At 72.1% G+C, this 115,343-nt stretch carries 82 protein-coding genes and 1 pseudogene (1 of these 83 running past the window's edge); 33 read left to right on the top strand and 50 right to left on the bottom strand.

From position 1 onward, the window contains the following. The 7 genes from AB0I15_RS38425 to AB0I15_RS38395 form a co-directional block, all read right to left on the bottom strand. Positions 1-1,109: the 5' portion of a hypothetical protein gene (locus tag AB0I15_RS38425; protein WP_358107062.1), read on the bottom strand. The gene continues 709 nt to the left of window position 1, outside the view; 1,109 of the gene's 1,818 nt are visible here — the first part of the coding sequence; it begins with the start codon at positions 1,107-1,109; its stop codon lies beyond the left edge, outside the window. 18 nt (positions 1,110-1,127) lie between these two features. Further along, positions 1,128-6,329, bottom strand: coding sequence for a hypothetical protein (locus AB0I15_RS38420; RefSeq protein ID WP_358107059.1), 5,202 nt, complete (start codon positions 6,327-6,329; stop codon positions 1,128-1,130). Beyond that, positions 6,329-9,622, bottom strand: coding sequence for a hypothetical protein (locus AB0I15_RS38415; RefSeq protein ID WP_358107056.1), 3,294 nt, complete (start codon positions 9,620-9,622; stop codon positions 6,329-6,331). The genes AB0I15_RS38420 and AB0I15_RS38415 overlap by 1 nt, the downstream gene beginning before the upstream one ends. Then, complete coding sequence (locus tag AB0I15_RS38410) at positions 9,619-10,791, bottom strand: kelch repeat-containing protein (RefSeq protein WP_358107053.1); 1,173 nt, start codon at positions 10,789-10,791, stop codon at positions 9,619-9,621. The genes AB0I15_RS38415 and AB0I15_RS38410 overlap by 4 nt, the downstream gene beginning before the upstream one ends. Before the next feature lie 20 nt (positions 10,792-10,811). Then, the gene (locus AB0I15_RS38405; protein WP_358107050.1) at positions 10,812-15,779 is read right to left on the bottom strand and encodes a DUF6603 domain-containing protein; all 4,968 of its coding nucleotides are present in this window, start codon (positions 15,777-15,779) and stop codon (positions 10,812-10,814) included. Next, on the bottom strand, positions 15,772-18,282 hold the full coding sequence (locus AB0I15_RS38400; RefSeq protein ID WP_358107047.1) for a M64 family metallopeptidase: 2,511 nt from the start codon (positions 18,280-18,282) through the stop codon (positions 15,772-15,774). The genes AB0I15_RS38405 and AB0I15_RS38400 overlap by 8 nt, the downstream gene beginning before the upstream one ends. Positions 18,283-18,418: 136 nt before the next feature. Continuing rightward, positions 18,419-19,183: a protein phosphatase 2C domain-containing protein gene (locus tag AB0I15_RS38395; protein WP_358107044.1), complete on the bottom strand. Its 765-nt coding sequence runs from the start codon at positions 19,181-19,183 to the stop codon at positions 18,419-18,421. 314 nt (positions 19,184-19,497) lie between these two features. Here AB0I15_RS38395 and AB0I15_RS38390 point away from each other — a divergent pair, with 314 nt between their 5' ends. The 3 genes from AB0I15_RS38390 to AB0I15_RS38380 are packed head-to-tail and all read left to right on the top strand — an operon-like array spanning position 19,498 to position 22,432. Beyond that, positions 19,498-20,652, top strand: coding sequence for a hypothetical protein (locus AB0I15_RS38390; RefSeq protein WP_358107041.1), 1,155 nt, complete (start codon positions 19,498-19,500; stop codon positions 20,650-20,652). Continuing rightward, the gene (locus tag AB0I15_RS38385; RefSeq protein ID WP_358107038.1) at positions 20,649-21,767 is read left to right on the top strand and encodes a hypothetical protein; all 1,119 of its coding nucleotides are present in this window, start codon (positions 20,649-20,651) and stop codon (positions 21,765-21,767) included. Before AB0I15_RS38390 ends, AB0I15_RS38385 begins: the two co-directional genes overlap by 4 nt. Beyond that, complete coding sequence (locus AB0I15_RS38380; protein ID WP_358107035.1) at positions 21,764-22,432, top strand: response regulator; 669 nt, start codon at positions 21,764-21,766, stop codon at positions 22,430-22,432. Before AB0I15_RS38385 ends, AB0I15_RS38380 begins: the two co-directional genes overlap by 4 nt. Positions 22,433-22,487: 55 nt before the next feature. Here AB0I15_RS38380 and AB0I15_RS38375 read toward each other — a convergent pair whose 3' ends face one another. Further along, positions 22,488-23,072: a Uma2 family endonuclease gene (locus tag AB0I15_RS38375; RefSeq protein WP_358107032.1), complete on the bottom strand. Its 585-nt coding sequence runs from the start codon at positions 23,070-23,072 to the stop codon at positions 22,488-22,490. Positions 23,073-23,351: 279 nt separating this feature from the next. Here AB0I15_RS38375 and AB0I15_RS38370 point away from each other — a divergent pair, with 279 nt between their 5' ends. Beyond that, positions 23,352-24,017 (top strand): lytic polysaccharide monooxygenase, encoded by a 666-nt coding sequence (locus AB0I15_RS38370; RefSeq protein WP_358107029.1) that lies wholly within the window; start codon positions 23,352-23,354, stop codon positions 24,015-24,017. Between the two features lie 51 nt (positions 24,018-24,068). Here the strand turns inward: AB0I15_RS38370 and AB0I15_RS38365 are convergent, their stop codons facing one another. Next, positions 24,069-25,052: a LacI family DNA-binding transcriptional regulator gene (locus AB0I15_RS38365; protein ID WP_358107026.1), complete on the bottom strand. Its 984-nt coding sequence runs from the start codon at positions 25,050-25,052 to the stop codon at positions 24,069-24,071. 148 nt (positions 25,053-25,200) lie between these two features. Between AB0I15_RS38365 and AB0I15_RS38360 the strand changes: the two genes are divergently transcribed. Genes AB0I15_RS38360 through AB0I15_RS38320 form a run of 9 tightly spaced genes read left to right on the top strand, consistent with a single transcriptional unit; the run spans position 25,201 to position 34,855 of the window. Continuing rightward, positions 25,201-27,102, top strand: coding sequence for a primary-amine oxidase (locus AB0I15_RS38360; RefSeq protein WP_358107023.1), 1,902 nt, complete (start codon positions 25,201-25,203; stop codon positions 27,100-27,102). Between the two features lie 14 nt (positions 27,103-27,116). Beyond that, a complete protein-coding gene (locus AB0I15_RS38355) occupies positions 27,117-28,739 on the top strand; it encodes an ABC transporter substrate-binding protein (protein ID WP_358107020.1) in 1,623 nt (540 codons plus the stop codon). A gap of 2 nt (positions 28,740-28,741) precedes the next feature. Next, a complete protein-coding gene (locus AB0I15_RS38350) occupies positions 28,742-29,710 on the top strand; it encodes an ABC transporter permease (RefSeq protein WP_358107017.1) in 969 nt (322 codons plus the stop codon). Next, positions 29,707-30,522 carry an ABC transporter permease gene (locus AB0I15_RS38345; RefSeq protein ID WP_358107014.1) on the top strand — a complete coding sequence of 272 codons (816 nt, stop codon included), beginning with the start codon at positions 29,707-29,709 and terminating at the stop codon, positions 30,520-30,522. Before AB0I15_RS38350 ends, AB0I15_RS38345 begins: the two co-directional genes overlap by 4 nt. Further along, complete coding sequence (locus AB0I15_RS38340; RefSeq protein ID WP_358107012.1) at positions 30,519-31,469, top strand: ABC transporter ATP-binding protein; 951 nt, start codon at positions 30,519-30,521, stop codon at positions 31,467-31,469. The genes AB0I15_RS38345 and AB0I15_RS38340 overlap by 4 nt, the downstream gene beginning before the upstream one ends. Next, positions 31,466-32,203: a dipeptide/oligopeptide/nickel ABC transporter ATP-binding protein gene (locus AB0I15_RS38335; RefSeq protein ID WP_358107009.1), complete on the top strand. Its 738-nt coding sequence runs from the start codon at positions 31,466-31,468 to the stop codon at positions 32,201-32,203. The genes AB0I15_RS38340 and AB0I15_RS38335 overlap by 4 nt, the downstream gene beginning before the upstream one ends. Then, positions 32,200-33,186 carry a P1 family peptidase gene (locus tag AB0I15_RS38330; protein WP_358107007.1) on the top strand — a complete coding sequence of 329 codons (987 nt, stop codon included), beginning with the start codon at positions 32,200-32,202 and terminating at the stop codon, positions 33,184-33,186. Before AB0I15_RS38335 ends, AB0I15_RS38330 begins: the two co-directional genes overlap by 4 nt. A gap of 2 nt (positions 33,187-33,188) precedes the next feature. Further along, positions 33,189-33,794: an FMN-binding negative transcriptional regulator gene (locus AB0I15_RS38325; protein ID WP_358107004.1), complete on the top strand. Its 606-nt coding sequence runs from the start codon at positions 33,189-33,191 to the stop codon at positions 33,792-33,794. Beyond that, positions 33,791-34,855 carry a C45 family peptidase gene (locus AB0I15_RS38320; protein ID WP_358107001.1) on the top strand — a complete coding sequence of 355 codons (1,065 nt, stop codon included), beginning with the start codon at positions 33,791-33,793 and terminating at the stop codon, positions 34,853-34,855. Before AB0I15_RS38325 ends, AB0I15_RS38320 begins: the two co-directional genes overlap by 4 nt. A gap of 27 nt (positions 34,856-34,882) precedes the next feature. Here AB0I15_RS38320 and AB0I15_RS38315 read toward each other — a convergent pair whose 3' ends face one another. Further along, entirely contained in the window at positions 34,883-36,046 is a 1,164-nt protein-coding gene (locus tag AB0I15_RS38315; protein WP_358106998.1) for an acyl-CoA dehydrogenase family protein, read from the bottom strand. Positions 36,047-36,115: 69 nt separating this feature from the next. Between AB0I15_RS38315 and AB0I15_RS38310 the strand changes: the two genes are divergently transcribed. Genes AB0I15_RS38310 through AB0I15_RS38295 form a run of 4 tightly spaced genes read left to right on the top strand, consistent with a single transcriptional unit; the run spans position 36,116 to position 39,924 of the window. Continuing rightward, the gene (locus tag AB0I15_RS38310) at positions 36,116-37,549 is read left to right on the top strand and encodes an aldehyde dehydrogenase family protein (RefSeq protein ID WP_358106995.1); all 1,434 of its coding nucleotides are present in this window, start codon (positions 36,116-36,118) and stop codon (positions 37,547-37,549) included. Beyond that, complete coding sequence (locus AB0I15_RS38305) at positions 37,546-38,667, top strand: CoA transferase (protein WP_358106992.1); 1,122 nt, start codon at positions 37,546-37,548, stop codon at positions 38,665-38,667. Before AB0I15_RS38310 ends, AB0I15_RS38305 begins: the two co-directional genes overlap by 4 nt. Beyond that, positions 38,664-39,326 (top strand): GntR family transcriptional regulator, encoded by a 663-nt coding sequence (locus tag AB0I15_RS38300; protein WP_358106989.1) that lies wholly within the window; start codon positions 38,664-38,666, stop codon positions 39,324-39,326. The genes AB0I15_RS38305 and AB0I15_RS38300 overlap by 4 nt, the downstream gene beginning before the upstream one ends. Then, complete coding sequence (locus tag AB0I15_RS38295) at positions 39,319-39,924, top strand: TetR/AcrR family transcriptional regulator (RefSeq protein WP_358106986.1); 606 nt, start codon at positions 39,319-39,321, stop codon at positions 39,922-39,924. The genes AB0I15_RS38300 and AB0I15_RS38295 overlap by 8 nt, the downstream gene beginning before the upstream one ends. Positions 39,925-40,002: 78 nt before the next feature. Here AB0I15_RS38295 and AB0I15_RS38290 read toward each other — a convergent pair whose 3' ends face one another. Together AB0I15_RS38290 and AB0I15_RS38285 are read right to left on the bottom strand one after the other, a co-directional pair. Further along, on the bottom strand, positions 40,003-40,581 hold the full coding sequence (locus AB0I15_RS38290) for a hypothetical protein (protein WP_358106983.1): 579 nt from the start codon (positions 40,579-40,581) through the stop codon (positions 40,003-40,005). A gap of 37 nt (positions 40,582-40,618) precedes the next feature. Continuing rightward, positions 40,619-41,335 carry a hypothetical protein gene (locus tag AB0I15_RS38285; RefSeq protein WP_358106980.1) on the bottom strand — a complete coding sequence of 239 codons (717 nt, stop codon included), beginning with the start codon at positions 41,333-41,335 and terminating at the stop codon, positions 40,619-40,621. 261 nt (positions 41,336-41,596) lie between these two features. Between AB0I15_RS38285 and AB0I15_RS38280 the strand changes: the two genes are divergently transcribed. Further along, complete coding sequence (locus tag AB0I15_RS38280) at positions 41,597-43,585, top strand: endo-1,3-alpha-glucanase family glycosylhydrolase (RefSeq protein ID WP_358106977.1); 1,989 nt, start codon at positions 41,597-41,599, stop codon at positions 43,583-43,585. A gap of 459 nt (positions 43,586-44,044) precedes the next feature. On the opposite strand, the gene AB0I15_RS38275 is transcribed toward AB0I15_RS38280, so the two are convergent. Beyond that, positions 44,045-44,929, bottom strand: coding sequence for a MurR/RpiR family transcriptional regulator (locus AB0I15_RS38275; protein ID WP_358106974.1), 885 nt, complete (start codon positions 44,927-44,929; stop codon positions 44,045-44,047). Positions 44,930-45,071: 142 nt separating this feature from the next. Here AB0I15_RS38275 and AB0I15_RS38270 point away from each other — a divergent pair, with 142 nt between their 5' ends. The 6 genes and pseudogenes from AB0I15_RS38270 to AB0I15_RS38245 all read left to right on the top strand — a co-directional run bounded on the left by AB0I15_RS38270 (position 45,072) and on the right by AB0I15_RS38245 (position 51,538). After that, positions 45,072-46,448, top strand: a complete 1,377-nt coding sequence (locus AB0I15_RS38270; RefSeq protein ID WP_358106971.1) for an MFS transporter — start codon at positions 45,072-45,074, stop codon at positions 46,446-46,448. Continuing rightward, complete coding sequence (locus tag AB0I15_RS38265; RefSeq protein WP_358106968.1) at positions 46,445-46,867, top strand: GAF domain-containing protein; 423 nt, start codon at positions 46,445-46,447, stop codon at positions 46,865-46,867. Before AB0I15_RS38270 ends, AB0I15_RS38265 begins: the two co-directional genes overlap by 4 nt. Further along, entirely contained in the window at positions 46,864-48,078 is a 1,215-nt protein-coding gene (locus AB0I15_RS38260; protein WP_358106965.1) for an amidohydrolase family protein, read from the top strand. Before AB0I15_RS38265 ends, AB0I15_RS38260 begins: the two co-directional genes overlap by 4 nt. Before the next feature lie 70 nt (positions 48,079-48,148). Beyond that, positions 48,149-48,937 (top strand): alpha/beta hydrolase, encoded by a 789-nt coding sequence (locus AB0I15_RS38255; protein ID WP_358106962.1) that lies wholly within the window; start codon positions 48,149-48,151, stop codon positions 48,935-48,937. A gap of 91 nt (positions 48,938-49,028) precedes the next feature. Next, a pseudogene (locus tag AB0I15_RS38250) lies at positions 49,029-50,417 on the top strand (carboxylesterase family protein); the annotation flags it as partial. A 125-nt stretch (positions 50,418-50,542) separates the two neighbouring features. Beyond that, positions 50,543-51,538, top strand: a complete 996-nt coding sequence (locus tag AB0I15_RS38245) for a LacI family DNA-binding transcriptional regulator (protein ID WP_358106959.1) — start codon at positions 50,543-50,545, stop codon at positions 51,536-51,538. Positions 51,539-51,541: 3 nt separating this feature from the next. On the opposite strand, the gene AB0I15_RS38240 is transcribed toward AB0I15_RS38245, so the two are convergent. The 6 genes from AB0I15_RS38240 to AB0I15_RS38215 all read right to left on the bottom strand — a co-directional run bounded on the left by AB0I15_RS38240 (position 51,542) and on the right by AB0I15_RS38215 (position 56,697). Then, complete coding sequence (locus tag AB0I15_RS38240; RefSeq protein ID WP_358106956.1) at positions 51,542-52,105, bottom strand: hypothetical protein; 564 nt, start codon at positions 52,103-52,105, stop codon at positions 51,542-51,544. Positions 52,106-52,171: 66 nt separating this feature from the next. Continuing rightward, on the bottom strand, positions 52,172-53,161 hold the full coding sequence (locus AB0I15_RS38235; protein ID WP_358106953.1) for a nucleoside hydrolase: 990 nt from the start codon (positions 53,159-53,161) through the stop codon (positions 52,172-52,174). A gap of 7 nt (positions 53,162-53,168) precedes the next feature. Beyond that, positions 53,169-54,035, bottom strand: a complete 867-nt coding sequence (locus AB0I15_RS38230) for a carbohydrate ABC transporter permease (RefSeq protein WP_358106950.1) — start codon at positions 54,033-54,035, stop codon at positions 53,169-53,171. 1 nt (position 54,036) lies between these two features. Further along, complete coding sequence (locus tag AB0I15_RS38225; RefSeq protein WP_358106948.1) at positions 54,037-54,900, bottom strand: sugar ABC transporter permease; 864 nt, start codon at positions 54,898-54,900, stop codon at positions 54,037-54,039. Then, positions 54,897-56,180: an extracellular solute-binding protein gene (locus AB0I15_RS38220; protein ID WP_358106945.1), complete on the bottom strand. Its 1,284-nt coding sequence runs from the start codon at positions 56,178-56,180 to the stop codon at positions 54,897-54,899. The genes AB0I15_RS38225 and AB0I15_RS38220 overlap by 4 nt, the downstream gene beginning before the upstream one ends. A 160-nt stretch (positions 56,181-56,340) precedes the next feature. Further along, positions 56,341-56,697 carry a helix-turn-helix domain-containing protein gene (locus tag AB0I15_RS38215; protein ID WP_358106942.1) on the bottom strand — a complete coding sequence of 119 codons (357 nt, stop codon included), beginning with the start codon at positions 56,695-56,697 and terminating at the stop codon, positions 56,341-56,343. 93 nt (positions 56,698-56,790) lie between these two features. Between AB0I15_RS38215 and AB0I15_RS38210 the strand changes: the two genes are divergently transcribed. Then, positions 56,791-57,885 (top strand): FAD-dependent oxidoreductase, encoded by a 1,095-nt coding sequence (locus AB0I15_RS38210; RefSeq protein ID WP_358107085.1) that lies wholly within the window; start codon positions 56,791-56,793, stop codon positions 57,883-57,885. Positions 57,886-57,910: 25 nt separating this feature from the next. On the opposite strand, the gene AB0I15_RS38205 is transcribed toward AB0I15_RS38210, so the two are convergent. Both AB0I15_RS38205 and AB0I15_RS38200 read right to left on the bottom strand, forming a co-directional pair. After that, the gene (locus tag AB0I15_RS38205; RefSeq protein ID WP_358107081.1) at positions 57,911-58,567 is read right to left on the bottom strand and encodes a response regulator transcription factor; all 657 of its coding nucleotides are present in this window, start codon (positions 58,565-58,567) and stop codon (positions 57,911-57,913) included. After that, entirely contained in the window at positions 58,558-59,574 is a 1,017-nt protein-coding gene (locus AB0I15_RS38200) for a histidine kinase (RefSeq protein WP_358106939.1), read from the bottom strand. Before AB0I15_RS38200 ends, AB0I15_RS38205 begins: the two co-directional genes overlap by 10 nt. Positions 59,575-59,802: 228 nt before the next feature. Between AB0I15_RS38200 and AB0I15_RS38195 the strand changes: the two genes are divergently transcribed. The 3 genes from AB0I15_RS38195 to AB0I15_RS38185 all read left to right on the top strand — a co-directional run bounded on the left by AB0I15_RS38195 (position 59,803) and on the right by AB0I15_RS38185 (position 62,420). Beyond that, positions 59,803-60,261: a CBS domain-containing protein gene (locus AB0I15_RS38195; protein WP_358106936.1), complete on the top strand. Its 459-nt coding sequence runs from the start codon at positions 59,803-59,805 to the stop codon at positions 60,259-60,261. A 148-nt stretch (positions 60,262-60,409) separates the two neighbouring features. After that, the gene (locus AB0I15_RS38190) at positions 60,410-61,696 is read left to right on the top strand and encodes an ArsB/NhaD family transporter (RefSeq protein WP_358106933.1); all 1,287 of its coding nucleotides are present in this window, start codon (positions 60,410-60,412) and stop codon (positions 61,694-61,696) included. Positions 61,697-61,778: 82 nt separating this feature from the next. Next, complete coding sequence (locus tag AB0I15_RS38185) at positions 61,779-62,420, top strand: hypothetical protein (RefSeq protein WP_358106931.1); 642 nt, start codon at positions 61,779-61,781, stop codon at positions 62,418-62,420. On the opposite strand, the gene AB0I15_RS38180 is transcribed toward AB0I15_RS38185, so the two are convergent. The 6 genes from AB0I15_RS38180 to AB0I15_RS38155 all read right to left on the bottom strand — a co-directional run bounded on the left by AB0I15_RS38180 (position 62,417) and on the right by AB0I15_RS38155 (position 74,356). Continuing rightward, positions 62,417-65,809, bottom strand: a complete 3,393-nt coding sequence (locus AB0I15_RS38180) for a serine/threonine-protein kinase (protein WP_358106928.1) — start codon at positions 65,807-65,809, stop codon at positions 62,417-62,419. The two genes, AB0I15_RS38185 and AB0I15_RS38180, sit on opposite strands and share 4 nt — an antisense overlap. 84 nt (positions 65,810-65,893) lie before the next feature. Next, positions 65,894-67,270 (bottom strand): glycoside hydrolase family 28 protein, encoded by a 1,377-nt coding sequence (locus tag AB0I15_RS38175; protein WP_358106926.1) that lies wholly within the window; start codon positions 67,268-67,270, stop codon positions 65,894-65,896. A 15-nt stretch (positions 67,271-67,285) separates the two neighbouring features. Further along, on the bottom strand, positions 67,286-68,302 hold the full coding sequence (locus AB0I15_RS38170; protein WP_358106923.1) for a hypothetical protein: 1,017 nt from the start codon (positions 68,300-68,302) through the stop codon (positions 67,286-67,288). Beyond that, positions 68,278-70,818, bottom strand: coding sequence for a family 78 glycoside hydrolase catalytic domain (locus AB0I15_RS38165; protein ID WP_358106920.1), 2,541 nt, complete (start codon positions 70,816-70,818; stop codon positions 68,278-68,280). The genes AB0I15_RS38170 and AB0I15_RS38165 overlap by 25 nt, the downstream gene beginning before the upstream one ends. Further along, positions 70,812-72,344, bottom strand: coding sequence for an alpha-L-fucosidase (locus tag AB0I15_RS38160; protein WP_358106917.1), 1,533 nt, complete (start codon positions 72,342-72,344; stop codon positions 70,812-70,814). Before AB0I15_RS38160 ends, AB0I15_RS38165 begins: the two co-directional genes overlap by 7 nt. Further along, positions 72,341-74,356 carry a beta-galactosidase gene (locus AB0I15_RS38155; protein WP_358106914.1) on the bottom strand — a complete coding sequence of 672 codons (2,016 nt, stop codon included), beginning with the start codon at positions 74,354-74,356 and terminating at the stop codon, positions 72,341-72,343. Before AB0I15_RS38155 ends, AB0I15_RS38160 begins: the two co-directional genes overlap by 4 nt. Positions 74,357-74,501: 145 nt before the next feature. Between AB0I15_RS38155 and AB0I15_RS38150 the strand changes: the two genes are divergently transcribed. Then, entirely contained in the window at positions 74,502-77,483 is a 2,982-nt protein-coding gene (locus AB0I15_RS38150) for a glycoside hydrolase family 2 TIM barrel-domain containing protein (RefSeq protein WP_358106911.1), read from the top strand. A gap of 5 nt (positions 77,484-77,488) precedes the next feature. After that, the gene (locus tag AB0I15_RS38145) at positions 77,489-79,198 is read left to right on the top strand and encodes a DapH/DapD/GlmU-related protein (RefSeq protein WP_358106908.1); all 1,710 of its coding nucleotides are present in this window, start codon (positions 77,489-77,491) and stop codon (positions 79,196-79,198) included. On the opposite strand, the gene AB0I15_RS38140 is transcribed toward AB0I15_RS38145, so the two are convergent. Genes AB0I15_RS38140 through AB0I15_RS38130 form a run of 3 tightly spaced genes read right to left on the bottom strand, consistent with a single transcriptional unit; the run spans position 79,168 to position 84,730 of the window. Continuing rightward, a complete protein-coding gene (locus AB0I15_RS38140) occupies positions 79,168-80,349 on the bottom strand; it encodes a GDSL-type esterase/lipase family protein (RefSeq protein ID WP_358106905.1) in 1,182 nt (393 codons plus the stop codon). The two genes, AB0I15_RS38145 and AB0I15_RS38140, sit on opposite strands and share 31 nt — an antisense overlap. Continuing rightward, positions 80,346-83,027 (bottom strand): family 78 glycoside hydrolase catalytic domain, encoded by a 2,682-nt coding sequence (locus AB0I15_RS38135; protein ID WP_358106902.1) that lies wholly within the window; start codon positions 83,025-83,027, stop codon positions 80,346-80,348. Before AB0I15_RS38135 ends, AB0I15_RS38140 begins: the two co-directional genes overlap by 4 nt. Beyond that, positions 83,024-84,730: a hypothetical protein gene (locus AB0I15_RS38130; protein ID WP_358106899.1), complete on the bottom strand. Its 1,707-nt coding sequence runs from the start codon at positions 84,728-84,730 to the stop codon at positions 83,024-83,026. Before AB0I15_RS38130 ends, AB0I15_RS38135 begins: the two co-directional genes overlap by 4 nt. Positions 84,731-84,853: 123 nt before the next feature. Between AB0I15_RS38130 and AB0I15_RS38125 the strand changes: the two genes are divergently transcribed. After that, positions 84,854-86,719 carry a beta-L-arabinofuranosidase domain-containing protein gene (locus tag AB0I15_RS38125; RefSeq protein ID WP_358106896.1) on the top strand — a complete coding sequence of 622 codons (1,866 nt, stop codon included), beginning with the start codon at positions 84,854-84,856 and terminating at the stop codon, positions 86,717-86,719. A 180-nt stretch (positions 86,720-86,899) separates the two neighbouring features. Here AB0I15_RS38125 and AB0I15_RS38120 read toward each other — a convergent pair whose 3' ends face one another. From AB0I15_RS38120 to AB0I15_RS38050, 15 genes are all read right to left on the bottom strand, one after another. Further along, positions 86,900-88,201 carry a glycoside hydrolase family 28 protein gene (locus tag AB0I15_RS38120; protein ID WP_358106893.1) on the bottom strand — a complete coding sequence of 434 codons (1,302 nt, stop codon included), beginning with the start codon at positions 88,199-88,201 and terminating at the stop codon, positions 86,900-86,902. Continuing rightward, positions 88,198-90,348: a hypothetical protein gene (locus AB0I15_RS38115; protein WP_358106890.1), complete on the bottom strand. Its 2,151-nt coding sequence runs from the start codon at positions 90,346-90,348 to the stop codon at positions 88,198-88,200. The genes AB0I15_RS38120 and AB0I15_RS38115 overlap by 4 nt, the downstream gene beginning before the upstream one ends. Beyond that, entirely contained in the window at positions 90,345-91,349 is a 1,005-nt protein-coding gene (locus tag AB0I15_RS38110) for a DUF5605 domain-containing protein (RefSeq protein ID WP_358106887.1), read from the bottom strand. Before AB0I15_RS38110 ends, AB0I15_RS38115 begins: the two co-directional genes overlap by 4 nt. After that, positions 91,346-92,719, bottom strand: coding sequence for a DUF5060 domain-containing protein (locus tag AB0I15_RS38105; protein WP_358106884.1), 1,374 nt, complete (start codon positions 92,717-92,719; stop codon positions 91,346-91,348). The genes AB0I15_RS38110 and AB0I15_RS38105 overlap by 4 nt, the downstream gene beginning before the upstream one ends. A gap of 14 nt (positions 92,720-92,733) precedes the next feature. Next, positions 92,734-94,161, bottom strand: a complete 1,428-nt coding sequence (locus AB0I15_RS38100) for an extracellular solute-binding protein (protein WP_358106881.1) — start codon at positions 94,159-94,161, stop codon at positions 92,734-92,736. After that, positions 94,161-95,300: a sialidase family protein gene (locus tag AB0I15_RS38095; RefSeq protein ID WP_358106878.1), complete on the bottom strand. Its 1,140-nt coding sequence runs from the start codon at positions 95,298-95,300 to the stop codon at positions 94,161-94,163. Before AB0I15_RS38095 ends, AB0I15_RS38100 begins: the two co-directional genes overlap by 1 nt. A 38-nt stretch (positions 95,301-95,338) precedes the next feature. After that, a complete protein-coding gene (locus tag AB0I15_RS38090; RefSeq protein WP_358106875.1) occupies positions 95,339-96,382 on the bottom strand; it encodes a sialidase family protein in 1,044 nt (347 codons plus the stop codon). 28 nt (positions 96,383-96,410) lie between these two features. Continuing rightward, the gene (locus AB0I15_RS38085) at positions 96,411-97,451 is read right to left on the bottom strand and encodes an oligopeptide/dipeptide ABC transporter ATP-binding protein (protein WP_358106872.1); all 1,041 of its coding nucleotides are present in this window, start codon (positions 97,449-97,451) and stop codon (positions 96,411-96,413) included. After that, entirely contained in the window at positions 97,448-98,443 is a 996-nt protein-coding gene (locus AB0I15_RS38080; RefSeq protein WP_358106869.1) for an ABC transporter ATP-binding protein, read from the bottom strand. The genes AB0I15_RS38085 and AB0I15_RS38080 overlap by 4 nt, the downstream gene beginning before the upstream one ends. Further along, a complete protein-coding gene (locus AB0I15_RS38075) occupies positions 98,418-99,554 on the bottom strand; it encodes an ABC transporter permease (protein ID WP_358106866.1) in 1,137 nt (378 codons plus the stop codon). Before AB0I15_RS38075 ends, AB0I15_RS38080 begins: the two co-directional genes overlap by 26 nt. 6 nt (positions 99,555-99,560) lie before the next feature. Further along, positions 99,561-100,559: an ABC transporter permease gene (locus AB0I15_RS38070; RefSeq protein ID WP_358106863.1), complete on the bottom strand. Its 999-nt coding sequence runs from the start codon at positions 100,557-100,559 to the stop codon at positions 99,561-99,563. Positions 100,560-100,568: 9 nt separating this feature from the next. After that, positions 100,569-102,560 carry an ABC transporter substrate-binding protein gene (locus AB0I15_RS38065; RefSeq protein WP_358106860.1) on the bottom strand — a complete coding sequence of 664 codons (1,992 nt, stop codon included), beginning with the start codon at positions 102,558-102,560 and terminating at the stop codon, positions 100,569-100,571. A gap of 16 nt (positions 102,561-102,576) precedes the next feature. Beyond that, the gene (locus AB0I15_RS38060; RefSeq protein ID WP_358106857.1) at positions 102,577-104,898 is read right to left on the bottom strand and encodes an Ig-like domain-containing protein; all 2,322 of its coding nucleotides are present in this window, start codon (positions 104,896-104,898) and stop codon (positions 102,577-102,579) included. A 245-nt stretch (positions 104,899-105,143) separates the two neighbouring features. Then, on the bottom strand, positions 105,144-106,166 hold the full coding sequence (locus AB0I15_RS38055) for a sugar-binding transcriptional regulator (RefSeq protein ID WP_358106854.1): 1,023 nt from the start codon (positions 106,164-106,166) through the stop codon (positions 105,144-105,146). A gap of 211 nt (positions 106,167-106,377) precedes the next feature. Next, complete coding sequence (locus AB0I15_RS38050) at positions 106,378-106,716, bottom strand: hypothetical protein (RefSeq protein WP_358106851.1); 339 nt, start codon at positions 106,714-106,716, stop codon at positions 106,378-106,380. Between the two features lie 32 nt (positions 106,717-106,748). Between AB0I15_RS38050 and AB0I15_RS38045 the strand changes: the two genes are divergently transcribed. Beyond that, complete coding sequence (locus AB0I15_RS38045) at positions 106,749-106,922, top strand: hypothetical protein (protein WP_358106848.1); 174 nt, start codon at positions 106,749-106,751, stop codon at positions 106,920-106,922. Between the two features lie 88 nt (positions 106,923-107,010). Here AB0I15_RS38045 and AB0I15_RS38040 read toward each other — a convergent pair whose 3' ends face one another. The 3 genes from AB0I15_RS38040 to AB0I15_RS38030 form a co-directional block, all read right to left on the bottom strand. Continuing rightward, entirely contained in the window at positions 107,011-107,328 is a 318-nt protein-coding gene (locus AB0I15_RS38040) for a hypothetical protein (RefSeq protein WP_358106846.1), read from the bottom strand. Between the two features lie 83 nt (positions 107,329-107,411). Further along, positions 107,412-108,629 carry a hypothetical protein gene (locus tag AB0I15_RS38035; RefSeq protein ID WP_358106843.1) on the bottom strand — a complete coding sequence of 406 codons (1,218 nt, stop codon included), beginning with the start codon at positions 108,627-108,629 and terminating at the stop codon, positions 107,412-107,414. Between the two features lie 218 nt (positions 108,630-108,847). Next, complete coding sequence (locus AB0I15_RS38030) at positions 108,848-110,140, bottom strand: pectinesterase family protein (RefSeq protein ID WP_358106840.1); 1,293 nt, start codon at positions 110,138-110,140, stop codon at positions 108,848-108,850. A 438-nt stretch (positions 110,141-110,578) separates the two neighbouring features. Between AB0I15_RS38030 and AB0I15_RS38025 the strand changes: the two genes are divergently transcribed. Then, positions 110,579-111,730, top strand: a complete 1,152-nt coding sequence (locus tag AB0I15_RS38025) for a helicase-associated domain-containing protein (RefSeq protein ID WP_358106837.1) — start codon at positions 110,579-110,581, stop codon at positions 111,728-111,730. 38 nt (positions 111,731-111,768) lie between these two features. Here AB0I15_RS38025 and AB0I15_RS38020 read toward each other — a convergent pair whose 3' ends face one another. Then, the gene (locus AB0I15_RS38020) at positions 111,769-111,897 is read right to left on the bottom strand and encodes a hypothetical protein (protein ID WP_358106834.1); all 129 of its coding nucleotides are present in this window, start codon (positions 111,895-111,897) and stop codon (positions 111,769-111,771) included. Positions 111,898-111,954: 57 nt separating this feature from the next. After that, positions 111,955-115,005, bottom strand: a complete 3,051-nt coding sequence (locus tag AB0I15_RS38015) for a glycosyl hydrolase (RefSeq protein WP_358106830.1) — start codon at positions 115,003-115,005, stop codon at positions 111,955-111,957. Positions 115,006-115,343 lie beyond the last annotated feature (338 nt).

Genomic DNA, 115,343 nt, shown 5'->3' with positions numbered 1-115,343 from the left:
TGCCCGAAGACGTCGGTCACCGCCAGGCCCAGGATCGAGGCCATCGTGCCCGCGGGCAGGTCGCAGGGGAGGTGGAACCAGTCGTTGCCGTAGACCAGCGCGAACTCCAGCATGATCAGCCGCGCCAGGTCCGTGCTGTCCGGCCGGACGGCGGCGAAGTTGGTGCGGCCGTCCTCGACCGCCCACCAGCGCGGCAGCGGCATGCCGGAGAAGCGCACCGGGGCGGGGAACACGGTCCTGTTGATCCTCGCGGGCGCCGGAGCCGCGCCGCCCGGCAGGCCGTCCGGGTCGATCGAGAACGCGTGCCAGTCGAGCTCGCCGCCCGGATATTCCGGCGCGGTGAGCACCTTGCCGCCGCCCGAGACGGAGAAGCGGTGCTCCAGCCGCGCCGGGTCCCAGGCCGCGCCGTCGGAGGGCTGGGCGATCAGGTCGTCGAACCAGGCCACCAGCTTGGCCCCGAGCTCGTCGAGCCGCTGGCGGTGGTTGTGGTGCACGTCCTCGACGCCGTCGTAGGCGTGCCGGCCGTCCTTGACCAGCCGGTACAGCTCGTAGCCGTCCATCCTGCGGCCCGCGACGGCCTGCAGGGCCGACCAGACCTCCGGATGCGCCACGCGGGGAGTGTCGGCGTCGGACTCCGGGCCGGGCAGCGCGACGGGGAAGCGCTTGACGTACGCGGGCCGGTACTGGCGCAAGGACGAGGACCTGCCGAGCAGCTTGAGCCACCGGCGGCCGAGCGCCAGGCGCAGGTCGAACGAGATCCGGTCGGCGCCGAACGCGAACGGCAGGGCGCGGCGCTCGGCCACCGCCTCCAGAGGCAGCCCGGCGGGCAAATCCTCCGCCTCGCCACCGGCCGGCCGGAACCGGGTGGGCGTGGCTGCGGCCAGGGCGTAGGTGGCGGTCACGGGCGAGCCCGCGTCCGATCCGCGCAGCTCGCCGAGTTGCCACTGCCGGGTGAGCATCCACAGCGCGTCTCGCACCTCCACCCGCAGCGCGCGGTCGAAGTCGGTCGCCCGCGGCCGGACCTCCAGCCGGTTCCACAGGCCCACCACCGGATGGTCGCGGCGCGCCAGCGCCTCGCGCAGGTTCTCGATGCGGGGCGGCTCAGGCATCGGTGCTCCCTCCGGGGGTCATGTCCTGCGCAGGTTGTTGACGGCCAGGTCGGTGCTGATCGTGATGGGCCTGCGCGTCGCCGACAGCACGGTCGCGGGCAGCAGGTGCGCGTACGCCGTCCCGTCCAGGTGCGCGGGCTCCACCGCCCGGCTCCTGGCCAGCTCGAACGTCTCCCCGACCGCCGCCACCAGGTCCTCCCACCGCCACGCGCCCGTCGTGACCGGCGGCGCGACCAGCAGCATCGCCTGCGGCGGCTCGGAGTCGGGCCGGTCGTGGTTGAGCGCGATCGACGTGGTCTCCCGCTCGGCCGGCACGACCTCGGTCCACTCGTCGAGCAGCAGCCCGCAGGCCGCGCCGTCGTCGATGAAGTCGTCGTCGGCGTAGTGCGCGGTGAACAGCACCCGGTCCTCCCCGAACGTGGCCCCGGGCGCGAACTCCATGCCCAGCCAGTGGTCGCGCTGCCGGTAGGGGAGCTGGACCGGGGTCAGCGCGGGCTCGTCCCAGCCGTCGTGGTTGCCCAGCAGACCACCGCCCGAGCCGCGCAGCGCGTCGCTGAGCAGGGTGACCTGCTCCCACAGCCGCGCCCGGTCCCGCACCCTGGCCACGCCGTGCAGCCAGTCGTCCATGGGGAAGTCGCGCCCGAAGTCCTCGCTCAGATGCTCGACCAGGTCGCCGCTGTCGTCGTGGGCCCTGCGCCAGTCCTGGGCGAGCCGCTGTGACGGCGTGAACTCGGGCACCGCCAGCACGTCCTCGCCGAGCAGCGCCTTGAGCGCCTCGGTCGCGGCCTGGACCCGCTCGGGGTCGGTCACCGCCTTGTCGTAGGCGTCCAGGGCCCGCCCCGAGGACTCCACCCGGCCGTCGATCTCGGCGGCCAGCGCCCTGGCCCGCCCGAGCAGCTCGGCCCCGTACGCGACCGCCCGGTCCTCGAACGGTCTCAGGTCCAGCCCCGCCGGGTCCACGTCGGTCAGCGGCAGCAGGTCGGACACCAGGTCGAGCAGGCCGCTCAGGGAGCTGCGTTCCGTCCGCGCCACGTCGCGCACGTCGTCGAGGCGGCGGGTGAAGGCCCTGCGCCGGTCGTCGAGGATCATCCGCAGCCGCCGGGGCCGGTCGGGCAGGGGGCTGGTCGGCCGCGTGGTGAGCAGCCGCTCGGCCTTCTGCAGCAGCAGGAAGCGCTCGGTGTCGGACGCGGCCTGCGGGAGCGCGTCGTAGACGTCGATGAGCGCGTCCGACTCGTCCAGGGCCCTGTCCATCCGGTCCGCGACCGCGGCGACCGCGGCCAGCACCTCGATGAAGACGCCCTGCCGCCAGGCGGCCACCTCGCCCCAGCCGCTGCGCACCATGCCGAACCCGCCGGCCGCGGTCACCAGCCGCGCGTACCGGCTCAGGAACGTGTCGATCCCCTCGATCGCGTCGCCGCGGCGGACGGGTGCGGGCGGCTCGGGGAAGACCCGGGCCAGATCGTCCACGTAGTCGTCCACGTCGCCGGCCAGGCGCCGCAGGGCCTCCCTGACCTCTGCCGGGCGCGACCTGGACAGGGAGACGTCGTCGTCGGCGGCGCGGTCCACGGTCTCCGCCCCGGCCGCGGGCGTCAGGTCGCTCGGGCGCACCGGCCGCGACGTGGTCAGCAGCGTGCGCAGGGCGGCGATGAGCTGCGACAGCTCGAAGAACGTCACCCGGCCGGGCACCCGCTGCGTGTAGCGGATGGTCAGCACGGCGTCGGGACGGGGATGCTCGCGCTCCATGACGACGCCGACGATCCGGTCGTCCAGGTCGGTCATGGCGGACTCGCTCGCCGGGCGCAGCGCGTACAGCAGGTCGATCGAGCCCAGCCCGCAGTCGCGCTGGGTGACGACGTGGCTCTCGGCCTCCCCGTCCACCGGGTCGGTCCAGGTGACCAGCGCGGCCACCTTGTCGTCGTCGGGCAGCAGCGCGGGCAGCCAGTCCTCGACCGCCGGCTCGGCCTTGCCGCGCGGTGTGTCCTCCGGCCCCGGATTGCGCCTGGGACGGAACTGCACGGCGAGCCGGTGGGTGAGCGTGACGCCGCCGCGCGGCGTGCGCACCACGGCGGGGTCGGGCGGCAGGCCCTCCTTGGCGTACGCGTCGAGGGTCGCGGAGGCGCGTTCCGGGTTGCCCGCCAGCGCCTGGTACGCGCCCTCCGCCACGGCCAGGTCGGCCAGCGCGTCGTGCGTGTCCAGCAGCCGCAGCGCCTCGGCCTCGATGGCGTCCCGCTGGGCGTCGCCGACGTCGGGCAGGCCCTCGGCCCCGAACGGATAGTGCGCCGCGCCCGGCGTCCGCGTGATCCGCCGGACGAGCGCCAGGCCGTCCACGACGTTGCGCGCCTCCACCAGGTCCACGGCGGTCCCCGGGCCGGGCCTGGCACCGGGCAGCCGGCCCGCCCGCAGCGGGAACGCGCCGCGCAGCGCGGTGATGAACGTGTCCAGCTCGGCGTCCTCGTAGCGGTCGTGCAGGCCGCGCTCGAACCGGTAGCCGAGCAGCGCGCCCAGCGACTGGCCCTGGCGCATGCCCTCCAGCAGGGACAGCGCCACCCTGACGCGCTCCGAGCTGAGGTTGACGGCGAACACGCCCGGGGTCTCCCGCGTGGCGTTGGCCAGGTAGCCGGCCCGCAGGACCGCCGCCGTGGTGGCCTGGGCGGGGGAGTGGGCGTGCACGTAGCCGCCGTTGGCCGGGTCGTGCCACACCGATGGGCCGAACAGCGCGGCCAGGTCGCCGGTGAGCGAGACCTGCTCGAGCGGTCTGGGACGGGGCCGGACGTCCTCCAGCCAGCCGTACGCGCCGAGGTGGACGCCCCGCCGTACGGCTCCGCCGCCGGGGCGTCGCAGCTCGGTCAGCCGCTCCGTGGCCAGCCCGAGCATCCAGGCGTCCAGCCGGTACGCCGCGCAGTCCAGGTGCTCGGCGAGCACCCGCTCCAGCCGGGCGGTCGGCAGAGCGGCCAGCAGGCCCAGCGCCCGCACCTGCTCGTCCAGATGCGCGATCGCCTGCCCCTGCGGGCCCGCCGTCCCGAGCACCACGGGGATGTGCTCGCGAACCAGCAGGCCCGGCTGCCCGGTGATCGCCGGGTCGGGGGAGTAGAGCTGGCGGAACCGGCTCTCGCTCGCCGCGCCGCCCCTGATGTGCACGAACAGGGGGTCCACGGGCGGCGGCACGGGACTGCCCGCGAGCGCCGCCAGCCTGCGCCCCGCGTCCTCCCAGCCGAGCAGGACCGCGTGGCGCAACAGCAGGTACAGCAGCGCGGCCGGCCGGCGGTCGCCGGTGAAGCCGCGCTCCAGGCGGATCGTCTCCAGGTCGGCGCCGGCATGGTCGGCCAGCCACCGCAGGTAGTTGCCGCCCCCGGGCAGGTAGTCGCGGACCGGATCGGTCTCCGAGGGCGGGCGGTCGTCCACGAGCGGGCCGAGCAGCGGGTGCTGCGTGCCGACGAACAGCCGCCGCACCAGGTCGGGGTCCTGGCCCGCGTGGCCGAGCCGGGCCAGCAGGGCGCGGATGGGGCCCGGCATGTCGAGCCGGTCCAGGGCGGGGAGCACGCGGGGGCCGCCGCCGGCGAGGTTCTCCCGGTTGTAGACGTCCTCGACGCTCTGCGCGTAACGCTGGTGGTACTCGGCGGAGGTCGGGTGCAGCGCCAGGATGTCGAGCAGCAGTTGGTGCGGGTCGCCGGACCGGCCCAGGTGGGCGACGCGGGACTCGGCGGCTGCCCGCCAGTCCTGGGCGGCGGCGTCGAGGACCTGCTTCATGCCGCGCCGGTGCCCGGCGGGCAGGGACAGGCGGGAGAACGCCGTGGTCGGCACGATCCCGTACGGCTGCCGGCCGATCTTGACGACGGGGAGCGGGCCGCGGCCCGACACGTACCGGGTGAAGAAGGCGCGGGTCTCGTCCACCATGGCGGGCGCGATGATCGGGTTGAGCATGGTCCGCAGGTACGAGCCCCACGTCGCCGGCCACAGCGCGATGTTGGCGGCCTTGGCGTCGCGCTGGTCGGTGCGGTCGGCGTTCGGCGCGCCCGCGAGCGCGGCGGGGTCGATGCCGAGCAGCTCGGCCAGCCATTCCCCGTCGGTTCTGACGGCCCAGTCGTCGCCCGCGCTCTCCGCGCCGAGCAGCCCGATGCCCTGTGCGGTGCGCAGGCCCGCGTCGGCCTCCTCACGGGCGTCCTGGCCGGCCGGGGCCGCCTCGCTGTTGTTGGTCGGGGTGCCCTGCGGCAGCAGCGTGAACCCGGACGGGCTGCGGAGCTGCCGGGTGATCAGGTCGGCCAGCTCGGCGCCCGACTCCTCGGGCCCCGACCGCTGCCGCAGCCCGAGCACGACCAGCCGGTCGAGCCCGCCCCGGATCCGGTCGGTCAGCGGGATCCGCACGGCCATCCCGGCGGCGACCGCCCGGTCCAGGTCGGTCAGCCAGCGCAGCTCGTCGGGGACGTGCAGCGAGCCGCTCTGCTCATCCACCCTGAGCTGGTCGGACGCCCCCGGGTCCGGGCTCACCGGCAGCGTGTCGGGCACCGGCGCGCCGGTCACCGACACCACCTGCTCGCCGCCCTCGAACCCGAGCACCACGAACCGGTCGGGCAGCAGCCGCGCCCGCGCCGCCCGCGTCCACGACTGCGGCGCCACGTCGGCGGCCACCGGCAGCACCAGGAACGACACCACCACCGCGTCGCCCGCGCCCGGCGGCGGCGAGTCCGCGCCGACCGGCCGGCGAGCCCTGATGACCTGCGCCCGGGTGTTCCCGACCGCCGTGCGCAACGCGACGAACGCGGCCCGGGCGGCGTCCCGGTCGCCGTGCGCCCGCCAGACCGCGCTCCAGTACGTGACGGCCGGCTGCCGGTCGCCGGCGGGCAGCGGCTGGTTGCTGACGATCACCAGCACGGTCGTGCCCGCGGGCACTCCGGTCGGCCGCGCCCCCAGGTCGGCGGGCCGGTGCCCCTGGAGCAGCCAGCTCGCCCGCCCGGCCGGGACCCGCCGGGCCAGCTCCTGCCAGGCCGCCTGCTCGGCCACCGCCTCGCCGCCCGAACGCCACAGCGCGATCCAGTACGCGTCCAGCGCGGCGATCTCGGCCGCCGTGGGCCTCGGCTCGAAGCCGTCGGTCGCCCACTCGTCAGGGAAGATCCGGACCAGCAGCTCGGTGTCGGTGAACCGGGTCTCCAGCCGCACCGGGCCGAGCAGCACCGGGTGGTCATCGCTGAGCGGGCCGGTCAGCGGCCCATCGGTGACGGTCATCAGGGCAACATCTCCTGCGCGTGCACGGCCAGCAGCACGGGTGCCTGGAAGAGCACGTACGCGACGTCGGCCGAGCTCAGGCCGCCGTTCCAGACGGGCAGCTCCAGGTCCTCCTCGTGCTGGTCCAGCTTCTCCTGGTCGTCGTCGGGCACGTCGAACCCCTGGAGCACCACCGGGGCCGTCGTGGCCTCGTCGAGCAGGATGAACCCGCCCCCGGCCGGGTCCACGTCCTCCCACGACAGGTCGTTCCACACCTCGACCCGCGTCTTCGGGCCCTCGTCCAGGCCGAACCTGGGGTCTCCGGGGCGTTCCTTGATGACGAAGAACCAGCCGGGGTCGCCCTGCCCGCCCTTGGCCTGCAGGGCCGTCAGGTCGAACCCGAGCAGATGGATGTCGGGCGCGACCCTGGCCTCGTACAGGGGGAAGAGGATCTCCGTCCGCGACGGCTGCAGCGGGTCGAGCAGGTCCACCGGGACACGTTCCTGGCGCGGGTCGGGGTGCTCGTTGTCGGGCTGCCAGCGGGCGCGGTGGGCGTAGACGGCCGCGTTCGGGTATTTCCTGAGCAGCTCGCCCCTGATGACGAGGACCAGCTCGTTCTCCTGCGCCTGCCCGGCGTCCCTGTTGTCGTTCTCGCCGAGTTTGCCGGCCTTGGGCCAGTCGTGGATGGGGCGGATGTCGTACAGGCGCTCGCGGCGCTCCTTGGGCGACTCCCCGGCGGGCGAGGGGACCGTGCGGACGTCCCAGAACTGGCGGAACGGCGTGCCCCGCTGATCGGTCGGGTACTCGCGCCAGAGCAGTTCGCGGGCCAGCTCGTGGTTGAGCCCCACCAGGTACGACTCGATGAACTCCGGGTTGGGCTCCAGCAGGGTGATGGTGTTCGGCGGGATGAGGGACAGGTTGGGCACGAACAGATCCACGGACAGGTCCAGCAGCGCCTGGTACATCGGCAGGTCGATGACCGGATAGGCCATGGCCTCGATGAACCGCTCGGCGAACGGCCGCAGCCGCTCCGGCAGCGCCACCGACGTGAGCAGGCTCCTGGGGACCGCCAGGTCGGCGCGCAGCCCGAGGAGCATCGAGTCGGTGAACGCGCTCACGTCCAGCCTCGGGCGGGACTCGGCCTGGCCGGCCAGCTCGGCGTCGTCCCAGCCGCGGTAGAGGTCGCGCAGGGCGTCCTTGAAGCGCAGCGCCTCGGCGCTGTCGGCGTCGCCCTCGGTGGGGATGAAGGGGTCGCCGGGCAGCGTGATCACGAAGTCGGAGCTCTTGGGCAGCCGGTCCACGGGGTCGCCGCCGTCCGCCGGGGAGGCCGGGTGCAGGACCTCGTCGAGCTGACCGGGGGTGACCACGGCGGCGGGGGTGAGCTTCGGCGGTGCCGCGGTGACCCCGCCGGGCTCGTCCATGCGGGGCACGAGCGCGTCGGGGGTCAGGGTCTCGGTGAACGGCAGCGCACGCATCAGGCGGGAGCCCGGCCTGGTGGCGCGGCGCATCGGTGGCGACAGCGGCGTGCCCGCCACCCGGCTGCGCGCCACGTGGAACCCCACGGACACCTTCCCGGCCCCACCCGAAGCCACCTCCCCGCCCAGCCCACCGGCCCCGGGCCCGGCGGTCCTCGGGTCGGTCGAACGGGGGTCGGTCGAACGGGGGTCGGTGGAGCGGGGGTCGTCCGCGAGGACGCGGGAGCCGGCCGGGGCGGTCAGCGCCAACGTCCGTCCCGACAGCGCCACCGCCGTCTCGGCGCCCGGCGGGGGCGCGCCGTCCCCTGCCGTCAGGGCCGCCACACGGGCGCGCATCAGGGTCGCGGGCGGTTCCAGGTGCTTGGCCTGCAGGACGTACCCGACCTCACGGGCGAGCTGGGCCGCCCTGATGCGGGCGTTGGCCGCGATGACGTCGCCGACCTGCGACCACGCCGCCAGCATGAACTCCTCCTGCCGCTCCTGCACCACCCGCGTGCCCAGCCCGGCGGCGATCCGGAACCGGGGGTCGAGGTTGAGCCGGTGCACCCAGTTGCGGTCCGGTGTGATCGGCTGGTTCTCCCTGTCGAACAGCAGCCGGGTGGTGAGCGCGTGCCAGCGGCCGTACAGGGGCGGTGTGATGACCGGGTCCACCTGCGCCGCCAGGGCCTCGGCGGCCGGATGCGCCGCCGCCAGCCGGGCGTGCGCCGCGACCGGCGGCTGCTCCAGGTAGTCGTCACCGAGGTTGATCAGCGCGGCCAGCGCCCGCTGGAAGTCGTGCGGGTAGGGTTTGTCCGGCGGCTGGTCGTCCCAGTTCTCGTGGATGTCGTCGGTGCGCAGCGGCGCGCGCAGCGCCCCGCCCAGGCGCAGGACGCCGCCGAGCGCGGCCGGCGAGTCGATCCCCGGCAGGCGGGGGCCGGCGGGCCGGTGCACGTCCACGTCCCTGCGCCCCACACGGGCGTCGGGCAGGCGCGGCTCCAGCAGCCGGACGAGGAACTCGAAGTCGCCGGCGGCGCCCGTACCGAAGAACCAGCGGTGATAGTACGGCAGCGCGCCCGGCTCGGGGCGCCCCTGATAGTCCGGCCCCCACGCGCCGTGCAGCGCCTTCGGCGAGAGGGACGGGTCGAGCCCGAGCCCCGCCAGCCGCCCCGTCTCGAACGCCGGCACGAGGAAGGCGTGATAGGTCGTGCCCGGCTTCAGATGCCGGGGGCACATGAGGCGGGAGCAGGCGCTGTCGGCGTCCGACGCCAGGACCCCGCCCAGGGCGGGCAGCGCGGCCCCCATGTCGTCGGAGACCACGTGCCCGTTCAGCGAGCCGTTGACGTGCACGTGCGCCCACGCGCCGAGCTGCTCCGGCGGCGGCAGCACCGCGGCGGGATCGGAGACCGTGACGTACGGCAGCGGCCGGCCCGGCACCGTCCCCTCGGCGAACTCGGCCCCCGGATCCTCGCCCGGGTTCTGGCCCCCGGCCAGCACGATCAGCGCCAGCCACGGGGCCAGCCGCCGGGTCGTACCGGTGGCCGGGGCCGGGCTGTAACGCCACGGGAAGTCCTCGTCGTAGAACTCGATGTGCGCCAGGTAGTTGGGCTCGGCGTTGGTGATCCAGGGGTTGGGCTCGACCCGGGAGATCGCGCGCGGGTCGATGCCGACGACGTCGCCGGGCCCGTAGAGCTGGACGAGCCGCTCGACGTCGCGCGTGATCGTGCCGCCCTTCAACGCGTCGCCGGTCAGCCGCAGCTTGACGGCGATGCTCGCCCGCTCCGCCGTCCCGGGGTCGGCGGCGAGCCGCGTGGTCAGGCCGGTACGCAGCCACGGCAGGAACGAGTACGCGTTGGGGCTCACGGGACGACCACCTCGGCGAAGACCTCCGTCGTGGCGGTCAGCTCGTCGGCGCCGAAGACGGCCGCCGCCAGGCCGGACCGTACGACGCCGCCGGTCACCAGCACCCCTGCGCCGCCGGCCAGCTTCGCCACCGCGAACCCCCACCGGCCCACGGCCAGCCCGCCCGCCGGGCTCCACGTCTTCGTCACGCCGTCGAAGACCAGGGCGTTGGCGTAGCCGACCCCGTCCCGGACGGTGCCGGCCCCGCCGACCACGAGCGCCCGTCTCTGGCCGAGCGGCACCGCGCGGTGCAGCCCGCGCCCGGACGGCATGTCCGGCAGTTCCGTCCACTTTCCCGTGGCCGGCGTGTAGAGCTCCGCCGTGGCCCGGCTGTACGGGTCGAACGTCCCGTCCCCCGGCCCGCCGGGCGCGCTGCCGCCGGTCGCCAGCACCGTGCCGTCGGACAGCGGCGTGGCCTGGTGCCTGCCCCTCGCGGCGAGCAGGTCGCCGGTCGGCGTCCAGGCGCCGGTGGCCGGGTCGAAGATCTCGCAGAACGCCAGCGCCGCCTCCGCGTCACCGGCCACGGGCACCACTCCGCCCACGACCAGCACGCGGCCGCCCGGCAGCACGACCGCGGCGTGGCCCGAGCGGGCGTCCGTCATGGGGGCGACCTCGGTCCACGTGCCGGCGGCCGGGTCGTACAGCTCGGCGGTGCGCAGGGCCTTGACCGACTGGGCGGAGCGGATCGTGGCGCCCCCGGCGACCAGCACCTTGCCGTTCTGCAGCAGCGCCGCGCTGTGTCCCCAACGGTTGCCGTGCAGGCTGCCGGTGGCCGTCCAGGCGCCGGTCGCGGGGTCGTACAGCTCGGCGCTGGCCAGGCCGGGCGCGGGGAACTGCGCCGTGCCGCTGATCCCGCCCGTCACCAGCACCTTGCCGTCGTCCAGGAGCGTGATCGTGTGCAGCCGCCGCGACGTCTGCAGCGCTCCGGTCGGCGCCCAGGTCTTGGCGGCCGGGTCGTAGAGCGCGGCCTGGGTGAGGGCGGCCTGGCCGGGGGAGGCCCCGCCGGCCACCAGGACCTTTCCGCCGGTGAGGGTGACGGCGCCGTCGTGCCGGCCGTACCAGCTACTCGGGGTGGGCAGGTCACCGGTGCGCGTCCATTGGCCGGTGGCCGCCAGGGTGGGACTGGTCATGGCGTCGTACCCTCCCTGGGTCACGGGGTGAAGATCTCGGTGGTGTCGGTGAGCAGGTCGGTGCCGGGGTACGGCGCCGCGGCGGCGGATCGGGCACGTCCGCCCGCGACCAGCACCCGGCCGTCGGGCAGCTCGGCGATCGCGGCCCCGGAGCGGCCGGTGGCCAGGCGGCCCATGGCGGTCCACGCGCCGGTGGCGGGGTCGTAGAGGAGCGCGTCGCGGAACCCGCCGTCGAACGAGGGCGCCCCGGCGCCGCCCATGACCAGCACCTTGCCGGAGCGCAGCAGGATGCTGTGGTGCCCGCTCCGCCCGCCGGGCATGCTCGTGACGGGCGTCCACTCGCCGGTCGCCGGGTCGTACCGCTCGGCGCTCGCCAGACCGGCCGGGCTGAACGGCCGCGCGGGCGGATCGGCGGTGCCCGTGGCCCGGCCCGACATGCCCGCGGGCGCCACCCCCGGAGCGTCGCCTCCGGTGACGAGCACGGTGCCGTCGGCCAGCACGGCGGCACGGTGACCGGTACGCGGGGTGGCCATGCTGCCGGTCGGGGTCCAGGCGCCGGTGGCGGGGTCGAAGACCTCGCAGTACGCGAGCGCGGCGGCACCGCGTCCCGTCCGCACCACACCGCCGATGACCAGCACCTTGCCGCCGGGCAGCGGCACGGCGACGTGACCGGAGCGCGCGTCGGTCATGGGCGCGGCCGGCGTCCATGCCCCGGTCGCGGCCTCGAAGATCTCCGCCGTCGCCAGCGCCCGCTCCGGCGAGCCGGTCTCGCCGCCGGTCTCGCCGCCGGTCTCGCCGCTGGTCTCGCCGCCGGGGCCCGGCGGGGTGCGGGGGCCGGTGCCGCCCGCGACCAGCACCCTGCCGCCGGGGATGACGGTGGCGGTGTGCGAGTGGCGCGGGCCGGCCATCGACTCCGGCGTCCCCGACCAGGCTCCGCTCAGCGGGTCGTAGATCTCGGCCGAGGACACCCCGGCGGGCGCGCCGCCGTTACGGCCGCCCGCGACCAGCACCCGGCCGTCCTCCAGGGCCGTCACGGTGTGCAGGTGGCGAGCGGTCCCCAAGGGCGCGACCACCGACCAGGCCGCGGCGACCGGATCGAACAACGCCACCGCCACCAGCGCCTCCCCACCAACGCTCAACCGCACACCCGTGCTCGGGGTGGGGGTGGTGGTGCCGCCTGCGAGCAGGATGCGGCCGTCGTGTAGGCGGGCGGTCGCGTCGGGGGAGTCCCAGGCCGCGGCGGCCGGCAGGGTGTTCACCGCGGAGTGCCAGGTGCCGGGCACCGCCGGCGGGGCCGCGGCGTCGGACTGCGGGACCGCGTGGAGCGTGCCCGCCAGGCCGGGGTCGGCCTCGACCCAGTCGTCCAGCGCGTCCAGGGCCGCCGCCAGGCTGAGGAAGCTCGACGGGCTCCCCGCCAGGGCCGCCGGTGGGAACGCCTGGAGGTTGTTGCGAAGCTGGGCGATCACGAAGCGCGTCCCGGTCAGCCGTACGGTCTCGCTCGCCGGGAACGGCTGCCTGAGCGTGGACTCGTGCTGCGACAGCGGCGACCGGCTGGTGCTGCTGCCCTGCAGGAACTGCCCGAACACGGCCGGGCTGACACTGGTGAGCCGCTTGGCCCGCACGGGCGGCGGCACCACGAACCCCCGCACCTCCCCGTTACCGGCCGCGCCCGAAGCAGCGCCGGAGCCCGAACCGTTACCGGTGGCGGTGCCAGAGCCGGTGCTAGTGCCAGGGCCGGTGTGGGAGCCGTTGCCGAGGGCGCGGGCGCGGGCCACGGCGCCGCTCGGGGCCTGGCGGGCACGGCTGTCGATGACGATCGCCTCGTACCGGGCACTGCGCCGCACCACCCGGGCCGACGCCATCGCCCCCTGCGCCGCCACCAGCTCGATCCCCGCGTCCTGGTCCTCGTACGCGGGCCGCGACAGCTTGGCGGCGTCGTTCATGTCCTGGAACTGGGCCATCGCGAACTTGTCCGGCGTGACCGACGCCCGTACCAGGCCGCCGTCCGGCGCGGGCGCCACGGCGAAGCGTTTGCCGTCGCTGGGCCGCTGCGCCCCCACCCGGTCCAGCCGCACGTCCAGCGGGATCGCGCGCTGCCGGACGAACAGTGAGCCCAGCGGGTGCAGCACCAGGTCGTCGGTCGCCGGCAGCGTTCTGAGCGTGACGAGCGGCCGTGTGCCGCCGCCCGGCAGCCGCGTCTCCCAGCCCTCCAGCTTGGCGAACTCGGTGGCCAGCAGCGCCAGCACCTCGACGGGCGGCAGCGTGGTGTCCCGGCGCTCGCCCCATTCGAGGTCGAAGTCCGCGGAGATCTCGAAGAACAGCAGCGAGATCGACCCGCGCCCCTTGGCCCGCCACGGGGACGGCCCGGACAGCTCGAAGTCCAGGTCGATGCCCAGCAGCCCGATCCCGAACGCCTTGAGCGTGACCCCCGCCGACACGGCGATGAGGAACGAGAACGGCGAGAACCGGAACAGTGCGTCGAAGCTGATGTGCCCCTGGATGCCGAAGTCGTCGAACCCCAGCACCATCTCGGCCCGCGCGCCGAACTGCACCGTATTACTGGTTATCGCGAAATATCCGGAAACGCGGATCCGGGCGCCCGGCCGGTTGAGGATGTCCACCGCCAGCCGCCGCGGCACCGGGAATGGCAACGGCGGCGGCTTGAACGCCGGGTGGAACCCGCCCACGGTCACCACCAGGTCCGGGTTGTCCCCCCACGCCACCAGCAGCCCCATGCCGCCCTCGATGGTCATGAAGAGCACGTGCGAGTCGAACAGCTCGGCGAAGAACCACAGCCGCTGCTTGTCGAACTCGATCGCCCCCGCGAAGTTCACCTGGAGCGCCAGCAGCGGCGTCCGTTCGTCGGGCAGCAGGCACCGCAGCACGCCGACGATGGCGATGTTCCCCGGGATCTCGATGATGACCCCGACCGACACGCTGATCAGCGTCGGCGTGCCCCACCCGATCTTGGCCATCGGCCCGATCAGGAACCTGCCCTCCTCGATCGGGAAGAAGGCGTTGAGGTCGCTGAGGATCCTGGGCGCGTTCGCGATCACGTCGCGCGGGAACATGACCGACTCGATCGCCCCCGTGCGTACGCCCTCCGCCAACGCCTCCAGGTTCATGCGCCGGTTCAGCCCGATCAGGCCGCCCACCGCGAGCAGCGTGAACCCGAACCCGAGCTGGATCCCGCCGGGGAACTCCGCCGTGATCACCAGCAGCAGGGAGAAGCCCTTGGAGCCGTCCGGCATCCTGGTGCTGATCAGCCCGAGCGCCTTGACCCCGAACAGGCCGGTGAACTCCAGCTCCAGCGCGCCCGCGTACTCGCCGCGCTCGGGGAAGAAGCGCAGGAAGCCGCCGCCGCTCACCACGCCGGCGTCCACGGACAGCCCCGCGCCCCGCGGCGGCCTGAACCCGATCGACAGATCGAGCGGCCCGAGGTTGCCGTCGTGGCCGGACCTGAACGCGAACGCGGCGGTCAGCCCGACCTCCTCGACGACGACCTTGAGCGGTCCCAGCTCGGCCTTGAACGTCGCACCGAGCCCGATGGGCAGCCCGTCGCCCGAAGGCGCCGCCGAGATCGTCAGCGACTGCATCTCGACGGGCCCGAGCCGCAGGTGCACGGGCACCTGGATCTCCATGCCGGCGGCGCCGCGGAAGTAGAAGCCGTCGCGGTGGGACAGGCCGATCGTCAGGTCGGCCCCGAAGGAGAAGCCGCCCTCAGGGACGATCTTGGCGATGAACCCGTCGGCCCCTGACGGCTCGAAGACGAACTCGAGCCCCGTCAGCTCCACCTCGGCGAAGACGTCCACGTCCGCCCCGGAGAGCCGGATCCCGCCGGTCCCGGCGATCTTGGCGAACTGCAGCCGCGTGCTCCCGGGCGCGCCCAGGAGCACCGTCGGTACGCCGTCCGCCCCCGACCGCTCGGTCCTGACCTCCAGCGCGCCCACCGCGTGCACGGGAGCGCTGTCGGACTCGAACCCCAGCACGAGCTCGATCGGCCGCCCCGGCCGTAGCCGCACCGCCACCCCGCCCTGCAGATCCAGCTCGCTGCGGATGGTGACGAAGATGTCGGGCCCCAGTTCGAGCCGGAAGTCCAGCACGCCGTTGAACGACGGCAGCACCGCCAGGCCCGGCGCGACGGAGTCCACGGCGGGCAGCGGCAACAGCCGGACCTCGGCGGCCATCCGGCCGGACTCGCGTACCCGCTCGAACATCACGGCCCTGAGCACCTTGGGCCGCGGCCGCTCCGGCAGCGGCGGCGGGCCGCCGACGGCCGCCACGGTCCGCAGGGACGGCGGCTCCACGGCCACGCTCACGCCGACGGAGGCGAGCAGATTGTCGATCTGCGAGGCGAGCTCGGGGAAGTCGAAGGTGGCCTCGCCCCAGCCGAACGCGTTCTTCAGCACCAGCGACGGATCCTCCAGCATGCGCGGCAGATCCGCCACGTCCAGCGCCAGATGCACGTACGGCGTCCGCCCGCCGGTCTGCGGCGTGTAGGTCGCCTTGACGACCCCGAGCGAGCGCAGCGCGAACCCGATGGACGGGTGGAAGTCCTGGAGGTACGTGACGATCAGGTAGTCGACCAGTTGCCTCGGGAACACCGTCTGGAACCCGTCGGCGCGCAGCGGGGCCGGGATCGAGGCGGCCGGCGCGGTCGCGATCCCCCGGATCCCGGCGATGACCCGCTGGGTGGCGTGCAGCACCCGGGACACGTCGTCGGCCGAGATCTGCACGCTCGCCTCGCCGCCGCCGACCTGGCCGCCGACCTTGACGTTGCCCTCGCCGAGCAGTTTGGTGAGGCTGTCGTACAGGGTCTCCACGCCGGCGCCGAGGTCGCGCAGCGGCTGCGGGATGTCGCTCGCCTGCCAGCCGAGCCGCTGCAGGAACGCGATGAAGGCCTCCGTCGAGCCGAGCGCCTGGCGCAGGGGGAGCAGCGCCTGGCCGATCTCGGCGACGAATGTGTCGAACGTCCCCTGTTCAGCCATTCTTCTTCGCCTTGGGATAGAACTTCTCGCTGAGCATGCCGTGGAAGCTGGGATCGACCCGGTTGACGAGCAGCCACTTGCAGACGTAACAGAACGGGACGGCCGCGCCCGTGGCTCCGAGGCTGCGCATCTTGCACGTGCCGGTGGGCCGGTAGTAGCCGCGGGCGAACTCCCTGGCGCCTTCGAAGATGCCGATGAGCAGCGACGAGGTACAGGGCGGCTTGAACCCGGAGATGGAGACCGGTTCGTCGGGTTCGTCCTTGGGGTTCTCGTTGTCGGTGTCCTGGTTGAGCGGCAGTTTCGTGCTGGTGAGCTTCTCCAGCACCTTCGGCTCGGTGATGGTGATCGCCTGGCGGTTCTTGTCCACCACCGGCACGAAGACCGCCGAGCCGGCCTCGAAGACCGTGTTCTGCTGGAGCCCCGGCCCGAACAGCACGAGCACGCCCTCCGGCCTGACGCGCACGATGCTCAGCGTCTGGAGGTAGAGCCCCGACGTGAGCGGCAACTGCCTGCCGGACACGTTCGGCGCGAAGTTGCGCACATGGACCTGCACCGGCGGGGTCTCCGCCATGACCTTCTGCCACTGCCCGACCTGGCGCGGATCGATCGGCAACTCGACGCCCTGGGCGCCCATCACGGATCTGCCGGTCAGCCTGGAGGAGATCCTGATGCGGGGCAGCGCCAACCATTTGATCTTGGCCGGATCGATCAGCGGCCCGGCCTGACCGGCCATCTGGAGGAACTTGAGCTTCGAGACGTTGTCCTCGGCCAGGTCGTCGACGCCGGCGTCTCCCGGGTCGTCCTTCGCGCGGGTCTCGTACTCGTCCGAGAGGTTGAAGCTGTGCCCGAACTCGTGGGCGATCGCGCCGGCGACCTGGTCGATGTCCGGCTCGATGACGTTCGGCGGCTCCCGGACGAGCACGTGGATGCTGTCGGGCGGGGCGGCCAGGACGGGGGCGACGAGGTATTTGGCGCTCAGATGCAGGGACGTGCCCACGCTCACCGTCGTCATCGTGTTGCCGTTCGTGTTGGTGCCCCCGGTGACGCCGTCGTAGGAGATCATGCCGACCAGGCCCCTGCTCGGCTTGAACGTCGTGGCGGGCTCCCACACCGGCCCGATCAGGGTGAACGGGTCACGGTCCAGCTCCAGCCCCCTGATGAACCGCAGGATGGTGCTCTGCCGGCTCGAGAAGCGGTTGCCCGGATACACCTGGGGGGCGTGCCTGCGCCGGTCGGGCGTCAGGGTACGGGCCGGATCGGTCGGCTGGTAGAACTCGTACACACGCGCGACGAAGTCCGCCAGCGCCTGGACCTTCTCGTCCCTGGCGGGCCGGGGCACCGACGGCCGGCCCGTGTTCCGCTCGCCCGGCCGGCTGCCGAGGATCAGGCCGAAGAAGGTGTCCCTGGCCTGGAGGATGCCGGCCGATTGGTGCGCCTTCCAGGCATCCAGGAGGGCGTCGTCCACCCTGTCCTGCTGGAAGTCCCTGAGCGACTGGTCCTTCCAGAGCTCCACGAGGTTCGGCCGGCGCTCGTTCCGCATGGGCTCGCCCACGATCGCGAAGAGCTGCTCCAGCGTGTAGGCGTTCTTCTTGGCGGTGGCCGGGTCGTTGTAGGGGATCTGGGCGCCCTTGGGCACCAGCCCCGACTCGGTGTCGGTGACGCGCCAGCCGCAGGTGATCGCGTGCTGCTGCGACGGGGCGAAGGCGGTGAAGACGTTGAAGGCGTCCTTCAGCATCGGGTACGGCTCATGCGCCGGTTTGGTGAAGATGCTCTTCTGGACGGCCTCGGTGAAGATCTTCTCGAACTGTGGCCTGTCGGTCTCCCTGAACCCGTCGGCGAGGAAGAGCATGTTGTGCGCGGTGCCGGCACGCGACAGGTTGGGAGTGAGCCGCGGGGCCAGGACGCGGCGGCGCGTGTCGTAGTTGACGACACGGGTGGGCAAGGTCCGCGTCTGGCCGAGGAACGTTCCGCTGACCATGACCGGCGTCGTGGTCACCGTCGTGCCGCGCAGCCGCCCCTCCGGCATGACGACGACCTTCGCGTCGGGGGAGCTCAGCGTGACGTAGCCGTGGCCGGTGATGTCGCCGATCAGGTCGGCCCCCGTCGAGTTGGGGTCGTTCGGCGCCGAGTCCTCGCTGAACTTCGCGTAGATCGACGGCTGCGCGTGGCCGACGTCGTCCACGGCCGTGGTGATCGAGTCGTTCCCGAACCACCACGACCTGAACGCGTTGTGCACCTGGAGCCGCCCCACCAGGTAGTCCTGGCCGGCCCGGAGCTGGAACAGATAGACCCCCGGCCTGGTCGCGCTCACCTCGCCGGTCGTCAGGTTCACCGTCGGCACGTCGCGAAAGCGCTCACCGACCTTCTGGTACGGCGCGAAGAAATCGAACTCGTAGCCGCTCGATATCGGGTCCAGCAGATAGCGGCCGTCCTTCGCCGGATCGGCGTCCACCAGCACCTGGAAGAGGCGTACGAACAGTTTGTGACCGCCGGTCAACGCCATGTGCAGATCACAGCTCGGGAAAAGAAGAAGTTCGGCCACGGCTTTTCCCATCAAAGAGTTGATGGACCGATAGTGGAACGGTGGCGCTCTCCCCCGAGACCCTTCAGCGTGCCACCGCCCAGAGGCCGCGTCCAGATCAGGCGGTGACGAAATCCGCGATGACGATCGTGGCGTCGTCCTTCGGCTCGGCGGCGGCCATCTCGTCGTAGAGCCGGTCCAGGCACGCCACCGGCGATGCGGCGTCGCTGAGCAGCTCCTTCATGCGCGTCACCCCGAGCGCCCTGACGGCCCCGTCGGTGACGATCACCACGCGGTCGCCGGGACGCAGCACCACGATCCCGACCTCGGGATTGAGCGCCGACGGCAGGCCCACCCCGCGCAGCAGCGGCCCGTCCTCGAACGCGTGCGGCGTCGTCAGCGGCCGCGGCTCCCCGCCCCTCGGGCAGTGCCAGATCGCGCCGTTGCCGACGTGCGCGAACCGCAGCCGCGGGCTCTCGCCCCGGTCCAGCACCACCAGGTCCAGAGTGCTGACCAGATCGGGGGTGGCGGGGTTGCGCAACGCCGACGTACGCACCGCGCGATGCGCCACCTGGACGCACTCGTCCAGGTCCGACTCCCGCGTCCCCGTGTGCTGCGGCCGGGCGGCGACCACCGCGCCCAGGGCCAGCGCGGCGGCCGTGTGGGCCAGCTCGGTCCCGCCCACCCCGCGGGCCGCCGCGATCAGGCGCTCCTGGACGACGTACGCGTCCGACGGCCGGCTGTGCGAGCCGTCGTACGTGCCGCCCACGGCCACCAGCCGCGGCCTCGACACCGGCATGCCGGCCGGCCAGTTCCCCCGCCGGCCCCTGACGGTCATCACCGACAGACATCCCAGCAGAATCGTGATCACGAACAGTGTCATGAGGTCCCTCCCCCACCGCATTGGTCGCGGCCCGCGACCAGTACACGCGTTTGTGAAGAGACGCGACTGACGGCTGATCGGCCGTCGTAGCGTTCTGACGGCCGATCGACCGTCATGCCACCGGGGGTGCCCCGGAGCGAGGGTTCGGTGAGGGCGGTGAATACCGTCGAGAGCCGGCCCGAGGAAAAATGCCATGCGACCCATGACGCCAACCGCAGCGATGGCCGGAGAAAACCCTTCGCGTTTCTTTTTACCCACCGTGCGCTGCGTTATCGTGAGACCCGTCTCAAGCCCATATCGCGTGCGGACGGTTCATGTCTCATCCCGGCTCCACGAGATACGACTCGGCCACCAGGCAATTGACGAAGGCCGTCGCGCGTACGGGTGCGGGCGCGCGGACCGCGGTGGGCTCCGTGGCGGTCGTCGCGGCGTTGCTCGGCGCCGTGCCGCCGGTCTCCGCCCGGTGGCTGGTGCCCATGCTGCTGCTCCACATCGTCTGGACCGTGCTCTACGCGCGCGTCTTCTGGCGCAAGGAGCTGCTGCCCGGCTGGCTGGTGGCCGGTGATGTGGCCATCGTCATCGCCCTGTGCCTCGCGCAGCGCCACCTCGTGGCCATGGAGGCGCTCACCACGTCGTCGTCGTGGGTCGCGGGGCTGGTCACGATGAGCGTCGTCATGGCCGGAGTGACCTGGGGACCGCGGGTGGCCGTGCCCGCCGGGCTCGTCGTGGCCGCGTCGTTCGCGGTGGGCGTGCGGCTGGCGTCCCCGACCGCCGACGTGTTCACCACGATCGGGATCCACCTCGTCCAACTGCTCGCGATCGTGCTGCTGATGACGCTGCTGCGCCGCTCGGCCGCCTCCGCCGACACCTTCCTGCGCGAGAGCTCGCGGGCCGAGATCGCGCTCATCGTCGAGCGGCTGCGCCGCGAGGACGAGCTGAAGCAGGTCGGCAGCATCCACGAGACGTCGCTGCACACGCTCACCATGGTCGGCCTGGGCACCTACGACGAGCCCTCACGCACCCTGCGCGCCCAGGTGGCCGCCGACCTCTCGGCGCTGGAGAAGCTGCGCGACACCCCGCGCGCCGTCTCCCCGCCCATCGCCCTGGACGCCCTCCTCGACGAGGTCGCCGGCCGGGCGACCGGGCTGGCCGTCCGCAAGCACCTGGTGCCGGAGACGGTGCCGGGCGACGTCGCGGAGCGCTTCGCCCGCGCTGTCACCGAAGCCCTCGCCAACGTCGCACTCCACGCCGGCGTCCGCGAGGCGGAGCTGGTGTCCAGCAGGCGCGGCGGAGAGATCCTGGTCGAAGTCGCGGATGCGGGCCGAGGTTTCGACCAGGATCGTCTGCCGCCCGACCGGTTCGGCGTGCGGGGTTCGATCCTCGACATGATGCGCTCGCTGCCCAACGGCGGCGCCGAGATCTCCTCCGGCGACCGGGGCACCCGGGTGAGCCTGTGGTGGCGGCCATGACCGAGGAGATCGAGCAGATCGCACGGCGCTACGCCCGCTACACCGCGCTCGGCGCCCTGGTCATCGCCGGTGTGTGGCACATCGGCTACGACCTCACCGTCACCATCACCGGCTGGAGCGCCTTCCGCTGGCCGCTGCTGGCCGCCGGAGCCTGGGTGCTCTACTCCGTCATCTTCGTCATCGGCGCGCTGTCGCTGTCCCGCACCTCCCGCGGGCCGGCCAGGATCCGGGAGCTCGCACTCGCCGCGCTGGTCGTGGACATCGCGGTGATCCTGGCCTGCCGGCCCGGGGAACTGCTCGGCATCAGCGACTGGGCGTGGGGCTCGGTGGGCTGGCTCGCCGTCATGCTCACCTGGAACCGGCCCCGCTGGCGCGCCGAGATCATCGCGTTCCTGGCCGCCAACGCCGGCATCATGCTGGCCGCGATGGCCGTCGCGGGGTCGTTCGACCGGGTGTCCATCGCCAAATACCTGGTCGTCATCGCCGGCGGCGTCACCATGCAGCTCGGCTACACGGCCGGTTGCCACATGCTGCGCGCCCGCGCCGAGGAGACCGTGCTGCTGGCCCGCCGGCTCGCCGCCGACGACGCCTGGCGCGAGTCCGCCCAGAGCATCCACACCGACCGGCTGCGCCGCTACGAGGCCATCCGCGACGTGGCGGAGTCGCTGCTCAAGCAGCTCGCCGACGGGGCCGACCCCGGCAGCCCCTGCGTACGGGCGGACTGCACGGCCGGGGCGATGCGGCTGCGCCGGCTCATCACGGAGCGGGAGGACGTGCCGGACGCACTGGTGTCCGTCCTGCGGGAGCGCATCGACGCGGCCGAGCGGCGCCGGGTCCTGGTGACGGCGCCGCCGTTCGGCGAGAGCATGCCCGTGCTGCCCGACGGCGTACGCGAAGACCTGCTCAGAGCCCCCGTCCGCGCCCTGGACGGCGCCCTCTCCCGGGCCCGGGTCACGGTCTCCGCGATGTCGACCATGGTCAGCGTGGCCGTCGTGGCCGACAACGAGGACCTGCCCATCAGCCCGACCCCGGTGCGAGAGGCCAGCGGGGTCGTCGTCACCTATCAGCGTCAGGGAGGGGAGGTATGGGTCAACAGCATCTGGGAGGGCCCGTGACCGTCGCCCTGGTGGAGGACCACCAGGTCGTGGTGGACGGCGTACGGTCGTGGTTCGGCCCGCCGAGCCCCGTCGAGCTGGTCGCCCAGGGACCCACCATCGAGTCCGTCCACGGCACGGACGCCGACGTGCTGCTGCTCGACCTCAACCTCAACGGCACGATGGTCGTGGACCGGGTCGCCGAGCTGTGCGCGGGCGGGCAGCGGGTCATCGTCTTCTCCGAGCACGAGGAGCCGGAGACGGTACGCGCGGTGCTCGACGCGGGGGCCTCGGCCTTCATCGGCAAGGGACGGGCGACCCGGGAGTTATGCCTGGAGACCATCCTGGAGGTGGCCGCCGACCGGCCGAGCATGACACCGCCGATGGCCCAGGCGATCGCGACCGACGAGGGGCCGCACCGGCCGCAGCTCTCCGACAAGGAGCGGGCGGCGCTGCTGTACTGGTTCCAGTCCATGTCCAAGGCGTCGGTGGCGGCGCGCATGGGGATCAAGGAACGGACGGTCCGGCAGTACATCGACCGGGCGCGGGTCAAATACGCGGCGGCCGGTAGGCCCGCGCCCACCAAAGAGAAGTTGCTGATCTGCGCCATCCAGGACGGGCTGGTCCGGCCGGACGAGGTGACCGTCTACACCTCCCTGGCCGCCCAGAGCCCCCCCGACCCCTGAGCGCCTGGACCCCGGCACTCCCAGCAGGAGGGGGCCGGCAGAGCCGGGGTCCAGGTCACCTACGGGTGAGAAGCCCGGCCGGATCGAAGCTGACCGGAAAGGGCGTCTTCAGGTGGGCGACGCTGCCGGCCTTGTAGACGGCGGGCGGGGCGTAGGCGTCATCGTCGAGTTCGTAGACGTAGAGGGCAGGCCCTTCATCCAGTTCGAGCCGCCAGTAGGCGGGGATGCCGGCCGCCGCATACCCCGCGGCCTTGAGCACTTCGTCGCGTGTCCTGGTGCTCGGACTGCCCACCTCCACGGCGAGCAGCAGATCCTCGGGCGCGAACATGAGCTCGGCCTCGTCCACCGAATCCGTATGGACGATGACCAGGTCGGGGATGTAGAAATCCTGGTCGGAAAGGCGGAGGTTGACGGTGGACAAGGGCTCCAGCTCGGGCGGGGCCGCGTCATCGAGCATGCGCTGCAGCCGGTAGATGACACGCTGGTGCATGGGGGTGGGGGCAGGGCTCACCAGTAGGCTCCCGTTGAAGAGCTCGTAGCGGTTCCCGTCGTCGGGGAATCTGAGCAGGTCGTCGACAGTGAACGGCGGCTTGCCCGGAAGAACCGTGCGCGCTGTGCTGATCGGTTCGATCGTTGCCATTGCGGTCACCCACCCAGTATCGGGAATCTCGCCCTCGCCCACATGCTACTTGCCCAAAATTCGTCACCTTAAGTTATCGATCGATTACGTGGAGATTTGCGAACTTTAATGGCCGATTGAAACTTTCACTCCATTGGAAAGCCCTTTCCGCTGTTCACCCCCACCCCGGCCTCCGTTGACAATGGCCCTCACTTCCCCTGGTCCGCGCCGTCAGATACCGTCGCCCACCGGGAGCGCTCCTAAGCACCGGAACCCCGACCGGAACACGGAGACCGCACTATGCCCCATGTCGCACCACACCGCTGGGCGCTGCGCGCCCTGGCCCTGCTGATGTCCATGGCGATGATCTTCGCCGTCCCGCTGGCAGACACCGCTTCGGCGCACGGCTCGGTCGTCGATCCGGCCTCCCGCAACTACGGCTGCTGGCTGCGCTGGGGCAGCGACTTCCAGAACCCCACCATGCAGCAGCGCGACCCCATGTGCTGGCAGGCGTGGCAGGACAACACCAACGCCATGTGGAACTGGAACGGGCTCTACCGCGACAACGTCGCCGGTAACCACCAGGGGGTCATCCCCAACGGCCAGCTCTGCAGCGCCGGCCGCGCGCAGGACGGCCGCTACCGCTCCATGGACACGCCGGGCGCGTGGCAGATGACGAACCTGTCGAGCACGTTCAACATCCGCCTGACCGACCAGGCCTACCACGGCGCGGACTACATCCGGGTCTACATCAGCCGCCAGGGCTACAACGCCACCACCACGGCGCTCGGCTGGAACCACCTGGAGCTGGTCCGGGAGACCGGCAGGTTCGCGCCGGCCGGCACGTACCCGATCGACAACATCAGCAAGGGCTCGCGCACCGGCCGCCACGTGGTCTTCACGATCTGGAAGGCCTCGCACATGGACCAGACGTACTACTTCTGCAGCGACGTCAACTTCTCCTGACGTCCTCGTCTCGCACCGCCGGGCAGCCCCCGCGTCCGGCGGTGCGCCTTCTCACGAGCCGGGGCTGGTCGAGGCGCGGACGGCCAGCTCGATCGGGTGGACGCGTTCGGTCCCGGCCGGCGCGGTGCCCGAGAGCAGCTCGAACAGCAGCTCGGCGCAGCTCGCCCCGGCCTCGCGGGGGCGCAGGTCGATGGCGGTGATCGGCGGGTCGGCCAGCCGCGTGGCGGCGCTGTCGACGCACGAGGCGAGCAGTACGCCCGTCCCCGCCTCGCGCAGCAGCGGCGCCACCTCGGTCGCCGCCCCGGCCGGCGCGCACACCAGCGCGTCCATCCCGGCCCCGCTCTCCAGCAGGCTGCGGGCCGCCGCGCGGACCTCGTCGCCCGTGGCGTCGAAGGATACCCGGTGCACCAGCGGCGCGACCTCCTGCGCGGCGCACCAGTCGAGGTAGCCCCGATGGACGCTGGCCGCCCAGTCGCTCTCGTCGCCGGCCACGATGAGACCGGGCCGCGCGGCCCCGGCCGAGCGCAGATGGCCGAGCAGCCGGGCCAGCATCGGCGCGTGGTCGGACCACACGACACCGTCCGCCTGCCGCTCTCCCGGGAAATGCTCGCATGAGACCGTCGGCAGCCCGGTCGCCATCAGGCTCTCGACCACCGGATCGCCCCCGAGCGGGTCTCCCAGGACGAGCCCGTCGACGCGCGGCGCGCGCGCCCGCCGCTGGCCGGCCGTGATCAGCGTGACGTCGTAGTCGTGCCGCGCCGCCTGCTCCACCACGCCGAACACGAACGACATGTAGTAGGCCGACCTGGTCAGCACCTCGGGGACGTGCAGCCCGACGGCGCCGGTGCTGGCCTTGCGCAGGTGACGGGCCGAGCCGTTGGGCACGTAGCCGAGCCTCTCGGCCACCTTCGCGACCTGCTCGCGCGTGGTCTCCGACACCCGTCCGGAGCCGCGCAGCGCGTCGGAGGCCGTCGTCTTGGAGACCCCCGCCTCCCTGGCCACGGTGAGGATCGTGACCGGCTCTTCTGCTTGCACGCCCCGATGGTAGCGGCCCGTCGGAACCACCCCCCGCTCGGTAAACGATGTGTTTCGCCTTGGCCTCAGGTCTTGTGCACTCCGGCCAGCGCAATTAAGTTATCGCAAAACTTGCCGGAACGTTCCGGCAGCAGAAAGGGGCGGAACGTTGCACCTGACCACCGGGAAGCATCCCCATCCTCTCGACCCGCTCGCGGCGCAGGAGATCGACGAGGTCAGACGGGTCCTGACGCAGGAAGGCGTGCTGACCGACACGGTCCGGGTGGCCTATCTCGGCCTGGAGGAGCCCGTCAAGCAGGAGGTGCTGGCGGGCGGCCCCGTCGCCCGCAGGGCCCGCGCGTTCCTGCTGGACCTCGCCACCGAGGCGGCCGAGGAGGTGATCGTGTCGATCAGCGACGGCCTGGTGGAGTCCCGCGCGCCGATCGACCCGATGACCGACGGCCAGGTGCCCATGCTGGACGAGGAGCACGCCCTGGTCAGGCGCGTGCTCCGGGCGGACGCCGGCTGGGCTGAGGCCCTGGCCAGGCGCGGGATCGACGACCCTGCGGGCGTCTATCTGGCGGCGCTCAGCGCGGGCCACTTCGGGCTGCCGAAGGAGGAGGGCCGCCGGGTCGCCAGGGTGCTGGCGCACGTGATGCCCACCCCGGAGAGCCTTCCGTGGGCGCATCCGGTGGACGGCCTGGTCGCGTACGTGGACCTGGTCAAGGGCGAGGTCTTGGAGATCGTGGACACCGGCCCCCAGCCGATCCCGTCCGAGCCGGGCGACTACGACAAGGGCCCGCACCGCACCACCCAGCGCCCCATCCACATCACCCAGCCGGAGGGTCCCAGCTTCACGGTGGACGGCCCGCTCGTCACCTGGGAGAAGTGGAGCCTGCGCCTCGGCTACGACATGCGCGAGGGCCTCACCCTGCACCAGATCGGCTTCGAGGACGACGGCCGGGTCAGGCCCATCGTCTACCGGGCGTCGGTGGCCGAGATGATGGTCCCGTACGGGGACCCGAGCCCCATCAGGTTCTGGCAGAACTACTTCGACACCGGCGAATACCAGCTCGGCAAGCTCGCCAACTCCCTCGAACTCGGCTGCGACTGCCTCGGCGAGATCACCTACTTCGACGCCGTCGTCACGGACGGCGCCGGCGTGCCCAAGGTGATCAAGAACGCGATCTGCATGCACGAGGAGGACTACGGCGTGCTGTGGAAGCACAGCGATCCCGCCAACGGCTCCAAGGAGACCCGCAGGCAGCGCCGGCTCGTGATCTCGTTCTTCGTCACCGTGGGCAACTACGACTACGGCTTCTACTGGTACCTCTACCTCGATGGCACGATCGAGCTCGAGGTCAAGGCCACCGGCATCGTCTTCACCGGCGCCTACGACGACCGGGCCGCCCCGTACGCGTCGGAGGTGGCGCCCGGGCTGGCGGCGCCGTACCACCAGCACCTGTTCAGCGCCCGGCTGGACATGACCGTGGACGGCGTGGCCAACGCCGTGGACGAGGTCGAGGTGGACCTGCGCCCGATCGGCCCGGACAACCCGTACGGCAACGCCATCGGCCGCGCCGTCACCCGCCTGCGCACCGAGCGCGAGGCGATGCGCGACGCCGACCTGAAGGCGGAGCGCACCTGGCACGTCGTGAACCCCGAGGTGCGCAACCGCCTCGGCCGCCCGGTCGGCTACGCGCTGCACGCGGAGGGCAAGCCCACCCTGCTGGCCGCGCCGGAGTCCAGCATCCACCGCAGGGCCGAGTTCGCGACCCGGCACCTGTGGGTCACCCGCTACCACCCCGAAGAGCGCTATCCCGCCGGAGACCTGGTGAACCAGCATCCCGGCGGAGCGGGCCTGCCCGCCTACACCAGGGCCGACCGCGACATCGACGGGCAGGACATCGTGCTGTGGCACACGTTCGGCCTGACACATTTCCCCCGCACCGAGGACTGGCCCATCATGCCGGTCGACACCTGCGGGTTCGTACTCAAGCCGGTCGGTTTCTTCGACCGGAATCCGACGCTCGACGTACCGCCGAGCGCCGCCGAACGTTCCTGCCACTAGAGGAGAAGAGGCCCATGCGTCCCATACGCCTGGCCTGCGGTGTCGCGGCCGCCCTGCTGGCTTCGGCCTGCGCCGCCACCGGAACGACCACCAGCCCGACGCCCGCCGCACAGGAGACCGCCGCCCCCGGCTACCTCGCCGTCGCCGACGAGGCCCTCCCCACGGGAGGCGCGCTCAACCTCCAGGTGCACATCGACAGCGGCGCGGCCACCGGCTACGACCCGCAACTCGCCGACGTCGCCACCACCTGGCAGCTTCTCTCGCTGTCCTACGAGACGCTGGTCACGATCGGCCCCGACTTCAGCGTGCAACCGCTGCTGGCCGAGAAGTGGGACACGCCGTCCCCCACCGAGTACGTCTTCCACCTGCGCAAGGGCGTCTCCTTCTCCAACGGCAGGGAGATGACGGCCGACGACGTGGTGGGCAGCCTGAAGCGGCTGCTGGCCTCCAAGGGGGTGTGGCGGGGCCAGCTCGGCCCGGTCAAGTCGGTCGCCAAGGACGGCGACGACAAGGTGAAGGTCACGCTGGAGCAGCCGTACACGCCGTTCCTGGCCGCCCTGGCCAACGTGCCCGCCGCCGTGCTGCCGATGAAGGAGATCGACGACAAGTCCGTCGATCCGGCCACGACGCTGCTCGGCACCGGCCCGTACGCGGTCGAGAACCACCGCCAGGACGTGTCGTGGACGTTCAAGCGCAACGACAAGTACTGGAACAAGGGCAAGCCCGCGGCCGACACCGTGAACATCACGATCGCCCCCGAGGAGGCCGCGCGCATCGCCGCCCTGCAGAACGGCGGCGCCGCCCTTGCCACCCTGGGCAACGTGGACTCCGCGACGATGCTGGCCGGCGCCAAGGACGTCAAGGTCGTCACCCAGGCGACCACGGACTTCTACTACCTGATGCTCAACACGCTGAAGCCGGGCTCGAAGCTGGCGGACCCGAAGGTGCGCCAGGCGATCGCGATCGCGCTGGACAACCAGCAGATCGCCGACGTGGCGCTCGGCGGCAAGGGCAAGCCGACCGCGATCACCCCGGCGGGGCTGCCCGGCTCGTGCGACCCGGCGGCGCTGCCGTCGGCGGGCAAGAGCGTGGACGACGCCAAGGCGCTGCTGGCCGAGGCCGGCGCGCAGAACCTGTCGTTCACGCTCAGCATCTTCTCCACCGAGCCCGCCCCCGCCGTCGCCCAGGTGATCCAGCAGAACCTGCAGCAGATCGGCGTCACCGTCAAGATCGAGCAGATGGACGAGGCGAGCTGGTCGGGCAAGGTGTACGGCAAGGCGCCCGCCGAGTTCGACGCCGCCCTGTCCTGGTTCGCCGGCTACGCCGACCCCGCCATGGTCACCAAGTGGTGGAACCCGGAGACGGCCGGCTTCAACGTCGGCTTCATGAAGCCCGACAAGGAGCTGAACACGCTCATCGACGCGGCCGGCCAGGAGCCCGCGGGCGCCGCCAGGGACAAGGCGCTGGCCGCCGTGTGCGCCAAGGCCGACGCCGACGCGCAGATGATTCCGCTGGTCACCCGCCCGGCCACGGTCGCCTACCGGGCCGACGCGCTCAGCCCGAGCCTGTACGCCACCGAGGGGTACGGCAACGTGCTGCGCCTGGTCGCCGACGTTCGCGTGAAGAAGTCCCAGTAGCCATGCGGCTGGTGATGTGGTGGTCCGGCCGGGCGCTGAGCTCGGCCGCCACGCTCCTGGGCGTCTCCGTGCTGATCTTCGCCGCCGTGCGCCTGATGCCCGGCGGCTTCGCGGAGACCGTGCTCGGGCCGTTCGCCACCGCCGAGCAGAAGGCGGAGCTCGCCACCCGCTACGGGCTGGACCAGCCGGTGTTCATGCAGTACGGGCACTGGCTGTCGGCCGTCGCGGGCGGCGACTTCGGCGTGTCCATGATCAGCCGCCAGCCGGTGGGCGCGGAGCTGCTGGCCCGCCTGCCGGTGACCGCCGAGTTGACCGTGCTGGCGGTGCTCGCGAGCGTGCTGGTCGGCGTGCCCCTGGGCGTGCTGACCGCCGTGCGCGCCCGCCCGGGCGGCGGCGGCGCGGCCGGGCGGCTGCTCAGCGGCCTGGGCGTCAGCGTGCCGGAGTTCGTGCTCGGCAGTCTCGTGGTGTTCGTGTTCTCCCGGTACGCGCTCGGCCTGCAGGTCGGCTCCTGGGTGCCGGTCACCGCGGACCCGGCGGCGAACCTCGCGACGATGATCCTGCCCGCGGCCGTCCTGTCGGTGTTCTCCATCTCGGTCACCGCCAGGACCACCCGGGACGCCGTCATGGGCGTGCTGGTGGAGCAGTACGTCACGGCGGCCGTCGGGCGCGGCGAGTCGCCGTGGTTCATCGTCAGGCACCACATTCTGCGCAACGCCGCCACGCCGGTGGTCACGCTGATCGGCACGACCACCGCGTACCTGCTGGGTGGGGCGCTGATCGTGGAGCACGTGTTCAACCTGCCGGGCGTCGGCTCGTACATCGTGCAGGCCGTCGGCCGCCGCGACTACGCGGTCGTGCAGGCCGGGGTGCTGCTCGCGGCAGGGGTGTTCATCGTCATGAACGTGCTGATCGACCTGCTCGTGGGGGCGCTGGATCCCCGGCTCGGCGTGACGGCGGGGAGGCGCTCGTGAAACTGGACAAGCTGTCCGTCGGCGGGCTCGGGTGCCTGGTGGTGCTCGTGCTGTTCGCGCTGGGCGGGCTCGCCGGCCTCGGGGGAGACCCGGACGCCATCGTCGGCCCGCGCCTGCAGCCGCCGGGGCCCGGCTGGTGGCTGGGCACCGACAACCTGGGCCGCTCGGTGCTGCCGCGCGTGATGGAGGGCGTGGGCACGACGCTGCTGCTGTCGTCGATCGCGGTGCTGCTCACGGCCGCGCTGAGCGCGACGTTCGGCATCATCGCCGGATACCGTGGCGGTTACCTGAACGAACTGGTGATGCGCCTGGTGGAAGTGCTCTACTCCTTCCCGGCCATCGTGCTGGCCATCCTGGTGGCCGCCGTGCTCGGCCCCGGGCAACTGGCGGCGCTGGCCAGCATCGTGCTGGTGACGATCCCGCTGATGACCCGGCTGGTGCGGGCCGCCGCCGTGGCCGTCTCGCAGCGCGACTACGTCACCTCCGCCGTCATCAGCGGGGCGCGGCTGCCGCGCGTGCTCGGCCGGCACGTGCTGCCGAACGTGGCGGGCACGATCGCGGTGCAGGGCACGTACGCGCTGTCGGTGGGCATCGCGGTCGAGGGCGGGCTGAGCTTCCTGGGGTTCGGCGTGCAGCCGCCGCAGGCCTCGCTCGGCGTGCTCATCCAGCAGGGCGGCACTTACATGATCGCCGCGCCCTGGCTGATCCTCGGCCCCGGCGTCGTGCTGGTCGTGGCGATCCTGGCGATCAACGTGGTGGGCGACGGGCTGCGCGACCGGCTCGAGCCCAGGGAGACGAGGTCACTCACGTGAGCCTGCTCAGCGTACGGAACCTGGTGATCGACTACGCGAAGACCCGGGCCCTCGACGGCGCCGACCTGGAGCTGGCGCAGGGGGAGACGGTCGGGCTGGTCGGGGAGAGCGGGTCGGGCAAGTCCACGCTCGGCTCCGCCGTCGGCCGGCTGCTGCCGCGGTCCGCCCTGCGTACCGAGGGGGAGGTCGTGCTGGCCGGGGAGCCGGTGTTCGACCTGCCTCCCGGTAGGCTACGCCACCTGCGCAAACGGCACCTCGGGTTCGTCTTCCAGGACCCGATCGCCTCCCTGAACCCGACGATGCGCGTGGGCGCCCAGCTCCGGCTCGTGCTCGGGCGCGGCGGCGACGTCGGCTTCCACCTGGGGCGGGTCCGGCTCGACGACGCCCGGGTGACGCGCGCGTACCCGCACCAGCTCTCCGGCGGCATGGCGCAGCGGGTGGCCATCGCGATGGCCATGGCCACCTCGCCCGAGCTGCTCGTCGCCGACGAGCCCACCGCCGCCCTGGACAGCCAGGTACGCGAGGAGGTGTCCGACATGGTCTTCTCATTGGCCGCCGAGGCGGGCACGAGCATCCTGTGGCTCAGCCACGACCTGCCCGCCGTGGCCCGCAGATGCGACCGGGTGGCGGTCATGTACGGCGGCCGCGTCGTCGAGAACGGCCCCGCCCGCGAGGTGCTCGGCAACCCCGTCCACCCCTACACGGCGGCCCTGGCCGGGGCGTCCCCGGCCGCCGCGGCCCACGGCACACGCTTGGAGCCCGTGCCGGGCCGCCCGCCCGTGCTCACCGGCCCCGCCCCGGGCTGCGCGTTCGCGCCGCGCTGCCCGTTCGCGGTCGAACGCTGTGAGCACGAGCGCCCGGAGCCCGTCCGGGTCCGCGACCAGCACGTCCTGTGCCACCGGGCGGAAGAACTCGCCGACCAGCGCGTGCCGGAGGTGACCGCGTGATTCTCGAGATAGACGACGTCACCGTCACCTTCTCGGCCGGGCCGCCGCTGCGGCGCATCCATCTGGAGGCCATGCGGCACGTCTGCCTGTCCGTCGCCGAGGGCGAGACGCTCGGCCTGGTCGGCGAGTCCGGCTCCGGCAAGACCACGACCAGCAGGGTCGCGCTCGGCCTGCAACGGCCCACGTCCGGCGCGGTCAGGTTCGACGGCCGCCCCTTCCCGAAGCGGCGGCGCGAACTGGCCGGCCGCATGCAGGCCGTGCTCCAGCACCCGCACTGGTCGCTCAACCCGCGCATGCGCGTCGGCCAGAGCGTCGCCGAGCCCCTCTCCGTGCTCGGCCGCCCCGCCGGGGACGCGGTCGACGAGATGCTCGAGCACGTCGGCCTCGAGGCCGCGTTCGCCGAGCGCTACCCGCACGAGCTGTCCGGCGGCCAGCGCCAGCGCGTGTCCATCGCCCGCGCGCTGGTGACCAGGCCCTCGTTCATCGTGTTCGACGAGGCCGTCAGCGCCCTGGACGTCTCCGTGCAGGTGCAGATCCTCAACCTGATCAAGGACCTGCAGGCCCAGTACGGCTTCAGCGCCCTGTTCATCTCCCACGACCTCGGCGCGGTGCGCTACGTGGCCGACCGGATCGCCGTCATGCGACGCGGTGAGGTCGTCGAGACCGCCGAGACGGCCACCTTCTACAGCGCGCCCGCCCACGAGTACTCGAAGCACCTACTGGAGGCATTGTGACCACCGAGCCACGGCTCGCGAAGCCGTCCGATTTCGCGCCCGGCGTCCCGCGCAACGCGGACCTGCCGCTGTCCCCGCAGCCCAGCCCCGGGCGCGGCTCGGTGGCGTTCGACCTGCCCGGCGTGCACGTCGGCACGGCCGAGTACGCCGAGGGCCCCACGGGCTGCACCGTGATCCACCTGCCCGCGGGCGCGCGGACGGCCGTGGACGCGCGCGGCGGCGCGGTCGGGATGAGCGGCGGCTACGACTACAACCACGCGATCTGCCTGGCCGGCGGCTCGGTGTACGGGTTGTCGGCCGCGGCGGGTGTGAGCGACGAGTTGCTGGCCCGCCGGAGCAACCGGACCAAGTGGGATGAGCTGCAGCTCGTGTCGGGGGCGGTGATCTACGACTTCTCCACCCGGGACACCGCCGTCTACCCCGACGGCGAGCTGGGCCGCGCCGCGCTGCGCTGGGCCAAGGAGGGCGAGTTCCCGGTGGGCCGGTGCGGCGCGGGCCGCACGGCGAGCGCGGGCAAGGTGGACTTCGGCCGGGCCGAGTTCGCCGGGCAGGGCGCCGCGTTCGGCACGTTCGGCGAGGCCAAGGTGCTGGTGGCGACCGTGGTCAACTCGGTGGGCACGGTGATCGACCGGGAGGGCCGGGTCGTGCGCGGCAACTACCACGCCGACCTCGACGCCCGCCGCCACCCGAGCGCCGACTACGCCGACCTGATCGGCTCCGAGGCCGCCTCCGTCATGGGCAACACCACGCTCACCGTGATGATCACCAACGTGCGGCTGACCGACGTCGAGCTGCTCCAGATCGGCCGTCAGGTGCACAGTTCCATGCACCGCGGCATCCAGCCGTTCCACACGCTGACCGACGGCGACACGATGTTCGCCATGACGACCGACGAGGTCGAGCTGACCGGGGTCAAGCCGACGGGCCTCGGGACGCTCGCGTCCGAGGCCGCCTGGGACGCGATCCTGAGCGCGGTGGAGTAGGGATGCACACCTTCCCCCGTTACGCCGCCGCGCGCCCCGAGCAGGTCGCCGCCCTGGTCAGGGAGAACCCGTTCGCGCTGGTCGTCAGCGCGGCGGACGGTGTGCCGGTCGCCACCCACATCCCGGTCGTCGTCGAGGACCGCCCGGGCGACGGCTTCGAGGGGGCGACGCTGCTCGGCCACATGGCCCGGGTCAACCCGCACTGGCGCTCGTGGGAGCCCGGCACGCAGGTGCTCGTGGTCTTCTCCGGGCCGGACGGGTACGTGTCGCCGACCGTGTACCGGACCGATCCCGCCGTACCGACCTGGGACTACGCGGCCGTCCACCTGACCGGCCGGGTGAAGCTGATCGACGACGCGCTCGACGTCGTGGAGCGTACCGTCCAGGCGGCGGAGTCGCTGCGGGAACCGGCCTGGGAGCCGACACCGGCGTCCAGGGAGAAGTTCGCGGAGCTGCTGCCCGGGGTAGTTGCCTTTCGCGTCCGCGTCCACGCGGAACAGAGCATGTTCAAACTGAGCCAGGACATCGACGCGGAGCGGTACGCGCGGGTCCGCGCCGACGTTTCCGCCGTCAATCCCCGGCTCGCCGATCTGATGGGCCGTTCATGACATTTCCCACGTTCACGTCCACTCAGAGCGGGCCGCACGCCCGCGGCAAGGAGCTCGGCGGCGCCCGTCGTGAGCAGATCACGGGCAACCTGGCCGGCTACACCGACCTGTTCGCGGTCGCGGGCGCCTCCGGGGCGCAGGTCCGCGCGTGGGGCGAGCAGGCGCTCGACCGCAGCGCGGCCTGGGCCCCCGGCCTGGCCGATGAGATCACCGGCATCGCGGCCGGCGCCGGGCTGGAGCCCTGGCAGGTCGCCGTGGTCAACGCCCGCACCGAGATCCTGGCCGCCATCGACGCCGTCGGGCACGGAGAGTGCTCGACCTCCGTCGTGCTGCCGCAGACCGGGCCCGCGCGCACGGTGCAGACCTGGGACTGGCACGACCACCTGCGCGACGCCCCCATGCTGTGGGAGCTCGAGCCGCGTCCGGGGCACGTGGTGCGCACGTTCACCGAGGCCGGGGCGCTGGCCAAGATCGGGGTCAACTCGGCCGGCCTGGGCGTGCACTTCAACATCCTGCGTCACGACGCCGACACCGCCGACTTGGGCGTGCCCGTGCACCTGATCGCCCGCCGGATCCTCGACGAGGCCACCACGGTCGCGGAGGCCGCGGAGATCGCCCGCTCGGCCGCGGTCTCGGCCTCCACCGTCATCACCGCCGTGACCGCCTCGGACGCGGCCTCCATCGAGATCTCCCCGGCGGGGGTGGCGGTCATCCCGCCCGACGCCGACGGGGTGCTGCTGCACTGCAACCACTTCCTGGACGACGCGCTGGCGGCGGGGGAGCGGCACGCCACCGAGCGGCCCGGCACCTACGACCGGCTGCGGCACCTGCGCGCCAACGTCGAGGGGCTGAGCCTCGAAGACCTGAACAAGCGGGCCCTCGCCATGCTCAGCCACGCCCCCGAGGACGCGCCCGTCTGCGCCCACCCCGACCTGACCCAGCCGCTCAACCAGCGGTGGGAGACCCTGGCCACGATCGGGTTCGACCTGCCGACCGGGCGGCTGCGGGTGCACCAGGGCGGGCCCTGCCAGGTCACCGAGGCGACCTGGCAGACGTTCTGAGTACCACGTGAACGCTTACGCGAACGTCTACTTGAACGCCGCGATCCCGGTCAGCGCCTTGCCGATGACCAGCGCGTGGATCTCCGACGTGCCCTCGTAGGTGAGCACGGACTCCAGGTTCACGGAGTGCCTGATCACGGGGTATTCCAGGGTGATGCCGCTTGCGCCGAGCAGCGTGCGGCACTTCCTGGCGATCTCCAGGGCCTCGCGCACGTTGTTCAGCTTGCCGACGCTCACCTGCTCGGGGGTGAGCGTGCCCGCCTCCTTCAGCCGGCCCAGGTGCAGGGCGAGCAGCAGGCCCTTGCCCAGCTCCACCGCCATGTCGGCGAGCTTCTCCTGCGTGAGCTGGTACGCCGCCAGCGGCCTGGCGAACACCTCGCGCTCAGCCGTGTACGCGATCGTCGTCTCCAGGCAGTCGAGCGCCGCCCCCATCGCCCCGAACACGATCCCGAACCGCGCCTCGTTCAGGCAGCCCAGCGGCCCGGACAGCCCTCTGGCCCCGGGCAGCATGGCGTCGGCCGGCAGGCGTACCCCGTCGAGCACCAGTTCGCTCGTCACGCTCGCGCGCAGCGAGATCTTGTGCTTGATGTCGTTGACCGTGAAGCCGGGGGTGCCCGCCGGGACCAGGAAGCCCCTGACGCCCTCGTCCGTACGCGCCCAGACCACCGCCACGTCCGACACCGAGCCGTTGGTGATCCACATCTTCGTGCCGTCGAGCACCCAGTCGCCGCCCTCGCGCTTGGCCGTGGTGCGCATGCCGCCCGGGTCGGAGCCGAAGTCGGGCTCGGTCAGGCCGAAGCAGCCGATGCGCTCGCCGGCCGCCATCGCGGGCAGCCACTCCTGCTTCTGCTCCTCGCTGCCGTACTTCCAGATCGCGTACATGGCGAGCGAGCCCTGGACCGAGACCAGGCTGCGCAGCCCGGAGTCGGCGGCCTCCAGCTCCAGGCAGGCGAGCCCGTACGAGACCGCGCCCATGCCGGCGCAGCCGTATCCCTCGAGGTGCATGCCGAGGACGCCGACCTCGCCGAGCGTGCGGGCCAGCTCGCGGGCGGGCAGCTCGCCGGTCTCGAACCAGCCGGCGACGTGGGGGCGGATCTCCTTGTCGCAGACGCGCCTGACCGTGTTCCTGATCTCGCGCTCCTCCTCGGTCAGGAGCGTGTCGAGGGCGAGCAGCGCGGTGGGGGCGATCATGTCGAGGCCTCCGTGTATTTTGGATCCAATATTGAAAATCCAATATTGCACAGTTAAGGTGCGTTGACCATGGACGTTCTGAATCTCATCGGCGGCCGCTGGGTCGAAGGAGACGGCGCGGAGTTCGCCGACACCAACCCGGCGCGGCCCGCGGAAGTGGTGGCACGCGGCCGGCACGCATCCCCGGCCGAAGTGGGGCGGGCGATCGTGGCGGCGCGGGAGGCCGCGCCCGGCTGGGCGGCGACCCCGCACCACGCCCGCGCCGCCGTCCTGACCGCCGCCGCCGACCTCGTGGACGCCGACGCCGAGGAGTGGGGCGCCGAGCTGGCCCGCGAGGAGGGCAAGACGCTGCCCGAGGCGGTCGCCGAGGTCCGCGGCGCGGCCCGCATCCTGCGCTACTACGCCAGTGAGGCCGACCGGGAGAACGGCGAGGTCTTCGCCTCGCCGCGCCCCGGCGAGCAGGTGCTCGTCGTCCGCAAGCCGATCGGCGTGGCCGGGCTGATCACGCCGTTCAACTTCCCGATCGCCATCCCGGCCTGGAAGATCGCGCCCGCCCTGACGTACGGCAACACCGTGGTGTGGAAGCCCTCCTCGCTGGTGCCGCTGCTGGCCTACCGGCTGGCGGGGGCGCTGACCTCGGCCGGCCTGCCCGACGGCGTGCTCAACCTCGTCTACGGCGAGGCGGAGGCGGGCTCGGCGATCGTGGACCACCCGGGCGTGGACGCGGTGTCGTTCACCGGCTCCACCGCGGTCGGCCGGGCCGTCATCGCCCGCTGCGGCGAGCTGGGCAAGCCGGTGCAGACCGAGATGGGCGGCAAGAACGCCTCCATCGTGCTCGCCGACGCCGACCTCGACCACGCCGCCGAGCAGGTCTGCGTCGGCGCGTTCCGCTCCACCGGGCAGAAGTGCACGGCCACCTCGCGGCTCATCGTGGCCGAGCAGGTGGCCGACGAGCTGCTGCACCGGGTGGCGGAGCGGGCCGCGCGGCTGGTCGTGGGCGACCCGCTCGAGGCGGGCGTCGAGATGGGCCCGCTGGTCAGCTCGGCCGCCCGCGACCGGGTGACGGCGGGGGTCGCGCAGGCCGTGGGCGAGGGGGCCAAGCCGCTGGCCGGAGGGGCGTCCCTGGAGCGCGAGGGCTGGTTCGTGCCGCCGACCCTGCTGGACCTGCCGGGGACCGGGGTGGACTTCTGGCGTACCGAGCTGTTCGGGCCCGTGGTGGGGGCGGTGCGGGCGTCGAGCGCGGAGGAGGCGCTCGGGCTGGCCAACCTCAGCGACCACGGGCTGTCGGCGGCGGTCTTCACCCGGGACCTCGGGTTCGCGCTGCGGGCCGTCGAGCGGCTGGAGGTGGGGGTGCTGCACGTCAACTCGGAGTCGGCGGGGACGTTCCCGTACGTGCCGTTCGGCGGGGCCAAGCAGAGCGGGTTCGGGCCCAAGGAGCAGGGCCGGGCCGCCCGCGAGTTCTACACGCGGACGGTCACCGTCTATCTCGGGACCCCCGCGTGAGCGGAGCGCTGTCCGGGCTGCTGATCGCCGACTTCAGCCGGGTGCTGGCCGGGCCGTACGCGACCATGCTGCTGGCCGACCTGGGCGCCGACGTGGTCAAGGTGGAGCGGCCCGGCGCCGGGGACGACACCCGCGCGTGGGGGCCGCCGTACGCCGGGGGAGAGGCCACGTACTTCCTGGGCGTCAACCGGAACAAGCGCTCGATCGCCCTCGACCTGAAGGCCGACGCGGAGGTCGCGCGGGCGCTGGCCGCGCGCGCGGACGTGCTGGTCGAGAACTTCAAGCCCGGCACGATGGACCGGCTCAGCCTCGGCCACGACGCGCTGCGCGAGCTCAACCCGGGGCTGGTCTACTGCTCGATCACCGGGTACGGCTCGGGCGCCGGAGCCGGCCTGCCCGGCTACGACCTGATCGCGCAGGCCGTCGGCGGCCTGATGAGCGTCACCGGCGAGCCCGGCGGGCCGGGGACCAAGGCCGGCGTGGCGCTGGTGGACGTGATCACCGGCCTGCACGCGTCCCTTGGGATCCTGGCGGCGCTGCGCCACCGGGACCGTACCGGCGAGGGGCAGCGCATCGAGGTCTCGCTCCTGTCCTCGCTGCTGTCGGCCCTCACCAACCACTCCTCCGCCTACGCCGCCGCGGGCGTCGTCCCCCAGGCCATGGGCAACCGGCACCCCAGCATCGTCCCGTACGAGGTGTTCCAGGCCGCCGACCGCCCGATCGTGATCGCGGCCGGGAACGACCGCCAGTTCCAGGCCCTGTGCGCGGCCCTGGACCGGCCGGACCTGGCCGGCGACCCCCGCTACGCCACGAACGCCGGCCGGGTGGCCGCCCGCGACACCCTCGTCGCCGACCTGAACGCCGCCCTCGCCACGCGCACGGCCGACGAGTGGTTCGAGCGGATCGCCGCGGCCGGCGTGCCATGCGGCCCGATCAACGACCTGGCCGCCGCCTTCGCCCTGGCCACGGAGCTCGGCCTCGAACCCGCCGTCGACCTCGACGGCGTCGGCCAGGTCGCCAATCCGCTGCGCCTCAGCGCCACCCCGCCCTCCTACCACCGCCCGCCACCGGCGCTCGGGCAGGACGAGGCGTGGGTTCGTGAGATATTGGGGCGGTGAGTCCGGACGAGGCACGACGCAGGCCGCCCACGGCCCAGCAGTTCGTGCTGACCGAGCTGCGCCGTGCCATCACCACCGGCCGGCTGCGCCCCGGCGCCCCCATCCGGCAAGACGCGCTGGCCGAGGAGCTGCAGGTCAGCCGCGTCCCCCTGCGTGAGGCGCTGAAGACGCTGGAGGGCGAGGGCCTGGTCACCCACCAGGCGCACAAGGGCTACTGCGTCGTCACGCTCTCCCTCGACGATCTGCGCGAGGTCTACCGCATCCGCCACCTGCTGGAGGAGGAGGCCGTGCGCCGGGCCGTCGCCCTGCTCACCGACGCCGACCTCGCCCGGCTGGAGGCGGCCCAGGAAGAGGTCGAGCGCGCCGCCGCGGCGGGCGACGTGCTCGCCATGACCACCGCCAACCGCACGTTCCACATGACGCTGTTCGACTGCTCGGGCATGCCGCGCCTGACCCGCCTGATCAGGACGCTCTGGGACACGACCGACGCCTACCGGTCGATGTACTACGGCGACGCCGGCAACCGCGAGCGCGTGATCAAGGAACACCGCGCCACCCTCGACGCCCTGCGCCGGCGCTCCGCCGACGAGGCCGTGGCCACGCTCGACGTCCACCGCGACCACGCCGTCGCCGAGCTGGAGCCGCTCCTGGATGCCTAGGACCGTCGACCACCAGGCGCGGCGGCTGCAGATCGCCGACGCCGTGCACCGGATCATCGACGCCAAGGGCATGGACAGCGTCAGCCTGCGGGAGGTCGCCGCCGAGGCCGGGATGTCGATGGGCGCGGTGCAATATTACTTCGCCACCAAAGACGAGATGCTCCTGGTGGCGCTGGAACACCTCAACGCCCGGATCCGGCTCCGCGTGGCCGCCGCCGGCCAGGGCTCGCCGCTCGACCTGCTGCGGGTGGGGCTGCTGGAGGTGCTGCCGCTCGACGAGACGCGCCGCTTCGAGGCGCGCATCGGGCTGGCGTTCCTGGCCCGGTCGGTGGTGTCCGAGGAGCTGGCGCGGCTCTTCCAGGCGGGGCTGCCGTACGTCGTGGGGTTCTACGCCGACCAGATCAGGGCCGCGCAGGCCGCCGGGGAGGTCGCCGCCGAGCTCGACGCGGATCAGGAGGGCAGGGTGCTGTTCGCGCTGGCGCAGGGGCTGGGCCAGCCGACGCTGATCGGGCACTACACGCCGGAGGCCGCGGTGGCGGCGGTCGACTATCACCTCGCCCGCCTGGCCCCGCGCCCGCCCCTGACCGCCCGCCCCTGACCGCCCTTGTCGTCCGACCTTGCCGCCCGACCCGGCCGTTCAGCCTGGTCGTTCAGCCCGGTCGTTCAGGCCGGTCGTTCAGGCCAGGCGGCGGCCGGAGATGCGTTCGCCCTTGTGGTCGAGCAGGCCGACGTCGATTCCCTTGCGGCCGGGTCGCCACGCCAGCGCCTGCAGCCCGTGGTCGGGGACCTGGATGTCCCGTTCCCCGATGCGGACCGCGCCGATCTCCGACGACAGCCGCAGGATGCCGTAGCACGCCCACTTCGACGGCCAGGGCAGCCAGCGCAGCGGGCTGGTGTCATAGCGGGCGGTGCCGACGTCCAGCGCGTGCCCGTTGAGGACGGCGGCGTCCGGGCGCGGGGCCAGCACGTCCTCGTCGTCCGGGTCGGCCGCGGCGCTGCTCCCGGTGCGCAGGCTCCACCGCCCCTGCCGCTGCGACAGCAGCCACACGTCGAGCCAGAACAGTCCCACCCCGTCGAGCCGGGCGAACGCGGCGGCCGCCAGCCGCTGGCCGACGTGCAGGGACAGCGGGGTGAACCGGTGCCGCCCGCCGAGCGTCTCCGGGAGCTGTTTCGGCAGCCCGTGCGCGATGAGCCGGCGGCTCTCGGTGGCAGGGGTGTAGCCGAGATATTCGGCGCGATCCAGGGGTCTCATCATCGGTACCTCGCCTTCCCGGAGGAGACCGGCTCGCGGGCTATTCGGGGCAGGCGTCACGGCAGCCCCCGAATCTGGCCGTGTCGGGCTGGGTGAACGGCGTCCGCGCGACCCCCTCCAGGGCGGTGAAGCCGCGGTGGCCGCTTCCGTCGTTGACCACGGTGTGGGCGGGATCGCCGATGGTCTCGCCGTTGCAGTTCCTGAACGCCGAATAGGCGGGCGCCCGACAACGCGCGGCGTAGGGGAAGCCGTCGGCGTAGCGCAGGCCGCCCTCCAGGGCGGCGGCCAGGGTGTGGACCATCGCGGTGCTGCCCTGCTGGAGGCCCGGGGCATTGCCGTGGCTGGTGGCCAGCGCCCTGATCTCGCCGGTGCCGGGGACGACCATGGCCTGGGCGGCCACGTGCGGGTCGTCGCGGTGGACGTAGCGGTCGATGGCCTGCTGGGCGGCGCGCTGCGCGCGCGGGTCGATCGCCGTCCTGATCGTCAGATTGCCCCTGTTCAGGAGCGTCCTGTCGGCCGCGAGAAGTTCGGCGCGGACCCGTTCGCACAGGTAGACGCTCCGGCCGGCGGCGCAGTCGCCGGTGAACTCCTCCAGGACGGTGCCCTCCGCGTCGGTCAGCACGGTGGCGCGCTTGGGAGCCGTGGTCAGGGCGACCCTCTCGGGCTCGGCCGCACCGCCGCCCTGGAACAGCAGGAAGGTCCCGGCGGCCAGCACGACCGCTCCCGTCACGGCGGCGACAGTCCGTAAGGAGGTCACCAGCGGAGCTTACGGCGGTGCGGGACGCGTGGCGATGCCCGTCGAGGAGGAGCTTCGGCTTACGGCCGGGGCGCGCCGAGGACAGTGCCCGCGTCGATCTGACACGCCCGACGTGATCATGTAATGACCCGCTGTCATAAAGGGGGTTTTGGCTCGTTCCATTTTGCGAAGTCCCTCCTCAAAGCCCTCCTACGGCAGTAGCTTGTCGTGATCTTTCGTAGTGAGCCTCATAGGAGGGCAATGTTCCCCCATCACCGACGGGTGGGAGTCATCACGCTGCTCGCGCTGGTCGTGTCCGTCGGCACGACGAGTGCGGCGGCGCCCTTATCCGCGGCCGCCACGGCCGCCCCCTTATCCACGGCCCCCGCCTCCCTCGGCGGGGTGCCTACCCGTGTGTCCGTCCCCGCGTCCGACGACGTGTTCATCAGCCAGGCCGAGCCCGCCAAGAGCTTCGGCGCCGCCACGTGGATGTCCGTCTGCGGCGCCACCTGCGGCGGCTCCTCCACCGGGCGGCGCATCGCGCTCACCCGGTTCAAGGTCTCCGGCATCCCCGCCAACGCCGGCAACGTCAAGGCCACTCTCGAACTGACCTCCGCCAGGACGACCGGCGCCACGCTCTCCGCCCGCGAGGTCACGGGCGCCTGGACCGAGGCCGCGACCACGTGGAAGACCCGCCCCGAGACCCGTAAGGCGATCGCCTCGCACCAGGGCCTCACCGCCGGTGTGCCGGTCAGCCTGGACGTCTCGTCCGCCATCGCCGGCGACGGCACGTACGCCTTCGCCCTCACGCAGCCGGACCCCACGACCGCGGTCCTGTTCTCCTCGCGCGAGACCGGCGACCGCGGCCCCAAGCTCACCATCTCGTACACCACCGGCACCACGGCCTGCGCCGCCCTGCCCTTCGACAAGCCCTCGGCCGCCGCCCTGCGCGCCTCGGCCAAGAAGGCGTTCGCGTTCTACTTCCCGCCCTTCCCGGTCTCGATCGACAACAAGGACCCCGCCGCGGACCAGTACGCCTCCTGGCTCGACCCGGCCGGCTCCAGCGGCCTCTACCAGGACCGGGGCGGCTACCTGCGGGACCGCCCGCCGGTCAGGACCGTACGGCCGGAGGCCGACTGGCGGCGGCTCGACTTCGAGACGGAGATCCGCCAGGCCGTCGCCCAGGGGCTCGACGGGTTCATCTACGAGCACCACACCTCGAGCGACCAGCGCTGGAACCAGTTGCCCAAGCTGCTGGACGCCGCCAAGAACGTGGACCCCGCATTCAAGATCATCCTCAGCCCCGACTTCCCGACCGCGGCCGGCGCCTCCGACGCCAAGATGATCTCCGACATCCTCCTGGTCAAGGGGCATCCGTCGCTGTTCACGCTGCCGGACGGGAACGTGCTGCTCGCGCCGTACACGATCGAGCGCCAGCCGCCGGCCTGGTGGAAGAAGGCCCAGGACAAGCTGGCTCTGCAAGGCATGAAGACCTCGCTGATGACCATCTTCGGCTACTGGAACGGCACCGGGAAGACCGAGTGGGACCCGTACGTCTACGGCCACTCGTCCTGGGGCGCCAACCGGCCCGAAGTCACCGACGCGTTCAGGCGCGCCTCCGAGGCGGCGCACGACCGTGAGCTGAAGTACATGGCCCCGATCGGCTTCGAGGACACCAGAGCCAAGGAGCTGCACTTCTGGGAGGCCCGGAACAGCAGCACGCTGCGCGGCTCGTGGAAGGCCGCCATCGACGGCAAGGCCGACTGGGTGCAGCTCGTCACCTGGAACGACTACAGCGAGAGCCAGCAGGCGCCGTCCAAGGTCCGTGGCGACGTGCTGGCCGACGTCAACGCGTACTACACGACCTGGTTCAAGACCGGCAAGGCGCCGGCGATCGTGCGGGACGCGCTCTACTACTTCCACCGCAGCCACAAGGCGAACGCCCCGTACGACACGCGCAAGCAGACCGCCGGCAGGTTCACGATCCCGGCGGGGCCCGGGGCGGTCGATGAGGTGGAGCTGCTGGCGTTCGTCAAGGAGCCGGGCCGGCTGGTGGTCAAGCAGGGGTCGAACGTGAAGACCAAGGACGTTCCGGCGGCCGGGGTGGTGTCGTTCAAGGTGCCGATGGTCCCTGGGACCACACCGGTCTTCGAACTGCGGCGCGACGGGGCCACCGTACAGACGGTGCGCAGCCAGACGCCCATCCGGGCCGGCGTCACCTACCAGGACATGATCTACCACGCAGGCGGCGGCACAGCCTGCTCCAGCTAACCCGGCCGCACTCCGGCCCGGGGTCCCTTTGCGGGGTGGGGTGAGCGGCGGCATGCCTTGCTTCGGCTGGGCCCCGCCGAACTTCGGTGGGGCGGGTGGGCGGTATGGCCTGCTCCGGCTGGCCCCGCCAGGACTTCGGCTGGGGTGCCTAGGTGGGGCGGGTGGTGGGGCCGCCTGCGCTTGGGCCCTTCCCGAAGGCGCTTGGGCCAAAGGGTTGGCGGCGTCTCCCTCCACCCTCGCCCTTTCCCAGAGGGGCGAGTGCCGGAGGGTGACGTCCCTCTCCTGTCATCGCCCCTCAGAGAGGTGGGCGGTGATGTCTCCCTCCTGCCCTTGCCCCCTTCTCAGGGCGGCTTGGGCCGAAGGGCGGTGGTGTCTCCCTGGCACTCTCGCCCCTCCCAAAGAGGCGGGTCCGAAAAAGGTGGTGGCTCTCGCGCGTGTGTCCTCGTTCAAAGGGTGGGGTTAGGTGGGGTCGTTGGAGGTGGGGCGGCGGTGGAGGAGGGCGAATTTGGTCCACATGGCTTCGGCGGCCTCGATGGAGGCGCCCGTCCTGGCCGGGTCCACGGCGGCGAGCTGAGTGACCAGGGCCTGGGCCACGGCCATGCCGGCGGTCAGTGACGGGAAGAACGCCTCGCCCTCCGCCGGCACCATCACGACCTCCTCGGCCGCCTTGGCCAGCGCCGGGCTGGCCGCGTCCGTCAGGGCGAACACCCGCACTCCCCGCGCACGGGCCTCGTTCGCCGCCAGCACCGTGCTCTCGTACAGCCGCCAGAAGCTGATCGCGATCAGCACGTCCCCGGCCCTGATCGCGGCGATCGTGTTGGCCAGCTCCGCGTCCCCCGCCGTCACCGCCGTCACGGGATAGCCCGCCAGCCGGGCGTTGTGCGCCAGGGCGAGCCCGACGGCCGCGTAGCTGCCGTCGGCGACGATGACCGTCCGCCGCGCCGCCGCGATGGCCTCGGCGATCGTCAGCAGCACGCCCTCGTCCAGGCGCCGGTTGAGCAGCGCCAGGCTGTCGAGGTCGCGGCGCAGCGAGCGGGAGCTGGGCGAGCCCGTACCCCTGTGCTCGGCGGCCACCTGGCCCGCGCTCAGCGAGGACAGGTAGCGGGCCCGCAGTTCCTGCTGCAGCGCCGGCCAGCCGGCGAAGCCGAGGGCCTGCGCCGTGCGCGTCACGGTCGCCACGTTGACCCCGGCGATCTGGGCCAGCTCGCCCGCCGATCCGAACGAGGCCCGGCGCGGCTGCGAGAGCAGCACCTCGAGTACGGCGGCCGCCTTGCCGCGCAGCCCGCGCCCTGGCAGCCGCGCCCGCAGCCAGTCCTCGAAGCTGTCGGTGGCGCGCTCTGTCACGTGATCCCTTCCTCCGGCCGGGAACATGCTACGCGCTCGTAACAATCCAAACGTGCAAAGACCATTGCAATTTTGCCAATCCGCACTATATGTTGCTGCGCAATTGACTTGCAGGGCCGCGACCTGGTGAAAGGTGTATGAGATGACCTTGTTGGCCCGCCTGGACCGTCTTCCGCTGAGCCGCCCGCATTATCTGCTGCTCCTGATCGGCGGCCTCGGCTACACCTTCGACGGCATGGACTCGGCCGTGGTCGCCTTCCTGCTGCCGAGCGCGAAGGAGGTCTGGAGCCTGTCCGACGGCCAGCTCGGCTTCATCGGCTCGGCCACGCCGTTCGGGTTCCTGTTCGGCGCGACCGTCGCGGGGCTGCTCGGCGACCGCATCGGGCGCAAGAAGGTGATGATGTACGCCCTCGCCTTCTATGCCGTCTTCTCTGTGGTTGCCGCCTTCGCCCCGAACTATGAGGTGTTCCTGGGCGCCCGCGTGCTGGCCGGGGCGGGGGCGGGCGCCGAGAGCGCGATCATCGCCCCGTTCCTGTCGGAGTTCGTGCCCGCCAAGCGGCGCGGGTGGTTCATCGGGGCGCTGGCCGGCTTCTTCTCGTTCGGGTTCGTGATGGCCGCGCTGATCGGGCGGTTCGTGGTGCCCACGATGGACGACGGCTGGCGGGTGGCGCAGCTCATCACCGCGCTGCCGATCGTCATGTTGCTGTGGTGGCGCCGTTCGCTGCCGGAGTCGCCGCGCTTCCTGCTGCAGCAGGGGCGTGTGGCCGAGGCCGAGGCGGTGGTGGCCGACATCGAGCGGCGCGTCGAGCGGGCCACGGGAGCGCCGCTGCCACCGGTGCCCGAGTCCGCCGTCGCGCCCGCCGCCGAGACGCCGAAGGTGAACCTGCTGAACGCGCTGCGCTTCCTGTGGAGCCCGGCCATGGCCCGGCGTACGGCGGTCATCTGGCTGGTGTGGTTCGTGATCACGTTCTCGTACTACGGGTTCTTCTCCTGGATCCCGACACTGCTCGTGCAGCGCGGCATCACCGTGACCAAGAGCTTCGAGTTCTCGATCATCATCTACCTGGCCCAGATCCCCGGCTACTTCTCCGCCGCCTGGCTGTCGGAGCGGCTGGACCGCAAGAACACGATCGCGCTCTATCTCGCCGGCTCGGCGGTCAGCGCGTTCTGGCTGTCGCAGATGGACTCGCCCGTCACGATCACGCTCGCGGGCGCGGTGCTGTCGTTCTTCCTGAACGGCACGTACGCCGGCGTCTACTCCTACACCCCCGAGGTGTTCCCCACCTGGATCCGCGCCACCGGCACGGGCCTGTCGAGCGCCTTCGGGCGGGTCGGCAGCATCCTCGCACCGACGATCATCGGCTTCTCGGCCGCGAGCCTGGGCTTCGGCGGCGTGTTCGGCCTGACCACGGCGGTGCTGGTGACCGGGGTGATCTGCGTGGTCGTGTTCGGCCTGGCCACGGCCGGGCAATCGCTCGAAGAACTGACGGAGCCCACCACCGAGGAGGCGGCCAAGTGAAGGACCTGGAGGAGCGCGTACGCCAGGAGGTGGGCGTGCGGTTGTTCACCGTGCTCGCCTGGGTGCCGGAACGGCGCGCCCTGCGCCGCGTCCACAGCAGCCACCCCGAGGAGTATCCGGTGGGCGGTGAGAAGACCGTCGAGGTCGCCCAGGGCTGGCTCGCCCGGTGCATCGAGGCGGGACAGCCCTACTTCGGCCCGGACAAGGCCGCCGTACGGGAGATCTTCGCCGACCACGAGCTGATCGAGAGCCTGGGCTGCGGTTCCATCATCAATGTGCCCGTGCTCGGAGAGGAGGGCGAGGTGCTCGGCGTGCTGAACATCCTCGACGCCGAGGGCAGCTACGACGACGCCTCCGTGGCCGCCGCGCAGGAGATCGCCCGCGACGCCGCCCCCGCCCTGCGCGGAGGTGCCGCATGAGCCTGCTGCTGCGCCACGCGCTGCTGCTCGACGTGACCACCGGCGAGTACGCCGAGGGCGACCTGCGCTGCGCCGACGGCCGCATCGTCGAGACCGGCCCCGGGCTGCGGGCCCCCGACGGCGTCCGGGTGATCGACCTGGCGGGCGCTCACGTCGTACCCGGGCTGATCGACGCGCACGTGCATGTCACCGCCTCGACCGCCGACCTCGGGACACTCGGCTCCATGTCCCCGTCGTACGCCGCCGCCCACAGCGCCCGCATCATGGGCGGCATGCTGGAGCGCGGCTTCACCACGGTCCGCGACGCGTCCGGCGCCGACTTCGGCCTGGCCGACGCGCAGGAGGAAGGGCTCATACGGGGCCCGCGCCTGCTGTTCTGCGGCAAGGGGCTCAGCCAGACCGGCGGCCACGCCGACTTCCGTGGCCGGGGCGAGCACCAGCGCGACGAGCATCCCTGCTGCGCCGGCGTCGGGCGGGTGGCCGACGGCGTGGACGCGGTCCGCGCCGCCGCCCGCGACGAGCTGCGCAAGGGGGCGCACCACATCAAGGTCATGGCCTCCGGCGGCGTCGCCTCGCCGACCGACCGCATCGACTCGACCCAGTACTCCATGGACGAGCTGCGCGCGATCGTCGAGGAGGCCGAGGCCGCCAACCGGTACGTCGCCGCCCACGCCTACACCGCGCGGGCCGTCAACCGGGCACTCGAGGCCGGGGTGCGCTCCATCGAGCACGGCAACCTGATCGACGACACCAGTGTCGAGCTGTTCCTGCGTAAGGAGGCGTACCTGGTGCCGACGCTGGTGACGTACTGGGCGCTCAAGGAGGAGGGGCGGGAGTTCGGGCTGCCCGAGCGGAGCTGGCGCAAGGTGGACGAGGTGCTCGAGGCCGGGCTGGCCGCTCTGGAGCGGGCCGCGCGGGGCGGGGTGCGGCTGGCGTACGGGACCGACCTGCTCGGCGGCATGCACCGGCACCAGAACCACGAGTTCCGGCTGCGGGCCGAGGTGCAGCCGCCGATCGACGTGCTGCGGGCCGCCACCACCGGGGCGGCCGAGCTGGTCGGGCTGACGGGGGAGATCGGCACGCTGGAGGTGGGCGCGCACGCCGACCTGCTCGTGCTCGACGGGGACCCGCTGGCGGACATCGGCGTCCTGGCCGACGCCAAGCACCTGCGCCACGTCGTCCAGGCCGGCACCGTCCAGACGGCCGCCTAGGCGCGGCCTTGGCGAGGCGTTCGCGGGGAGGGGGCGCGAGCGTCTGACGGGCGCGCGTAGCGTGGGCGGGGTGACGACGCTGACGCGCACCGCCCTCGTGGTCGCCGTGGTGCTGGTCGTGCTGCTCGGGCTGCTCTGGGTGTTCCAGCGGCGGCTCATCTACCTGCCCGACCCCGGGCCGGTGCCGCCCGCCGGCCAGGTGATCCCGGGCGCGCGCGACGTCTCGTTCACGACGCGCGACGGGCTGCGCCTCGCCGCCTGGTACGTGCCCGGCCACCACGACGTGACCGTGCTGGTGACGGGCGGCAACGCGGGCAACCGGCTGCATCGGGCGCCGCTGGCCAGGGCGCTGGCGGCGTACGGGCTGCCGGTGCTGCTCATGGACTACCGCGGCTACGGCGGCAACCCCGGCAGCCCCACGGAGGAGGGGCTGCTGCTCGACGCCCTGGCCGCCCGCGCGTCCATCCAGAGCCCCAAGGTCGTCTACTTCGGCGAGAGCCTCGGCGCGGCGGTGGCGACCAGGCTCGCGATCGAGGAGCCGCCCGACGGGCTGGTGCTGCGCTCCCCGTTCACCGACCTGGCCGCCGCCGGCCAGGTCAACTACCCCTTCCTGCCGGTACGCGCCCTCCTCCGTGACCGCTTCCCCGTCGCCGGCCGCATCGGCGAGGTCCGGGCCCCGGTCGTCGTCGTGTACGGCACCCGCGACACCATCGTCCCCCCGGCGCTGAGCCGGGCGGTCGCCACCGCCGCCGGCGCGACGGCCGTCGCGGTGGACGGTGCCGGGCACAACGACCTGTCCCTGCTGACCGGCCCCGAGCTGATCGGCGCCGTGCGCGAACTCGCCGACCGCGTCCGCTGATTAGTACGTCGCCACCTCGGCGTATACGGTCAGGGCGCATGTGCTCACACCGCAAGGGGGACCTTCGTGAGTCCAGGACCACCGGGCCTTCCGCGGCATCCCGTACGCCCGGCCGCCCGTCGGTGAGCTGAGGTGGCGGGCGCCGCGGCCGGCCGAGCCCTGGCAGGGCGTGCGCGACGCGACGGCTCCGGGCAGCCAGTGCGCGCAACCGCCCGCGTTCTACGGCGGCGAGGCCACCTACCTCGAGGACTGCCTCTACCTCGACGTCACCACGCCCCTGCGCGCCCGCCGCCTGCCGGTCATGGTGTGGGTGCACGGCGGCGGCAACATCACGGGCGACTCCGCCGGCTACGCCGCACCCGATCTGGCCGTGGACGGCGACGTGGTGCTCGTGACCGTCAACTACCGGCTCGGCGTGCTGGGCTGGCTGGCGCATCCGTCGTTCGAGACCGGCGACCGCTACCAGGCGGGCAACTACGGGCTGCTCGACCAGCAGGCGGCGCTGCGGTGGGTGCGGCGCAACATCGCGGCGTTCGGCGGCGACCCGGGCAACGTGACGTTGTTCGGCGAGTCCGCTGGGGGCGCCGACACGTGCGCCAACCTCGCCTCGCCGACCGCGGCCGGGCTGTTCCACAAGGCCGTGCCGCAGAGCTACTCGTGTGCCGCGCCGACCCGTACCGAGGCGGGGGCGGAGACGGCGGCGGCCGGGTTCGCGCGGGCCGTGGGGTGCGCGGCCGACACCGCCACCTGCCTGCGGGGGCTGCCGGTGAAGACGCTGCTGGAGGCGTACCAGGAGCAGGAGCCGTACGCGGTGGCCGGGGGCGATCACGTGCTGCCGCTGCAGCCGCGGGCGGCGTTCGCGAGCGGGCGGTTCAACCGCATGCCGGTCATGCACGGCAACACGCTCGACGAGATGCGCCTGTTCGTCCCGCTGAGCCGGCCGCAGCCGATGACGCCCGAGCAGTACGAGGCCGTCGTACGCGAGACGTACGGCGCCGACGCCGCCAGGGTGCTGGCCCGCTACCCCGCCGCCGACCACCCGGAGCCGCGCATCGCGCTGGCCACGTTGCTGACCGACGCGAGCGGCCCGCTGTCGACGTGCGGGCACCAGGACGCGCTGGCGCTGTTCGCCCGGTCCGGCGTGCCGGCCTACGGGTACCAGTTCGCCGACCGGACGGCGCCGCCGCTGGTGGACGTGCCGGGGTTCGAGGAGGGCGCCGAGCACGCGTCGGAGCTGTCGTACCTGTTCCCGGGGCTGCTCGGTGAGCTGAACGCCGAACAGGCCCGGCTGTCGGATGCGATGATCGGCTACTGGGCGTCGTTCGCGCACGACGGCAGGCCGACGGCCACCGCGGCGCCGCGCTGGCCGCGCTTCCGCTCCTCCGGCGACGTGCTGAGCCTGGCGCCGGGCGGCGGCATCCGGCCGGTGGACACCTTCGAGCGGGGCAACTGCGCCTTCTGGCGGTCGATCGGACCGTGACCGAGCGCTGTTAACGTTAACATGGTGAGGCCGTGACATCGCTGAGATAGTGCATGTCACGGCCTTGCTAACGTTCTCAGGGAGGAAGCTCGGTGTCAGGTGCCCGGCAGAGGACCCGTCCGGCGGTGATCGGGGATGTGGCGCAACTCGCGGGGGTCTCCAACCAGACCGTCTCGCGAGTGCTCAACGACCACCCCAACGTCCGCTCCGACACCCGCGACCGCGTGCTCGACGCCATCCGGCAGCTCAACTACCGCCCCAACCTCATGGCGCGGGGCCTGGTCCGGCAGCGTTCGCACCTGATCGGGGTGGTCAGCTTCGACACCGTGCTGTTCGGGCCCGCCTCAACGCTCGTCGGCATCGGCCGCGCCAGCCGCGACCACGGATACGGCGTCACCATCGTCACCCCCGAGAGCTCCGACCGCTCCAGCATCGCCGACGCCATGGCCACCATCGCCGGGCAGGCCGTGGCCGGGGTCGTCATGGTCTTCCCCTCCCGCGCCGCCTCCGCGACGGCGCTGGTCAGCCTGCCGGAGGGCGTGCCGCTGGTCGCCGTGGAGGCCGACGAGGACATCGTGACCAGCGTCCACATCGACCAGGCGGCCGGCGCCAGGATGGCCGTCGAACACCTCCTCTACCTGGGCCACGAGACCGTCTGGCACGTCTCGGGGCCGCGCGACCGGCTGGACGCGCAGGCCCGGGTGGACGGCTGGCGCGCCACCCTGGAGGCGGCCGGCCGGGTCGCGCCGCCGGTCATCGCGGGCGACTGGAGCGCGGAGTCCGGCTATCAGGCGGGGCTGGAGCTGGCCGAGCGGCCCGGGGTGAGCGCGGTCTTCGCGGCCAACGACCACATGGCGCTGGGGCTGCTGCGGGCCTTCCACGAGCGGGGGATCCGGGTGCCCGAGGAGGTGAGCGTGATCGGGTTCGACGACATTCCGGAGGCCGGCTATTTCATCCCGCCGCTGACCACGGTCCGGCCCGACCACGAGGAGGTGGGGCGGCGGGCGGTCGCCTCGCTCGTCTCCCTCGTGGACGGGCAGGGGGCGGCGGACCCGGCGGCCCATGAGTGGGTCATGCCCACCCTGATCCGGCGCACCAGCACCGCCACCCCGCCGCGGTAGTCGCTACAGCCAGCTCGCCCGGATGCTGGTGGCCGAACCGGCGCCGGCCTCGGGCGAGACGCCCAGGGCGCCGGCGTGGACGCCGTCCAGCAGCCGGCCGACGGTCTCGAGGATCTCCGGCGTCCGCTCACGCAGCCCCGCGACGTCCGCCGGGCTCACCTCGTCGTGCGCGACCCCCGCCTGGTCCAGCACGCCCTCCAGATCGGCCAGCCGCTCACCCAGCCACTTCAGCGGCTCCTTGGACAACTGCTCGTCGAACACCCGCCGCCCCGGCTCCCACCCTCTGACGGCCGGGTGGTGATGCGTACGGTCGAAGCTCCCGGGCGCTCCCGAGACCGACTCCAGCAGGTCGACCCGCCAGATCGGCCGGTCGACGGTGATGGGGCGGGCCGAGTAGATCGACCCCTTCAGCTCGCCCGGCTCCAGCATCCTGACCTCCAGCCGCACACCGCGCTCGGCGCCCTCCTGGCCTGCCAGCGGGTTGGGGTCGATGAAGTAGATGTCGCTCACGGCCACGCCGATCCGCTCGAATCCGAAGAGGTAGAGCACGGTCACCACGTCCTTCACCGGTGTCGGGTACGCCTCACCCAACGTAACACCGCCGCCCGCGAGACGATCAAGGCGGCACCCGGTTCAGCGGCCGGCCCTGACCAGGGTGTCGACCAGGTAGGAGACGAGCCGGTCGTTGTTCACACCGTCGAGCACGTCGATGGGCTCGATGTCGGGCAGGCGCAGGCCGGTGGCCCGCTGGACCTGGCCGCTCGCGTCCCAGGCGATCGGGCGGGCACGGGTCAGGGCGCCGCGCAGCTCGACGTCCACCCGTACCCGCTGGCGGGTGGCCAGCCCCGGCTCCAGCAGGACGGCCACGGCCAGCGGGTCGTGCAGGTAGCAGCCCGGCAGGCCGCGCGCCTCGGCGACCCAGCGGACCCACGGGCGGGTGGTCTCGGTGAGGTAGTCGGCCAGCGGGCCGTGGCCGGCCAGACGGTCGAGGTCGGCGAGGGTGAACGAGGTGAGACGGGTGACGTCGTAGGGGACCAGGGTGATGGGGGCGCCGCTGGTCAGGACGACGTGGGCGGCCTCGGGGTCGTACCCGAAGTTGAGCTCCTGGAGCAGGCCCCGTACGGCGAAGGCGCCGCCCATGATCGTGAGCGAGGCCAGCTCGCTGGCCAGCTCCGGCCGCAGCGCCAGAGCCTGGGCCACGTTGGTCAGCGGCCCCACGGCGACCAGGTGGATCTCGCCGGGCGCGGCGGCCACCCGCCGTACGATCTCGGCCGCCGCCACCGGCTCGCCGACGGGCACCGGCGGCGCGGTGGCGATCCCGTGCCACAGGTCGCGGGCCTGCTCGGTGTCGCGGCGGCGGTCGAGGTCGGCGCGCCACGGCGCCGGGTCCTCCACCAGCGGGGCCGCCGCGCCGGGGAAGACCGGCACGTCGTCCGCGCCCGCCCGGGCGAGCAGGTCGCGCGCCACCGCCACGCCCACGTCGCGCGGGGTGTTGCCGGCCACCACCGTGACGGCCTCCAGCGTGACCTCGGGCGCGGCCAGCGCCAGCCCGAGCGCGAGCCCGTCGTCGACGTCGGAGGCGGGGATCGTGTTGCCGGGGTCGCAGTCGATGATGACGCGCATGGGTCTCCTACTCCTTGGTACCGCTGCTGGCGAGTGAGGCCGTGAACTGGCGCTGGAAGATCAGCAGCACGAGCAGCGGCACCCCGGCCGCCAGGATGGCGCCGGCGAACATCTGCCCGTAGTCCACCCCCAGCTCACCCGCGAAGTCCGCGATCGCCACCGGCGCGACCTTCATCGCCGGGTCGGGCGCGATCAGCAGCGGCCACAGGAACGACTGCCACTGGAACACGAACACCACCAGCCCCGCCCCGACCAGCGACGGCCGCGACAGCGGCAGGTAGATGTGGCGGAACACGCCCCACCACGACAACCCGTCGATGCGCGCCGCCTCCGCCAGCGACGGCGGGATGTTCAGGAAGAACTGCCGCAGCAGGAAGATGGCCAGGCCGCTGCCGATGCCCGGCAGCACCAGGCCGATGTAGGTGTTCTGCATCTCCATCGCGCGGAACGTGGTCGCCAGCGGGATGGCGATCGCCTCGAACGGGATGAGGAAGCTCAGCACCAGCACCCCGAACAGCGGGCCACGGCCCGGGAAGCGCAGCACGGCGAGCGCGAAGGCGGCGGTGGCCGACAGGAACGTGCCCAGCACGACGCTCAGGAACGCCACGATCACCGAGTTGATCATCGCCCAGTGGAACTCGCCGCTCAGCAGGGTGACGAAGTTGGAGAACGTGACCGTCTCGGGGATCAGCGTGTGCCAGGACAGCGGGTAGAGGTAGCGGAACACCTCTTCGCTGGGCCGCAGCGCCGAGCTCAGCGCCCACACCAGCGGCAGCACCGAGAGCAGCGCGGCGGGGATCGCGATCCACAGGGCCCGCCGCCCGGCGCGCGACTCGGTCTTCGTGGTGGCCTCCGTCGTGGCCTCCGTGGCCATGTCAGTCCTTCCCCGGCAGCAGCCTGAACTGCAGCGTCACCACGGCCAGCACGATCGCGATGAGCACCACGGTCCCGGCCGACGCCGTGGCCATGTCGCCGGTGACGTAGGCGCGCTCGAACACCTGGTTCATGATCAGGTCGGTGGAGCCCTGGGGGCCGCCCTGGGTCAGGATCTGGACCGGCGCGAAGACCAGGAAGTTCGACACCGTGTCGGCGACCAGGACGAACATCAGGGGGCGGCGCAGGCCGGGCAGCGTGACGTAGCGGAAGCTGCGCCAGGGGCCGGCGCCGTCGATGCTCGCGGCCTCGTACAGGCTTTTCGGGATGTCCTTGATCCCGGCCACCAGGAACGTCATCCAGTAGCCGACCCCGACCCAGCTACAGACGACGACGATCGACAGCAGCGCGGTGCTCGGGCTGATCAGGAAGGGGACGCTGGGCAGGCCCACGGCGTTCGCCACGGCGTTGAGCGGGCCCTCGGGGCGCAGGGCCACGGCCCACACGATCGCCGAGACCGTCTGGGGGACCGCGACCGGCAGCAGGATCAGCGTGCGCCACAGCCCGACGGCCGGTACGCGCTTGCTCAGCGTGACCGCCAGCCACAGCGCCAGCGCGATCTGCAGCGGATTGACGATGACGCTGAACAGCAGCGTGACCTTGAGCGAGTTGAGGAACGTCGGGTCGGCGAACAGCCGGGCGAACGTGTACCAGACCGGGCGGTCGCCCTGTGGCTGCAGCGAGCCGACGATGGCGCTGATGGAGGGCCACAGCCGCAGCAGCGCCAGCGCCACGATCGCGGGCAGCAGCATGATGGCGGCCGTCGTCCACATGGAGCGACGCGCCGATCGCGTCTTCGACGTCATGAATGTCCTGCCGGGTCGAGGTCGCGGTAGCGCTGGAGGAGCTGGCCGAGCTGCTCCTGCGCGGCGCGCAGCGACTCGGGCACGTCGGCGCCGTTGCGGATGTCGGAGAACGTCTTGTTGATCGTGGTCTCGAAGTCGACGTAGCCGACTGTGCGCGGCCGGTGCCGGGCGGTCGTGTCGAGCTCGTGGGTCAGCAGCTCCTGGAACCCGGTGACCGAACGGCCACCGTCGCGGACGGTCTGGGCGACGTAGCGGTCGTAGGCGACCTTGTTGGCGGGCGGCAGCGTCTGCTTGCCGGTGGTCGCCAGCGCGCCGGCCGAGTCGAGCGACAGGAAGCGGGCGAACGCGCGCGCGTCCCGCGGGTGAGAACTGTAGCGGCTGACGCCGACCGCCCACGAGTCGGTGGGGGTGACGGGTTTGCCGCCGGCGAAGTACGGGTGGGGCGCCATGCCGAAGTTCAGGCCCTTGGTCTTGAGGAACTGGCCGATGCGGCCGGGGCCGCCGACGAAGTAGGCGAGCTGGCCGGAAGCGAACACCTCGGGCATCTGCTGCGGGCTGATGCCGCGCGGGGCCAGGCGGGAGGAGTGCAGGCCCGCGTACCAGTCCATGACGCGTCTCCAGCCGGCGTCGTCCACGTCGGGCCACAGCCCGCCGGCCCCGGTGAGGCCGTCTCCGGCGCCGGCGGAGGCGAGCAGCGGCTGGAGCTGGAAATAGCGGTCGACCTGGTCGAAGCCGAGGGCGTACCGGGCACCGGACTGCTGGGCCTTACGCCCCTGCTCGACGACCTGTTCCCAGGTGAGGCGGTCCGGCGCGGCCGGCCCCGGCTCCTGGACGCCGGCCTTGGCGAGCAGGTCGCGGTTGTAGAACAGGAACGAGCTGGAGGTCCACAGCGGGTACGCCCACACTTTGCCGTTCCAGCTCACCGAGTCAAGTGCGGGCTTGACGACCGCCTGCCCGATGGCCTGCGCGTCGTCGCTGACGTCCGTGAGGAATCCGCGCGAGGCCTGGCTGGGCACCCGGGGCGGGTCGGCGGCGAAGACGTCGATCGACGGGTCCTGTGCCCCCACCCGTGCCTGGACCTGGGCGTTCAGGTCGTCGAACGGGACGGGCTGCTCCTCGACGCGCACGTCGGGATGCTGCGACTCGAACAGTTTGATGGCGGCCGAGAACGTGCCTGTGGGCTGGGAATGGAGGAAACGGATGATCCGCGCTCCGTCGTCGGCGGTCGTGCTGCTCGTACGGCCCACGCACGCTGTCGCGGCGAGGGTCACGGCGAGCACCGCGGACAGCATGGCCAGGGGGCGGTGGGCGGTGGAACGCGTGGTGAATCACTCCCTGCCGCACACAGGCGCGGCTGACATGGTCCGGTTGCCGGTTCTGACACACGACGTTAACCAGATTACGGTCAGCCCACAAGTGGGAGCAGGCAAAGGGGCTTGACTAGCAGGGGTCAGCCGGCCGGAGATGTTCTTCGGCCCACCGGGAGATCTGCTCCAGCGCCGGCATGAGCGCCCGGCCGCTCGCGGTCAGCTCGTAGGACACCGTGACGGGCGGCCCTTCGTCCACGGTGCGGGCGATCAGGCCCTCCTTGGCCAGCTCGGAGAGCCGGTCGGAGAGCACCGAGTCGCTGAGCCCCTCGATCGCCCGCGACAGCTCACGGAACCCGGCCGGGCCGGTGCTCAGGCCGCCGAGCACGACCGCGCTCCAGCGCTTGCCGAGGACGGTGAAGGCCCGCGTCAGCGCGACGTTGCTGCGCTCGCACTGCTCGATGTCGTGTCGCGAGGGGGCCTTCCGCATGCCTCCAGACTAGTCGAAAGATGGTCGCTTTGATTTTAGAAGCGAGTATGAATAGCCTAGTTGCATCTTCATTACTAGCGGGGAGAAACCGTGATGATCGAAAAGGCCGGTACACGTCCGAGCGTCGTGGTGCTCGGCGGCGGTTACGGCGGTCACAAGGTCGCCAAGCTGCTCGACGACGTGGCGGACGTGACGCTCGTCGATCCGTCCGACGCGTTCGTGCACAACGTGGCGTCCTGGCGGGCGCTGGTCGAGCCGGACTGGCTGGACCGGATCTTCGTGCCGTACCGCCGCCTGCTGGCCCACGGGCGCTTCCTGCGGGACCGAGCCGTGGCGGTGGACGGCCGCCGCGTGACGCTCGCCTCGGGGGAGACGCTGGAGCCCGACTACCTGGTCCTCGCGACGGGCTCGTCGTACCCGTTCCCGGCCAAGGCCGACAAGCCCGACATGGCGGCGGCCAAGGCGGACGTGCTCGGCGCGCACGAGGTCCTGGCGGAGGCCGAGCGGGTGCTGCTGGTCGGCGCCGGCCCGGTCGGGCTCGAACTCGCGGGCGAGATCAAGGCGACGTTCCCCGACAAGCACGTCACGGTCGCCGACGTCGCGTCCGACATCCTGCCGGGGCCGTACGACCAGGAGCTGCGCGACGAGCTGCGCAGGCAGCTCGACGGACTCGGCGTCGAGCTCAAGCTGGGCAGCGCGCTGCGCGAACTCCCCAGCGCGCCGCCCGCCACGGCCGCCCCCATCGCGATCGCCACCGAGGCGGGGGAGAAGCTCACGGCCGACGTCTGGTACCGCTGCTTCGGCGTCACGCTGCGCACCGACTACCTGCGCGGCGCGCTCGCGGAGGCCCGGGACGCGGAGGGGTACCTGCGCGTGGACGCGCTGCTGCGGGTCCAGGGGCAGGAGCGCGTCTTCGCCATCGGCGACATCTCGGACGCCGACCGCGACATGGCCGGGTTCGCGGGCCGGCAGGGGGAGCTGCTCGCCGCCAACCTCCGGGCCACGATCACCGGGGAGGGAGAGGTGACCGCGTACGAGAAGCAGCAGACGGTCATCCTCGTCCCGCTCGGGCCCGAGGGCGGCGCGGGCCAGCTTCCCGGCATGGGGCTCATCGGCAGCGAGCAGGCCGCCGAGATCAAGGGCCGGGCCATGCTGGTGGACCACCTCACGGCGCTGTTCGACGCCTGACCGGCCTCAGAGCGCGGCGCGGGCGTCAGGGCTCGACGAGGCCGGCGCGGATGGCGTAGCGGGTCAGGTCGAGGCGGTCGCGCATGCCGAGCTTCTGCAGGATGTTGGCGCGGTGGCGGTCGACGGTCTTCACGCTGATCACCAGGGTCTCGGCGATCTCCTTGGCGGAGTTGCCCTCCGCGATCAGCTTGACGATCTCCTCCTCCCTGGGCGTCAGGATGCTCTCGGGCATGCGCTCGCCCTCGCGGTCCCGCTGCAGATAGTCGCGGATGAGCGCGGTGACGGCCCCGGGGTAGAGGAACGGCTCGCCGCGCATCGTGGCCCGGCACGCCTCCAGCAGGTCCTGGTCGGCGACCGACTTGAGCACGTAACCCGAGGCGCCGACCTTGAGCGCCTCGAAGAAGTACTGCTCGTTGTCGTACATCGACAGGATCAGCAGGCGGATGCCGGGCGCCCGGCGGGAGATCTCCCTGGCCGCCTGCAGGCCGGTCATGCGCGGCATCGCGATGTCCAGGATGGCCAGGTCCACCGCGTCCTCCGAGGCGGCCGCGACGGCCTCCGCGCCGTCGGCCGCCTCGGCGACCACCTCCAGGTCGGGCTCGGCGTCGAGGATCAGCCGCAGCCCCCGGCGGACCAGCGCGTGGTCGTCGGCCAGCAGGATCCGGGTCTTTTTCACGTGGATGCGCTCCGATTCGCGGTGTCCGGGATGACCAGGCTCACACGGGTGCCCTCGCCTGGCGGGGAGTCGACGGTCAGGCGGGCGCCGATGAGCAGGGCGCGTTCGCGCATGCCCCGGATCCCGGCGCCGTCCTTGACCGCGCCTCCCCGGCCGTCGTCGGTGATGCGCAGAGTCAGCCCGCCGCCCTCCACCGCGAGCGACAGCTCCGCGCGGGTGGCGCGGGCGTGCCTGGCGATGTTGGTCAGGCTCTCCTGGGCGATCCGGTAGAGGACCAGCTCGACGTCCCCGCCCAGCCCCGGCAGGTCCGGCTCGACGGCCTTCGTCACCGGCAGGCCGCTCATCTGCGAGAAATCGCTGCTCAGAGCGCTCAGAGCGCTGTGCAGGCCGAGGTCCTCCAGCACGCCGGGGCGCAGACGGCGGGCGACCTGGCGCACTTCGTCGAGGCTGGCGCGCACGGTCTCCTGTACGCCGTGCAGCTCCTCCCGCAGGTCGGCGGGCGCCCGGTCGACCACCCGCTTCAGGCCGAGGAGCACCACGGTCAGGCTCTGGCCGATCTCGTCGTGCAACTCCCGGGCGATGCGCTGACGCTCGCCCTCCTGCGCGGCCAGCGCGTGCGCGCTGCTGGCGCTGCGCTCGGCCTCCAGCCGGTCGAGCATCGCGTTGAACGTGCCGATCAGGTGCGCGAGGTCGCTGTTGCCGCTGCCGGCCAGCCGGTCGCCGGTCCGCAGCAGGTCCACCCGCTGCATCAGCGTGGTCAGCGCCTCCAGCGGGGCCAGGCTGCGGCGCAGCAGCAGCGCGTTGGCGGCGAGCATCACCGCCAGGCCCACCAGCAGCACCGGCACCTCGGTCAGCACGATCGGCGACGAGACCGTGGCGGGGGAGAGGGCGAGCACGAGCGTGCCCGCCGCGAACACCAGCCCGTTGATCGCCACCACTCGGCGGAACAACGCCCGCGTGGCCGGAGGCGCTCCCGCGCCCCCGGCCGGCTCGCCACTGTGCCGGTCGGTCATCTCACCAGCCTCTTCGTCGCCGGGTGTGGTTGTCCATGCGGCCTGACCCCCATCCGTCCAGCCGTCCCTACATGTTCTATCCCTGCCCAGATGGGTGCCGGACCCGATGGTGGCCGCCCCGCCCGCGCGCCGAGACTGGACCGGAGCCGGATTGGAGTCAGCGACATGGACGTCACCCGCACGACGGGAGTGCCTGGTCGAGTTGTCGAAGTCGGACGGGATGATGTCATGCGAGCCAGCAATATCGCCGTGAACCTGCCCACCGTGACCGTGCACGACCCGGTCACGAAGGCCGTGCGGATCATGGCGCTGGGCCGGATGCCGGGCCTGATCGTCGTGGACGGCGACGGGCGGCCGGCGAGCGTGCTGCCGGGCACGCAGGTGCTCCGGCTGGCGGTGCCGGGGGCCTACCAGGAGGATCCGGCGCTCTGCCGGACGATCGACGAGGCGCACGCCGACCTGTTCTGGGGTGAGCTGGGCGAGCTGACGGTGGGCGACTGCCTGCCACGCCGGCCCGCCACCCCCGCGACGGTGCCGCTCGACGCCACCCTCCTCGAGGTGGCCGCCCTCATGGCCAGGCTGCGCAGCCCGATCGTCGCCGTCGTCGACCGCGACGGCGTGCTGACCGGGGCGATCACCCTGGAACGGCTGCTCACCAGCCTGGCCCTCGCCGGCTCGGACGACTGACCCTTCCCCCTTCCACCGGGCGTGTGCCACCGGCCCCGCCCGGGCCGCAGCATGCTCACCGTTCGGAGGCCATCGCCGTGTTCCATCTTCATCGCGCCCTACCGTCAACCCGCAAGCCCGTGCAGGCGGGGCCGCCGGGGCAGGACGGATGAGCGCCCTCGCCGCACTGGCGATCTTCCTGGTGGCCTTCTTCTTCATCGCGACGGAGAAGGCCGACAAGGTCAAGGTCGTGCTCATCGCCGCCGGGCTGATGGCCGTGCTCGGCCTCGTCCCGGGCGCCGGCGTGTTCTTCTCCGAGCACGAGGGCATCGACTGGAACGTCATCTTCCTGCTGCTCGGCATGATGATCATCGTTGGTGTCATCAAGCAGACGGGCGTCTTCGACTATCTCGCCATCTGGGCCGCCAAGCGGTCCAAGGGCCACCCGTACCGGCTGATGGTCATGCTGATGGTGATCACCGCGATCGCCTCACCCTTCCTCGACAACGTCACCACGATCATGCTCGTGGCGCCGGTCACGATCGTGGTCTGCAACCGGCTGCGGATCCCCGCGCAGCCGTACCTCATCGCGGAGGTGCTCGCCTCCAACATCGGCGGCGCGGCCACGCTCATCGGCGACCCGCCCAACATCATCATCGGCAGCCGCGCCGGCCTGACCTTCAACGACTTCCTCGTGCACATGGCGCCGATCGTGGTGATCATCTTCGCCGTGTTCGTGGTGTTCACGCGGGTGCTGTTCCGCAGCTCGTTCCAGTACAACGCCGAGCACGTCGCCGAGGTGATGGCGCTGCAGGAGCGGCGGGCCATCACCGACCCGCGCCTGCTCGTGCGCTGCCTGGTGGTGCTGGCCGCCGTCGTCGCCGGGTTCGGGCTGCACGCGGTCGTGCACGTCGAGCCGTCGATCGTGGCCCTGGTGGGCGCCGGGGTGATGCTGCTGGTCTCGCGGGTGAGCGTCTCCGAGGTGCTGCGCGAGGTCGAGTGGCCCACGCTGGTCTTCTTCATGGGACTGTTCGTCATGGTCGCGGGCCTGGTGCACACCGGTGTCATCGCCTCGATCGGCGAGTGGGCGGTGGACACGCTGGGCAACGACTACTTCGCCGCCGCGACCGCGCTGCTGTTCGGCTCGAGCGTGCTCGGCGCCTTCTTCGACAACATCCCGTACGTCGCCACCACCGCCCCCATTGTCGAGGGCCTGGTCGCCCAGGCGCCCGACCCGCAGACCGGCCAGGCCCTGTGGTGGGCGTTCGCCCTCGGGGCCGACTTCGGCGGCAACGGCACCGCGGTCGCGGCCAGCGCCAACGTGGTGGCCATCGGCATCGCCGCACGTAACGGGCACAAGATCAGCTTCTGGCAGTTCACCCGGTACGGCATCGTCGTCACCGTCCTCAGCACGCTGATGGCCTGGGTGTACGTGTGGCTGCGCTACTTCACCTGATCGCGTCCCTGAGGCAGCCCCAGGGGTAAATCAGGGACGATCACCGATGAGCGGGCAGGGGCCGGGCGGGCATCGTGGAGGTATGAACCCCGCGAACCGTCTGGCCCAGATCTCCTTCACCGCCGGTCCCGCCGCCCTGCTGGCCGGTTGGGTGCTCATGCGTCCCATCGAGGGGAGCCTCGTACCCGGCCCCTGGTGGACGGCGGCGCACCTGGTCTGGCTGGCCGGTTTCCTCATGTTCGCCGTCATGACGCTGGCCCTGCGCGGCCTGGCGGGGCCGGTGACGGGCGGTCGCCGGGTGGCGGTCGAGGTGCTGACGGTGGTGGCGCTGTCCGGCGTCGCCGCCAACGCCGCCCAGCTCGTCATCGACCTGTACGCCGGTTTCGCCGCCTTGGACGGTGAGGCCATGCGGGCACTGTTCGAGCAGGTCAAGAGCTATCCCGGGGTCGAGCCGGTGGTCTATGGGGCCGGCGCGCAGATCTTCTACGCCGCCCTGGTCGCGCTGGCGGTCCTGCTGGCCGCGCTGCGCCGGGCCACGCCCGTCAGCGCCGCCGTCACCGCCTCGGGCGTGGTGCTGCTGGGCGTGGCTACGTTCCAGGACGGGCGCGGCTCGGCCCTGGTCGCCGTGGGCATGGCGGTGCTGTGGCTCGGCACGCTGCTGCTGGGCCGGGGCCCCTCCGGCGGCGGCTCCGGCCTGGGCGCCACCACCCCCTCCAGGGCCTAACGGCCGCCGCCCGGGCAGACCCGCTCGTACGGACGTTCGGGCAGGTGGCGGCGCCACTCCGCCTCGGTGAGGCCCCGCCCCGCCCGCCCGCACACCGCCGCCAGCAGCGGCTCCACGGCCGTCGGCAGCCGGGTCAGCCGCCCGCCCCTGCCGATGGCCAGCAGTTCGGCGGAGCCGGGCGAGAACGCGACCGACCGCGGGCTGTCCGGCAGCCTCACCTCGGGCCCGACCCGCTCTCCCCGCCCCACGTCCCACAGACTGAGCGACTGGTCCTGCGACGCGAACGCGAACAGCCGCCCGTCGGGCGAGAACGCCGCGTCCCACGGCGCCGCGTTCACCCGGAGCCAGTCACCGGCCTGCGCGCCCGACCCCGTGTGCCAGATGCCCACCTTGGCGTCGAAGTTCGCCGCGACCAGCCTCAGGTCGGGGGAGAACCAGACGCGGTCGGCCTGCTCGGGCAGGGGCAGCCGCGCCCCGAACGGCTCGCCGCTCTCGAGGTCCACCAGCCGCAGCAGGTCCGCGTCGAGGCCCACCAGCCGCCCGTTCGCGGCGATCGTCCAGCCGAGCAGGCGCGGCCTGGGCACCTGCCTGACCTGCTTGCCGCCGGGGACCTGCCAGAGCGTGAAGGTCTTCTCGCCGGCCGTCCAGAGCCCGCCGGCGGTCGGCAGCGCGCTGGCGTCCTCGGAGATGGGGGCGAACTCCGGCCGGACGTTCGCCAGCTCACGCCAGGTGGCGGTGTCACGGACGGACACCCGCTCGCCGCGCTTGAGGGCCAGCCGGGAGCCGTCGCGGCTGAAGGCGAACTCGCTGTCGTACGGCTCGAACGTGCCGGTCTCCCGGCTCTTGCCGTTGAGCGTCACCGTGGTGGCGTCGAGCGCGTGGGTGGCCAGGAAACGGCCGTCGTGGCTCAGGAGCATCCCGTCGAGCGGCTGGCCGGCACCGGGGGCCGGCCGGAGCGTGACGACGGTGTCGCCGCTCAGGTAGCGCAGCCGGTTCCCGTCGAACGCGGCCGCGGTCACCGGGTCGGTCACCTCGCGCCTGAGCAGCATCGGCTCGTCGGCGCCCGGCTGCCAGACGGTGACCGACTTGGCGCCGAAGCCCGCGACCAGCCTGCCGTCGCGGCTGAACACCGGGACCAGCGCGCCCTCGTCGCCGGGGAGCTGGACGATCTCCTCGCGGGTGCGGGTGTCGTAGAGGGTCAGGCCGTCGTCCTGGCCGACGGCCAGGCGCCGGCCGTCGGGGCTGAAGACCGGGGTGCTGGCGCAGTCGTCGCAGTCGGTCCCGAAGCCGGGACGCTGCCGGCCCGCCGGCAGCGTCCAGATCCCGGTCCCCGACACGGCGTAGCTCCCGTCCGGGTGGACCGCGGCGTTGAACAGCGCGGGCACGACGGTCGACTTCCCGGTACGCCAGTCGTAGATCTGCTTGCCCTGCCCGGCGGTCACCACGAGCCGCCCGCCGCTGAAGCCGATCTGCAGGTCGAGCTCGTCACTGGCGGGCATCCGCTTGCCCACCCGCCGCCCGGTGGCCAGCTCCCAGAGCGTGATGCCCTGGCTGTCGGCCACGGCCAGCATCCGGCCGTCCTCGCTGACCGCCGCCTGCCGCAGGCGCGTGGCGGTCAGCCCGAGCCCGGTGAAACCGCCGGCCCGCCGCCGGGTCGCCACGTCCCACACCCTGACCTCGTCGGAGCTGACGCTGATCAGCGAGCGCCCGTCGGCGGTCAGCATGCGGGCCACGAGGGGGCCCGTGTCCGGGTCGCGGAAGGACGCGCTCGCCGGGTCCACGGCCGAGGAGAGCAGGCTCGACCTGGCCTCGTCGGTGGGCGCGAGCCGCCCCGCCGCCGCGCCGAGCAGCATGGCGAGCACCGGGTCGGCGGCCCTGGCGCCGTCGGCGGCGGCGGCCAGCCGGGCCGACTCCGCCGTGTCGCGCTGCCGCGCCAGCGTGGCGCCCTGCTCGGTCAGCGTGATGCTCTGCCGCAGCGCCAGCGCGCCCGCGGCCAGGGCCAGCACCAGCAGCACGGCCAGGCCCACCGACACCAGCCTGGCGCGGCGGGAGCGCCGCCTGCTGAGCGAGGCGCCCGCCTGCAGGAAGTCCCGCTCGGCCGGGGTCAGCGTGATGTGCTTGCGCCCGCCGGCCGCCCAGCTCAGCGCGTCGTCCAGGGCGCTGCCGTGGAACAGGTCGCCGTCGTGGCGGCCGTGCTCCTGCCAGCGCCCGGCCGCGGTGCTGATCCGGCGGTGCACGGCCAGGCCGTCCTTGTCGGCCTCGATCCAGGCCCGCAGCCGGGGCCAGGCCAGCGGCAGGGCGGGGCGCATGAGCCGTACGGGGTCGGTGCCCGACACCACGTACGTGAACGCGCCCAGCACCCGCTCCACCCCGTCGGGCAGCTCGGACCTGCGCGGCTCGCGCAGCGCCAGCTCGCCCTCCTCGGTCACCGTGATCAGCCGCAGGAACAGCTCGGGCACCAGCTCCTTGTCGGCGGGTTCGAGCGCGGCGTAGGCGTCCTCGGCGATGACGCCGAGCGCGGGGTCGTCGGCCCCGGTCGCGATCCGGCGGCCGTCGTCGGCGCCCCGGGCCAGCAGCCGCCGGATGTTCAGGCTCCCGTCGCCGCTGAGCAGCCCGAGCAGCAGCTCGCGGGCGGCCGGGCGGTGGGCGGGCTCCTTGGACAGCGCCGCGCCCACCAGCCCGCGCAGGGAGGCGGGCAGCACGCTCAGGTCCGGTTCGTGGGAGAGCACGCGGTGCATGACGGCGCCGAGCGCCTCGCCGGTGAACGGGTCCGCGCCGGTGGCGGCGTACAGGACGACGGCGGCCCAGGCGAACACGTCGGCGGCGGGGCCGGCCCGCTCGCCGGAGAACACCTCGGGCGCCATGTAGCCGGGCGTGCCGGTCACCATCCCCGTCGAGGTGACCGACATCTCCAGCGTGCGGGCGATGCCGAAGTCGATCACCCGGGGGCCGTCGGGGCCGAGCAGCACGTTGTCGGGCTTGAGGTCGCGGTGCACGACGCCCGCGTCGTGGATGGCGGTCAGCGCGGTGGCGATGGCGGTGGCCAGGCGGTGCAGGTCGTCGCCGCGGAAGATCCGGCGGGCGGCGCGCAGGCTGGGCCCCTCGACGTATTCGCTGACGATGTACGGCCTGGGCCCCTCCAGCTCCGCGTCGAGCACCCGCGCCGTGCAGAACGAGGCCACCCGCTGCGCCGCGACGGCCTCCTTCGCCATCCGGTCCCGCAGCGCGGGCTGCTCGACCGGGTCGCCGCGCAGGATCTTGATGGCCACCCGCTCACCGGCCAGGTCGTACGCCTCGTAGACGACCCCCTGCCCGCCCGCGCCGAGCCGCCCCGCCAGCCAGTAGTCCCCCACCCGCTGCGGATCACCGTCTATCAGTGCGCTCCCCATGCACGGTTGGACTACGCGACCGGCCATCTGGTTGCCGGCGGATCCATGAGCGGGCCACCGAGCCGCTCATGGACCCGGCGGGGCTCAGACGCGGCGCCCGTTCACCCACACGTTGCGCAGCACGAATCCGGTCACGTCGGTCACGACGTCGGCCTCGGCCATCTCCTCGAAGACGCTGTCGCTCACCCGTACGCCCTTGATCGGGTTGCCCGGGTTGCCGATCAGGTTGAACGCCCTGGGCGCCCGCCCGGCCCGCAGCCTCCGGATGTCGATGGTGCCGACGTCGGGGAAGTAGGGGCCGGTGTGCTTGTTCTCGTAGTTGAGGGCGATCTCGATGACCGCGTCGGCGGCCTGGCCCACGGTGACGTCCCTGATGTGGATGTCCCTGACGTAGCCGCCGCGGTCCGGGTTGGTCTTGATCCGCACCGCGCGTTCCAGCCGGGCGCTGCTCATCGTGCAGTCCCACGCGAACACCCACCGCACGCCGCCGGTCGTCTCGCTGCCGATCGTCACGCCGCCGTTGCCGTCGCGCATCACGCAGCCGGTCACCAGCACGTTCATGGACGGCTCGTTCACCCGGCGGCCGTCGGCGTTCTTGCCCGCCTTGATCGCCACGCAGTCGTCGCCGGTGTTGAACTCGCAGTCCTCGATCAGCACGTCCACGCACGACTCCGGGTCGCAGCCGTCGTTGTTCGGGCCGTGCGGGCTGTCCACCGTGACACCCCGGATGGTCACGTTCGCGCACAGGACCGGGTGGATGTTCCACATCGGGGAGTCCTTGACCGTCACGCCCTCGATGAGCACGTTGCGGCACCGGTAGAGCTGGACGAGGTTCGGCCGCAGGTGGTGGCCTTCGCCGAACACCCGCTCCGCCACGGGCACGCCCTCCTCGGCCATGCGGGCGAGCAGGTCCTTGTCGGGGCGCTCCGAGGGCGGCGGGTCGCCCGACCAGTCCCACCAGTGCGTGGCGTCCGCCTGGCCGTCGATGGTGCCGCCGCCGGTGATGGCGACGTTGGTCCGGCCGTAGGCGTAGATGAACGGGGAGTAGTTCATCAGCTCGATGCCCTCGTACCGGGTGTGCACGACGGGCAGGTAGTCGGCGGGGTCGCGGCTGAACCTGAGGGTCGCGCCCGCCTCCAGGTGCAGCTCGACGTTGTCGGCCAGGTGGATCGCCCCGGTCAGGTACGTGCCCGCGGGCACCAGCACCCGTCCGCCGCCCGCCGCCGCGCAGGCCGCGATCGCCTGCTCGAAGGCGCCGGTGCACTTCGCCGTCCCGTCGCCCACGGCGCCGTACGAGGTGACCGGGAAGGTGCGGCGGGGGAAGCGGGGCGGGCGGATGCGCCGCATGATCCGCGGCACCCGGCTCCATTCCGACGTGGCGGCCTCCGCGCGGCCCGCCACCGGTACGGCGAGCAGGCCGCCCGCGGCCGCGGCCAGAAACCTCCGGCGAGATGACTGCATCGATGTCCTCCGTCTTCAGAGCGCGCTGGCCAGGGAGATCCCGCGCCGCTCGGTCAGCGTGTGCTCGCCCACCCGGTACGGCTCGCAGCGCCGTACGGCCGTGTAGAAGTGGTGCAGCCGGCCGTCGCGGGAGACGACCGCCGGCTTGTGCGCGTAGGTGTCGTCCGTCGAGCCCTTCGGGCCCACGTCGATGAGGATCTCGTCGCCCTTGTGCCAGGTCCGCAGGTCCCGGGAGACCGCGTACCCCTCGCGGGCGTGCCCGTCGAAGGAGAGCCCGAAGTAGAACATCACCCACCAGTCGCCGTCGCGCAGCACGCACGGGTCGGAGGCGAAGCGCTCGTCGAACGCGCCCGCGCCGCCGTTCGGCACCACCGGCGTCGCCTGGGGGCGCTCCCAGTGTTCGAGGTCGGGGGAGACCGCGTAGCCGATCTGCTCGCGCCAGCCGTCGTAGGTGCGGTTCTTGGCGTTGTAGAAGCAGTAGTAGAGGCCGTCGTGACGCAGGAGCCACGACTTGTACAGGCCGCCGCGCTCCCACGCGCCGCCGTCCTGCGGGCGCAGCACGGCGCCGGTGTCCCGCCAGCTCCGCAGGTCGTCGCTGACACAGAACCCGATGATGGCCGCGCCCGTCTCCATGCCCGGCTCCGGATAAGCGTGGTAGGTGCCCACCGCCCGGCCGTCCAGCCACGTCACCTGGCCCTCCGAGCCGAGCCGGTTGTCGCGCACGATCGAGGTCAGCGCGGCGTTGTGGCGGCGGTACGGGTGATCGGGGTCGCGCGGGAGGACGACCTCGCCGGGGCCCCACGATTCGAGGTCGCGCGAGCGGCTCAGCGCGGTCTGGTAGCCGGTGCCGTCGAAGCCCACGTACGTCATCAGGTACTCGCCGCCGTCGGAGCACACGAACGGGCAGTCCACGAAGAGGCTGTCGAAGCGGCCCGGCTCCCGCGACGGCTCGACCAGCAGCCGCCCGACCTTGCGCGGGGTCATGATGCCGGCCGGGTCGTAGGCGCTCATCGGCCCGACCCGAACGTCCACCGCCCGGCGGGCACCTCCCACGCGCGGTCGCCGACGGGTGTGCCGGGGCCGTGGTGCCGGTCGAGGCCCAGGTCCGGCAGGCGCACCTCGGCCGTCGAGCCGGGCGGCACCTCCACCTCCAGCGCGAACTCCCCGTCCGCCCGCTCCCACGACACGCCGACCCGGCCGTACGGGGTGGCGGTGCTCGCGCTCACGGACGCCAGGTCGCCCGGCGCGGCGGGCGCGATGAGCAGCCGGCGGAAGCCGGTCGAGCCCGGAGCCTGGCCGATGCCGCCCAGGCTCCGGTAGAACCAGGAGTCGATGGCGCCCAGCATGTAGTGGTTCTGCGACAGGCCGCGCGTCGGCCCGTCCCACGCCTCGGTGAGCGCGGTGGCGCCGTGGCGCACCTGGTAGCCGTAGCTCGGGTGGCCGGTGGAGGTGGCGAAGCCGTACAGGGCCTCGTGCCGGCCGGCGCGGCCGAGCACCTGGTAGAGCGCGGGCAGCGCGATCTCCCCGACGGTGATGGCGCCGGTGCGCACGGCCTCGCTCAGCCGGTCGAGCGTGCCCGGCACGAGCTCCTCCGGGACGACGCCCATGTCCAGCGCCAGGGTCTCCGACGCCTGCCCGCCGCCGCCGAAGCGCTCGCCCTTGAAGAAGGCGCCGGTGAACGCGGCCGAGATCGCCTCGGTCAGCGCGCGGTAGCGCTTGGCGTCGTCGTCGCGGCCCAGCACCCCGGCGACCTTCGCCATCGTGCGCGCGGCCCGCCAGTAGCCCCACGTGCCCACCAGCGGCACCGGCGTCGAGTCGTCCAGGCCGAACCAGTCGCCGAGCCCGTAGCCGAGGATGCCGTCCCGGGCGCGGCCCGTCAGATAGTCGACGTAGCGGCGCATCGCGTCGTAGTGCGTCTCCATCGCGGTGGTGTCGCCGTACCAGCGGTAGAGCTGCCAGGGGACGCGCACCATCGCGCCGCCCCAGTTCGGGTCGTCCCTGAAGGCGCTGTCGAACACCACGTACTCGGGCGCGATGTCCGGGACCAGGCCGTCCTCGGTCTGCGCCTCGGCGATGGTGACGGCCAGCTCGCGGCAGTAGGCGGCGACGTCGTAGTTGTAGGCCACGACGTCGAAGAGCAGGTGGGTCTGCTCCAGCCAGCCCAGCTTCTCCCGGTGCGGGCAGTCGGTCAGGACGCTGTACATGTTGCCGCGCACCGCGCGGTCGATGATGGTGTGGATGTCGTTGAGCAGCGCGTCGGAGGTCTCGAACCGGCCGATGTGCTCGTTGCCGGCGCGCAGCACCAGCGCCGCCACGGCCTCCGGGCCGGCGTGCTCCGGCAGGCCCTGGACCTCGACGTAGCGGAAGCCGTCGTAGCGGAAGTCCGGGTGCCAGGTCTGGGGGCCGTCCTCGGTGACGTACGTGCTGAAGATCGGCGCGCCCGTCGTCGGCTTCGACTGGACCACGCGGCCGAACGCGTCGAGCTGGTCGCCGGGCAGCAGCCGCAGGTATCGTCCGGCCGGCAGGTCGAGGCGCAGCTCGGCCCAGCCGGCCACGACCGCGCCCACGTCGAAGACCGCCGTGCCGTCGGTGGCGACGAGCTTGGCCACGGCGGGCAGCTCCTCCGTGACCCTGATCGGCGGGCATGAGCGCGAGCGCAGCAGCCCGGTGCCGCCGGGGCGGACGGTCGCCGGGACCCAGCCGGAGCGGTCCGCGCCGGGGGCGTCCCAGCCGGCGATCCGCAGGCGGGCGTCGTGGTCCTCGCCGCCGTACCAGTGCGAGCGGGTGGTGGGGCCCTCCGTGGCCAGCCAGTCCGCGCCCGTGCCGAACCGTTCGGCCGTGCCGTCGGCGTAGGCGACCTCGAGCTGCGCGATCGCGCGGGGCGCGGCCTTGGAGCCGTAGAACTTCATGTAGCGGTCCTGGTGCGGGAACACGTGCGCGATCCCGGGGCCGAGCGCGATGCCGAGCGCGTTGCGGCCCTCGCGCAGCAGCGCCGTCACGTCATGCGTGGCGTACGCGACGCGCCGGGTGAAGTCCGTGTACGGCGGTTCGAGCACGGCCTCGCTCACCGGCGAGCCGTTCAGCGACGCGACGTAGACGCCCAGCCCCGAGACGTACAGCCGGGCGCCCGCGACCGGCCCCGCCACGGTGAACTCGCCCGCGAGCAGCGGCAGCGGGCGGCCCTCGCCGACGCGCGGGTCGTCCTGCGCGTCGTACCAGTCCGGGTGGGTGATCCAGGCGGCGCTCCAGTCGCCGGCCTCCAGCAGGCCCAGCTCGAAGCGGGCCTCCTCGCTCCAGCCGGACCAGCGGCCGTCCCCGTCGCGGGTCCGCACCCGCCAGCGGGCGGCGGTGCGGCTGGTGAGGGGCGCGCCGCCGTAGACGACGCGCTGGTCGGCCGACTCGACCTCGCCGCTGTCCCACAGGCCGTCGACCCGGACGTGGTAGGCGGTCTGCGCGGAGACGCCCGTGAGCCGCCAGCTCAGGGCGGGCCGGGTGGTCTCGAGGCCGAGGGGGTCGGTCAGGTCGCAGGTACGCGGGTTCGTCACCATGGCACTCCCGTGATCTTGAGCATGTACGCGGCCTTGGTCGGCGGCTCCGGCGGCAGGTCGGCGTGGAGCGCGGTCTCGGACCGCCGCCAGCCGACCGGGCCGTGGCCCAGCAGCTCGACGGCGTCCGGAGGGCGCTTCAGGAGCCCGGCGGCGGTGCCCAGGCTGGTGATCGCGGCGGTCCCGGACTCCGGCCAGGCGAGCAGCGTGGCGTACAGGGTGTCGCCGCGCCGGGTGAAGCGGATGTCGCCGGGCCGGTAGGCGCGGTCGGCCTCGTTGTAGCCCTCGTAGCCCTTGGTGCCGCCCAGCTCGGTCGCGCCCTCGGCGGCGCGGTGCCAGGGGGTCGTGCCGTACACGCCCTCGCCGCACACGCGCAGCCAGTCGCCGACCTCGGCCAGCAGCGCGCGCGCCCGGTCGTCCACGGTGCCGTCGGCGTGCTGGGGGATGTTCAGCAGCAGGCAGCCGTTCTTGCTGACCACGTCGATCAGGGTGTGGACGATCTGCTGGGCGCTCTTGCGCGGGTGGAACATGGGGTCGTCGTCGGCGCAGTCGAACCACTCGCCGTCGCTGGTGTCGAACTGCCACGGGTGGGGCTGGGCGGTGTCGAGCTGGCGGCGCTCGCAGTCGAGGACGACGGCGGTGCGGTCGGCGTCCGGCACGTCCTTGATCGTGACCAGGCCGCCCGTCGGGCAGGTGTTGTAGTAGTGCGCCAGCAGCTCCAGCCCGGCCGCGCTGACCGGCTCCGACTCGACCACGCTGCCCGCGTCGAACGGCAGCCGGCCGTCGTCGAGATAGACCAGGTCGGGGCGGTAGCGGTCGAGCGCCTCGCGCACGCGGGCGTAGAACCGCTCGGCCACGTACGCCGGAGGCCGGGCCCCCGGCTCGTGCCGCTCGGGGTAGAGGTCGGCCGGGTCGAGGCCCTCCCACCAGGTGCCGATGCCGTCGCGCCTGGTCAGCGCGCCGTCGTAGGGCTCGCCGGTCTCCGGGTCGCGACCGTGGGCGACGTCGAGCCAGCGCCACGTCCAGTTCTGGTGGAAGCTCAGGCCGAACGGCAGCCCGGCGGAGCGGGCGGCACGCTGCCAGGCGGCCACGATGTCGCGGCCCGGCCCGACGCGGGCGGCGTTCCAGCCGTGCTGCCGGGAGTCCCACAGGTCGAAGTTGTCGCAGTGGGTGGCCAGGGCGACGAAGTAGCGGGCGCCGCTCGCGACGTACAGGTCGATGAGCTCGTCGGGGTCGAAGCGCTCGGCGCGCCAGCGCGGGAAAAGGTCCTTCGCGCCGCCCGCGCCGAAGTGGGCGCCGAAGTGGGCGCCGAAGTGGGCGCGGTGGTGGGCGTGCTGGCGGGTGGCCCTCTTGCGTTCCCAGGGCTCTGACCAGGGCTGCATGCCGTAGAGGTGGCGGGCGTACCAGTCGCCTGAGCGGGCCACCGACTGCGGGCCCCAATGCGACCAGATGCCGAACTTCGCCTCGCCGAACCACTGGGGGATCTGGTGGCCGCGCAGCGACTCCCAGTCGGGCTGGAATGCGGTCATCTCACCACTCGTACGTCGAAGGGGGCCAGCCGCAGCGGCCCCGGTGGCAGCGGTTCGCGGCGCCCGGTGACCTCGGTCGCCGGGCCGGTGAGCGTCACCGTGTGCTCGCGGTCGGACCAGTTGTGGGCGAACCAGAGGCGTTCGCCGTGTCCGTTGACCGCCGAACGCACGGTGACCTGCGGTGAGTCGGTGCGGACGAGGCCGTCCTGCTCTCTGCGGAACAGCTCGGCCGTCAGCTCCCTGCCCGGCAAGGTGCCCACGTAGGTCACGGTGCCGTCGCCCACGCGGTGCCGGGTGATCGCGGGCCACCGGCCGAAGTGGTGGTGGTCGTAGAACGCCAGCGGCTGCGCGCCCTCCGGCTCCAAGGCGTCGGCCCAGTGGCGGGCCACGTCCCGTTTCCCGAGCCCGTGCAGGGGGATCGGCTCCAGCAGCGTCGAGTATTCGAGGTAGCGCACCCCGGCCAGGGCCCGCAGCGGGCCGGGCGCGACCTCGGCCCGCGCCCTGGCCTCCTCGTCGGCGTAGCCGGTGCGGAACGTCATGATCAGGTGGCCTCCGTCGCGTACGTAGGCGGTCAGCTCGTCGGCCGTCTCGGGCGACAGGCAGTAGAGCGCCGGCACCACGAGGACGGGCAGAGATCTGAGCCGGCCGGGCGTCACGAAGGCCGCCTGCCGTCCCGCGTCGGCCGCGCCCTGGTAGAACGCGGCCAGGATGCGCTCGTAGGAGTCCTGGTCGGGGGTGCGGCCGTCGAGCGTGAGCGGCGGCTGGAAGGTCAGCGCCCACTTGCTGTCGTGCGAGTACAGGAATCCGACGTCGGCGTCCGGCGTGAGATCGGTGAGGTCCTCGCCGGCCCGCTCCAGCTCCGCGCCCAGCGCCGCGATCTCGTCGTAGACGCGGCCGGGCTCCTGGGAGTGGCCGAGGACGCCGCCCCAATACGTCTCGGCGCCGTGGTGCAGCGTGTGCCAGTGCCAGTACGAGATCAGCTCCGCCCCGCGCGCCACCAGGGCCCACGCCGCCTGGCGGAGCTGGCCGTCATAGGGCGGGAGGTTGAGCTGCGAGCCGGCGATCGACGTGGCGTTGGTCTCGGTCACCCAGAAGCGGCCCTGCTTGGAGGCGTACATGCGGTCGGCCGCCTGGAACAGGCCCGTGGGCCCGGTCGTGAACCAGGTGATCTCGCCGGTGTCGCGGGTCAGCCCGTCCTGCGGCAGGTAGTAGGCGTTGCCGCTGGTGACCGTCAGGTGCTCGGACAGCCGTACGTCGTGCAGGGCAGGACGCTGGTAGGCCAGGCACGTGGTCAGCGCGCGGTCCCCGGGGACCAGTTCGCGCACGAGGGCGGCCTGTCGGCCGATGAACTCCGTGGTCAGCTCGGCCTGGAAACGCCGCCAGGCCAGGTCGTAGGACGGGGTCGTGTTGCCCTGCGGGGGCCACAGCTCCTCCCAGGAGCCGAGGCGGTGCGACCAGTACGTCAGGCCCCACTCCTCGTTGAGGCGGTCGACGTCGCCGTACCTGTGCCGGAGCCAGGTGACGAACCGCTCGAACACCGGCTCGTTGTGGATCAGGTGCAGGCCCGGCTCGTTGTCGAGCTGGATCCCGATGACCGCCGGGTGCCCGCCGTGGTGGCCGACGACCTGGCGGATGACGCGTTCGGCGTACCGGAGGAAGGTCGGGGAGGTGAAGTCGATCTCCTGGCGCGCGCCCCACGGGATCCGGGCGCCGTCCGCGCGGACGACGGCCAGCTCGGGGTGCTTGCGCTGCAACCATGGTGGGACGGCGTAGGTCGGGGTGCCGAGCAGCACGCCGATGCCGCGCTCGTGCGCCGCGTCGAGGATCGGCGTCAGCCAGTCGAGGTCGAACTCGCCGTCGCTCGGCTCCCAGGTGGACCAGACGGACTCGCCGACCCTGATCGTGTCGATCCTGGCCTGGGCCATCAGGTCGAGGTCGCGCTTCAGGTCGGGGGAGCGCTGGTATTCCCAGTAGTAGGCGGTGCCGAATCGGATGCCGGTTGTGCTCGTCATGAGGGTCCCCGGAATGTTAAAACGATTTACTGGATGATATATATATTCACTGCCTGATGTCAATGCATTTGAGATCTGGTGTATGAAAGGTCGTCCTTATAGGGTTAAAACGTTTTGTCTCATCTCCGTCGGAGGGGACCTGCGGATGGTCGATTTCCACGAAGATCCAGGACCGGGGTCGGGGCGGCGGGCGGCGCGGGCGTACTTCGTCTCCGACGCGCCCCGGCTGTCGCTCAACGGGCGGTGGCGCTTCCGGCTCTCGGCCACCGCCGGGGGGACCGGCCCCGCGTTGCCCGACCCGGCGCTCGACGACAGCGACTGGGAGACGATCCGGGTGCCGGCGCACTGGGTGCTGGAGGGACACGACCGGCCGCTCTACACCAACACCGCCTACCCGTTCCCCCTCGATCCGCCGTACCTGCCCGACGACAACCCCACCGGCGACTACCGCCTCCGCTTCGACCTGCCGCCCGGTTGGCCCTCCGGCCGGTCGGTGCTGCGCTTCCAGGGCGTCGACTCCTGCGGCACCGTGTGGCTGAACGGGGAACTGCTCGGCCACTCGAAGGGGAGTCGGCTGCCGTTCGAGTTCGACGTGACCGAGGCGCTGCGGCCCGGCGTCAATCTGCTGGCCGTACGCGTGCAGCGCTGGTCGACCGGCAGCTACCTGGAAGACCAGGACATGTGGTGGCTGCCGGGCATCTTCCGCGACGTGGAGCTGCTGGCCCGCCCGGTGAACGGCATCGACGACCTCACCGTGCGGGCCTCCTACCGGGACGGCGGTGGCGCCCTGCTGGTCACCGCCGACGTGCCGGGGTTGGTGGAGGTCCCCGAACTCGGGATCTCCGTGCCCACGGGCGAGCAGGTCACGCTGGAGGCGGTGGAACCCTGGAGCGCCGAGCACCCACGCCTCTACCGGGGAACGCTGTCGGCGGCCGGGGAGACGATCGAGCTGGCGATCGGCTTCCGCACGGTCGAGATCGCCGGCGGCCGGCTGCTGATCAACGGGGCTCCGGTGCTGTTCAGGGGCGTCAACCGGCACGAGCACGACCCCGACCGGGGCAGGTCGCTCGACCGCGACACCATGATCCGTGACATCGAGCTGATGAAACGGCACAACGTCAACGCCGTCCGCACCGCCCACTACCCGCCGCATCCGGAGTTCCTGCGGCTGTGCGACGAGTACGGCCTGTGGGTGGTCGACGAGTGCGACATCGAGACCCACGGCTTCATCTACGCGGGCTGGGAGGGCAACCCGCCCGCCGAGCCGATGTGGCGTGACGCCCTGCTCGACCGGGCCCGCCGCATGGTGGAGCGCGACAAGAACCATCCGAGCGTGGTCGTCTGGTCGCTGGGCAACGAGAGCGGCGCAGGGGCGGCGTTCGGAGAGATCGAGGAGTGGATCCGGCGGCGCGACCCGACCCGGCCGCTGCACTACGAGCGTGACCCCCTCTACCGGCACTCCGACTTCTACAGCCTGATGTACCCGTCCCTGGACGATCTGGAGCGCATCGGGCGGCGCAAGGAGGAGCCGCCCGAGGGGGTCGTGCCCGGGTCGGACGACGACGTGCGGCGGCGGGGGCTGCCGTTCCTGCTGTGCGAGTACGCGCACGCGATGGGCAACGGGCCCGGGTCGCTGGCCGACTACCAGGCGATCCTGGAGTCGTACGAGCGGTTCTGCGGGGCGTTCGTGTGGGAGTGGATCGACCACGGGCTGGCCGGGCTCGACGAGCGGGGGCGGCGGTACTACCGGCATGGCGGGGACGTCGACCACCAGCCGAACGGTGAGCGCTACTGCCTGGACGGGCTGCTGTTCCCGGACCGCACGCCGTCGCCGGGGCTGGCGGAGCTGCGCAAGGCCATCGAGCCGGTGGGGATCGAGGTGGACGGGGACGAGGTCGTCGTCGCCAACAAGCACGACGTGGTCTCGCTCGGGCACCTGGAGTTCCGGTGGCGGGTGGAGGCGGACGGCATCGCCGGGGCCTCGGGGACCTTGGCGGTGCCGCACTGCCCGGCGCGGTCGGCGGTGCGCGTGCCACTGCCGGAGGCGGGCGTCACGGCGAGGCGCGGTGGGTCGGGGCCGGGTGGGTCGGGGTCGGGTGGTTCGGGGTCGGGTGGCTCACGGGTGGGCGGGGAGGTCTGGCTCACGGTGGAGGCCGTTCTGGCCGGTGCCACGCGCTGGGCTCCGGCCGGTCATGTGGTCGCCTTCGGGCAGGCCCGCCTCGGCAGCACCCCTCGACCGCGTCCGAGCGCCCTGGGCGCCGGTGCGTCCGCCCGCCGGGCGGGGGAGGTGCTGCTGGGCGGGGCGGTGTTCGACGGCGGGACCGGACGGCTGGTGCGCGTCGGCGAGGTCGAGCTGGACGGGCCCGTGTTCGACGTCTGGCGTGCCCCCACCGAGAACGACCGGGGTCAGGGCCCCAGGAACGCCCTGGCCGCCGACTGGGAGGCGGTGGGGCTCGACCGGTTCCTGCAGCGCGCCGGCGGGATCGAACGGCCCGACGACCACACGATCGTCGTCCGGGGACGGAGCGGGCCCGCCACCCGTACCCTGGGCTTCCGCACCACGTACACCTACCGCTGGCGAGACGGGGCGCTGCACCTGCTGATCGAGGCCGACCCCGTCGGCGACTGGCACGACACCGCCTACGGGCACCTCACCGTGCGCCCGCCCCGCATCGGTACGAGGTTCGCCCTGCCCGGCGGCTACACCGACGTCACCTGGTTCGGGCGCGGCCCCGGCGAGTCGTACGCCGACAGCCGCGCCGCCGCCCGCGTCGGCCGCCACACCGGCTCCATCGACGCCCTGCAGACCCCCTACCTCGTCCCGCAGGAGAACGGCAACCACGTCGAGACCCGCTGGCTCGAAGTGTCGGGCGAGGGCCTGCCGACCCTGCGCGTGGACGGTGAGCCGCACCTCGACTTCACCGCCCGCCGCTGGACCAGCGAGGCCCTCCAGGCCGCCCGCCGCCCCCACGACCTGACCGACTCGGGCCGCGTGTGGCTGAACCTGGACCACGGCCAGCAGGGGATCGGCAGCGCCTCCTGCGGCCCCGCCCTGCCCGAGCGGTACCGGCTGCCGGTCCGCCGGCACACCTGGTCGATGACAATCGCCGCTGTGAGAGGATGCTGACCCGCATGACAGAACCGTCCAAGTTCGACCTGTGCCCGTGGCTGTTCTGGGACCACGCGACCGACGACGACCGCCGCGCCCAGGAGCGGCACCTGGACGCGCTGCGGTCCAGGATCGCCATCGACGCGGCCGGGAAGGTGTTCGTCTCGCCGCTGGCCGGTGTCTACGCCGACAGCCTCCGCATGGGCGACCACAGCTACATCGCCGCCCACGCCTACGTCACCGACGACATCGTCATGGGCAGCGACTGCACCATCAACCCGTACGCCGTCGTACGCGGGCGCGTGGAGCTCGGCGACGCCGTACGGATCGGGGCGCACACGTCGCTGCTCGGCTTCAACCACGGGACCGAGCCGGACCGGCCCGTGTTCCGGCAGCCGATCACCTCGAAGGGCATCCGGGTCGGCGACGACGTGTGGATCGGCTCGAACGTGGTCGTGCTCGACGGGGTGACGATCGGCGAGCACGCCATCGTCGGGGCCGGCGCGGTCGTCACCAAGGACGTGCCCGCGTGGGCCATGGTCGCGGGCAACCCGGCCCGCCAGATCCGCGACCGCCGCACCCCGCGTGAGACGGCCCTGCGTGAGACGGCCCTGCGTGAGACGGCCCTGCGTGAGACGGCCCTGCGTGAGACGGCCCCGCGTGAGACGGCCCCGCGTGAGCGGCCCGCCGTCGGGCGTGGCGCGGCGGACGACCTCGAAGAGTTGCTCGCCGAGTTCGCCGGCCGCGCCAAGGAGCAGGCCGGGGTGCTGCTCGCCCGCTGCTGGACCGGCGACCGGTACGTGGACCGCCCCGGCGCCCAGCCCACCGTGCGCGCCTGGTGCGACGCGGTGGAGATCGCCGACCTGCTCCTCGGCGGCCCGCCCCCGGCCCCGGCCCGCGAGGAGATCGTCACGTTCCTCCGGGACCGCCAGGACCCGGCCACGGGCCTCGTCCCCGAGCTCGGCGCCTCCGGCGTGCCCGAACTGGAGGGCGTGACCGCCTACCACGTGCTGTGCGTCGGATACGCGCTCGACCTGCTCGGCACCGGCTTCCGGCACCCGGTGCACGCCGTCGGCGGCCTCGGTTCGCAGGAGCTGATCGCCACCCTCGACGGGCTGGACTGGGCGCGGGAGGCGTGGACGGCCGGTTCGGTGGTGGACGCGATCGGCACCGGGCTCTACCGCAACCTCTCCTTCGGGCCGGGCGGTGAGAGGGAGGCGCTCTTCGGCTGGCTGCTGACCCGCTGCCGCCAGACCCACGGGATGTGGGGCGAGCCGGACTCCGGCTCGGGGTGGCTGATGGTGGTCAACGGGTTCTACCGGCTGACGAGGGGGACGTTCGCGCAGTTCGGGCTGCCGTTGCCGTACCCGGAGCGGGCCCTGGACACCGTGCTCGCCCAGGCCCGCGACCCGCGCTACTTCGGGCCCGACACCGGCAACGCCTGCAACGTGCTCGACGTCATCCATCCCCTGTGGCTGCTGGGCCGGCAGACCCGCTACCGGCGGGCCGAGGGGGAGGCGTGGGCGCGGGAGAACCTGGTCCGCGCGCTGGGCGGCTGGCACGACGGCGCGGGCTTCAGCTTCGCCCTGTCCGGGGGGAACGGGCCCGGGTTGCAGGGGACGGAGATGTGGCTGGCCATCATCTGGCTGCTGGCCGATTACCTGGGGGTGTCCGGGGCCCTGGGGTACCGGCCCCGGGGGATTCACCGGCCGGAGCCGGCGATCACGCTGTAGATCGCTTCGGCCAGCGCCCGGTGGCCGGCCGCGCTCGGGTGGAGGTGGTCGCCGCAGTCGTGGCGGGGGAGCAGGCGGGCCGGGTCGGCGGGGTCGCGGAGCGCGGCGTCGAAGTCGGCCCGCCCGTCGAACACGCCGCCGTCCCTGACGAACGAGTTGACCGCCTGCCTCGCCCGCTCCCCCTGGGCGGTGTGGTACTCGGCTCCGGCGAACGGGGTCAGCGTGGCGCCGATCACGCATACCCCGGCGGCGTGGGCGGTGGCGACGATGCGGCGGCAGGCGGCGATGAGCTCGTCCGCGCGGGCGCCGTGGCCGAGGTCGTTGAGGCCGGCCGGCAGGATCACGGTGTCGATGCCGGGCTTGGTCAGCACCTCGGCGGTCAGGCGCGCCTCGGCGGAGCGGCCGGTGCCCGCCGTCAGCACCCGGCCGCCGGACACGCCCTCGTTCGCGACGGCGAGCGGCCATGACGGCGCGGCGAAGGCGGCGTGGTCGGCCAGGAGGTCGGGCCAGCCGTGGCCGGCCTCGGAGCCGACGCCGGTGGCGATGGAGTCGCCGAGCACGGCGACGCACCGCACCGGCTCGGGTGGGACGACGGTCAGGGCGTCCAGCCAGTGCCAGCTCGCCGACTCCGCCACGAAGGGGTTCCCGCTCTCGTCGGCGGCATGGTCGCCGGGCGATGACCGGTAGGCGGGCGCGAGCGCGGGCTCCCGCTCGGCCACCGCGCGTGAGGGCGGCGGCCAGGCCGGGGCGGTGGCGCGGTTGCGGCCGGTGAGGGTGGGGCAGTCGCCGCTGAGGTAGAGGCTGACGGCCAGGCGCTGCCGGGGCGGCACCCGGCCGGGCAGCGGATCGCTGAGGACCGTCGCCCCCGGGGCGAGCCGCACCTCGGGCACCCCGCCGAACGTCAGCCTCCGGTTCGAGCCCGGCTCAAGCGCCGCCCCCACACAGAGCCCGGAGCGCCGGTCCGCCGCTCGGAGTCCTGTGCGAGGTACGCCCACGTACGCGTGCCCGACGCTCAGCTCCTCCTCCCCGAAAGCGTTGGTCAGCCGCACCCGCAGGCCGGTGCCGCCGGCCGTGGTGCGGACCACGTTCCGTACCGTCAGGTCGCGCAGGCCGCCGCCGAGCCGTTCGGCGGCGGCGGCCCACGTGGTCACCGCTCCCATGCGGCGGTGAACACATGACGCCCGGACCCGGCCCGGCACACCAGCGCGGAGTCCGTGGCGACCCCGTCCACCGGCGCGCCCGACTCCCGTACCGACGACGGGTCCGTGGTGGGGACGTGGACGGTGGCCAGCGCCCCCGGCGGCACCTGGACCTCCAGCCGCAGCACGCCCCCGGACACCTCCCACCGGCTGCGCAACCGCCCCAGAGGCGTGTCATGGGCGGCCTCCGCCCACCGCAACGTCCCCCCGGGCAGCGGCCGGATGAGCGGCCGGCGGAACCCCACCGACCCTTCCTCCTGGCCGATCCCGGCGACCCCGCCGTACAGCCACGCCCCGACCGAGCCCAGCGCGTAGTGGTTGAAGGAGTTCATCGCGACCGGGCCGAACCCGGTCTCCTCCGTCCAGCCGTCCCACCGCTCCCAGATCGTGGTGGCCCCGCGTTTGATCGAGTACCCCCACGACGGGTAGCGGTCGTCGTGCAGCAGCGCGTACGCCAGGTCGTGCCGCCCGTGCTCCGACAGGACGGGACCGAGCAGCCCCACCCCGGCGAACCCGGTCGTCAGCCGCCGCCCCCGCCGCTCCAGGTCGGCCACCAGATGCCCCACGGCCGCCGGCACGAGCTCCCCGGGGACCAGCCCGTACGCGAGCGCCAGCAGGTAGCCGGTCTGCGTGTCGCCGGTGATCCGCCCGTCCGCCGCCACGAACTCCCGGGCGAACGCCTCCCCGATCCGCGCCCGCAGCCCCGCGTACCGGTCGCGCGCCGTGTTGTCGCCCAGCACCCCCGCCGCCTTCGCGGTCAGCTCCGCGCTCAGCGCGAAGAACGCGGTGGCCAGCACGTCGCGGGAGGTCCGCACGCCCGCCTGCAGCCAGTCGCCGTAGTGGCTGCCGACCCTGGTGCGCCAGATCAGGCCGGGATTGTGCCGCTCGACGTGGTCCACCCAGCGCCGCATGCTCGGCAGGCTGTCGCGCAGCACCCGCTCGTCGCCGTACACGTGGTACAGGTGCCACGGCACGATCGTCGCGGCGTCGCCCCAGCCGGGTGTGCCGTGCCGCCCGGTCATCACGTGCGGCACCACGTCCGGCACCGCGCCCTCGGCGGTCTGCGCGCTGCGCAGGTCGGCCAGCCAGCCGGTGAAGAACGCGGCCACGTCGGCGTTGTAGCAGGCCGTGGGCAGGAACACCTGCGCGTCCGCCGTCCAGCCGAGCCGCTCGTCGCGCTGCGGGCAGTCGGTGGGCACCGACACGAAGTTGCCGCGCTGGCTCCACCGCAGGTTGCTCGTGAGCTGCCGCACCATGGCGTCCGAGCAGGAGAACTCGCCCGCGACCGGCGTGTCCGAGTGCAGCACCCGGCCCGTGACCTCGACGTCGGCCGGGGCCCCGGTGATCTCGACGTAGCGGAAGCCGTGCACGGTGAAGCGCGGCTCGTACGTCTCCTCCGGCCGTCCCGCCGCCACGTAGTGGTCGGTGGCCTCGGCCGATCGCAGGTTGGCGGTGTAGAGGGCGCCGTCGTCGGTCAGGGCCTCGCCGTGCCTGAGCGTGACGCGGTCGCCTCGCGCCGCGCCGCGCAGCGTCAGGCGTACCCGGCCCGCGATGTTCTGGCCCAGGTCCACGACGGTACGGCCGCCGCTCTCGCTCGTGGACACCGGCCGGAGCTCCTCGGTGACCCGCACCGGCTCGGCGGCCGTGGGCACCAGGACGCCGTGGCCGGTGTCCACGACCCGGGCGGGCGCCCACGCGCTGTCGTCGAAGCCGGGCAGGTCCCAGCCGTCGTGCTCCAGGCGGGCGTCGTACCACTCGCCCATCAGCAGGTCGGCGTAGCGCAGCGGCCCGGTGCTCTCGCGCCAGCCCTCGTCCGTGCCGGCGACCGTGCGCGAGCCGTCCGGGTGGTCGGCCACGATCTGGACGAGGAGCTGCGGGTCCCGGCCGTAGTGCTGCGCCTGGCGCCGGCCGTCCCAGCCCAGGCTGCCCGACCACCAGCCGTCCGCCAGCACCGCGCCCACGCAGGCGGGCCCGTCGCCGATCAGGTCCGTGACGTCGTGGACCTGGTACGGGACGCGCTGCCGGTAGTCGGTCCAGCCCGGCGTCAGCTCGCCGTCGCCGACCCGGTGGCCGTTGACGCGCAGCTCGTACAGGCCGCGGGCGGTGCAGGCGATCCGGACCGAGGTCGCCGGGGACAGGGCGAGCTCGGTCCGGAAACACCGGGGCGCGGGCAGGTGGGCGGTGCGCGCGCCGCGGGGCTCGGGGTCGTCGGTGGGCGGCTCGAACGGCGGCTCGGTCTCCGGGTCGTGCCCGATCCACGCCGCCCGCCACTCGTCGGGATGCAGCACGCCGGTGCCGAACCACGACTCCGCCGCCGTCGCGGGGCCGTCCGCCGGGCGCACCTCGACCTGCCAGGCGTAGCGGGCGAACGACGTCAGGGGTGCGCCGCCGTAGTCGGCGCTGACGTCCTCGTCCTCGATCCAGCCGCTGTCCCAGGCCAGGACGCCGCCGGGGCCGGTGACCCGCACGCGGCGGGCGGCCTGCGCGTCGCCGCGCCGGTCGGAGGCGAGGCGCCAGCTCAGTCTCGGCACGGCCACGCCGATCCCCGAGGGAGTGGCCAGGTGCTCGCAACGCAGGTCGTACGGCCGCAGCGTCTCGGCCGCCGGGGTGTCGGGCAGGGTCCAGGTCACCAGGTCCACTCCTTCGCGGGGCAGGTCAGCTCGTACGAACGGCGGGGGGCGGTGGGATGGACCTTGCGCCCGCTGTACATCGGCCGGGCGGTGCCCTCGGGGCTGATCCCGATGACGTCGTCGCCCCGCCAGCGCACCTGGTATTCGCGGCCCGCCGCGACCTCCGTGCTCGCCGTCTCCGGCACCGGGAACGTGACCGTGACGCGCTCGCCCCCGCGCGGCGCGGGGATCGACAGATAGCCGTCCGGCGCCCACGCCCCGGCCTGGGTCCCGTCGAAGCCGCCTTGGGGCCGGTCGACGCGGACCTTGGCGTACCCGGCCCAGTCGGGCACCCGCATCCGCAGCTCCCGCAGGTCCTCGTGCACGTCCAGGTCGACCCGGCCCTCGTGGGGGAGGTGGCTGAGCACCGTGACCTGCCGGGTGGCCCTGGTCAGGAGCAGGTTGACGCGGGTGACGCGGTCGTCGGCGGTGACGATCGAGTTCCAGCCCCAGAACAGGCCGCGGACGCCGGAGCCCACGCAGCACGCCTGCACGTCGGCGGTGTGCCCGCGGCCCAGCTCGACGTCGCAGACGAAGTCGTTGGGGGCGCCGTAGCCGGCGAACGCGCCGCGTACGCGCTCGCCCACCCGTACGTGGGTGGTCCAGCCCGGCCTGTCGCCCGAGGTGTCGGGGGCGGACTCCACCCAGCTCAGGTCGAGCAGTTGCGACTCCACCAGGTGGTTGCGCAGGAACCGCTCCACCACGCCCCAGTAGCGGGTGTGGCCGGCGCGGGCGAGCGTGGTGCCGGTGCCGATCAGGTCGACCAGGGAGCAGCTCTCGTGTTCGTAGCGCTGGTCGGCCAGGTCGCCGGGGGTCCAGCCGAACGCCGTGGCCTGGCCGAGGGCCCAGTCGTAGGAGCGGCGGACGAACGCGGTCAGCTCGTGGTCGCCGGTGTGGCGGGCGTACCGGGCGAGCCCTTCCAGGGTGCCCAGGCGGGTGTGGAAGTGGCCGCTGCGGTAGGCACGTGCCGGGTTGAAGGCGCCGTCCTCGTGGAAGACGCCGCTCTTCTCGACGATCAGCCGGGCGAACCACCCGCACAGCTCCAGCGCGTCCTCGTTGCCGGTCGCCTGGTGGTAGCGGAGCAGCGGCATGATCAACCGGCCGCTGAACGAGGCCGGGTCGGGGGCCAGGTGCAGCGCGATCGCGTTGGGGGAGGGCCAGCCGCCGGGGGTGTACTCGGAGGCGGGGTAGAACCAGACGTCCCGCTCCTTGATCGCGATCCGCTTCAGCGCGGCCACGTGCCGGTCGGCCACCCGCCTGACCTCCGGGTCGCCGTCCGACACGTACGACGTGGTCAGCGACAGCAGCACGGCCCGCTGGTCGATGAGGTTGGCGTTGGCCGGCCAGCCGACCTCGGGGCGGGCCAGGCGGTAGCTCAGCCCGTCGTCGCCGAAGAACCCGATCAGCCGCCGCCTGAACCCGTCCTCGACCTCCCGCCACGTGTCCTTGCCCGTCATGTGCCTGGCGAGCAGGGAGGCGTCGAGTAACCGGCCGTGGCTGGAGCCGTAGTCCCAGTCGCCGTGGTGCAGCGTCGCGGGGCGGGCCAGCAGGTCGGCGCTGAAGTACGGAATGCCGTCCATGTCCTCGTCGGGCAGGCCGGCCACGGCGTTCATCGCCAGCTCGGCCCGTTCTTCGAGCAACACCGTGTCGGGGATCTCAGGCATGACCATCCCTTAAATAAATATTCATAGGTGCATAGACAGCCTGCGTCGGCCGGGAGGGCCCGTCAAGATGCGCATAAATATTCATATCTTGTTGGATATATCGTTCTGGGTAAGGATGAAGGCATGAGCGATGATTCGGTGGTGCGGCCGCGCCCCGAGGCGGCGGTGGCCCTTCGCCCCGCCTCCGGAGGGCGCATCCAGGGTGGCTTCTGGGGTGCTCGGCAGCGGGTCAACCGCGAGGTCACGATCCCGCTGGGCGGCCGGCGGATCCGCGAGTCCGGCGCGTTCGCCAACCTGGAGCTGGCCGCCCGCGGTGCCGGAGGGGAGCACCGCGGCAAGGTCTTCGCCGACTCCGACGTCTACAAGTGGCTGGAGGCCGTGGCCTGGGAGCGCGGCAGGGGCGACGACGAGAGCCTGGCCGGGCCGTACGCGGAGGCGGCGAAGCTGGTCGCGGGCGCGCAACGCGCCGACGGCTACCTGCACACCCACACCCAGCTCACCGGCCGCGAACGCTACTCCGACCTGGCCTCCAGCCACGAGCTCTACTGCGCGGGCCACCTCATGCAGGCCGCCGTCGCCGCCGGCCGCGCCACCGGCGACCGCACCCTCCTCGACGTGGCCACCCGCTTCGCCGACCACCTGGTCAAGGACCTGCCGCCGGACGCGCTCGACGGGCACCCGGAGATCGAGACGGCCCTGGCCGAGCTCTACCGGGAGACCGGGACGCGTGCCTACCTCGACCTGGCCACCCGCATGGTCACCACCCGCGGCCACGAGCGGCTCCCGCTCAAAGGCCACCACGGGCCCGGCATCCGCCAGGACCGCGTGCCGCTGCGGCAGGCGACCACGGTCGAAGGGCACGCGGTCCGCGCCGTGTACCTCGCCGCCGGGGCGGCCGACGTCGCCGCCGAGACCGCCGACGCCGACCTGCTCGCCGCACTCGGCCGCCAGTGGCGCGACATGGTGGCGACGAAGACGTACCTGACCGGTGGCCTCGGCTCCGTCTGGTACGGCGAGCAGTTCGGCGGCCCGCACGAACTGGCCCCCGAGACCGCCTACTGCGAGACCTGCGCCGCCATCGGCAGCGTGCAGTGGTCGTGGCGCATGCTCCTGGCCACCGGCGAGCCCGCCTACGCCGACCTCATGGAACGCACCCTCCACAACGCCGTCCTGCCCGGCATCTCGCTCGACGGCGACCGCTTCTTCTACGTCAACGCCCTCAGGGTGCGCGCCGGCGCCAACCCGGACGACCGCCGCGCCGCCGCCCGAGGCCGCCAGGACTGGTACGGCACCGCCTGCTGCCCGCCCAACGTGATGCGCCTGCTCTCCTCCCTCGACCACTACGTCGCCACCCAGGACGGCGACGGCGTCCAGCTCCACCTGTACGCCGGCGGCACCGTCCGCGCCGGCCAGGTCCTGCTGGAGGTCGAGACGGACTACCCCTGGGACGGCCGCGTCGAGATCGTGGTCCGCGAGACCCCCGTCCACCCGTGGACCCTCTCGGCCCGCATCCCCTCATGGGCCGACCCGGCGGCCACCGACGCCGAGCCCGGCACCTACCACCGCGTCCGGCGCGCGTGGCGGCCGGGCGACCGCCTCGCCCTGGACCTCGGGGTACGCCCCCGGCTGACGGCCGCCGTACCCCGGCTGGACGTGGCGCGCGGGCAGGTCGCGGTGGAGCGGGGCCCGCTCGTCTACTGCCTGGAGCAGACCGACCACCCGGGGATCGTCGTGGACGACCTGTGCCTGGCCGGTCCCGACCTGCGCGACGGACCGGCGCTGAGCGGCCTGCCCACCGACGTCGTGCCGGTCACCGCACGCGGCCGGGCCCATGCGCACCGGGAGGAGGACGGCGGCTTCCCGTACCGCACCGCCGCCGCTCCCCGTGAACCGGAGCACATGGGCCCGGTCGACCTCACGTTCATCCCGTACTACGCGTGGGCGAACAGAGGGGCGGGCCCAATGACCATCTGGACCCCAATGCACTGACCCCCGAACACACCAGCACACACGGCGCTCAGCACGACGGTCGTACCCGCCGGAGGTTCACCACCTCCCAATAGCCATCTGAAGGCGTTGGTGAAGCATCAACTGGCAGTGGAGCCATATTCGCCGGCAGCGCTTCCCTTGTTCGCCCAGGATCCGTGCGCGCCTCGCGACCATCCCCACTCAGTGCTCGCCCACCGTGACGTTCCTGATCGAGAGTCTCTCCACGTCGTCGGCCACGTCCGCTCGTTCCACCCGTGCGAACGTGCTGTCCCTGATCGTCACGTCCCGCAGTGGCTGCTCCGGATACCCCCGCAGCAGGTACGCGCTCCGCGTCCGGTCGCTGCGCACCCTCGCCACGTTGATGTTGCGCACCGGCGGAGGGTCGTCCCCGTTGTGGCCGTCACCGTGGTACAGGTCGATCGACACGGCCTCCTTGGTCAGCTCGCTGATCTCGACATCGTCCACGAACACGTTCTCCACGAACCCGCCCCGCACCGAGTTCGTCTTGATGTAGAGCCCGAAGTACAGTCCGGCCCCGCCCCACCGGCACCGCCGCACGAACACGTTCCTGATCCCGCCGGTGGTGTCCGTGCCGATGGCGACCGACCCGTACCGGTAGCGCATGTCGCAGTCCTCGATCAGTACGTCCTCGCACGGCACCCCCACCCGCCGCCCGTCGGGTCCCCGTCCCGCCTTGATGGCGATGCAGTCGTCGCCCACGTCGAACACGCACCCCGAGATGACCACCGACCGGCACGACTCGGGGTCGCAGCCGTCGTTGTTGGGGCCGCGCGAGTGGATCGACACGTTCCGGACGAGCACGTTCTCGCACCGCACGGGGTGGATCTCCCACATAGGGGAGCGCACGATCCGTACGCCCTCCACGAGCACGTTGCGGCACAGGTACGGCTGGATCATGTTCGGCCGGAAATAGTGGCCCGCGCCGAAGACGCGGTCCTCGACCGGGACACCGTCCGCCGCCATGCGCTGCAGCTCGGCCCAGTCCTCGGCCTCGTGCGGCATGCCGGGGCGCCAGCCGAACTCCGGCGTCCCCACCCACGGCCACCAGTGTTCGGGCCCGGCCTGGCCGTCGAGGACACCGGCGCCGGTGATCGCGATGTTCTCCTGGCCGTAGGCGTAGATGAAGGGCGAGTAGTTGTAGCACTCGATGGCCGAGAAGCGGGTGAAGACGGCCGGCAGGTAGTCGGCGGGATCGGTGCTGAACAGGATGCGGGCGCCCTCCTCGACATGCAGGTCCACGTTGCTGAGCAGGTGGATGGCGCCCGTCGGGTACGTGCCGGGCGGTACGCGCACATGCCCGCCGCCCGCCTCGTGGCAGTCCTGGATGGCGGCGCGGAACGCCTCGGTCCACGTGTCTCCGCCCCCGTAGGAGGTGACGTCGAACCAGCGGTCGGGGAACTCCGGCGGGCGGACCCGTTCGCGGAGTTCGTCCGCGTACCGCCAGGCCTCTTCCTCGGTCATCGCACCTTCCTCATGCGCAGCGCGTGGTACAGCGGCAGCGCGATCACCCACGACGGGTTCCACGTGTTCGCCTCGCCGGTACGCTGCCAGTTCGTCTGGAAAAAGCCCTCGCCCTGCTCTCCCGGCGTCGCGAAGCCCCAGTCGCCGGGTTCCTGACTGACGCCCTGGCCCATGGCGCGCAGGATCGCCTCGGCCCGCGCCGCGTACCAGGGCCTGCCGGTGGCCAGGCCGAACTCCAGGAGCTCGGAGGTCGGGAAGAACACGTCGAGGTGGTGGTTCTGGACGCTCACCGTGGGCCAGCCGCATGCCTTGAACCCGCGCCGCGCGAACGTGCTGCCCGCGTCGAACTCCGGTGACCACACGTACACGAACGTCAGCAGCCAGTCGGCCGCCGCCTCCGCCCACTGCGCGTACAGCTCGCGGCCGGTGAGCCGGTAGAGGTCGAAGGCGGCCTGGAAGTAGTACATCCCGGCCTCCTTGTCCTCGCCGGAGGCGTCCAGGGTGGCGTGCGCGAACGGCCGCTCGAACGTGGCCGCGTGCAGCCGGTGATAACGGCTCAGCACCTCCTCGGCTCGCAGCAGCCACACCCGCTCGCCGCTCAGCCGGTACGCCCCCAGCATCGCCTGCACGCACGCGCCCCCGGCCGCGGTGACCATGCGCGTGACCGGTGTGCCCTCCGGGGTCCAGCCGAGCGGGACGATGCCCTCGGGCAGCCTCGTGTGCCAGAAGAGCGCGGCGGCGTCCTCCACCGCCTCCTCCCACTCCGGCGGCACCTCCAGACCCGCCTCCCTGAACTGGAGCGCCAGCTCGGCCAGGTCGGCGATGGTCTCGCCGTGGGCCCGGCTGGAGACGAACGCGGCGCCGTCCTTGCGGAACATCTCCCACGTGCCCTCGTCGCGCAGGTACCGGCCGTGGCGCAGGCCGCGTACGGGCGTGGCGCTGCCCTCCACGTAGAAGCCGGCGGCGCGGCGGGCCCGCTCGACCCGCTCCGGCTCGCCGCGCTCCAGGCCGAGCATCGCGTCGCAGCGGGCCAGCTTCATGCACTGGCCCGTCCAGCCGTACAGGTACGCGCGAGGGCGGCCATGGCGGGTGCCCTCGTAGGCGAGGTAGCCGTCGCCGTCCCAGCGCGCGTCCATGGCGGTGGTCTTGAGCCGGATGAGATCGTCGGTGGACAGCGGCCCGGTGCCCGGCTCGTCGTACAGCCCGGTGTGGACGAGCTTCCTGAAGCCGAGGCCGCGCGGCTCCACCGGGCCCCAGTCCAGGGTGTGGCGGGTGGTGATCGTCTCTCCCGGGGCGAGGTCCCGGTAGCCGATCGGCCGATCCGCCACCTCGGCCTTGCTGACGTAACAGACGTCCGTCTCGCCGTCGAACATGATCACCCCCGTCAGGGCGGCCACCGTGAGCCCCGGCGTCCTGACGAGGCCGAGCGAGCCGTAGGCGACGGTGCCGTCCGGGGTGCGGGCGGGCTCCGGGTGGGCGAAGAGGCTGACGTAACGGTCGTCCCAGGCGGCGTTCACAGCGGGGATGGGCAGGCGGTGCTCCTCGACCACGACGCCGTCGCCGAGGTGTGGCACCGGGCGGCCAGGGTCGGAGGACGGATTGTCGTTGTAGAGGACGCCGGGCATGGTCACGTGGGCGTCGTCGGTGGGGAGGGGGAGCAGGAGGCCGGCCGCCACGTCGGTGACCGGGTGGCCGGAGTCGTTGCGCCAGGTGGTGGTGAGGGTGAGCAGGCCGTCGGTGGTGAAGGCCAGCTCCAACCGCGCGCCGAGCGCCCCGGCCCGCGCCGCCACCACCACGATCCCACCCGCCCCCACCGCGCCGCCGCCGTCGGCCCCCGGCAGGAGGATGGAGCCGGGGCTCGGTAGGTGGGAGGAGCTGGGGTCCTGTAGGTGGGAGGAGCCGGGGCTCGGTAGGTGGGTGGGGTTGGGGTTCGGTAGGTGGATGGAGTCGGGGTCGGCTGGTTCGAGGCGCCAGGGGCGGCCCGTCGAAGCGGTCAGCAGGCCGCGCAGCGGCGCCCGGAGGTGCGCGCCCTTCATGTCGCGCCGGCTGAGCCGCACCTCGGAGCCGTCCCTGCCGGCCACCACCTCGACGATCTTCCCGCCGGGTTCGGCGATGGAGGTGAGCAGCGGCGACGCGGTCGCCGTCATGGGAGCCGCCGCAGCCGTACGGCCTGCCCGACCGTCCCCGGCAGGGGGACCGTCACCGTCGGGCCCTCCAGCACCCCGCACGGCGTGACCGTCGGCTCCCACGTGTCGATCACCTCGACCTCGTACCGCCCGGCGGGCACGTCGTACTCGCGCTGCGGAAAGCGATGCTCCCCGCAGAACTCCAGGTAGAACTCGCCCGGCACCTCCAGCATCGGCGCGTCCCGGTCGCGGTAGGCCGCCTCGGCCGGCACCGTGGCGAGCACCGTGCGCAGCAGCGCGAGCCGGGACACCGCACCGCCGACCAGTGTGCCGCCGGCGGAGGACCAGGTCAGCCCGTCGTCGTCCAGGTACGCCTCCCCGTGCGTCACGCACCGCCGCCGCACCGCGCCGTCCCACGCCTGGGCCACGACCTCCTCGGCCGTCAGGCTCAGCCACGGGTCGTCGGCGTCGCCCTCGTAGCCGCACATGTCCATCAGCACCGGTTTGTGGTGGTCGCGCGTCCGCGTCCAGGCGTCCCGCGGGCTGGGCGCGCGGACGCTCCCGTGCGTGAACGAGCGCCGCCACAGCAGCGGCGACCCGGCCTCGACGGTGATCGACAGGGGATGGTGCCCAGGATCCTCCTCGGCGACCAGGTCGGCCAGCCGCACCCAGTCGTGCTCGGACAGACCCGGCAGATCACCGGGGGAGTCCGTCAGCGACCACCACACGTTGGGGTGGACGGTCAGCCGGGGCACGACCTCCGCCACGTAGCGGGCCGCCGCCTCCACGTCGGTGATGCCGTCGTCGGGGCGCAGCAGCACCAGCTCGGCCGTCACGCCGATCCCGGCCAGCTCCGCCACCCGCTCCTCCAGCGAGTCGAGCGTGCAGCGGGTCGCCAGCGCCGCCATCCGCACCCGGTCGAACGGCGACGACGCCAGCGTGGCGAGGGTCCGGGCCCGCCGCTTCTCGTCCTGCAGGTGCCAGCCGAACGCGGTGGTCCCCAGGGAATTGAAGATCATCATGTCCTCGTCATCCGCAGCGCCAGGTACGGCCGGCGCGGCAGCCCCACGCGTACCCGGTCCCGGTGCACCCCGTCGACCGGGGTGATCGTCATGTTCCAGGCGTCGATCAGCTCGACGCCGTAGCCGTCGCCGGGCGGCAGCTCCACCGTGACGGAGGCCGGTTGCCGCCGTCCCAGATAGCGCAGGAAGGTGCCGTCGCGGCGCGTCTCCATGATCCGCCGCAGGAAGGCGATCCTGGCGGGGCTCTCGCCGTGCAGGCCGCCGCCGTTGCCGATCCACGCCCGCTCCTGGAAGCCGGTCATCGACTCGCCGTGCCCGACGTAGCCGCCGCGCGTCATGCCCTCCCAGAACCGGTCCACCAGCTCCTCGCCGGTCACGTTGCCCCAGCGCCTGCCGATGTTGCCCTCGTAGCAGATCTCGTCGAGCACCACCGGCTTCGGGCAGTCCCGCAGCCAGGAGTCGGTCAGCGTGACGTCCCAGTGCTGCACGCTGTGGTGGGTCACCCAGGGCTTGGTGTTGTCGTACAGGGTCGCGACCTCGTACATGCGGGTCCCGTTGTGGATCGAGCGCAGGTGCTCGTACGGGTCCAGCCGCTGGATCGTGCGCAGGATGTCGTCCCAGTCGTCGACGGTCTTGGCCCGGTTGAAGTCGTACTCGTTGGCGGCCGACCACCACACGTTCCGGTACGCCGCCAGCCGCGCGATGACGTGCCGCAGGTAGGCGTGGTCCGTCTCGCGGCCCATGTCCTCGATGCCGCGCAGGCCCCCGTCGTACGGGTGGAAGAGGATCACGTCGGCCTCGACGCCCAGGTCCAGCAGGTCGCGGACGCAGGACTCCAGGTGCCGGAAGAACACCGGGTTGAACCGGGTCAGGTCCAGCCCGCCGGGGTCCTCCCCGGCGAACGGCACCTCGGGCGGCGCCATCTGCCCGGTCGGCAGCACGCACATGCGCAGCTTGTTGAACGGCGAGCCCGCCAGCGTCGCCAGCGTCCGGCGTTCGCGGTCCTCGTCCATGTCGTGCGTCCAGTGGTACGCGGTCGTGCCGAACGGCAGGTACGGCGTGCCGTCCGCGTACGCGAACCCGGTGCCCACGGCCCGTACCGGACCATGGTTGCCCTCGGCGGCGGGGGTCACCTCGAAGGCGCCCGTGTGCCCGTCCAGCTCACTCACATCGCTGACCGTCACGTAGCTCCAGCGGCCCACCGCGTCCGGCATGAACCGGACGCGGTAGACACCGTCACCGTCGTAGAAGCCCTCGGCCTCGACGATGCGGCTGCGGTAGCGGTACCGGGCCGACAGGCGAACCTCCGCGAAGGGGTTGCCGCCGGCCGGCCCGGCCAGCTCGAGCTCGTGGACGCCCCAGCGTTCCACGGTGGGAGACAGGGTTACCAGTCCTTCCCTGCGGCGGCCTGCGCCTTGATGTAGTTGGGGATGTCCTGCTGCTGGGAGACGGTCAGCGACTGCTCGGACGTCATGCCGTCGCGCAGCACGTGCTGGCGGAAGACCGTGTACAGCGGCAGGTCCCAGAACTCGGTGTTCTGGTAGTTCGACACCGAGGCGTTCTCGCCCCAGTAGACGGCCGAGGTGTCCAGCTTGGCCAGCTCGGGGACGCTCTTGCCGAAGTTCGACACCACGTTCTCGGTCTGCAGCACGGCCTTGATGCCCTGCCTGGACAGCTCGGTCTGCGCCTCCTCCGACACCAGCCACTTCACGATCTGCAGTGCCTGGTCCTTGTGCGGGGCCGCCGGCGGGATGAACGCGGCCCGCGTGTTCGGCTGGTAGACCGTCTTGGAGCCGCGCTTGAGCACCGGCACCGAGGCGACCCCGATGTCGACGCTCTTGGCCTGCTCGGCGAACGCCGCCTCGTCCCCGTCCTCGATGAACAGCTCGCGGCCCGCGTACATGTTCAGCCGGGACAGCGTCTCGACCGCCATGGCCAGGTGGCCGGGACGGCTCATGTCCCCCTTGAAGAAGTCGGTGACGGTGGTGAACTCGTTGCGCGGGATCGTCAGGAAGCGGTACAGGTTCTCGACGTACTGCTTCCAGCCGTCACTGGTGATGTCGACCTTGACGTCCTCGGGCGCGGGGTTCTCGCTCGTGGTGGGCTGGAACGGGTAGAGGCCGAGCTGGTTGAACTCCAGATACTGGTCGGGGTGCTGCATGTAGCCCTTGTAGTGGTCCAGGCCCTCGTCCCTGGTCAGCTGCTTGGCCAGCTTGTACGCCTCGTCGTACGTCGTGCCGGCCTTGGGGTACCGCACCCGGAACCTGTCGAAGATCTTCTTGTTGTAGAGCAGCACGTGCTCGTCGATGAAGATCGGCACCCCGTAGATCCCGCCGTCGGAGCGCGACCTGACCAGCTCGACGGCGGCCTTGTTGAGCGTCCCGAGGTCGATGCCCGCCTGCTGCAGCGACGGCGTCAGGTCGCCGACCCAGCCGAGCGGCTCCAGGTCGCGGTCGATGCGCGAGCGGGGGTCCTCCAGGACGATGTCGGGAGTGACCCCGGCCTTCTTGAGATCCTCGTAGCGCACCGGGAGGTCCCAGGTCGCGTACTTGATCTTGACGCCGGGGAACGCGGCCCGCAGCTTGTTGCCGATGACCTCGTCGAACACCTTGGAACCCTGCTGGTTCTCGTCGACGGTCGCCTCGAACGGCTTGTAGTTGGCCGCGAAGACGAACAGTTCGTCGTCACAGACGCTGAACGGCGCGTTGTTCTTGTTCGGCACGTCCTTACAGGCCGCCGCGGTGGCGTTGGCGGGAGCGGCGGTGACGCTCAGCGCCAGCGCCAGCAGTGCGAGCCCACGAACCTTCTTCATCATTCGCTCCCCTTGGCAGGCGTGTAACCGCACTGACGCACGACATTCCGCCGGACGCCGTTCTTGAATTCGGTGATGGTGTGCTCGGGCCAATTCGACAGCAGGCCGACGGAGTCACGCAGATACTGCTCGTTGAACACGACGTGCCGGATGTTGTTGCGGTTGTAGGAATAGACCATGTGAATGAAGCCGTCGCGGCTCTGCGTCATGATCGGATAAGTGAACTGCGGCCCCGACTGCGCCTCGACGTCCACCGAGTTCTCCCACGTCCGCCCCTTGTCGGGCGACAGCGAGATCCGCATGGGGGAGCGGTGCTCGACCCACGGGTTGTAGGCCAGCACGAGCTTGCCGTTGTCCAGCCTGAGCGCGGCGATGCGCGAGTTCGGGTTGCCGATGGGCTCGGCCACGGGCGCGCTCCACGTGCGCGCGAAGTCGGTGGACTCGCTCTTGTAGATCGCGCCGTCACCGGTCCGCATGTACGCGACCAGCCGCCCCGGCTCCACCTCCACCACGGTCGGCTGGATCGAGCTCTTCGCCGTCTTGATCCAGCTCGTGTGCTCCTCCGGGTAGGCCTTCCACGTGCTCATGTCCGGGCTGAACACGTAGAAGCCGGAGCTGGACTCCGCCTCGTCGTAGATCGGCACCAGCACTTCGCCGTTCGACATCTTGATCGGGTTGGTGCCGACCATCCAGCCCCACTCCCTGCGGATGTAGGCGGGGTCGCTCCAGGTGTGGCCGCCGTCGTCGGAGGTGATCAGCCGGATCGGCGCCTGTTCCCAGCCGTGCCCCTCGATCGTCACGAAGAACAGGTAGAGGCGCTTGCCGTCCGACCACAGCACCGGGTTGCCGTCGGCCTTGCCCGGCTCGTCGAACACCACCTCGGGCTTGGACCAGGTCCGCTTGCCGGCCGCCAGGCGCGACAGGTAGAGCGCCTGGTTCGCGGCCCCCTCCGAGGTCCCGCCGTAGTAGACGGTCAGGATGTCGCCCTGCGGCGCCTGCGCGATCGCGGCCGCGTGCACCTTGGGGACGTTCGGGTCGGGGGCGGCGACGTCCTGGCGGCAGGCGTACGAGCCGGTGGGCTCCACCCGCACCTCGCCCTTGTCCTGGCCGGCCACGTACGACGGAATGCCGACCGCCACCGCCAAAGCGCCGTATAAAACGCTTTGTCGAATTTTCATCAGCTGCCAATCTCCAGATATTTGATGGTCTTCCGCAGATAGGAGAAGGCGACGTGCAGCCGCCCGTCTCCGCCGTCGACGACGCTCGGATAGGAATAGCCGAGCTCGTTCTGCCAATACTCGGAATCGGAGTCCTGTAGGACCCGCCGGTAGGGCCAGTTCGCGCCGCCGTCCTCCGACACGGCGACGACCAGCGGGGTGCGCAGCGCCTTTCTGCGTCGCTGCCCGTTCTTGGTCACCCACCTGAACTGGTCGCGCTCCAGGCTCGCGTCGTTGTAGACGAGCGCGAGCCGGCCGTCGCCGAGCCTCGTGAGCTGGACGGAGGAGTCATTGTTCGGCAGGCCGGTCCGCTCCGGCGCGGACCAGGTGCGGCCGTCGGCCGAGGTGGCGGAGTGGATCCGCCCCGCCCGCCGGTCGCGGAACATCGCCAGCAGCCGTCCGTCGGGCCGCCGGGCGATCGTCATCTGGACCAGGTCGCCGCTGCCGGGGACCTGGTGCTCGTCCCAGGTGCGCCCGCCGTCCGCACTGACCGCGACGACGCTGCGGTCCCCCGAGGTCCCGCAGTGGTAGGCGGGCAGCAGCCACGTCCCGTCGTCCAGGACGAGCGGTGGGTGCCGGACGAAGAAGCCCGGCTCGGCGAACAGCACGCGCGGCTCGCTCCACGTACGGCCGGCGTCGGCCGAGGTGCGGGCCACGACGTGTGCCGTCGTCTGGTCGTGCGGCTCCATGGAGGTGTGCAGCAGCCAGGTCAGGCCGTCGCCGCCGTCGAACAGCACCGGGTTCTGCTCGCTGCGCAGCGGGTCGGTGGCGATGAGCACGGGCTCCTCCCACCGGTCGCCGCTCAGACGGGCGAGGACCACGTTGGTGCCGGGGTCGCCTTCCTGGGGGCCGCTGAACCAGCAGCACAGCAGGTCGCCTTCCGGGCCGCGGAGCAGGTTGGCGGCGTGGTTGTCGGGGCCGTGCGGCGCCTGGAGCAGCGCCTCCCGCGCGTCGGGGAGCACGGCGGACGGCCGCACGATGCCGTCGAATCGCGGATCGGTCATGCCGTCACCTCTCGCACGTCCGTGCCGGTCATGCGGTCACCTCTCGTACGTCCGGGTCCGGCACGCCGCGCAGTTCGAGCTCCTCGGCGAAGTGGCAGGCCACGCGGCGCCCCTCCACCTCCCGCAGCGGCGGCGGCTCGGTGCGGCACACGTCCTTGGCGTAGACGCAGCGCGGATGGAAGGGGCAGCCGGGCGGCACGTGCGCCGGGTCGGCGATGTCGCCGAGCAGCTTGATGCGCTCGCGGTGCCGCTTGGCCGCCGGGTCCGGGTCGGGCACCGCCGACAGCAGCGCCTCGGTGTAGGGGTGCCGGGGCCGGGAGTAGAGCTCCTCGGTCGGGCCCTGTTCGACGACCTTGCCCAGGTACATGACCGCGACGACCTCCGCGACGTGCTCGATGATGCCGAGGTCGTGGCTGACGAACAGGAAGCCGAGGCCCTCCTGTTCTTGCAGGTCCATGAGCAGGTTGAGGATCTGGGCGCGGACCGACACGTCGAGCGCGCTCACCGCCTCGTCGGCGACGACCAGCCGGGGCGACAGGGCCAGCGCCCGCGCGATGCCGACCCGCTGCCGCTGGCCGCCGCTGAAGGCGTGGGGGTAGCGGTCGGCGTACTCGGGGCGCAGGCCCACGCGTTCGAGCAGCTCGCCGACGCGGGCGTCGATCTCGTCCTTGGTGCCGTACCGGTGCACCCGCATCGGCTCGCCGATGATCTCGCGCAGCGTCTTGCGCGGGTTGAGCGACGAGTGCGGGTCCTGGAAGATCATCCGCACCTCGGCCCGGTACGGCCTGAGCTCGTTCTCCTTCAACCCCGCCACGTCGATCACCGACCCGTCCGGCCGCCGGTAGAGCATGCGGCCCCCGGTCGGGTCGTGCGCCCGCACGATGCACCGGCCCAGCGTCGTCTTGCCGCAGCCGGACTCCCCGACCAGGCCGAGCGTGCTGCCCGCCACCAGGTCCAGATCGACCGTGTCCACCGCCTTCACCGCGCCGACCTGGCGGCCCAGCAGGCCGCTGCGGACGGGGAAGTGCTTGGTCAGCCGTTCGATCCTGAGCAGGGGTTCCGTGCTCACTTGTCCTCCTCGTAGAGCAGGCAGGACACCTCGCGGTCGTCCACCGGAATCAGGCTGGGCGCCACCGTGTCGCACCGCCCGGCCATCACGTGGTCACAGCGCGGATGGAAGGAGCACCCGTCGGGGCGCGCGTACGGGGGAGGCACCATGCCCTTGATCGCCGTCAGCCGCCGCTGCCTGGCGCGCCCGAGCCGGGGCATCGAGCGCAGCAGCGCCTGCGCGTAGGGATGGCGGGGAGCGGACAGCACCTGCTCGGCGGTGCCGTACTCGACCACCCGCCCCAGGTACATGACCGCCATGCTGTCGGCCACCTGCGCGGCCACCCCGAGGTCGTGCGTGATCAGCATGATCGCCATGCCGAAGTCGCCCTGCAGGTCGCGCAGCAGCTCCAGGATCTGCGCCTGCGTGGTCACGTCGAGCGCGGTCGTCGGCTCGTCGGCGATCAGCAGGCTGGGCCGGCACGACAGCGCCATCGCGATCATCGCCCGCTGCCGCATCCCGCCGCTCAGCTCGAACGGGTAGGAGTCCACCCGCCGCTGCGGCATCGGGATGCCGACCCGGTCGAGCATGTCGATGGCGCGCTTGCGGGCCTCGGCCTTGCCGACGTTCTCGTGCAGCCGGACCGCCTCGACGATCTGGCTGCCGATGGTGTGCACGAGGCTCAGCGAGGCCATCGGCTCCTGGAACACCATCGCGATGTCGTTCCACCTGATCTGCCGCAGCATCTTGGGCGGCGCGGCGACCAGGTCGACGGGGCCGCTCTCGCGGTGCAGGGTGATCTTCCCGCCCTCGATCTGGCCCGGCGGGTCCACCAGACGCAGGATCGACCTGGCCATGACGCTCTTGCCGCAGCCGGACTCGCCGACGATGGCCAGGGTCTCGCCCTTGCGCACCCGCAGGTCCACGCCGTCCACGGCGCACACGACGCCGTCGTCCATGAGGAAGTGCGTGCGCAGGTCCTCAATCTCAAGCAGCACGTCGTCTGCGGGCACGCCTGCTCACCTTCCTGTTCCCGTACGGATCGGCGGCGTCTCTGAGCCCGTCCCCGAAGAAGTTCATGGCGACCACGACGATCACCACCGCGACGCCGGGCGCGAGCATCCACGGCGCGTTCGCCACGACGCGCACGTTCTGCGCGCCCTCCAGCAGCACCCCCCAGCTCACGGCGGGGGCCTGCAGGCCCAGGCCGAGGAAGCTCAGGCTGGTCTCGCCGAGGATCATGGCCGGGATGGCCAGCGACAGCGAGGCGATGATGTGGCTGGCGAACGAGGGGATCATGTGCCGGAAGATGATCGACAGCCGGCCCACGCCGTCCAGCCGGGCGGCGGTGACGAAGTCCTCCTCACGCAGCGACAGGAACCGCCCGCGCACGTCCCGGGCCAGCCCGGTCCACCCGATCAGCGACAACAGCACCGTGATGGCGAAGTACCGGGTGAGCGGCCCCCAGTCCGTGGGCAGCGCGGCCGACAGCGCCATCCACAGGGGCAACGTGGGGATCGCCATCAGGAACTCGATGATCCGTTGCACGACGTTGTCGACGCCGCCCCCGAAATATCCGGAAATGCCGCCTATGAGCATGCCGAGTAAGAAGCTGGCCGCGACCCCGACCAGCCCGATCGACAACGACACCCGGGCGCCGTGGACGAGCCTGGACAGCAGGTCCCGCCCGTTCTGGTCGGAGCCCAGCAGGAAGAACGGCTCGCCCTTCGTCACGGGGCCGATCAGGTGGATGTCGGACGGGATCAGGCCGAGCAGCCTGTACTCGTCGCCGCGCACGAACAACCCGACCTTGATCACCTTGGCGGGGTCCTCGGTGTAGGTCTGCGCGTAGGTGTTCGCGTCGCGTTCGGTCGTGTACCCGTTGACGTGCAGGCCGTGCTCACCCGAGAACCGCACCATCTGCGGCGGCGCGTAGGTCAAGGCCGTGTTCGCCGTCGAGCTGGACATCGGCGCGAAGAACTCCGCGAAGATCGCCACGAAGTACACCGGGATGAGGATGGCCGCGCCGGCCATCGCGAGCCGGTGCCGGCGGAACTGCCGCCACATCAGCCGCCACTGCGGCAGCGTCCCTACTTCCTGCGTCTTCGGTCGCCTGAGGAACATGCGGCGCTACTCTCTCTTGTACCGTTTGCGGATTCGCGGGTCCCACCAGGCCAGCGCCAGATCGCTCAGCACGGTGCCGATCACGGTCAGCGTGCTGAGAATCAGGACGAAGCTGCCGACCAGATACATGTCCTGGTTCATGACCCCGCTGAGCAGCAGCGGGCCTCCGGTCGGCAGGCTCATGACGACCGACACGATGGTCTCCCCGCCGATCAGCCCCGGCAGCAGCCAGCCCACCGTGCTGAAGAACGGGCTGAGCGACATCCGCACCGGATACTTCAGCAGCAGCCTCCACTCCGGCAGCCCCTTGGCCCTGGCCGTGTGCACGTAGGGCCGGTAGAGCTCGTCGAGCAGGTTCGCCCTGGTCACCCGGATCATGCCGGCCGTGCCGGAGACCCCGATGACCACGATCGGCACCCACAGGTGGCCCATCAGGTCGAGGACCTTGCCCAGGTTCCAGGCCGCGTCCTGGAACTCCGGCGAGAACAGCCCGCCCACGCTCGCCCCGAAGAAGCGGAACCCGATGTACATGAGGACCAGCGCCAGCATGAACTCGGGAATCGCCATCCCGATGAAGCCGAGGAAGGAGAAGCCGTAGTCGCCCCAGGAGTACTGCCTGACCGCGCTGTAGATCCCGATGGGGAACGCGATCGCCCAGACCATGAGCAGTGAGCTGATCGACAGGATCGCCGACAGCGCGACGCGCTCGCCGATGAGCGTGGCGACCGGCTGATTCCAGGCAAACGATTGACCGAAATCACCGTGGAGCAGGATCGCGGTGATCCAGCGCCAGTACTGGACCAGGACCGGATCGTCCAGGCCGTACCGCTGCCTGAGGTTCACGATCTCCGCCGGAGTGAGGCCCTCGCCGCCCGCCTGCGCGTTCGCGATCACCGTCGAGACGTAGTCGCCCGGCGGCAGGTTGATGATGACGAAGGTGGCGATCGAGATCGCCCACATGGTCACCACCACGTACAGCAGGCGGCGGCCGAAATAACCCAGCATGCCGGCGCCTCAGATGGAGTACTGCTCGGGCTGGGTCGGCCCGGGGTTCACGGGGCAGACGGACATGGAGTCGGGCACGTTCTTGAAATCGTTGGAGACGATGCCGTACTCGTCCGGGTGCGAGCTGATCCCGATCGCGTAGAACTGGTCCTTGGAGATCCGCACGACCTTCTTGGCGTGCTCCAGCGCCTTGTTGATGTCCGGCTCGGTGCGCATCGCGGTGAACGCCTCGAGTTGCTCGCGCACCACGGCCGGCGGCTCATCGCCGTTCTTGCCCTTGCTGCCGTACCACAGGGCCCAGCGGATGGCGTAGCGGGCGCTGCCGGAGTTGCTCGGCACGTAGTAGTGGCTGCCGCCGGTGCCGGTGATCACGTCGAAGTCGCTGCACGTGAACGTGGACGCCTGCGGGGAGTTGCCCATCGTGCGCTCGGTGTACAGGGTGTCCGAGACCGAGTCGACGCGCAGGCTGACCCCGACCGCCTCCCAGTGCTTCTTGACGAACTCCAGCGCCTGGACGTGGTGCGGGAACTCCGCGCTGGTCATCACGGTGATGATCAGCGGCTTGCCGTCGGGGCCCAGTCGCCTGCCGCCGGCGTCCTTCTCCGTCAGCCCGGCCTTGTCCAGGTGCTCGCCGGCCTTGGCGACGTCGTACTCCGTGTACTGCTTGGCGAACTCCGCGTCGTAGAGCGCGTTGTTCTTGGAGGGCGCGCCCTGCCAGGCCTCGCCCTGACCCGCGTACACGCCGTCGATGATCTCCTTCCGGTTGATCGCGTACGACAGCCCGATCCGGAAGTCCTTCTTCTGGAACAACTCGCGCAGGTCGTCGTCGCCGATCGTCTGGTTGAACTGGATGATCATCGTGTTGCTCAGCCGGCTGGGCACGTTGAACAACCGGTACTTGCCCTTCGCGGCGTTCTGCGCGACCAGCGGCTTGTTCTCGGGCGTGTTGAAGTTGCGGAGCTGCATGTTGATCTCGCCGTTCATGATCTTCAGCAGCTCCACCTCGATGTCGCCGAGGAGATCCGACCTGAACCGGTCGATGTAGGGAAGCTGACGCCCCTTGTCGTCGACCTTCCAGTAGTACGGGTTGCGCTCGGCCACCACCGCCGTGCCGTTGCCGATCGCGGTGGTGATCTTCCACGGGTGCAGCGTGGGGATGTCGGCGTTGTGCGCGACGTCGTTCTTCTGCATGAACAGCTGGGTCCAGTCCTCGAACTGCTGTTCCTTGGCGAGCTGGTCGGCGTCCGGGTTGTACTTCTTGTGGAACTGCTTGAGGTAGTGCTTGGGCAGCAGGAATCCGGCCGCCCCGCCCCGCTCGAACGTGGAGACCGCGATCTGGAACAGCAGGCCCGCCTTCGGCTCCTTGTAGACGTAGCGGACCGTTCGCTCGTCCACCTTCTCCACCTTGACCAGTTCGTCCGTGGTGCCGTTCTCCAGGTAGAGGTCGTAGACGCCGGTCGTGTGCAGGTCCTTGTAGACGGACACGTCCTCGAAGGCGAACAACAGGTCGTCGGCCGTGCAGGGCTGCCCGTCGGACCACTTCAGGCCATCGCGCAGCCGGAAGACGTATTCCCGGCCGTCGCCCTTGACCTCGAACTCGGCCACGTTGGGGATGATGTCGCCCGCGCCCTTCTGGCCGTTGGTGCCGGGCTTGAGCCGGACGATCGGCTCGTAGGCGAGGGTGTAGATCAGCCAGTCCCAGTCGTCCTCGCCCACCATGGCCGAGTTCCACGTGCCGCCGTACCTGCCCGGCTCCTGCAGCGGGGGCACGACCAGGGGGTTCTTCGGCAGGCGCTGCTCCAGCGGCGGCAGCTTGCCCTCCTTGACCAGCTTGGCCAGGGCCGGCGCCTCCTTGGCGTTCAGGTCGGCGGCCTGTGCGGCGCCGCCGGCGCCGCCCGTGTCGGGGCTGGTGTCGAAGAAGCCGCACCCGCTCGTCGTGGCCAGCAGGAGCAGTCCCCCGCCGCGGAGCAGGTTCCTCCTCGTCAACGGTTGCTCTGTCATGGTGCTCCGTTCGGGTCTATCGATTGACCTTGACCAGACTGAAGGTCGCCGTGGTGTAGGGGTGGACGGCGTTGGGCTCCTGGTTCCCGTCGACCGCGAGGCCGATGTAGAACCGGCCGGTCCGCATGACGATGCGCTCGTAGCCGATCCGGGTCCAGTTGAGCGAGTTGTCCGACAGGAACGCCTCGAACTCGTTGTCCCCGCCGTCGAGGCTGCGGCAGATCAGACGCAGCCAGTACGGCTTGTCGTCCAGCGGGTCATCGCTGGTCGGCGGATACAGGCCGACGCTCGCCGCCGTGCCGTGGGAGGCGACCCTGATGGCCTTGGCGCGCCGGCCGGCGCCGTCCTCGCTGCTCGCCGAGTAGCCGATGCCCGCCATCATGAACGGCGAGTTGGGTGCCAGGTCCTGCCGCACCATCAGCCCGGCCACGGCGTCCACGTGGGACTTGCTCACCTTGTCCAGCCGGGCGTTGATCTCGAGGACCTCGCCGCGCTTGCTGAACCCGACGGCCTGGTAGGCGAAGTGGAAGGAGTCCTTCCAGCCGGCGATCTTCCCGGAGCCCTTCAGCGTGAGCACGCCGTCCTTCAGCGCCGTGTTCCCCGGGATCGGCACCTGGCCGATGTCCTGCGCCTTCCACGGCGCGTGGGTGGTGGTGCGGGTGACGTGGATCGGCACCAGCGACGAGGTGGTGGCGCTGCCGGTGCTGTCGGTGGCCCTGACGGTCAGGCAGTAGTCGCCGTCCGCCGCGTCCGCCCAGGTCGCCTGGTACGGCGGCGCCGTCGCCTCGCCGATCTTCTTGTCGCCCTGGAAGAACTCGACCCTGGCGACGGTCGCGCCGTCGAGCGCCTTGGCGTCGGCCTGGACGGTGATGCTCTGCCTGTCCTGGGCCGCCGCGAACACCTGGTCGATCTTGGGGGAGATGATCGCGACCTCGGGGTTGCGGGCACCGGCCCGCTGGATGGCGTTGAGGTAGCGCTCCAGGTTGGTGTACCCGCTGCCGTCCACGGCTTGGGCGTCGTCGGCGTTCTCGGGGTTCAGCCCGTTCGCGGTCTCCCACTCGTCCGGGATGCCGTCGTGGTCGCCGTCCGCCGGCGCGGGCACCTCGGTGGGTAAGGGCAGGAAGCCGCCCACGTCCTTCTGCGAGTTGATGTGGCGCCCCGTGCCGGTGCGCACCTCGTTGATCAGCCGGGCGTCGACGGCGTCGCGGCGCGGCAGGATCGCTCCCACCTGGTCCAGGACCGTCGCGTACGCCTGCGCCGCGCTCTGCTCGGTGATGCCGTTCTCGAACTCCACCGGCCTGGGCAGCAGCGTGATGCCGCCGATCGGGTAGGTGATGCCCTTGGTGTTGTCGGCCGTGATGTCGGGGTGGCCCTCGACCTCGTTGCCGCTCAGGTGCCACTGGCCGAACCGGCCGGGAGCCACGATCGTCCTGGCGATCGGGGGCAGCGTGTTGGGGCCCGGCTTGTAGTAGTTGCCGACCATGTTGACGCCGTTCGACCACTCGCCGCCGTAGCAGGACGTGATCCCGTGGTTGTAGATCACGTTGTTGCGGTGGTCCACCACCATGTCCATGCCCTCGGTGAAGCTGAAGCGCGGATTGCGCGCGTTCTGGTGGACGAGCAGGTTGTGGTGGTACGTGATCGTGTCGCCGCCCCACAGGCCGCCCATGCCGTGCCGGCCCTTGGGGTGCACCGAGTTCGTCAGGCCCTCGGAGATGATGCACCACTGGACGGTCACGTTGGTGTTGCCGTAGACGGAGAAGCACTCGTCCACGCCCCAGCTGAAGGAGCAGTGGTCGATGATGATGTCCCGCACGTTCCGGGCGCCGAACGTGTCGATGGGGGTGCCCAGCACGTCGCCGCCGCGGAAGCGCAGGTAGCGGATGATGATGTTGTCGCCCTTGATCTGGGTCTCGTTGCCGGTGATCGTGATTCCGTGGCCGGGCGCGGTCTGGCCGGCGATCGTGAGGTTGGACCCGGTGATGTCGAGCCCGCCCTTGATCTGGATGTTGCCGGAGACCCGGAAGACGATCGTGCCGTCCGACTTGGCGGCGGCCTCGCGCAGCGACCCGGGGCCGGAGTCGTCGAGGGTCGTCACCTCGTAGACGGCGCCGCCCCGGCCGCCGGTGGTGTACTTCCCGGCGCCCTCCGCGCCCGGGAAGGCGGGCACCTGCGCGGGGTCGGCCTGCGTGCTCGTCGGCGTCGGCGTCGCCGTGCCCGTGGGGCCGGGGTCGCCCGGGGACCCGGCCCACGCCACCGCGGGCGTGACCAAAGCCGCCGAACGCACGAAAGCGCGGCGGCTGAATTCTGATTGCTCGAAGCCCAGGGCCTCGGTCATCGAAACGCTCTCTTTCCGCCCCGGAAATAGGCAGGGCTGTGCCATCGATCGGCACGACTCCGGACCACGCTGTCGCTTGTGAGAATTTTTATTCAGCCATGAATGGAGTGGATTCATCACATCGTGAACGACACGGTTGTGACTGTCAAGAGCGCTTTCCCAAGCGTTCAGACAGGAGGTCAACCCGGCAGAACGGCAAAGGCCGCCGTGCGCTGCGCACGGCGGCCTGGTGAAAGCGGGGGAGGTCAGTCCTTGAGCAGTTGCTCGGCCACGCCCACATCCGTGATGAGCGTGTTGACCCAGCCGCCCTTGAGCGCGGCCCTGATCGCCGCCGTCTTGCGCCGTCCTCCGGCGATGGCGATGCGCCGCGGCACCCGCAGCAGGTCGGCGGCCGGGATGCCGAGGATGCGCTCCTCCAGCGGAGAGTCGATCAGCCGTCCGTCGGCGTCGAAGAAGCGCAGGCACACGTCACCCACCGCGCCCAGCCCGCGCAGCGTCTCCAGCTCGTCCTCGGAGATGGCGTTGCCGCTCTCCTGCAGCAGCGGCGAGGGGTTCAGGCTGCCGATCCCCACCAGCACGGTCGTCAGCCGCGACCACGCGTCCACGACCTGCCGCACCACGTGGTCGTCCGACAGCGCCTGCCGCGCCACCGGCGAGCCGACCAGGCCGGGCGCGGGCAGGAAGACCGGCTCGGCGCCGGTGAGATCGGCCAGATGGGCGGCCAGCCTGGTCGCCTGCACCTGCGCGGACCCCTTTCCCACCCCGCCGATGAGCTGGACGACCTCCTCGGCCACCCGCACCGGGCGGCGCTGCATCGCCTCGACCGTGGCCAGCAGGCTGGCGCTCCACGAGGAGATGCCGAGGTGCTCGCCGCCGATCAGGGTGGCGTCCAGGTGGGTCGCCCCGGCCGAGCCCAGCGCGGCCACGACGTCGTGGCTGTCGCCCGTGGCGTCCACGACGATGATCTGCTCGACCCCGTATTTGCGCTCGAGGTCCTCCTCCAGCAGCGCGTGCACGCCGCTCGGCACCACCACCACGGTGCGCACGATGCCGATCTCCGCGGCCTCCTTGAGCAGGCGCGAGACGCGCGGCTGCGAGATGCGCAACTGGGCGGCGATCTGCGGCTGCCGCACACCGTGCTCGTGGTAGAGGCGGGCGACCCGCACGAGCAGCCGCATGCGCTCGGACTCCTGGCCGAGCCGGCGACCGCCGAACCTCACGGGCTCGCTTGCCGCGCGGCCCTTCTCGAACTGACTGTCAGCTCCCACGATCGCTGGCCTCCGCTTCGGCTCCGCCGCTCCTGCTGGTCCGGTGGCGAGCCCGGGCCACTGCCGAGTGCCATTCTGCTAGGACGCGGCGCCGCTCGCACACCGAGATGCGGGGCGCGTGACGCACTCCGTAACGCGGCAGCCTACTCCGGCCGTCCCGGGTGGCGGGCCGCGTCATCCCGCCCGCCTCCGCCCGGTGCCCGGCGGGTCGCTACGCGTGGTCAAGGCCCAGCACCTCCAGGGTCGAGCGGGCGATCCCCTCGGCGGTCAGCCCGAAGTGCTCCAGCAGGAACGCGGGGTCCCCGGTCGGTGCGAACGTCCGAGGCCCGAGCAGACGCATCGGCACCGGCCTGGTCCCGAGGACGACCGCCGCCACCGGCAGGTCGTCGTCCCAGCCGCGCCGGTTGTCGTTCAGCTCGACCGAGACCAGCCGCCCGCGCCGGTGCACGAGCTGCAGCGCCTCGGCCGGCGTCTCCCCGGCGAGCAGGGAGTGGCCGAAGTCCATGACGATGCCGACGTTCGGCTGCCCGGCCTCCTTGATGGCCAGCAACGTGCGGGCCGCGTCGGCCAGCGTGGTGCGGCGTGATCGCCCTGGCCCGCAGGCCGCGCTCGGCCAGCGCCCCGGCCAGCGCCCCGGCCAGCTCCGACGCCTTGGAGATCCCCTCGGCGAACGGCACGTTGACGTCGAGGCACTCCAGCCCCTCCACGGCCGCCGCCAGGTCCAGCATCTCCGTCATCGTCCTGGCCGGGCCGTAGCCGTCGGTCGCGTACCTGTCGACGATCTGCCCGAACGCCCAGATCCCGGCGCCGAACGTCAGCGCACTCATCGTGTCCCGTCCTCCTGTCAGCGGCTGGCGAAGGCTCGTGGCTTCGCGAAGAAGTCCTCGTGGACGAACCGCGCGTCGATCGAGTCGTACGTGCGGATCGGCCGGTTGGCGACGGAGAAGTCGATCGACCCGCCGTGCCGGAGCTCGTTCCACTCGACGAGCCGGCGCACGAGGTATCCGCCGATCCAGATCACGGTCACGTCCCGCTCCGCGATGCGCGGCTCCAGGAGCAGGGCAGGGACCAGGCCCCGGATGTCGAGGCTCGGGGAGAGCAGGGCGTGGACGATGGCGAATTGGCCGTCCGCCTCATTCTTCGCATCGGTGTCGACGATCACTCGGCGCCGGTGCGAAAACGTCCTGCCTGCCATACGGCCCTTTCGGCTGAATATTTATTCAATAATGGATCTATATTCCGATATTAGGTTGTGACATTTGCCGTGTCAAGATCCCACAGGATGACGGAAAGGGCGTGCGGCGAGATCGTGTGGTCGTCGTGGGTGGCGTCCTCGAGCAGATCCCAGCGCCCCTGCTCAGGCCGCCCGCCGGCCAGCAGCCTCACCCGGTCGCGTACCGGGGCCTGGTAGACGCGGTGGCCGACGCCGTTGAAGCAGCACTCGTCGAACCGGTTGAGGATCTGGAGCTGGCCGCGGCCCTCCCCGACGGAGGCCATCACGTACATGTCGAGGAAGTCGTCGGAGCTCGCCGCGTAGAAGCCCGGCAGCGACTCCTTGGTCTGCTCGAAGTCACCGATCGTCGGGCGCGGCTTCGGAGAGGCGGGCCGCAGGAAGAACGGCAGCGAGCCCGCCACCGGGTAGCTGCGGGTGACACGCGGGTCGAGCGCCGAGTAGACGGTCGTGGTCCAGCCGCCGCCGGACAGCCCGATCATCTCCGTGCTGACGGGCCGGTAGGTGGCCTGGGCGTAGTTGAGGGTGACGGTGAGCGGTTCGAGGAAGAAGGTCAGCGTGGAGAAGCCGGCGCTCTCCCACGGGGGGAGCTCGCGGTGGGAGGGGCCGGGCAGCATCGTCCCCGGGGCGGCCGGGTCCTCGATCCCCTGCGCGTTCCAGTGGTGGAAGGGCATCGCGTAGACCATCACCCGGTAGCCGCGGTCGAGCAGGGCCTGGGTGACGCGGAGCATGGTGTCGGGGGGTTCGCCGTGGCCGTTGTGGTAGAGGGCCAGGCGGCGGTTCCAGCCTTTGCGGGGGAGGAGGTCGTACACCTTGGCCGTGACCCGGTACTTGAGCGGGACCGTCAGCAGGTCGATCCGGCGCACGCCGGTGAGGCCGGCCAGTTCGGGGACGGTCACGCCGGTCTCGACGGTGGGGAGCGTCTTCGGCTGCCCCGCGTCCTTCCAGACGTAGTCGATCAGGTGCCTGCGCCGGGCGGCGATGTCGGCCGCCGCGTTGATGCCGATGAGCGGCTCGATGTCCACCCCGGCCACGGCGGCGGGCAACGTCTTGTACTCGGGCCCGAACCTGGCCGCCGCCTCCTGGTTCACGGGTGCCACGGGCCGCGGCGCCCGCCTGCCACCGTGCCCGGCCGCCACCGCACCCGCCGCGCCGAGTCTCACGCTTCCTCCGGCGTCCGCCGCCGCGGCCGGCGCGCCGACGACGAGCGCGGCACCGATCCCGCCCAGCACACCCCCTAAGACCCTGCGCCGACTCGCCCCCTCCCCTGCACCCGCACTCGTACCTGCGTCCGCCCCTGGGCCCGCTTCTGGGCCCGCTTCTGGGCCCGCTTCTGGGCCCGAGCCTGCGCCCGCGCCCGAGCCCGCATCTTCGTTCACTTCCGCGCTTGGGCCGGCTTCCCTGTCCGTCATTTCGTCACCACTCCGTTCGGTCATGCGATCGCGATCGATCAACTCCGGCCGGCCTCGGGGTCCCAGCCGCCCAGGACGAAGGCGGGGTCGCTCCACTTGGCGGCCTCATCCGCCGTGAGCTGGCGGGAGCAGGCCAGCCGCTGCGAGGTGTCGACCGGACGTCCGTCCAGGTCGGTGCTGCCGTACTCCCAGAAGGACGCCGACTGGGCCTGGGCGCAGTCGTTCGGGTCGATCTGCCAGCCGACCGGGGCGATGTGGGTGTCCATCTTCGTGTCGATGAACACCGCCTGGCTGTGCGTGAACCGCCACACCGCGCTCCGGCCGAGCACCACGGACGCTTCCGGCACACCCGGGGCGCGCGTCAGCCTGGTCCGCACGAACACCGCCCCCGGCCGGGTGGCGTCGTTACGGCTCTGCGAGATGTAGCCGCGATCGGTCGACTCCAGCACCGAGTCCTGAATGAACACCGTCCCGGTGCCCCAGACGAAGTCCGTGTCGCCGCTGATGCGGCTGTCGGTCACGAACCCCTTGCCCTGCAGCCGGAGCGTGTCCTGGTTGCTGACGAGGTGCACGCGTTCGAGCGCGATGCGGTCGTTGTTGCCCCGGAACGCCTCCGCCTGCGAGCCGCCGTCCGGTGTGGTGTTGTGCAGGGTGAGGTCGCTCAGCCGGAAGTCGGCGGCGTCCACCCCGAACGAGGCCCGCCAGCAGTTGTGCAGATCGGAGGTCTCCAGCACGCGGCGCGGGCACACGTCCGCCGGCCCGCCGTCGCTCAGCGCCTTGTCGCCGTTGCGCAGGTCGTTGTTGGGGTAGCGGACCACGGTCCGCCCCGCGCCCGCACCCCGCACGGTGAGGTACGGCCGGTCCTCCCGTACGTAGACGATCTCGGTGTAGACCCCGGGCCGCACGTCGATGGTCACCGGTCTCCGGTTCCCGGTCGGCACGGCGTCGATGGCGCCCTGCACCGTACAGAAGTCACCGCCGCCGTTGGCGGCCACCGTCAGGCGGCGCGGATGCCGCGGGGCGTGCTTCCTGGTCCTGAACCGCCACTGCTGGGCGCTGCCGAAGACGCCCTCCTCGACGGTGACGGCGTACTCCTGGCCGTACTCCAGCGGGCGGTGGGGGTAGACGGTCGCGGTGTTGCCCTCGACCATGATCGATTCGTACGAGAAGTCGTGCGGCAGGCCCGTGTCGGAGATCGCGCCGCCGATGTTCTTCCTGTCGGTCCTGGCCGTGGCCGCCTCGATGCGGTCGGCGAGCGAGCCGTCCGTCCGGCGGATCTCGATGGCCCCGGACGAGCCGAGCGTCGGCGGCGCCGCAAACGTGATCGTCAAAGGCGCGTCCACGCAGGTCCCGGCGCCCCGCTCCGGTACTGAGAACCGTGGGCCCGCCTCCGCGGTCGCTGTGCCGGGCGCGCATAAGGCGAGCGCCATCACCGTCGCCAGCCCCGTGATCGTTGCCTTCACATCCGGCCTCTCTACGAGCGAATGGATACTACGCAATGAATAAATATGTAGACCGCCTGACAGGTCAGGTCAAGAGCTGTGAGCCTTGTCGCCGGTCGGCTTTGAGGCGACATGTGCGGACCCGCACGTGATCGGGCCGGCGTCTTCTACAGTTCGAACGTGACGTACGAGGGCGGTGCGACAGCGATACGGGTGACCGAGGCGGAGGCACCGGCCAATCTCCAGGCCATGCTGCAACTGTGTGCGGCCGGGAAAATACGGTGCAGCGAGAAGACCCGGCGACCGAGCGCGGCGACGGTGGCGGCTGTGACCACGGTGCTGGCCGAAGGCGACTTCTACGACGGAGAGGCGATCGCGGCGTACGCCTGGCCGCTGCTGCTCCAGTCCGGTGGCCTGGCCGGGCTGGTGGCGGGCAAGCTGCAACTGACCGCGCGCGGGCGAACCGGGCTCGGCGAACCCGCCGCGAAGACGATCAAGGAGCTGTGGCGGCGCTGGGTCGGCACCACGCTGATCGACGAGTTCAGCCGGGTCGAAGAGATCAAGGGGCAGCGCGGCAAGAACGTCCTGACCGCGGTGAAACCACGCCGGCAGGCGGTCGCCGCCGCCTTGGCGCTCTGCGAACCGGGCGAGTGGATTGCGGTCGACGACCTGTTCGCGCTCATGCGAAGGCAAGGGCTCGCCCCGGTGATCGCGCGCAACGAACGGGCGCTGTGGAAGCTGTATCTGGTGGACCCCGAGTACGGCAGCCTCGGATATGACGGCTACGGCGACTGGCCGATCCTGGAGGGCCGCTACACCCTGGCCGTGGTGTTCGAGTACGTGGCGACGCTCGGTCTGTTCGACGTGGCCTATGACGAGCCGGAAGGGGCGAGGGAGGACTACCACGACAACTGGGGATCCGATGACCTCAAGCGGCTGAGTCGCTACGACGGCCTGCGAGCCATCCGGCTGAACCGCCTGGGCGCCTACGTCCTCGGCCGCACGACGACCTACGAGCCGCCCGTCGTCGCGACCGGGCAACTGCTCAAGGTGCTCCCCAACTTCGACGTCGTGGTCACCGGCACACTGCCGCCGGTGGACCGGCTGACCCTCGGGGCCTACGCCAAGCAGACCTCCGACCGGGTCTGGACCCTCTCGGCGCGTTCTCTTCGGGAGGCTCTGAGCACGGGCAGGGACCTGGACCGGCTGCGCTCACTCCTGCGCGAACGATGCGGGCACCCCTTACCCGACACCGTCGCGACCCTGCTCTCCGACGTGGAACGCAGGGCTCGCCAAGTACGGGACCGCGGACTGGTCCGCCTGATCGAGGCCGCCGACCCGCCGACCGCCGCGCTCATCGCGAACGACCGCAAGGCGGGAACGCTCTGCCGCCTGCTCGGCGACCGGCACCTGTGCGTGTCCCCGGAGAACGAGGACGCCTTCCGCCGGGCGGTGAAGTCGCTCGGATACGTCCTGTAGGCCCGCGAGCCCTCGGTCTCAGCCCGTCGGCTCCGCCCTCAGGAGTAAAGGCGATCAGGCGTGACCAGCATGACCTCGCCGTTGTCCGCAGCCAGGAGATCCGCCGTGAAGCCGGCGGCGCTGTAGCAGGCCAGGCGGGGTCCGCCGTCCGGCTCCGCCAGGACCACGACGTCGATCTCATGGCTGGTTCGGCGTTCCGGGTCGTTGACCGCCCGGGGTTTCGGCTATGGGCCGGACCCGTTCGCCGGGGCCTCCCCGTACGGCACCAGCCTGACGGGTCCCATCAGCCCGTACGGTTGCCGGGCCAGGCCTCCGTACACCGCGGGATCCGCCACCCGGAGCCGGTTGCCGAGCGGGGTCGCCACCTCCACCTCGATCGTGTTCGTGCCGCGCCTGAGGTGGCGCCCGAGGTCGAGCACGGGGTGGATCTGGTCCACGGGATCGGTGCGGCGGCCGTTGACGCGCACTCGGCAGGTGTCGGTCACCTCGCCCAGCTCCAGGTACGCCCCCGAGCCCGACAGCTCGACGGTCGTCGTGTACGTCCCGAGGCCCGACACGTCGGCCAGCTCAGGGATCTGCGACCAGGGAACGAGCCCGTCGAGGTCCACGGAGTGCGTGACCTTGGCGTCCGGCCGCCAGTCCGTCACCCGGAGTCGCCAGGAGGTCAGGGGGATGGGGGAGGGGACGGGGCCGATCGTGGTGGTGACCGGGCGGCCGTTGGAGAGGGTGGTGGTGTAGGTGCCGGCCTGGGCGGCGCGGACGGTCAGGCGTTCGCCGTCGAACCTCACGAGGTCGGCGTCGGTGCCGGTGGCGTGCACCCGCCTGCCGCCCTTGTCACCGGACGGGGCGGACGGGACGGACGGGTTGGACGGGCCGAACAGGCCGGGGCGGGCGATGGCCACGATTCTGGCTTGGGACGGTTGCAGGGTGACGCGCAGGCGGATCCCGTCGGGCTCCTCCGTGTAGAGCGCGATCCGCTCGGCCCGCCCCGTCCACGGGTCCAGCAGGTACGGGACCCCGTCGCGGGCGGTGCGGGCCAGCGTGACCTCGTGGTCGATGGGGGCCACGGGCGGTTTGGCGTTCTCCTGGTGCTTGCCGTTGCACAGGTAGTAGTAGTCCACGTCGCCGTCCACGCGGCGCAGGGTGAGCAGGGTGGACGTGGTCGCGTACCGGACGTCGGGGCGTACGCCGAGCGCGTCGAGGGCGGCGGGGACGTCGGCGGCGGCCGTCACCATCCGGACCGCAGGCTCGGCGAGCAGGTCCGCCAGGATCGCCCGCAGCCGGGCGTTCTCGCCGTCGCGTGGCACGCCGGGCACCGAGGCCGACCCCCAGGCGCCGAGGAGCACGATGGGCAGGCCCGCCCGCGCGTACGCGAGGAGTTTCCCGGCCACCGCGGTCGTCATCGTGCACTCGTTGGCGTAGAAGCGATCACCCTCGACGAACAGCGCCTTGTACGCCGGGCGCGCGAGGCGGCCGTTCACGACCCGGGCGGAGGGCAGGTCGAGCAGGGCACCGCTGATGAACTGGTGGGTCCAGCCGGTGGGGATGCCGCTCGCGGTGAACCAGGAGGCGCCGATGCCGGTCTTGGTGTAGCCGGTCTGGCGGAGGACGGCCACGTCGGCACGGGGCGTGCCTTGTCGCGTTATCAGGTGGACTCGTGCGAAATATCCAGAAATGTCGGTGATGTGGTGCCAGGTCGGCTGGCGTGGACCCCAGGACTCCGCATAGCCCGTCGTCCCGTTGTAGGGGGTGAACGCGGCGAAGCCCGGCCAGCCAGCTCCGGGCGCGGTGGCGTAGGAGAAGCCGTGGAGGACCGTCTGGTTGAGGCCCGCGGCGTAGGCGCCGCCCATCGTGCGCAGCAGCTTCTCCCAGGTGGTGGTGTAGGCCCCGCCCTGGTACGCCCCGGCCTCGCTGGACAGCACCTCGTGCCCGGCCACGTCCCGCCCGCCGGCCAGGCAGCGGTAGTCGTCGAGGTTCTTGAAGCCCAGTGACTCACCCTCGGGGACGTCGAGGATGGCGGCGGCCGCGATGGCGTCGGTCTGCAGCCCGTACGGCTGCGCCCGCGACCCCAGCCCGAGCGAGTGGGCCCAGTCGCGCAACATCGTGAAGTGGTGCTCGTTGAACAGCTTGGAGACCGTGTCCCAGTAGTCCTTGCGGGCGTGCCTGGTGAGGACCGGGTCGTAGGCGAAGACCGGGTCCTCGTCGGCGAGCACGATCACCGGGAGGAAGGGGGCCAGGGCGTAGCCGCGGCGCCGCTCGAACTCCTCGGGGAGGTGCGGGGTCCAGGGCAGGGCGTCCGTCTCGATCTCGATCGAGTCCTCGAAGAGCGCGCCGCCCGAGCGCCGCAGCAGCCTGCGGATGGCCGGGGTGAGCAGCGTCGACTCCCAGAAATCGATCACCGCCTGGGTGCCCGCCCTGCTGAAGTGGTCCACGACGTAGCACTCGGGGGCGGTGTGCGGGCCGGATTCGGGACGCTGGCCGGAGCCGCGCTGCCAGTAGGAGATCAGCAGCCAATCGCCCTCCTCGGGCGCGGTCCACGTGATCGTCTCGCCGACGACGGTGACGTTCCGGACGGAGGCGGGGTCGAGGCCGGTCTCGTCGCGGGTGGAATGGGCGGGGTCGATCCTGGCGGCCTGGACGAGGAGCAGGGTGCGTTCGGGACGCCCGTCCACGGTGGGCGGCGGCACGGGACCCGTGTAGGTGGCCCCCGGGGCCACCGGGACCGAGCCGTGGGCCAGCTCCTTGCAGGCGGCCTCGCTCTCGGGGGTGATGGAGGGTACGGCGGCCGGCCAGGAGGGGCCGATGGTCAGATCGATGGTGATGCCGCGGCGGGCGGCCTGGTCGAGCGCGGCTTCGACGGCGGTGCTCCAGGCGGGGGTGCCCCAGCCGTGGGCGGCGGGGTCGAGCACGGACTTGTCGCGGATGCTGTGGTGGACGGCGGCGATCTCCGCGCCGCCGAACCCGGCGTCGGCGAGCTGGTCCACCTCCCGCCGGATCTCGGCCGGGTCGACGTGGGCGTCGGGCCACCACCAGCGCACCACCGGCCGCACGGCCCGGCGCGGGCGGGCGAACCAGCCGGCCGAAGGACTGGGTGCGGTGGCGACGGGGCCGGTGGAGAGGAGGGGGCCGTCAAGGGTGAACCCGGCGGTGGCGACGACACCGAGCCCGAGAAAACCACGCCGGCTCAGCGGCGAACTCGACCGCGCGAGCGGGGATCCGAGGCGCGCGTGCGGGCGGTCGGGGCGCGCCTGCGGCGGGTCGAGGTGCGGGTGCAAGGTGCCCGTGGGTGTCGGCCGGGAATCGGGAGGTGGCGGTGGGGGGTCGGCGGTGGGGTGAAGGGAGTCGTGGTGTGGCGGCTGGAGACCGGGAGGGGGTGGCGCGGAGTCGGCGGTGGGTTGAGGGGGGTCGTGGGGTGTTGGCCGGGAAGCCGGTGGGAGGTTGGTGGTGGGGTGGAGGGAGCGGGGGTGTGTTGGGTCGTTCACGGGCGCTCCAGGGGTGCCGGTCCTGTGGGGGGGTCGCCGGTTGGATGGGGCGCCGGGCCGGCCCGTCACGCGCGGCTGACCCTTGTCCCGGCCTTCGTAGTGACGTGATTCACGGTCGAAAGGCCCTTGTC

Source organism: Nonomuraea sp. NPDC050643, from assembly GCF_040654715.1.
GTDB lineage: Bacteria > Actinomycetota > Actinomycetes > Streptosporangiales > Streptosporangiaceae > Nonomuraea.
Note: the sequence above shows the minus strand (reverse complement) of the source record. Positions and strands in the feature narration are given on the sequence as shown.

What these genes read in the sequence shown, in the direction of transcription:
- AB0I15_RS38420 (WP_358107059.1), bottom strand. Translation starts at nt 6,329, where the DNA reads ATGACCGTCACCGATGGGCCGCTGACCGGCCCGCTCAGCGATGACCAC.
- AB0I15_RS38410 (WP_358107053.1), bottom strand. Translation starts at nt 10,791, where the DNA reads ATGACCAGTCCCACCCTGGCGGCCACCGGCCAATGGACGCGCACCGGT.
- AB0I15_RS38405 (WP_358107050.1), bottom strand. Translation starts at nt 15,779, where the DNA reads ATGGCTGAACAGGGGACGTTCGACACATTCGTCGCCGAGATCGGCCAG.
- AB0I15_RS38400 (WP_358107047.1), bottom strand. Translation starts at nt 18,282, where the DNA reads ATGGCGTTGACCGGCGGTCACAAACTGTTCGTACGCCTCTTCCAGGTG.
- AB0I15_RS38395 (WP_358107044.1), bottom strand. Translation starts at nt 19,183, where the DNA reads ATGACACTGTTCGTGATCACGATTCTGCTGGGATGTCTGTCGGTGATG.
- AB0I15_RS38390 (WP_358107041.1), top strand. Translation starts at nt 19,498, where the DNA reads ATGTCTCATCCCGGCTCCACGAGATACGACTCGGCCACCAGGCAATTG.
- AB0I15_RS38385 (WP_358107038.1), top strand. Translation starts at nt 20,649, where the DNA reads ATGACCGAGGAGATCGAGCAGATCGCACGGCGCTACGCCCGCTACACC.
- AB0I15_RS38375 (WP_358107032.1), bottom strand. Translation starts at nt 23,072, where the DNA reads ATGGCAACGATCGAACCGATCAGCACAGCGCGCACGGTTCTTCCGGGC.
- AB0I15_RS38370 (WP_358107029.1), top strand. Translation starts at nt 23,352, where the DNA reads ATGCCCCATGTCGCACCACACCGCTGGGCGCTGCGCGCCCTGGCCCTG.
- AB0I15_RS38355 (WP_358107020.1), top strand. Translation starts at nt 27,117, where the DNA reads ATGCGTCCCATACGCCTGGCCTGCGGTGTCGCGGCCGCCCTGCTGGCT.
- AB0I15_RS38350 (WP_358107017.1), top strand. Translation starts at nt 28,742, where the DNA reads ATGCGGCTGGTGATGTGGTGGTCCGGCCGGGCGCTGAGCTCGGCCGCC.
- AB0I15_RS38325 (WP_358107004.1), top strand. Translation starts at nt 33,189, where the DNA reads ATGCACACCTTCCCCCGTTACGCCGCCGCGCGCCCCGAGCAGGTCGCC.
- AB0I15_RS38320 (WP_358107001.1), top strand. Translation starts at nt 33,791, where the DNA reads ATGACATTTCCCACGTTCACGTCCACTCAGAGCGGGCCGCACGCCCGC.
- AB0I15_RS38315 (WP_358106998.1), bottom strand. Translation starts at nt 36,046, where the DNA reads ATGATCGCCCCCACCGCGCTGCTCGCCCTCGACACGCTCCTGACCGAG.
- AB0I15_RS38310 (WP_358106995.1), top strand. Translation starts at nt 36,116, where the DNA reads ATGGACGTTCTGAATCTCATCGGCGGCCGCTGGGTCGAAGGAGACGGC.
- AB0I15_RS38295 (WP_358106986.1), top strand. Translation starts at nt 39,319, where the DNA reads ATGCCTAGGACCGTCGACCACCAGGCGCGGCGGCTGCAGATCGCCGAC.
- AB0I15_RS38290 (WP_358106983.1), bottom strand. Translation starts at nt 40,581, where the DNA reads ATGATGAGACCCCTGGATCGCGCCGAATATCTCGGCTACACCCCTGCC.
- AB0I15_RS38270 (WP_358106971.1), top strand. Translation starts at nt 45,072, where the DNA reads ATGACCTTGTTGGCCCGCCTGGACCGTCTTCCGCTGAGCCGCCCGCAT.
- AB0I15_RS38260 (WP_358106965.1), top strand. Translation starts at nt 46,864, where the DNA reads ATGAGCCTGCTGCTGCGCCACGCGCTGCTGCTCGACGTGACCACCGGC.
- AB0I15_RS38235 (WP_358106953.1), bottom strand. Translation starts at nt 53,161, where the DNA reads ATGCGCGTCATCATCGACTGCGACCCCGGCAACACGATCCCCGCCTCC.
- AB0I15_RS38230 (WP_358106950.1), bottom strand. Translation starts at nt 54,035, where the DNA reads ATGGCCACGGAGGCCACGACGGAGGCCACCACGAAGACCGAGTCGCGC.
- AB0I15_RS38225 (WP_358106948.1), bottom strand. Translation starts at nt 54,900, where the DNA reads ATGACGTCGAAGACGCGATCGGCGCGTCGCTCCATGTGGACGACGGCC.
- AB0I15_RS38215 (WP_358106942.1), bottom strand. Translation starts at nt 56,697, where the DNA reads ATGCGGAAGGCCCCCTCGCGACACGACATCGAGCAGTGCGAGCGCAGC.
- AB0I15_RS38210 (WP_358107085.1), top strand. Translation starts at nt 56,791, where the DNA reads ATGATCGAAAAGGCCGGTACACGTCCGAGCGTCGTGGTGCTCGGCGGC.
- AB0I15_RS38200 (WP_358106939.1), bottom strand. Translation starts at nt 59,574, where the DNA reads ATGACCGACCGGCACAGTGGCGAGCCGGCCGGGGGCGCGGGAGCGCCT.
- AB0I15_RS38195 (WP_358106936.1), top strand. Translation starts at nt 59,803, where the DNA reads ATGCGAGCCAGCAATATCGCCGTGAACCTGCCCACCGTGACCGTGCAC.
- AB0I15_RS38190 (WP_358106933.1), top strand. Translation starts at nt 60,410, where the DNA reads ATGAGCGCCCTCGCCGCACTGGCGATCTTCCTGGTGGCCTTCTTCTTC.
- AB0I15_RS38185 (WP_358106931.1), top strand. Translation starts at nt 61,779, where the DNA reads ATGAACCCCGCGAACCGTCTGGCCCAGATCTCCTTCACCGCCGGTCCC.
- AB0I15_RS38180 (WP_358106928.1), bottom strand. Translation starts at nt 65,809, where the DNA reads ATGGGGAGCGCACTGATAGACGGTGATCCGCAGCGGGTGGGGGACTAC.
- AB0I15_RS38175 (WP_358106926.1), bottom strand. Translation starts at nt 67,270, where the DNA reads ATGCAGTCATCTCGCCGGAGGTTTCTGGCCGCGGCCGCGGGCGGCCTG.
- AB0I15_RS38165 (WP_358106920.1), bottom strand. Translation starts at nt 70,818, where the DNA reads ATGGTGACGAACCCGCGTACCTGCGACCTGACCGACCCCCTCGGCCTC.
- AB0I15_RS38160 (WP_358106917.1), bottom strand. Translation starts at nt 72,344, where the DNA reads ATGACCGCATTCCAGCCCGACTGGGAGTCGCTGCGCGGCCACCAGATC.
- AB0I15_RS38155 (WP_358106914.1), bottom strand. Translation starts at nt 74,356, where the DNA reads ATGACGAGCACAACCGGCATCCGATTCGGCACCGCCTACTACTGGGAA.
- AB0I15_RS38150 (WP_358106911.1), top strand. Translation starts at nt 74,502, where the DNA reads ATGGTCGATTTCCACGAAGATCCAGGACCGGGGTCGGGGCGGCGGGCG.
- AB0I15_RS38145 (WP_358106908.1), top strand. Translation starts at nt 77,489, where the DNA reads ATGACAGAACCGTCCAAGTTCGACCTGTGCCCGTGGCTGTTCTGGGAC.
- AB0I15_RS38130 (WP_358106899.1), bottom strand. Translation starts at nt 84,730, where the DNA reads ATGCCTGAGATCCCCGACACGGTGTTGCTCGAAGAACGGGCCGAGCTG.
- AB0I15_RS38125 (WP_358106896.1), top strand. Translation starts at nt 84,854, where the DNA reads ATGAGCGATGATTCGGTGGTGCGGCCGCGCCCCGAGGCGGCGGTGGCC.
- AB0I15_RS38120 (WP_358106893.1), bottom strand. Translation starts at nt 88,201, where the DNA reads ATGACCGAGGAAGAGGCCTGGCGGTACGCGGACGAACTCCGCGAACGG.
- AB0I15_RS38115 (WP_358106890.1), bottom strand. Translation starts at nt 90,348, where the DNA reads ATGACGGCGACCGCGTCGCCGCTGCTCACCTCCATCGCCGAACCCGGC.
- AB0I15_RS38110 (WP_358106887.1), bottom strand. Translation starts at nt 91,349, where the DNA reads ATGATGATCTTCAATTCCCTGGGGACCACCGCGTTCGGCTGGCACCTG.
- AB0I15_RS38100 (WP_358106881.1), bottom strand. Translation starts at nt 94,161, where the DNA reads ATGAAGAAGGTTCGTGGGCTCGCACTGCTGGCGCTGGCGCTGAGCGTC.
- AB0I15_RS38090 (WP_358106875.1), bottom strand. Translation starts at nt 96,382, where the DNA reads ATGACCGATCCGCGATTCGACGGCATCGTGCGGCCGTCCGCCGTGCTC.
- AB0I15_RS38075 (WP_358106866.1), bottom strand. Translation starts at nt 99,554, where the DNA reads ATGTTCCTCAGGCGACCGAAGACGCAGGAAGTAGGGACGCTGCCGCAG.
- AB0I15_RS38070 (WP_358106863.1), bottom strand. Translation starts at nt 100,559, where the DNA reads ATGCTGGGTTATTTCGGCCGCCGCCTGCTGTACGTGGTGGTGACCATG.
- AB0I15_RS38065 (WP_358106860.1), bottom strand. Translation starts at nt 102,560, where the DNA reads ATGACAGAGCAACCGTTGACGAGGAGGAACCTGCTCCGCGGCGGGGGA.
- AB0I15_RS38060 (WP_358106857.1), bottom strand. Translation starts at nt 104,898, where the DNA reads ATGACCGAGGCCCTGGGCTTCGAGCAATCAGAATTCAGCCGCCGCGCT.